Annotated in this window: 98 protein-coding genes, 3 rRNA genes and 2 pseudogenes (2 of these 103 only partly in view); 37 read left to right on the forward strand and 66 right to left on the reverse strand. The window is 74.1% G+C overall.

All coding sequences use genetic code 11. From position 1 onward, the window contains the following. Positions 1-723 carry the 5' portion of an endo-1,4-beta-xylanase gene (locus tag FB380_RS18945; RefSeq protein WP_166756854.1) on the reverse strand. It extends 549 nt beyond the left edge of the window, so 723 of the gene's 1272 nt are visible here — the first part of the coding sequence; the start codon lies at positions 721-723; the stop codon falls past the left edge of the window. Positions 724-828: 105 nt separating this feature from the next. Between FB380_RS18945 and FB380_RS18950 the strand changes: the two genes are divergently transcribed. The 4 genes from FB380_RS18950 to FB380_RS18965 are packed head-to-tail and all read left to right on the forward strand — an operon-like array spanning position 829 to position 5121. Next, positions 829-2124 (forward strand): ABC transporter substrate-binding protein, encoded by a 1296-nt coding sequence (locus tag FB380_RS18950; RefSeq protein ID WP_166756855.1) that lies wholly within the window; start codon positions 829-831, stop codon positions 2122-2124. A 7-nt stretch (positions 2125-2131) separates the two neighbouring features. Beyond that, positions 2132-3115, forward strand: coding sequence for a carbohydrate ABC transporter permease (locus tag FB380_RS18955; RefSeq protein WP_166756856.1), 984 nt, complete (start codon positions 2132-2134; stop codon positions 3113-3115). A gap of 37 nt (positions 3116-3152) precedes the next feature. Further along, positions 3153-3989 carry a carbohydrate ABC transporter permease gene (locus FB380_RS18960; RefSeq protein ID WP_166756857.1) on the forward strand — a complete coding sequence of 279 codons (837 nt, stop codon included), beginning with the start codon at positions 3153-3155 and terminating at the stop codon, positions 3987-3989. A gap of 43 nt (positions 3990-4032) precedes the next feature. Further along, a complete protein-coding gene (locus FB380_RS18965) occupies positions 4033-5121 on the forward strand; it encodes a LacI family DNA-binding transcriptional regulator (RefSeq protein ID WP_208383697.1) in 1089 nt (362 codons plus the stop codon). 132 nt (positions 5122-5253) lie between these two features. Here FB380_RS18965 and FB380_RS18970 read toward each other — a convergent pair whose 3' ends face one another. The 9 genes from FB380_RS18970 to FB380_RS19010 all read right to left on the reverse strand — a co-directional run bounded on the left by FB380_RS18970 (position 5254) and on the right by FB380_RS19010 (position 13801). Then, complete coding sequence (locus FB380_RS18970) at positions 5254-6096, reverse strand: pseudouridine synthase (protein ID WP_166756858.1); 843 nt, start codon at positions 6094-6096, stop codon at positions 5254-5256. Between the two features lie 149 nt (positions 6097-6245). Next, entirely contained in the window at positions 6246-7154 is a 909-nt protein-coding gene (locus tag FB380_RS18975) for an aminoglycoside phosphotransferase family protein (protein WP_166756859.1), read from the reverse strand. A 52-nt stretch (positions 7155-7206) separates the two neighbouring features. Beyond that, complete coding sequence (gene scpB / locus FB380_RS18980) at positions 7207-8370, reverse strand: SMC-Scp complex subunit ScpB (RefSeq protein WP_166756860.1); 1164 nt, start codon at positions 8368-8370, stop codon at positions 7207-7209. Continuing rightward, positions 8367-9191, reverse strand: coding sequence for a segregation and condensation protein A (locus FB380_RS18985; RefSeq protein ID WP_166756861.1), 825 nt, complete (start codon positions 9189-9191; stop codon positions 8367-8369). Before FB380_RS18985 ends, scpB begins: the two co-directional genes overlap by 4 nt. Before the next feature lie 109 nt (positions 9192-9300). Then, complete coding sequence (locus tag FB380_RS18990; protein WP_166756862.1) at positions 9301-9825, reverse strand: hypothetical protein; 525 nt, start codon at positions 9823-9825, stop codon at positions 9301-9303. Positions 9826-9886: 61 nt separating this feature from the next. Continuing rightward, positions 9887-10810: a ParA family protein gene (locus FB380_RS18995; protein WP_166756863.1), complete on the reverse strand. Its 924-nt coding sequence runs from the start codon at positions 10808-10810 to the stop codon at positions 9887-9889. A gap of 331 nt (positions 10811-11141) precedes the next feature. Next, complete coding sequence (gene xerD, locus FB380_RS19000) at positions 11142-12113, reverse strand: site-specific tyrosine recombinase XerD (protein WP_229682316.1); 972 nt, start codon at positions 12111-12113, stop codon at positions 11142-11144. Next, positions 12092-13207, reverse strand: a complete 1116-nt coding sequence (gene ald, locus FB380_RS19005) for an alanine dehydrogenase (RefSeq protein WP_166756864.1) — start codon at positions 13205-13207, stop codon at positions 12092-12094. The genes xerD and ald overlap by 22 nt, the downstream gene beginning before the upstream one ends. Positions 13208-13357: 150 nt before the next feature. Continuing rightward, a complete protein-coding gene (locus tag FB380_RS19010) occupies positions 13358-13801 on the reverse strand; it encodes a winged helix-turn-helix transcriptional regulator (RefSeq protein ID WP_166756865.1) in 444 nt (147 codons plus the stop codon). 124 nt (positions 13802-13925) lie between these two features. Here FB380_RS19010 and FB380_RS19015 point away from each other — a divergent pair, with 124 nt between their 5' ends. Further along, entirely contained in the window at positions 13926-14798 is an 873-nt protein-coding gene (locus FB380_RS19015; protein ID WP_166756866.1) for an aldo/keto reductase family oxidoreductase, read from the forward strand. 70 nt (positions 14799-14868) lie between these two features. On the opposite strand, the gene FB380_RS19020 is transcribed toward FB380_RS19015, so the two are convergent. Next, positions 14869-15408, reverse strand: a complete 540-nt coding sequence (locus FB380_RS19020; protein WP_166756867.1) for a dihydrofolate reductase family protein — start codon at positions 15406-15408, stop codon at positions 14869-14871. Beyond that, entirely contained in the window at positions 15405-16337 is a 933-nt protein-coding gene (locus tag FB380_RS19025; RefSeq protein WP_166756868.1) for a helix-turn-helix domain-containing protein, read from the reverse strand. Before FB380_RS19025 ends, FB380_RS19020 begins: the two co-directional genes overlap by 4 nt. 154 nt (positions 16338-16491) lie before the next feature. On the opposite strand from FB380_RS19025, the gene FB380_RS19030 reads away from it, so the two are divergent. Next, the gene (locus FB380_RS19030) at positions 16492-17115 is read left to right on the forward strand and encodes a hypothetical protein (RefSeq protein ID WP_166756869.1); all 624 of its coding nucleotides are present in this window, start codon (positions 16492-16494) and stop codon (positions 17113-17115) included. Positions 17116-17289: 174 nt separating this feature from the next. Here FB380_RS19030 and FB380_RS19035 read toward each other — a convergent pair whose 3' ends face one another. Next, entirely contained in the window at positions 17290-17703 is a 414-nt protein-coding gene (locus tag FB380_RS19035) for a GlcG/HbpS family heme-binding protein (RefSeq protein WP_166756870.1), read from the reverse strand. A gap of 203 nt (positions 17704-17906) precedes the next feature. Here FB380_RS19035 and FB380_RS19040 point away from each other — a divergent pair, with 203 nt between their 5' ends. Then, positions 17907-18467 carry a DUF2231 domain-containing protein gene (locus FB380_RS19040; RefSeq protein WP_166756871.1) on the forward strand — a complete coding sequence of 187 codons (561 nt, stop codon included), beginning with the start codon at positions 17907-17909 and terminating at the stop codon, positions 18465-18467. A gap of 12 nt (positions 18468-18479) precedes the next feature. Here FB380_RS19040 and FB380_RS19045 read toward each other — a convergent pair whose 3' ends face one another. Genes FB380_RS19045 through steA form a run of 8 tightly spaced genes read right to left on the reverse strand, consistent with a single transcriptional unit; the run spans position 18480 to position 29000 of the window. Continuing rightward, positions 18480-19064, reverse strand: a complete 585-nt coding sequence (locus FB380_RS19045; protein WP_166756872.1) for an NUDIX domain-containing protein — start codon at positions 19062-19064, stop codon at positions 18480-18482. Beyond that, the gene (locus FB380_RS19050) at positions 19064-20803 is read right to left on the reverse strand and encodes a CTP synthase (RefSeq protein WP_341800233.1); all 1740 of its coding nucleotides are present in this window, start codon (positions 20801-20803) and stop codon (positions 19064-19066) included. Before FB380_RS19050 ends, FB380_RS19045 begins: the two co-directional genes overlap by 1 nt. Continuing rightward, complete coding sequence (locus FB380_RS19055; protein WP_166756873.1) at positions 20760-23207, reverse strand: alkaline phosphatase family protein; 2448 nt, start codon at positions 23205-23207, stop codon at positions 20760-20762. Before FB380_RS19055 ends, FB380_RS19050 begins: the two co-directional genes overlap by 44 nt. Beyond that, the gene (locus tag FB380_RS19060; RefSeq protein ID WP_166756874.1) at positions 23204-24355 is read right to left on the reverse strand and encodes a glycosyltransferase family 4 protein; all 1152 of its coding nucleotides are present in this window, start codon (positions 24353-24355) and stop codon (positions 23204-23206) included. Before FB380_RS19060 ends, FB380_RS19055 begins: the two co-directional genes overlap by 4 nt. Next, entirely contained in the window at positions 24352-25980 is a 1629-nt protein-coding gene (murJ, locus tag FB380_RS19065) for a murein biosynthesis integral membrane protein MurJ (RefSeq protein WP_166756875.1), read from the reverse strand. Before murJ ends, FB380_RS19060 begins: the two co-directional genes overlap by 4 nt. A 46-nt stretch (positions 25981-26026) precedes the next feature. After that, positions 26027-26869: a hypothetical protein gene (locus FB380_RS19070; protein WP_166756876.1), complete on the reverse strand. Its 843-nt coding sequence runs from the start codon at positions 26867-26869 to the stop codon at positions 26027-26029. After that, positions 26866-27819, reverse strand: a complete 954-nt coding sequence (locus FB380_RS19075; RefSeq protein WP_166756877.1) for a copper transporter — start codon at positions 27817-27819, stop codon at positions 26866-26868. The genes FB380_RS19070 and FB380_RS19075 overlap by 4 nt, the downstream gene beginning before the upstream one ends. Beyond that, on the reverse strand, positions 27816-29000 hold the full coding sequence (steA, locus tag FB380_RS19080) for a putative cytokinetic ring protein SteA (protein ID WP_166756878.1): 1185 nt from the start codon (positions 28998-29000) through the stop codon (positions 27816-27818). Before steA ends, FB380_RS19075 begins: the two co-directional genes overlap by 4 nt. A 165-nt stretch (positions 29001-29165) precedes the next feature. Between steA and FB380_RS19085 the strand changes: the two genes are divergently transcribed. Beyond that, positions 29166-30128 carry a TetR/AcrR family transcriptional regulator gene (locus FB380_RS19085; RefSeq protein WP_166756879.1) on the forward strand — a complete coding sequence of 321 codons (963 nt, stop codon included), beginning with the start codon at positions 29166-29168 and terminating at the stop codon, positions 30126-30128. A gap of 58 nt (positions 30129-30186) precedes the next feature. Here the strand turns inward: FB380_RS19085 and recN are convergent, their stop codons facing one another. From recN to FB380_RS25615, 4 genes are read right to left on the reverse strand one after another with little or no spacing between them, the layout of a single operon-like run. Further along, positions 30187-31980 carry a DNA repair protein RecN gene (gene recN, locus FB380_RS19090; protein WP_229682315.1) on the reverse strand — a complete coding sequence of 598 codons (1794 nt, stop codon included), beginning with the start codon at positions 31978-31980 and terminating at the stop codon, positions 30187-30189. Then, positions 31955-33025, reverse strand: a complete 1071-nt coding sequence (locus FB380_RS19095; RefSeq protein WP_166756880.1) for an NAD kinase — start codon at positions 33023-33025, stop codon at positions 31955-31957. Before FB380_RS19095 ends, recN begins: the two co-directional genes overlap by 26 nt. Then, complete coding sequence (locus FB380_RS19100) at positions 33022-33819, reverse strand: TlyA family RNA methyltransferase (RefSeq protein WP_166756881.1); 798 nt, start codon at positions 33817-33819, stop codon at positions 33022-33024. The genes FB380_RS19095 and FB380_RS19100 overlap by 4 nt, the downstream gene beginning before the upstream one ends. After that, positions 33819-33947 (reverse strand): hypothetical protein, encoded by a 129-nt coding sequence (locus FB380_RS25615; protein WP_268237781.1) that lies wholly within the window; start codon positions 33945-33947, stop codon positions 33819-33821. The genes FB380_RS19100 and FB380_RS25615 overlap by 1 nt, the downstream gene beginning before the upstream one ends. 756 nt (positions 33948-34703) lie before the next feature. Here FB380_RS25615 and FB380_RS19105 point away from each other — a divergent pair. Continuing rightward, positions 34704-35042 carry an alkyl sulfatase C-terminal domain-containing protein gene (locus FB380_RS19105; RefSeq protein ID WP_166756882.1) on the forward strand — a complete coding sequence of 113 codons (339 nt, stop codon included), beginning with the start codon at positions 34704-34706 and terminating at the stop codon, positions 35040-35042. Positions 35043-35263: 221 nt separating this feature from the next. Here the strand turns inward: FB380_RS19105 and FB380_RS19110 are convergent, their stop codons facing one another. Both FB380_RS19110 and FB380_RS19115 read right to left on the reverse strand, forming a co-directional pair. Continuing rightward, positions 35264-36373 carry an HAD-IIA family hydrolase gene (locus tag FB380_RS19110; protein ID WP_229682314.1) on the reverse strand — a complete coding sequence of 370 codons (1110 nt, stop codon included), beginning with the start codon at positions 36371-36373 and terminating at the stop codon, positions 35264-35266. A gap of 36 nt (positions 36374-36409) precedes the next feature. Further along, positions 36410-36811, reverse strand: coding sequence for a tetratricopeptide repeat protein (locus FB380_RS19115; RefSeq protein WP_166756883.1), 402 nt, complete (start codon positions 36809-36811; stop codon positions 36410-36412). A gap of 152 nt (positions 36812-36963) precedes the next feature. On the opposite strand from FB380_RS19115, the gene FB380_RS19120 reads away from it, so the two are divergent. Further along, entirely contained in the window at positions 36964-38235 is a 1272-nt protein-coding gene (locus tag FB380_RS19120) for a DUF1015 family protein (RefSeq protein WP_229682313.1), read from the forward strand. A gap of 27 nt (positions 38236-38262) precedes the next feature. Here FB380_RS19120 and FB380_RS19125 read toward each other — a convergent pair whose 3' ends face one another. From FB380_RS19125 to argC, 14 genes and pseudogenes are all read right to left on the reverse strand, one after another. Beyond that, on the reverse strand, positions 38263-38622 hold the full coding sequence (locus FB380_RS19125) for a single-stranded DNA-binding protein (protein ID WP_166756884.1): 360 nt from the start codon (positions 38620-38622) through the stop codon (positions 38263-38265). Positions 38623-38707: 85 nt separating this feature from the next. Then, positions 38708-39709 (reverse strand): tetratricopeptide repeat protein, encoded by a 1002-nt coding sequence (locus FB380_RS19130; RefSeq protein WP_166756885.1) that lies wholly within the window; start codon positions 39707-39709, stop codon positions 38708-38710. 1449 nt (positions 39710-41158) lie between these two features. Next, positions 41159-41275, reverse strand: a 5S ribosomal RNA gene (gene rrf, locus FB380_RS19135). Positions 41276-41418: 143 nt separating this feature from the next. After that, a 23S ribosomal RNA gene (locus FB380_RS19140) occupies positions 41419-44539 on the reverse strand. 501 nt (positions 44540-45040) lie between these two features. Next, a 16S ribosomal RNA gene (locus FB380_RS19145) occupies positions 45041-46562 on the reverse strand. The 16S, 23S and 5S rRNA genes sit together here, the layout of an rRNA operon. Before the next feature lie 375 nt (positions 46563-46937). Then, positions 46938-48221, reverse strand: coding sequence for a tyrosine--tRNA ligase (tyrS, locus tag FB380_RS19150; RefSeq protein ID WP_166756886.1), 1284 nt, complete (start codon positions 48219-48221; stop codon positions 46938-46940). A 14-nt stretch (positions 48222-48235) separates the two neighbouring features. Then, a pseudogene (locus FB380_RS26250) lies at positions 48236-48951 on the reverse strand (DNA-3-methyladenine glycosylase). Continuing rightward, positions 48915-50357 (reverse strand): argininosuccinate lyase, encoded by a 1443-nt coding sequence (gene argH, locus FB380_RS19160; protein ID WP_166756887.1) that lies wholly within the window; start codon positions 50355-50357, stop codon positions 48915-48917. The pseudogene FB380_RS26250 and the gene argH overlap by 37 nt, the downstream one beginning before the upstream one ends. Next, positions 50354-50899, reverse strand: a complete 546-nt coding sequence (locus FB380_RS19165; protein WP_166756888.1) for an arginine repressor — start codon at positions 50897-50899, stop codon at positions 50354-50356. The genes argH and FB380_RS19165 overlap by 4 nt, the downstream gene beginning before the upstream one ends. Continuing rightward, the gene (argF, locus tag FB380_RS19170) at positions 50896-51846 is read right to left on the reverse strand and encodes an ornithine carbamoyltransferase (protein WP_166756889.1); all 951 of its coding nucleotides are present in this window, start codon (positions 51844-51846) and stop codon (positions 50896-50898) included. Before argF ends, FB380_RS19165 begins: the two co-directional genes overlap by 4 nt. Continuing rightward, complete coding sequence (locus tag FB380_RS19175) at positions 51843-53033, reverse strand: acetylornithine transaminase (protein WP_166756890.1); 1191 nt, start codon at positions 53031-53033, stop codon at positions 51843-51845. Before FB380_RS19175 ends, argF begins: the two co-directional genes overlap by 4 nt. Further along, positions 53030-54073 (reverse strand): acetylglutamate kinase, encoded by a 1044-nt coding sequence (argB, locus tag FB380_RS19180; protein WP_188959623.1) that lies wholly within the window; start codon positions 54071-54073, stop codon positions 53030-53032. Before argB ends, FB380_RS19175 begins: the two co-directional genes overlap by 4 nt. Next, positions 54070-55221, reverse strand: a complete 1152-nt coding sequence (gene argJ / locus FB380_RS19185) for a bifunctional glutamate N-acetyltransferase/amino-acid acetyltransferase ArgJ (RefSeq protein ID WP_166756891.1) — start codon at positions 55219-55221, stop codon at positions 54070-54072. Before argJ ends, argB begins: the two co-directional genes overlap by 4 nt. Before the next feature lie 73 nt (positions 55222-55294). Next, on the reverse strand, positions 55295-56335 hold the full coding sequence (gene argC, locus FB380_RS19190) for an N-acetyl-gamma-glutamyl-phosphate reductase (RefSeq protein ID WP_229682150.1): 1041 nt from the start codon (positions 56333-56335) through the stop codon (positions 55295-55297). 126 nt (positions 56336-56461) lie between these two features. Between argC and FB380_RS19195 the strand changes: the two genes are divergently transcribed. The 3 genes from FB380_RS19195 to FB380_RS19205 all read left to right on the forward strand — a co-directional run bounded on the left by FB380_RS19195 (position 56462) and on the right by FB380_RS19205 (position 58236). After that, positions 56462-57355: a diacylglycerol/lipid kinase family protein gene (locus FB380_RS19195; RefSeq protein WP_229682151.1), complete on the forward strand. Its 894-nt coding sequence runs from the start codon at positions 56462-56464 to the stop codon at positions 57353-57355. A gap of 71 nt (positions 57356-57426) precedes the next feature. Further along, positions 57427-57825 carry a glyoxalase superfamily protein gene (locus FB380_RS19200; protein ID WP_166756894.1) on the forward strand — a complete coding sequence of 133 codons (399 nt, stop codon included), beginning with the start codon at positions 57427-57429 and terminating at the stop codon, positions 57823-57825. Between the two features lie 93 nt (positions 57826-57918). Continuing rightward, positions 57919-58236, forward strand: coding sequence for an STAS domain-containing protein (locus FB380_RS19205; protein WP_166756895.1), 318 nt, complete (start codon positions 57919-57921; stop codon positions 58234-58236). A 21-nt stretch (positions 58237-58257) separates the two neighbouring features. On the opposite strand, the gene FB380_RS19210 is transcribed toward FB380_RS19205, so the two are convergent. Genes FB380_RS19210 through pheS form a run of 3 tightly spaced genes read right to left on the reverse strand, consistent with a single transcriptional unit; the run spans position 58258 to position 62625 of the window. Then, the gene (locus FB380_RS19210) at positions 58258-59079 is read right to left on the reverse strand and encodes an SDR family NAD(P)-dependent oxidoreductase (protein WP_166756896.1); all 822 of its coding nucleotides are present in this window, start codon (positions 59077-59079) and stop codon (positions 58258-58260) included. Beyond that, positions 59072-61561, reverse strand: a complete 2490-nt coding sequence (pheT, locus tag FB380_RS19215; RefSeq protein WP_166756897.1) for a phenylalanine--tRNA ligase subunit beta — start codon at positions 61559-61561, stop codon at positions 59072-59074. Before pheT ends, FB380_RS19210 begins: the two co-directional genes overlap by 8 nt. After that, a complete protein-coding gene (gene pheS, locus FB380_RS19220; RefSeq protein ID WP_166756898.1) occupies positions 61558-62625 on the reverse strand; it encodes a phenylalanine--tRNA ligase subunit alpha in 1068 nt (355 codons plus the stop codon). The genes pheT and pheS overlap by 4 nt, the downstream gene beginning before the upstream one ends. A gap of 141 nt (positions 62626-62766) precedes the next feature. Between pheS and FB380_RS19225 the strand changes: the two genes are divergently transcribed. Beyond that, the gene (locus tag FB380_RS19225) at positions 62767-65016 is read left to right on the forward strand and encodes a diguanylate cyclase domain-containing protein (RefSeq protein ID WP_166756899.1); all 2250 of its coding nucleotides are present in this window, start codon (positions 62767-62769) and stop codon (positions 65014-65016) included. An 80-nt stretch (positions 65017-65096) separates the two neighbouring features. Here the strand turns inward: FB380_RS19225 and FB380_RS19230 are convergent, their stop codons facing one another. The 5 genes from FB380_RS19230 to FB380_RS19250 form a co-directional block, all read right to left on the reverse strand. Beyond that, positions 65097-65900, reverse strand: coding sequence for a TrmH family RNA methyltransferase (locus tag FB380_RS19230; RefSeq protein WP_166756900.1), 804 nt, complete (start codon positions 65898-65900; stop codon positions 65097-65099). A 92-nt stretch (positions 65901-65992) separates the two neighbouring features. Beyond that, entirely contained in the window at positions 65993-66382 is a 390-nt protein-coding gene (gene rplT, locus FB380_RS19235; protein WP_166756901.1) for a 50S ribosomal protein L20, read from the reverse strand. A gap of 37 nt (positions 66383-66419) precedes the next feature. Then, positions 66420-66614 (reverse strand): 50S ribosomal protein L35, encoded by a 195-nt coding sequence (gene rpmI / locus FB380_RS19240; RefSeq protein ID WP_166756902.1) that lies wholly within the window; start codon positions 66612-66614, stop codon positions 66420-66422. 90 nt (positions 66615-66704) lie between these two features. Next, complete coding sequence (gene infC / locus FB380_RS19245; RefSeq protein ID WP_229682152.1) at positions 66705-67373, reverse strand: translation initiation factor IF-3; 669 nt, start codon at positions 67371-67373, stop codon at positions 66705-66707. Between the two features lie 244 nt (positions 67374-67617). Further along, the gene (locus FB380_RS19250; RefSeq protein ID WP_166756903.1) at positions 67618-68112 is read right to left on the reverse strand and encodes a PH domain-containing protein; all 495 of its coding nucleotides are present in this window, start codon (positions 68110-68112) and stop codon (positions 67618-67620) included. Positions 68113-68250: 138 nt separating this feature from the next. Here FB380_RS19250 and FB380_RS19255 point away from each other — a divergent pair, with 138 nt between their 5' ends. The 5 genes from FB380_RS19255 (at position 68251) to FB380_RS19275 (ending at position 73644) form a co-directional block, all read left to right on the forward strand. Then, positions 68251-69402, forward strand: coding sequence for a uroporphyrinogen-III synthase (locus tag FB380_RS19255; protein WP_166756904.1), 1152 nt, complete (start codon positions 68251-68253; stop codon positions 69400-69402). 213 nt (positions 69403-69615) lie between these two features. Next, positions 69616-70065: a cyanase gene (cynS, locus tag FB380_RS19260; protein ID WP_166756905.1), complete on the forward strand. Its 450-nt coding sequence runs from the start codon at positions 69616-69618 to the stop codon at positions 70063-70065. A gap of 70 nt (positions 70066-70135) precedes the next feature. Then, entirely contained in the window at positions 70136-71014 is an 879-nt protein-coding gene (locus FB380_RS19265) for a formate/nitrite transporter family protein (RefSeq protein WP_166756906.1), read from the forward strand. A 280-nt stretch (positions 71015-71294) separates the two neighbouring features. After that, complete coding sequence (locus tag FB380_RS19270; RefSeq protein ID WP_166756907.1) at positions 71295-72728, forward strand: MFS transporter; 1434 nt, start codon at positions 71295-71297, stop codon at positions 72726-72728. Between the two features lie 121 nt (positions 72729-72849). Next, a complete protein-coding gene (locus FB380_RS19275; protein WP_166756908.1) occupies positions 72850-73644 on the forward strand; it encodes a hypothetical protein in 795 nt (264 codons plus the stop codon). Positions 73645-73691: 47 nt separating this feature from the next. Here the strand turns inward: FB380_RS19275 and FB380_RS19280 are convergent, their stop codons facing one another. The 4 genes from FB380_RS19280 to FB380_RS19295 all read right to left on the reverse strand — a co-directional run bounded on the left by FB380_RS19280 (position 73692) and on the right by FB380_RS19295 (position 80117). Then, positions 73692-74039: a helix-turn-helix domain-containing protein gene (locus FB380_RS19280; RefSeq protein WP_166756909.1), complete on the reverse strand. Its 348-nt coding sequence runs from the start codon at positions 74037-74039 to the stop codon at positions 73692-73694. Positions 74040-74587: 548 nt separating this feature from the next. Then, positions 74588-74995 carry a Rieske (2Fe-2S) protein gene (locus FB380_RS19285; RefSeq protein ID WP_166756910.1) on the reverse strand — a complete coding sequence of 136 codons (408 nt, stop codon included), beginning with the start codon at positions 74993-74995 and terminating at the stop codon, positions 74588-74590. Next, entirely contained in the window at positions 74992-77532 is a 2541-nt protein-coding gene (nirB, locus tag FB380_RS19290) for a nitrite reductase large subunit NirB (RefSeq protein ID WP_166756911.1), read from the reverse strand. The genes FB380_RS19285 and nirB overlap by 4 nt, the downstream gene beginning before the upstream one ends. After that, positions 77532-80117, reverse strand: a complete 2586-nt coding sequence (locus tag FB380_RS19295) for a molybdopterin oxidoreductase family protein (protein WP_229682153.1) — start codon at positions 80115-80117, stop codon at positions 77532-77534. The genes nirB and FB380_RS19295 overlap by 1 nt, the downstream gene beginning before the upstream one ends. A gap of 399 nt (positions 80118-80516) precedes the next feature. Here FB380_RS19295 and FB380_RS19300 point away from each other — a divergent pair, with 399 nt between their 5' ends. Beyond that, positions 80517-80951 carry a phospholipase D-like domain-containing protein gene (locus FB380_RS19300; RefSeq protein WP_166756912.1) on the forward strand — a complete coding sequence of 145 codons (435 nt, stop codon included), beginning with the start codon at positions 80517-80519 and terminating at the stop codon, positions 80949-80951. A gap of 188 nt (positions 80952-81139) precedes the next feature. Continuing rightward, positions 81140-81289: a hypothetical protein gene (locus tag FB380_RS19305; protein WP_166756913.1), complete on the forward strand. Its 150-nt coding sequence runs from the start codon at positions 81140-81142 to the stop codon at positions 81287-81289. 196 nt (positions 81290-81485) lie between these two features. On the opposite strand, the gene FB380_RS19310 is transcribed toward FB380_RS19305, so the two are convergent. Further along, on the reverse strand, positions 81486-81863 hold the full coding sequence (locus FB380_RS19310) for a VOC family protein (protein ID WP_166756914.1): 378 nt from the start codon (positions 81861-81863) through the stop codon (positions 81486-81488). A 38-nt stretch (positions 81864-81901) separates the two neighbouring features. Next, a complete protein-coding gene (arfB, locus tag FB380_RS19315; protein ID WP_166756915.1) occupies positions 81902-82339 on the reverse strand; it encodes an alternative ribosome rescue aminoacyl-tRNA hydrolase ArfB in 438 nt (145 codons plus the stop codon). Positions 82340-82407: 68 nt separating this feature from the next. Between arfB and FB380_RS19320 the strand changes: the two genes are divergently transcribed. The 3 genes from FB380_RS19320 (at position 82408) to mmuM (ending at position 84890) form a co-directional block, all read left to right on the forward strand. Beyond that, a complete protein-coding gene (locus tag FB380_RS19320; protein ID WP_166756916.1) occupies positions 82408-82902 on the forward strand; it encodes a SixA phosphatase family protein in 495 nt (164 codons plus the stop codon). Between the two features lie 211 nt (positions 82903-83113). After that, positions 83114-83968: a hypothetical protein gene (locus FB380_RS19325; protein WP_166756917.1), complete on the forward strand. Its 855-nt coding sequence runs from the start codon at positions 83114-83116 to the stop codon at positions 83966-83968. A gap of 19 nt (positions 83969-83987) precedes the next feature. Next, on the forward strand, positions 83988-84890 hold the full coding sequence (mmuM, locus tag FB380_RS19330; protein ID WP_166756918.1) for a homocysteine S-methyltransferase: 903 nt from the start codon (positions 83988-83990) through the stop codon (positions 84888-84890). Positions 84891-84898: 8 nt separating this feature from the next. Here mmuM and FB380_RS19335 read toward each other — a convergent pair whose 3' ends face one another. Beyond that, positions 84899-85756: an SDR family oxidoreductase gene (locus FB380_RS19335; RefSeq protein ID WP_229682154.1), complete on the reverse strand. Its 858-nt coding sequence runs from the start codon at positions 85754-85756 to the stop codon at positions 84899-84901. Positions 85757-86218: 462 nt separating this feature from the next. On the opposite strand from FB380_RS19335, the gene FB380_RS19340 reads away from it, so the two are divergent. Next, positions 86219-88840: a DEAD/DEAH box helicase gene (locus tag FB380_RS19340; RefSeq protein WP_208383700.1), complete on the forward strand. Its 2622-nt coding sequence runs from the start codon at positions 86219-86221 to the stop codon at positions 88838-88840. Positions 88841-89359: 519 nt separating this feature from the next. Continuing rightward, positions 89360-90652 (forward strand): HNH endonuclease signature motif containing protein, encoded by a 1293-nt coding sequence (locus FB380_RS19345; RefSeq protein WP_229682155.1) that lies wholly within the window; start codon positions 89360-89362, stop codon positions 90650-90652. A gap of 126 nt (positions 90653-90778) precedes the next feature. On the opposite strand, the gene FB380_RS19350 is transcribed toward FB380_RS19345, so the two are convergent. Then, positions 90779-92206: a Fic family protein gene (locus FB380_RS19350; RefSeq protein WP_166756919.1), complete on the reverse strand. Its 1428-nt coding sequence runs from the start codon at positions 92204-92206 to the stop codon at positions 90779-90781. Between the two features lie 865 nt (positions 92207-93071). Here FB380_RS19350 and FB380_RS19355 point away from each other — a divergent pair. Next, complete coding sequence (locus tag FB380_RS19355) at positions 93072-93824, forward strand: rolling circle replication-associated protein (protein ID WP_424991935.1); 753 nt, start codon at positions 93072-93074, stop codon at positions 93822-93824. Between the two features lie 167 nt (positions 93825-93991). Here the strand turns inward: FB380_RS19355 and FB380_RS19360 are convergent, their stop codons facing one another. Then, a complete protein-coding gene (locus FB380_RS19360; RefSeq protein WP_166756921.1) occupies positions 93992-95395 on the reverse strand; it encodes a recombinase family protein in 1404 nt (467 codons plus the stop codon). Positions 95396-95417: 22 nt separating this feature from the next. Between FB380_RS19360 and FB380_RS24920 the strand changes: the two are divergent. Further along, positions 95418-95660, forward strand: a pseudogene (locus FB380_RS24920) (HNH endonuclease); the annotation flags it as partial. A gap of 385 nt (positions 95661-96045) precedes the next feature. Here the strand turns inward: FB380_RS24920 and FB380_RS19365 are convergent. Continuing rightward, on the reverse strand, positions 96046-96669 hold the full coding sequence (locus tag FB380_RS19365; protein WP_166756922.1) for a LysE family translocator: 624 nt from the start codon (positions 96667-96669) through the stop codon (positions 96046-96048). A gap of 211 nt (positions 96670-96880) precedes the next feature. Continuing rightward, positions 96881-97438, reverse strand: a complete 558-nt coding sequence (locus FB380_RS19370) for an SRPBCC family protein (protein ID WP_208383701.1) — start codon at positions 97436-97438, stop codon at positions 96881-96883. A gap of 472 nt (positions 97439-97910) precedes the next feature. On the opposite strand from FB380_RS19370, the gene FB380_RS19375 reads away from it, so the two are divergent. The 7 genes from FB380_RS19375 (at position 97911) to FB380_RS19405 (ending at position 103396) form a co-directional block, all read left to right on the forward strand. Beyond that, the gene (locus FB380_RS19375) at positions 97911-99443 is read left to right on the forward strand and encodes a GGDEF domain-containing protein (protein WP_166756923.1); all 1533 of its coding nucleotides are present in this window, start codon (positions 97911-97913) and stop codon (positions 99441-99443) included. A gap of 55 nt (positions 99444-99498) precedes the next feature. Further along, a complete protein-coding gene (locus FB380_RS19380) occupies positions 99499-100284 on the forward strand; it encodes a sulfite exporter TauE/SafE family protein (RefSeq protein WP_166756924.1) in 786 nt (261 codons plus the stop codon). Then, entirely contained in the window at positions 100284-101051 is a 768-nt protein-coding gene (locus tag FB380_RS19385) for a sulfite exporter TauE/SafE family protein (RefSeq protein ID WP_188959624.1), read from the forward strand. The genes FB380_RS19380 and FB380_RS19385 overlap by 1 nt, the downstream gene beginning before the upstream one ends. A gap of 82 nt (positions 101052-101133) precedes the next feature. Beyond that, the gene (locus FB380_RS19390; protein WP_166756925.1) at positions 101134-101880 is read left to right on the forward strand and encodes an ANTAR domain-containing protein; all 747 of its coding nucleotides are present in this window, start codon (positions 101134-101136) and stop codon (positions 101878-101880) included. 261 nt (positions 101881-102141) lie between these two features. Next, positions 102142-102507: an ArsR/SmtB family transcription factor gene (locus FB380_RS19395; RefSeq protein ID WP_229682156.1), complete on the forward strand. Its 366-nt coding sequence runs from the start codon at positions 102142-102144 to the stop codon at positions 102505-102507. Further along, positions 102504-102986, forward strand: a complete 483-nt coding sequence (locus FB380_RS19400; RefSeq protein WP_166756927.1) for an SRPBCC family protein — start codon at positions 102504-102506, stop codon at positions 102984-102986. The genes FB380_RS19395 and FB380_RS19400 overlap by 4 nt, the downstream gene beginning before the upstream one ends. 71 nt (positions 102987-103057) lie before the next feature. Beyond that, on the forward strand, positions 103058-103396 hold the full coding sequence (locus tag FB380_RS19405) for a DoxX family protein (RefSeq protein WP_208383702.1): 339 nt from the start codon (positions 103058-103060) through the stop codon (positions 103394-103396). A gap of 27 nt (positions 103397-103423) precedes the next feature. Here the strand turns inward: FB380_RS19405 and FB380_RS19410 are convergent, their stop codons facing one another. The 6 genes from FB380_RS19410 to FB380_RS19435 form a co-directional block, all read right to left on the reverse strand. Next, positions 103424-104089, reverse strand: a complete 666-nt coding sequence (locus FB380_RS19410) for a hypothetical protein (RefSeq protein ID WP_166756929.1) — start codon at positions 104087-104089, stop codon at positions 103424-103426. 313 nt (positions 104090-104402) lie between these two features. After that, positions 104403-106082, reverse strand: a complete 1680-nt coding sequence (locus tag FB380_RS19415) for an alpha-amylase family protein (protein WP_166756930.1) — start codon at positions 106080-106082, stop codon at positions 104403-104405. Between the two features lie 33 nt (positions 106083-106115). Next, a complete protein-coding gene (locus FB380_RS19420; RefSeq protein ID WP_166756931.1) occupies positions 106116-107165 on the reverse strand; it encodes a TIGR03885 family FMN-dependent LLM class oxidoreductase in 1050 nt (349 codons plus the stop codon). Positions 107166-107329: 164 nt separating this feature from the next. Then, positions 107330-108535, reverse strand: coding sequence for a cation:proton antiporter domain-containing protein (locus tag FB380_RS19425; RefSeq protein WP_166756932.1), 1206 nt, complete (start codon positions 108533-108535; stop codon positions 107330-107332). Between the two features lie 213 nt (positions 108536-108748). After that, positions 108749-110413, reverse strand: a complete 1665-nt coding sequence (locus FB380_RS19430) for an SLC13 family permease (protein ID WP_208383703.1) — start codon at positions 110411-110413, stop codon at positions 108749-108751. Positions 110414-110457: 44 nt separating this feature from the next. Beyond that, the gene (locus tag FB380_RS19435) at positions 110458-112545 is read right to left on the reverse strand and encodes an elongation factor G-like protein EF-G2 (RefSeq protein ID WP_166756933.1); all 2088 of its coding nucleotides are present in this window, start codon (positions 112543-112545) and stop codon (positions 110458-110460) included. 128 nt (positions 112546-112673) lie between these two features. Here FB380_RS19435 and hrpB point away from each other — a divergent pair, with 128 nt between their 5' ends. Both hrpB and FB380_RS19445 read left to right on the forward strand, forming a co-directional pair. After that, positions 112674-115151, forward strand: coding sequence for an ATP-dependent helicase HrpB (hrpB, locus tag FB380_RS19440; protein WP_166756934.1), 2478 nt, complete (start codon positions 112674-112676; stop codon positions 115149-115151). Between the two features lie 179 nt (positions 115152-115330). Continuing rightward, positions 115331-115343, forward strand: the 5' end (the start) of a protein-coding gene (locus FB380_RS19445) for a sugar O-acetyltransferase (RefSeq protein ID WP_166756935.1). Its footprint extends 557 nt past the window's final position; 13 of the gene's 570 nt are visible here — the first part of the coding sequence; the start codon lies at positions 115331-115333; its stop codon lies off the right edge, out of view.

A 115343-nucleotide genomic window follows, 5' to 3' on the forward strand; every position in this document is an offset into this window, starting at 1 on the left:
CACCCCGGCTTCCAGGACGCCCTCGATCAGGCACTCGTAGGCCGTGCCGAGGTTGAAGTCGTTGAGGACCAGCGTCGTGGCCGGGTCCGTGCCGTGCGCCTCCTCGAAGGCGAGCCGGATGGTGGGGATCCGGCCGATCCGCCGGCACAGCCGGGTGATCGCGTTCTGCCGCTCCTCGTTGCTGAACACCGGCATGATCACGACCTCGTTGATCGCGTCCCAGGTGTCCACCAGGCCGGCGAAGGAGGAGACCTCCCGCCGCACCCGGGCGCGCACGATCTCCTCGACCTCGGCGTCGGTGTGCTCCCGCAGCCAGTCCGGGGCCAGCGTGTGCCAGACCAGCGGGTGGCCCTTGACCGCCACGCCCCGGTCGCGGAACCAGCGGGCCGCGGCCTGCAGGCGTGCGGTGTCCGGCCGGCCCTCCGCGGGCTCGAACCCGGCCCAGTAGAAGGGCAGCGTCGCGGTGTTGAAGACGTCGAGGAACAGCTCCTCGAGCCGCCCGGCAGCCGCCGGGTCGGCGCCGCCGAACACGTTCTCCCGGCCCGCCCCCTGCTCCTGGTTGGCCAGGCCGACGAAGTCGAACCCGATGTTGCCGAACGCGAACTCGTGCCGGGTCTGCTCCACCAGCACCTCGGTGTCGGCACAGGGCGAACCGTCCGGGCGCCGGACCGTGAGGGTGGCGTCGATCGAGCGGACCGCGTGGACGGCTGTGTCGGGGGTCATGTGCGAAATCGTTATCGACATCGATTGACAACGCAAGTGTGCGCTGCGACCTTCGACAACGTGTTGCACGCCACTTCGGCGTGCGAAGTGACGAAGGGGTCAGACATGCGGCGTTCGGGGCGAGCAGCTCTCTCGGTGCTGTGCGGCAGCGCGGTGCTGTTCACGGCAACTGCCTGTGGTGGCGGTGAGGACAGCACCGCAGCAGGAAGCGACGACAACACGATCACCTGGTGGCACAACTCCAACAACGAGCCGGGCCGCGGCTACTACGAGCAGGTGGCCGCCGACTTCGAGGAGGCCAACCCGGGGACCGAGGTCGAGGTCGTGGCCATGGCCCACGAGGACATGGTCGACCGGCTGGCGGCCGCCTTCCAGAGCGGTGACCTGCCGGACGTGTACATGGAGCGCGGTGGCGGCGAGCTCGCCGACCACGTGGAGGCCGGCCTGGTCCAGGACCTCTCCGAGGAGTCCGCCGAGGCGATCGACAAGCTCGGCGGCAACGTCTCCGGGTGGCAGGTCGACGGCCAGACCTACGCGCTGCCCTTCTCCCTCGGCGTCGTGGGCTTCTGGTACAACACCGCGCTCTTCGAGCAGGCCGGGATCACCGAGGCGCCGCAGACGATGGAGGAGCTCTACGCCGCCATCGACAAGCTGAAGGCCGCGGGCATCACGCCCATCTCGGTCGGCGCGGGCGACAAGTGGCCGGCCGCCCACTACTGGTACTACACGGCGCTGCGCGCCTGCGGCCAGGACGTCCTCGAGGACGCGGTCACCAGCCTCGACTTCACCGACGAGTGCTTCGTGCAGGCCGGCGAGGTCCTGTCGGAGCTGCTGGACACCGAGCCGTTCAACCCCGGCTTCCTCACCACGCCGGCGCAGGAGGGCGCCTCCTCCGCCTCCGGCCTGCTCGCCACCGACCAGGTCGCGATGGAGCTGGCCGGCCACTGGGAGCCCGGCGTGATGCAGGGCCTGACCGACGACGGTGCCGGCCTCGGCGAGAACACCGGGTGGTTCGCCTTCCCGGCCATCGAGGGTGGCGACGGCGACCCCGAGGCGCAGCTCGGCGGCGGCGACGCGTGGGCCGTCTCGACCGGCGCCACCGACGGGTCGGTCGACCTCGTCAACTACCTGCTCTCCGACGAGGTGCAGACCGGGTTCGCGGAGAACGACATGGGGCTGCCGACCAACCCGGCCGCCACGAGCGCCGTCTCCGACCCGGCGCTCGCCCAGCTGCTCGAGGTCCGCGACGCGGCCCCGTACATCCAGCTGTACTTCGACACCGCCTTCGGGCAGTCGGTCGGTGGCGCGATGAACGACTCGATCGCCCTGCTGTTCGCCGACCAGGCGACGCCGCAGGACATCGTGGACGCGACCATGCAGGCCGCCGAACTGGAGAAGTGATCCACCGATGACCGAAGTGACCGCTGCGCCGGCGGCGACGTCCTCCGGCGCAGCGGTCACCCGGGGCGGCGCAGACGCCCCCCGGGTGACCGGCCGTCGTCAGGGCGCCAAGCGCCGGCAGCGCCTCGAGATCCTCCTGTTCGTGACGCCGGCCCTGGCGTTGATGGCGCTGTTCGTCCTCTACCCGGTCTTCTCCGCGGCCCGGATGTCTCTGTACAACTGGAAGGGCTTCGGCCCGATGGTCGACTTCGCCGGCCTGGACAACTACACGCGCGTGCTGCGCGACGAGGTGTTCACCGACGCGGTCATCCACAACTTCATCATCGTGTTCGCGTCGATCGCGGTGCAGCTGCCGCTGGGCCTGGCGCTCGCGCTTCTGCTCAACCGGCGCATCAGGGGACGCGGGCTGCTGCGGACGATCGTCTTCGTCCCCTACGTGCTGGCCGAGGTCATCGCCGGTGTCGTGTGGTTCCAGCTGCTGCAGCCCCGCACCGGGCTCCTCGAGCAGGCCGTGTCCTCGGTCGGGCTCCCGGTCCCCGACCAGGGGTTCCTGGGCACCCCCGACCTCGCGCTGGCCACCGTCTTCGTCGTCCTGACGTGGAAGTACCTCGGCCTGGCGGTGCTGCTCTTCCTCGCCGGGCTGCAGGGCGTCCCCGACGAGCTGCACGAGGCAGCGCAGCTCGACGGCGCCTCGTGGTGGCAGGTCCAGCGCCGGATCGCCGTCCCGCTCCTGGCACCCACCATCCGCACCTGGGTCTTCCTGTCGATGATCGGCTCGCTGCAGCTGTTCGACATGGTCTGGATCCTCACCGGCGGTGGCCCGGCGAACGCGACGACGACGATGGTCACCTACCTGATCAGCATGGGCACGCAGCGCAGCAACTACGGCATCGCGGGTGCGGCGTCCGTCGTGCTCTTCCTCATCGGCTTCGTCATGGCGCTGGCCTACCAGTTCCTGGTGCTGCGCCGCGACACGAAGGCCGACGCATGAACCACATCGAGCAGGCACCACGAGGGGGACGGCGCTGATGGCACGGCGAGCAACCGCGTACGGACGGGGCGGCCCGTTCGTCTACCTGGTGGCACTGCTGGTCGTGGCGGTCACGCTCGGCCCGGTGCTCTACGGCGCCCTGGGCGGCTTCCGCACCAACGCCCAGCTGGCCCGCGATCCCGCCGGTCTGCCCGACCCGTGGGTGTTCAGCAACTACACCAACGTGCTGAGCAACCCGTCCTTCTGGCAGTACACGCTCAACTCGACCGCGATCGCCGTGATCACCACCGCGGTGGCGGTGCTCGCCGGCGTGATGGCCGCCTACCCCCTGGCCCGCTACCAGTTCAAGCTGCGGGAGCCGCTGTTCCTGGTCTTCGTGCTGGGGTTGCTCTTCCCGGCCGCGGTGGCCATCATCCCGCTGTTCATCCTGGTGACCCAGGACCTGGGGCTCGGTGACACCTGGTGGGGCGTCGCGCTGCCGCAGGCGGCGTTCGCGCTGCCGGTCACGGTCGTGATCCTGCGGCCGTTCCTGGCGGCGCTGCCCAAGGAGCTCGAGGAGGCGGCCATGCTCGACGGCGCGAGCCGGGTGGGCATCTTCTGGCGGATCGCGGTCCCCCTGTCGATGCCGGCGCTGGTCACGGTCGGCGTCCTGGCCTTCGTCACCTCCTGGAACGCCTACCTCCTCCCGCTGCTCCTGCTGCGGGGCGAGACGCGGACCCTGCCGCTGGGCGTCGCCGACTTCTCGACCCAGTACTCCGCCGACACCGCGGGGGTGCTCGCGTTCACCACGATCGCGATGATCCCGGCGCTCATCCTGTTCCTCGCGATGCAGGGGCGGATCGTCAGCGGGCTCCAGGGCGCGGTGAAGGGATGAGCCGGGCGACCGGGACCGGTTCCGGAGCAGGAGAGGGTGGTCGGTGAAGCTCGACTCGACGCCGGACGACGTCGTCCCGGCCCTGCTCGGGGGCGGGGGTGCGGGCACGACCATGCCCGCTCCCCCGCTGCGCGGCCGGGTGACGATGCAGCAGGTCGCCGCGGAGGCCGGGGTCTCGATCTCCACCGTGTCGAAGGTGATCAACGGGCGGTACGGCGTCTCGGCGGACACCGTCGACCACGTCACCCGGGTGATCGACCGGCTCGGGTACGAGGCGAGCCTGATCGCGCGCAGCCTGCGCAACCGCCGCACCAACGTCGTGGGCGTGCTCGTCATGGACTTCGAGCCGTTCAGCACCGAGGTGCTCAAGGGCGTCGCCGACGCCATCCACGGCACCGGCTACGAGCTGATCGCGTACTCCGCCGGTGGTCACGTGGAGGCGCGGGAGGGCTGGGAGCGGCGGTCGCTCACCCGGCTCATGGCGACGCTGGTCGACGGTGCCGTGCTGGTCACGCCGACGGTCACCGACGTGCAGGCCGACGGCCCGGTGGTGGCGGTCGACCCGCAGGCCGGGCCGTCCGCGCTGCCCGCGGTCGCCGCGCACAACCTCCAGGGCGCCCGGCTCGGGGTCGAGCACCTGCTCGAGCTCGGGCACACCCGGATCGGCATGATCACCGGTCGCTCGGACCTGATGTCCGCGCAGCAGCGGGAGCAGGGCTACCGCGAGGCGATGGCGGCTGCGGGGCTGGACGTCGACGAGGCGCTCATGCCCTCCGGCGGGTTCGAACCGGACCTCTCGCAGGTGGCGGCCCGTGAGCTGCTGTCCCGCGCTGATCGGCCGACCGCGGTGTTCGCGGCGAACGACCTCTCCGCGCTGGCGACGCTGGAGGTGGCGCGAGAGCTGGGCATCGAGGTGCCCGGTCAGCTGTCGGTCGTCGGCTTCGACAACATCCCGGAGTCCGTGCTCGCCGAACCCCCGCTGACCACGGTGCAGCAGCCGATCCGCCGGATGGGCCAGGAGGCCACCGAGATGCTCCTGGCCCTGATCGCCGGTGAGGACGTGCACGACCTCGACCGGACCCTGGACACCTCGCTGGTGCTGCGCTCGTCCACCGCGCCGCCCCCGTCCTGACCTCCCGCGAGGTCGACGTCCGGCCCAGGTCATCCGGCCCAGGTCATCCGGCACCGGGCCGGTGACCTGGGCCGGATGCGTTCCACGGGCGCGGGGCGCATTCCGGCGCGGGGCCCTCGGGCCCCGCGCCGGCTACATGCCGACGAGCTCGTGCAGGGCCCCGACCTCGGTGCGGGTGAGCTTGCGGATCGTGCCGCTGCGCATCCGGGCCAGCTCGATCGGGCCGATGGCGGTGCGGGTGAGCCGGTTGACCGGCAGCCCGACCTCGTCGAGCAGCCGGCGCACGACGTGCTTGCGGCCCTCGTGCAGCACGACCTCCACCACCGACTGGCCGGCGTGGGTGTCCACGACCTGGAACGAGTCGACGACGACGGGGCCGTCCTCCAGCTCCACGCCCTTGCGCAGCCGGCGGGTGACGTCCCGCGACACCGACCCGCTGACCTGCGCGAGGTAGGTCTTCTTCACCTCGTACGAGGGGTGCGCCAGCCGGTGGGCGAGCTCGCCGTCGGTGGTGAGCAGCAGCAGGCCCTCGGTGTCCTGGTCCAGCCGCCCGACGTGCACCAGCCCGCTGGCCAGGTCGCCCATCATGTCGCCGACGGTGGGCCGACCGCGGTCGTCGCTCATCGAGGTGATGACGCCGAAGGGCTTGTTCATCGCGTAGGTGACCTTGTCGTTGCGGATGTCGATCCGCCGGCCGTCCACGGCGATGACGACGGAGTCCGGGTCGACCCGCCGGCCCTGCACCCGCACGACCTGGCCGTCCACCGAGATCCGGCCCTGGTCGATCATGTCCTCGCACACCCGGCGGGAGCCGACGCCGGCCCGGGCGAGGACCTTCTGCAGCCGTTCGCCGGTGGCGTCGTCGTCGGGCTCGGTCGGCTCGGCGTCCCGGGGGTGCGCCGGGGCGAGCTCCATGTCCTCGGACCAGCCCTCGCCGCTGGAGGTGGTGGGCGTGTCGTCTGCAGTCGTGTCCATCCCCACCAGTCTCCCACCTCGCCGGGCCGCCGATCACCACACGGCGGACGCGCGACGGCGGCGGCTGAGCGGGCGGCGGCCGGGGGACGGTCGTGGCCGGCGGTCGGCGGAGCCGCGACGGGGGCGGGGCGGCGGGGGCGGGGCGGTGGTCAGCCGGCGTCGGCGAGCACCTCGGCCAGGGCACGCTGGGCCTGGGCGACCATGCCGGGGTTCGTCGTCCAGTAGTACGGCAGCGCGATCACCGCCTGCGCCAGCGCCCAGCCGCGGCCGCGGAGCCGGACGGCCTCGTCGGCGCCGAGGGCGGACAGGAAGACCGCGCGACCGGCGGCGTCGAACAGGTTCCAGGCCGGCAGCAGGTCGACGGCCGGGTCACCGATGGTGAGCAGGCCGAAGTCGATGACCGCCGAGAGCCGGCCGTCGGTGAGCAGCAGGTTGCCCGGCAGCAGGTCCGCGTGCAGCCAGACGTCCGCACCCGACCACGGCGGCACGGCCACCGACTCCGCCCAGGCGGTCCGCACGGCGACCGGGTCGACCCGGTCCCCCAGCGCCTCGACGGACGCCCGGACCGCGGCGTCCAGGTCGGCGAGCGGGCCGCCACGACCCCCGGGCCCCCGGCGGGGCGCTCCCGTGGTGTCGATCCGGTGCAGTGCGCGGATGAAGGCCGCCAGGTCGCGCGCGGCCAGCTCGGACGCCGCCCGGTCACCGCCGTCGAGGGCCCGGGCGTCGGTACCGGGCAGCCAGCGGTACACCGACCAGGCGTGCGGGTAGCCGGCGTCCGGCTCGCCCAGCGCCACCGGCTGCGGGACCGCCAGCGGGAGGGACGGCGCCAGCCGCGGCAGCCAGGTCGCCTCCCGGGCCGCCTGACCGGTCGCCGCCGGGACCAGCGGCAGCCGGACCACCAGCTCGCCACCCAGCCGGTAGAGGTCGTGGTCGGTGCCGGCCGACGCCACCGGGCGGACCGGCAGGCCGGCCCACCCGGGGAACTGCCGGGCGACCAGCCGGCGGACGAGCGCGGCGTCGGTCGGGGCCTGCCCCGCGTGCATCGGGGTGCGTGGCATCGGCGCCACCCTGCCCGCCGCCGCAGTGCGGCGGCAACCCGGTTCCGGGCGCTCAGGCGTCGGGGTGCTCGTCCACCATCGCGCCGGTGTCCGGCAGCAGCGGAGCCAGCTCGGGCAGCTCGTCGAGGCCGGTGAGCCCCAGCCGCTCGAGGAACAGCGGCGTCGTCACGTACAGGCCGCCGCCGGTGTCCGGGTCGGAACCGGCCTCCCGGATCAGCCCACGGGAGACCAGCGTGCGGACGACGGCGTCCACCCCCACCCCGCGGATCGCCGACACCCGCGCCCGGGTCACCGGCTGCCGGTAGGCGATGACGGCGAGGGTCTCCAGCGCCGCCTGGGTGAGCCGGCTGCGCTGGCCCTCCAGCAGGTGCCGCTCCACGACCGCGGCGTGCTCCTCCCGGGTGTAGAGCCGCCACCCCTCCCCCACCCGGCGCAGGGTGACGCCGGCCCGCCGGCCGTCGTAGTCGGCGGCGAGCGCCGTCAGCTCCGCCCGCACCCGGGGCACCGGGCAGCCCAGCGCCGCGGCCAGTGAGCCCTCGTCGATCGGGGAGTCCACGACGAACAGCAGCGCCTCCAGCCCGCCGCGCAGCGCCGCCGGGTCCAGCTCCTCGGCCGTCGGCCCGTCGGTGACCGGGTCGGCGGCGACGGCCTCCTCCACCGGGGCCTCGGGCTCGGGCACCACCTCCAGCTCGACCGGCGGTGCCGCCGGTGCCCGGCCCAGCGGAGCGGGCTCGGTGTCGGGCCCGTGGTCGGTGCCGGGTGTGGGCTCGGGTCCGTGGTCGGTGCCGGGCGCGGGGACGCCGGTGCCCGGCCGGCCGGTCGGGGCGCCGAGGTCGGCGGCCAGCTGGGCGGCCACCTGCCCCCAGCCGGCGGCGACGGCCTCCTCGTCGTGCTCCTCCAGCGTCGCGGCCAGCTCGGCGGCGACGGCGTCCCAGGAGAACGGCGCCGGCGCCGCCTTGTCCGCACCCTCGACGTCGTGCGGCCGGGCGCCGTCCGCCGCAAGGCCGTCCGCCGCAAGGCCGTCCGCCGCAAGGCCGTCCGGGTGCTCCGTCGTCTCGACGTCGCCCGGCGGGAGGGCGTTCGACGGGTCGCCGTCCGGCTCGGCGTCCTCCGACGGGACGTCGTCCCGCTCGACGTGGTCCGACGGGACGCCGCCCAGCTCCACGTCGCCCGGCGGGACGCCGTCCGGCTCGGCGTCGTCCGGCTGGTCGCTCATCCGTACTCCTCCAGGTGTTCGGCGGTGTCCGCGTCGATCTCGTCCGGCAGCCGGCCGCCGACCAGGGCCGGCCCGGTCCAGCGCACGTGCAGCTCCCCCAGCGGCGCGACCTGGTCGAAGGTCACGAGCTGCTGGCGGTAGAGCTCCAGCAGGGCCAGGAACCGGGCGACCACCTCCAGGGTGTGCGCGCAGTCGCTGCTCAGCGCCCGGAACGTCGCCGTCCCCGCGGTGGCGATCCGGCTGCGGACCAGCAGCAGCTGCTCGGTGACGCTGACCGCGGGGGCGTGCAGGTGGGACACGCTCACGGTCGGGGGTGGCTTGGGCACCAGCGCCGCGTGCGCGATGGCCGCGAACTGCTCGGGGGTCACCCCCAGCAGCACCTCGGGCAGCAGGTCGGCGAAGCGCTGCTCCAGGTCGGCGTTGCGGGGGAAGCGGCGGGCCGCCTGCGCCTCCCGGCCGCGCAGGAACTCCGCTGCCCGCTTGTAGGCCCGGTACTGCAGCAGCCGGGCGAACAGCAGGTCGCGGGCCTCCAGGACGGCGAGGTCGTCTTCGTCCTCCACGTCCGCAGCGGGCAGCAGCCGGGCGGCCTTCAGGTCCAGCAGGGTGGCGGCGACGACCAGGAACTCACTGGCCTGGTCCAGGTCGAGCTCGTCGCCCAGGGCCCGCAGGTGGGCGATGAACTCGTCGGTGACGGTGGACAGCGCGATCTCGGTGACGTCGAGCTTGTGCTTGCCGATCAGCTGGAGCAGCAGGTCGAACGGGCCCTCGAAGTTGGTCAGCCGGACGGTGAACCGCCCGTCGCCGGCCTCCCCCGTCGTCATCGGACCAGCCTAGGAGCCCGTCCCGCGCCCTCGGCTCCCCAGCCCCGGCCGGCCCTCCTGCAGGGTCCTGCCACGAGCGCGCGGGGGGTGGGGGCAGGAGGGCCCGTCGTCAGTGCTTGCGCAGCCGGCGGACGAGGACGGAGTTCTCGCCGTGCACCTCGAGGTCGTCCAGCAGGACGGCGATCGCCTCGCGGACGATCCGCCCACGGTCGGTGGCCACGCCGTGCTGGCCGCGCAGGGTCAGCCGGGCGGTCTCCAGGGCGAGCAGCTCGTCGGCCGAGCAGTAGACGGTGATCTTCTCCTCGTGCCGGGTGCGGCCCTTCTCGGTGCGCGCCCGGGTCTGCTGCGGCCGGAGCGGTGCGGCTGCGGGCATCGTGGCCCGGTGCGCGGCCAGCTCGTCGACCACGATCCGCGGCGCACCGCCGGCGACGTCGGGCACCAGGGCGAGCGGGGCGGGCTCGGCGGGGGTCGCGGGCTGGCCGTCGCCGGCCCGCGCGCCGTTGGAGCGCAGTGCCGGCGAGGACTGCGTCGCGGCCAGCGTCGTCAGCTCGGTGACCGGCGCCGGCTGCGCCGCCGGGGTGTCGGTCATCCGGAACAGCTCCGAGGCGCCCGGGAGCACCGGCCGGCGCGTCACGAGGTCACCTCGACGCCGTCCGTCGACCGCACGACGTGGGGTGCACTGCTCGCCGACCTGCTCACAGGGCGAGCACCTCCTTGGCGAGGTCCCGGTACGCCGCGGCGCCGGAGGACGTGGGCGCCCACTGGGTGATCGGCTGCCCGGCGACGGTGGTCTCCGGGAAGCGGACCGTGCGGGAGATGACCGTCTGGAAGACGGTGTCGCCGAAGGCCTCGACGACCCGGCTGAAGACCTCCCGGCAGTGCACGGTCCGGGTGTCGTACATCGTGGCGAGGATCCCGGAGATCTCCAGGGACGGGTTGAGCCGCTCCTTCACCTTGTCGATCGTGTCGACGAGCAGGGCGACGCCGCGCAGCGAGAAGAACTCGCACTCCAGCGGGATGATCACGCCCTGCGCGGCGGTGAGCGCGTTGACCGTCAGCAGCCCGAGGGAGGGCTGGCAGTCGATGAGCACGTAGTCGTAGTCCTGACGCACCGCGGCGAGCACCCGCATCAGGGTCTGCTCGCGGGCCACCTCGCTGACCAGCTGCACCTCGGCGGCGGACAGGTCGATGTTGCTGGGCACCAGGTCCAGCCCGGGGATGCCGGTGGCGACGCGGACGTCGGCCAGCGTGGTCGCCGGCTCCATCAGCGCGTTGTAAATCGTGCGGTCCAGCCCCTGGGCCGGGACGCCGAGCCCCACCGACAGGGCACCCTGCGGGTCCAGGTCGACCAGCAGCACGCGGCGGCCCTGCTCGACCAGGGCGGCACCGAGGTTGATGGTGGACGTCGTCTTGCCGACGCCGCCCTTCTGGTTGCACATGGCGATGATCTGCGCCGGCCCGTGCGAGGTGATCGGCTTGGGGTCGGGCAGCTTCCGCTGCCGGGCCCGGGCGGGGTCGACGCGGCTCGTCGGGACGCCCATCTCGGCGTCGTCCGCCGGGGCCCCTCCGCGCGGGAGCGCGACGGCGGAGGCCGCCGCCTCGGCTCGTCTCGACGACATCGCTTCTGCCTCTTCCCTGGACTGTGCGGACCACGGCTCCCGGACGGGAGCGCGGCGGGGAACGCGCGCTGCCGGCAGGGGGAAGCCGCCGGTCCGTTCTCCCGGCCCTGTTCTCGGCAGGCCCGCCGCCGACCGTGACCACCCGGGGCAACATGTCGACATCCGGTTCTCCCGACCGCTCCTGACCGCCCCGGCGCCCGCACCGGCGCCCGTCCCGGCGCCCGCCCCGGTCCACCGACGAGATCGGGCTGGGGGCTGCCTCCCGGACTCCGAGACAGCCATCAGCCCGATCTCGGTGCGGGGCTCGGCGCTCAGCGCCGGCGAGCGGGGCTCAGCGCAGGGCGCGGGGGTGGCTGGTGGCGTAGACCTCGCGGAGCCGCTCGACGGTGACCAGCGTGTAGACCTGCGTCGTCGTCACCGAGGCGTGCCCGAGTAGTTCCTGCACGACCCGGACGTCGGCGCCGCCGTCGAGCAGGTGGGTGGCGAAGGAGTGCCGCAGCGTGTGCGGGGACAGCTCGGCGGAGATCCCGGCCCGCTCGGCGGCGTCCCGCAGGATCGACCAGGCGCTCTGCCGGGACAGCGCCCCACCGCGGGCGTTGAGGAACAGCGCGCCGCCGCGGACCCCGGACCGGCTCTTCTCCGCCAGCGCGGGGCGGGCCCGCACCAGGTAGTCCTGCACCGCCGTGACGGCGTAGCTGCCGACCGGGACGACCCGCTCCTTGCCGCCCTTGCCGGCCAGCCGCACCGCGGCCGAGGCCAGGTCGAGGTCGTCGACGGCGAGCCCGACGGCCTCGGAGATCCGCGCGCCGGTGCCGTAGAGGAGCTCCAGCAGCGCGCGGTCGCGCAGCCCCCGCGGCCCCTCGACCGACGCCGCGGCGCTGAGCAGCGCCTCGACGTCGGCCACCGGGATCGCCTTGGGCAGCCGCCGGGCGGGGGCGGGTGGGCGGACCTCCGCCGCGACGTCGTCGCTGACCAGCCCGTCGAGCAGGGCGAACCGGTGCAGCCCGCGGACGGCGACCACCGCGCGCGCGGCCGAGGTCGCCGACAGCGGCGGGTGGTCGTCGTCCCCGGAACGGAGGGCGACGAGGAACGCGCTGACGTCGGACTCCCCCACCTCCCCCAGCCCGCGCACCCCGCCGGCGGCGAGGAACTCCGCGTACCGGCGCAGGTCCCGCCGGTAGGAGGCGATGGTGTTGGCGGCCAGCCCGCGCTCGACGGTGAGGTGGTCGAGGTAGCCGGTGATGGTCCGCTCGACGGCGGGGCCGGCACTGGTGACGGCCGTCAGGACAGCACCTCCTGCCACGGGACGCTGGGCAGGCCGTGCGCCTCGGCGACGCCGGCGTGCACGAGCTGCCCGCCGGCGACGTTCGCGCCCCGGGCGAGCGCCGGGTCGGCGGCCAGCGCGGCGGCCGTGCCCTGCTCGGCCAGGGCCAGCACGTAGGGCAGCGTGACGTTGGTCAGCGCGTAGGTGGAGGTGTGCGGCACCGCGCCGGGCATGTTGGCCACGCAGTAGAAGACCGAGTCGTGCACGGCGAACGTCGGGTCGTCGTGCGTGGTCGGCCGGGTGTCGGCGAAGCAGCCCCCCTGGTCGACGGCGATGTCGACCAGCACCGAGCCGCGCTTCATCCGGGAGACCAGCTCGTTGCTGACCAGGGTGGGCGCCTTGGCGCCGGGCACCAGGACGGCGCCGATGACCAGGTCGGCCTCCAGCACCGCCCGCTCGACCTCCAGGGCGTTGGAGGCGACGGTCTGCAGGTGCCCGCGGTAGAGCCGGTCGGCGGCCCGCAGCTTCTCCAGGTCCCGGTCGAGCACGGTGACCTGGGCCTGCATGCCCAGCGCGATCGCGGCGGCGTTCATCCCCGACACCCCGGCGCCCAGGACGACGACCTTCGCCGCGTGCACGCCGGAGACGCCGCCGAGCAGCATGCCGCGGCCACCGGAGGCCCGCTCCAGCGTGTGCGCGCCCACCTGCGGGGCCATCCGGCCGGCGACCTCGGACATCGGGGCCAGCAGCGGCAGCGCGCCACCCTCGGTCTGCACGGTCTCGTAGGCGATGGCCGTGGTGCCCGCGGCCAGCAGCGCGTCGGTGCACTCCCGGGACGCGGCCAGGTGCAGGTAGGTGAAGAGGGTCTGGCCGGCGCGCATCCGGCCGAACTCCTCGGCGATCGGCTCCTTGACCTTCAGCAGCAGGTCGGCGGTGCCCCACACGTCGTCGGCGGTGGACAGGATCTTGGCGCCGGCCGCGGTGAAGTCGGCGTCGGGAATCGAGGAACCGACCCCGGCGTCGGCCTCGACGACCACCTCGTGCCCGGCGGCGACCAGCTCGGTCACCCCGGACGGGGTGAGCGCGACCCGGTACTCGTGGTTCTTGACCTCTCGGACGACTCCGACCCGCATCTCCACCGACTCCTGATCTCGGCAGCCGGCCACCGGGATGTCGGTGGTGCCACCGCGTCTGGGCGTCCCGGTCCGGGCGCGCCTCGCGCGGAGTGTAGGCACGGACGGCGCCCGGGGTGTGTCAGCGGCCACGTCCGGCCGGTCGTCGGGTCAGCCGACGCGGTCGTCGTACGCGGCGCGCCGGGCGAGCACCTCGTCCATGTGCGACTGGGCCCAGGCCTTGACGCCGCGGATCGTCTCGTACAGCGAGAGGCCGAGGTCGGTCAGCTCGTAGGTGACGGTGACCGGCACCGTCGGGGTCACGGTGCGGGTGAGCAACCCGTCGCGCTCCAGGGAGCGCAGCGTCTGGGTGAGCATCTTCTGGCTGACCCCGGCCAGCAGGCGGGACAGCTCCGAGTACCGCATGGCCCGGGGCCCGCCCGTGCACCCGCCGCCGTCCGGATCGGGGCCGCCGGTGCCGAGCGCGCCCAGGACCAGCGTCACCCACTTGTCGGAGATGCGGTCCAGCAGCTGGCGGCTGGGGCAGCCGGCCAGGAACGCGTCGTACTCCGCCTTGCTCTGCGCCCGCTGCTCGGCCGCCGTCATCGTGACCATGCCCGCCCCTCTCACTCCTGGGTGCCCTACGCACTCCCAGGTGCCTGCTTCCCGATGGGGAGTCCGGTCGGCATCTTCGTCCCCACAGCCACCAGGCACCATCCCCCACCCGAGAAGGCAGCACATGACCACGCTCTCCACCTCCCTCCCCGGCGGCAGCCGGACCCTCGGCGACCTGCGCGTCACCCGGTTCGGCTACGGCGCCATGCAGCTCGCCGGCCCCGGGGTGATGGGCCCGCCCGCCGACCGCGACGGTGCGCTCGCCGTCCTCCGCGAGGCCGTCGCCCTCGGCATCACCCACCTCGACACCAGCGGCGCGTACGGGCCGCACGTCACCAACGAGCTGATCCGCGCGGCGCTGCACCCCTACCCCGGGTCGCTGCACGTGGTCACCAAGGTCGGGGCCACGCGGGACGGCGACGGCGGCTGGCCCGTCGCCCGGAAGCCGGCAGACGTGCGCCGCCAGGTGCACGACGACCTGGGCACCCTGGGGCTCGAGGCCCTCGACCTGGTGTACCTGCGGATGGGCGACGCCACCGGGCCGCGGCCGGAGTCGCTCGCCGAGCCCTTTCAGACCCTGGCCGAGCTGCAGCAGCAGGGCCTGGTCCGGCACCTCGGCGTCAGCAACGCGACCCCGGACCAGGTCGCCGAGGCGCGGTCGATCGCGCCGGTCGTGGCGGTGCAGAACATGTACAACCTGGCCCACCGGCACGACGACGCGCTGGTCGACGACCTGGCCGCCGACGGGATCGCCTACGTCCCCTTCTTCCCGCTCGGCGGCTTCACCCCGCTGCAGTCCGCGGCGCTGTCCACGGTCGCCGCCCGCCGGGGTGCGACGCCCATGTCGGTCGCGCTGGCCTGGCTGCTGCAGCGGTCGCCGAACGTCCTGCTGATCCCGGGGACGTCGTCGGTGGCGCACCTGCGCGAGAACGTCGTCGGCGCCGGGCTCCGGCTCGCCACCGAGGACGTCGCCGCCCTGGACCGGATCGGCCGCTGACCGACCCGGCCGGCCCGGTGCGGCGCGCACGGGTGATCGGTGGCCGTCCCGCGCGCCGGGTGGACTCCGGTCAGGCCGGGGACGGCGGGCGCTGGACCGTGTACCGAGCGCAGGCCAGGTCGCCGTTGCGGACGACCTCCTGGAGCGCGAGCTCGACCCGGCGCGGCAGCAGCGGTGCCCCGGCGCCCAGCGTGACCGGGGCGATGGCCACCACCACCTCGTCCAGCAGGCCCCGGTCGGCGAACTGGCCGGCCAGGTCCCCGCCGCCGACGACCCAGACGTCGCGGCCGGCCGCCGCCTCGACCATCGCCGCGTGCACCCGGGACGGGTCCTCGGCGGTGAACCGGAGGTCGGCGCCGGGTGGCGGCGTGAGGTCCCGGTGGGTGAACACCCAGGCGGGCTTCTCCGGCAGCCAGTCGGGGTCGTGCTCCCGGACCCACAGGTAGGTGGTCGCGCCCATCGCCAGGGCGCCGATCCCGGTGATGAAGCCGTCGTACCCCATCGGGCCGGCGGAGTCGGTGTCCCGGCTCAGCAGCCAGTCCAGCGAGTGGTCGGTGGTGGCGATGAAGCCGTCCAGCGAGGTGGCGGTGTAGTAGACGGTGCGGGTCACGAGCTCCTCCTGCTCAACCAGTCGATCGGGTCGCCGGCGTCCACCCCGACGCCGGCGGCACGGAACCAGTGCCGGGCCAGCTGCCGGCGGTGCGCGCCGAAGGTCAGCACGTGGGCGACCACGCTGCCCAGGACGAAGGTCTCCGGCGGGTCGCAGAGCGCATCGACCAGCCGGTCACCCCAGGCGCCCCGGCGGGAGACGTCGCGCACGAAGGCAAGCCACCGCGGCGCGGCCGCGTCGTGGCGGGCCAGCAGGGCGACCGGGTCGTCCGCGGCGCGGTCGGGGTGGTCGGCGCCCTCGACCGAGGCCAGCCACACCTCCGTCGTCCAGACCAGGTGGTCCAGGACCGCGGCCAGCGACTCCTCCGGGCCGTCCCAGGGCAGCACCTCCAGGCCCGGCACCCGGGGCCGCCGGTACTCCTCGTCGGGCAGGCCCTTCGCGAGCTCGAGCAGGGCGCGGGTGTCCTCCAGGGCGTGGTGCACCAGCAGGGCGGTGACCTCGTCGCCGCCGCGGGGACCCTGCACACCGGTCACCCACAGCGAGGTGGGCGGGTGGAAGTGGACGCCGTTCGGCGCGGGCAGCCAGTGGGCATCACGACTCCGCGCGGTGCCCGGCTGGCCCGGGGTCCGGCCGTAGGCCCGGCGGAACGCCCGGCTGAACCCCTCCACCGACTCGTAGCCGGCGGCGAAGGCCACCTCGGTCACGCTCGCGCCGCCGGCCAGCTGCCAGGCCGCGCGTTCCAGCTCCACCCGGCGGCGCAGCGCCACCGGCGACTCCCCCACGCCCCGGGCCACCTGCCGGCTGAAGTGCCAGGGCGAGGAGAAGGCGTCCCCGGCCATGTCGGCGAGCGTGCGGTTGTCCTCGTCCAGCACGGCGTCCAGCAGCTCACGGAGCCGGTCGCGCCCGGTGGGGACCTGGTCCGACGTCATGGGAGGAGTCTGTCCGTCAGCCGGGCGCCGGCGCCCGACCGTTCTTGCTCGGATCGCCGTCCCGGCCGCGGTGACGGACCATCCCGGGGACCGTGCCGCCACACCACCGTGCCGCCACACCACCGTGCCGCCGACCCACCTCCGGAGCTGCCCGATGCGCCTGTACGCCGACCACCCCGCCGTCCGCACCCGGCAGCTGGCCGCCGACCTGGGGCTGCTGGTCTGGGCGGTGCTGTGGGTGCTGGTCGCCCGGGTGGTGCACGGCGCGGTGCTGGTGCTGGACGCCCCCGGCCTCGCGGTGGCCGACCTGGGCCGGTCGATCTCGGACTCGATGGGCACGGCGGCCCGCGTCGCCGACGGGACGCCGCTGGTCGGCGACGAGCTGGCCGCCCCCTTCGGTGCGCTCAGCGACGCCGGCAGCTCGGTGACCGGCGCCGGCCAGGACGCCTCCGACGCCGTGCACACCCTGGCCGCCGTGCTCGCCGTCGTCCTGGTGCTGCTGCCGGTGGGCTGGCTGCTGCTGCGCTGGCTGCCCTGGCGGCTGGGCTGGCTGCGGGAGGCCCGGGCGACCGACCAGCTGCTCGGCGGGGTGCCGGACCTCGACCTGCTGGCCGCCCGCGCGCTGGCCACCGCGCCGCTGCCGCAGCTGGCCCGCCTGCCAGCCGGCACCGGGGCCGGCTGGCGGGCGGGCGACCCGGCCGCGCTGCACGCGCTGGCCGGGCTGGAGCTCGACCGGCTCGGGCTCCGCCGGTCAGATGGCGATCAGCTGACCGGGTAGTCCCGGTCCGCTCCTCGGTCGCTGGCGCTCCCTGCGATGCTCCCGGCGTCAGCTGACGGACCCCCTCGGTCCGCTCCTCGGTCGCTGGCGCTCCCTGCGATGCTCCCGGCGTCAGCTGACGGACCCCCTCGGTCCGCTCCTCGGTCGCTGGCGCTCCCTGCGATGCTCCCGCCGTCAGCTGACGGTGTACCCGCAGGCCGCGACCGCGGCGGCGCAGACGTCCTCGTCCTGCTGGCCGGTGCCGCCGCTGCCGCCCAGCGCGCCGAGCAGCGTGCCGTCGGAGTACACCGGCACCGCGCCCGTCTGCGGGGTGAACTTGCCGTTGGTCATCGTGGTGATCGCCGAGGCGAAGTTGGGCATCGGCTCCATCTTCGCCTTCTGCGCCGCGCTGGGAGCGCCGTACGCGGCCGCCGTCCAGGCCTTGCCCTGGGCCACGTCGGCGGAGATCCACGGCGCGCCGTCCATCCGGACGAGCGCGACGAGGTGGCCACTGGGGTCCATCACGGCGAAGGACATCGGGACGCCGAGCTTCGTCGACTCCTCGCGGGCGGACTGCAGCAGGGACAGGGCCTGGTCATGTGTCAGCACCGGGACACCTTCCCCGTCGGCGGGTCCGGGGGCAAACCGGCAGGCCCCTGTCCGACGACGGCTGCGCCCCCGGACGTCCTGGAGAGGCGGGGCGATCGAGGTCCGGCCGCCCGAGGACGTGCTCCGGCACGCCGGCCGGAGAAGGCGACTTCCCGGCGGGGAAAACGGTCGCGGGCCGTGTCGACCGGCGTAGCTTCCCCCTCATGAGCGGCATGTCGCTGCCGCGCCGCGCTGCCCACGCGGTCGCGGGGAGCTCTGTCTCCGAACGGGTGGCCGACGCCCAGGCGTTCGTCTACGCCCCCCTGCTCGACTGGGCGCGACGCAGCCCGCTGCACAGCGACGTCCTCGGGCACTCCCTGCACCCGGCGCTCACCGACCTCACGATCGGTTGCTGGACCAGCGCGACCCTCCTCGACGTCGTCGGCGGGTCGGCCTCTCGCCACGCGGCGACCCTGCTGACGGGCGCAGGGGTCGCGGTGGCGGTGCCGACCGCCCTGGCCGGCGCCGCCGACTGGGCGGAGATGACCGGCAGCCGGCGCAGGGTGGGAGCCGTGCACGCCGCGGGCACCGACATCGCGACCTTCCTCTTCGCCTGGTCACTGGCGGCGAGGTTGGGCGGTCGGCACGCCACGGCGGTCCGGCTGGGAGTGGCTGCCAACCTGGTCATGGCGGCCGCCGCGTTCCTGGGCAGCCACCTCGCACTCAACCGGGGCACCGCACGCCGGCCGTCGGAGGGGATCAGGCAGCCCGTGCGCCCCGGCTGACCGCGTCGTCCGTCAGACCCCGTCGAGCGGGCGGAGCTGCGGCGAGCCGGCCCGCACCTGCGCGGCGGCCAGCACCCCGATGACGGCGAGGGAGTTGCGGATCGTCCCGTCGAACACCCACTGGACGGCCTGGGCCAGCGGCACCCGCTCCACCGTCATGTCCAGCTCCTCGTGCTCGACGGTGAAGCCGTCGGGGCGGGCGACGTCGCTGAGCCCCTCGGCCAGGTAGAGCACCACGAGCTCGTCGCAGAAGCCCGGCGAGGGGTGCTGGGTGGTCAGCAGCGACCAGCGTTCGGCCGACAGCTGCACCTCCTCCGCCAGCTCGCGGCGGGCGGCGTCCACCGGGGGCTCGCCGTCGACGTCGAGCAGCCCGGCCGGCACCTCCCACAGGTGCGCCCCGACGGGGTGCCGGTACTGGCGGAGCATGACCACCCGGTCCTGGTCGTCCAGGGCCACGACGCCGACGGCGCCGGGGTGGTGCACGACCTCGCGCACGCTGTCCCCGCCGCCGGGCATCGCCACGGTGTCCTTGCGCAGCGAGATGATCCGGCCGGCGTAGACCTCCTCGGAGGCCACGACGTCGTACTCGTGCGCCATCAGATGCCGACCTGCTCGTCCTCGGGCACCGGCAGCCGGGCGGCGTCCTGGTAGCCGGCGGCGGCCTGCACGAAGGCGGCGAACAGCGGGTGCGGCCGGGTGGGCCGGCTCTTCAGCTCCGGGTGCGCCTGGGTGCCGACGAAGAACGGGTGGACGTCAGCGGGGAGCTCGGCGAACTCGACCAGGGTGCCGTCGGGCGAGGTGCCGGAGAAGACCAGCCCCGCCTCGGTCAGCCGGTCCCGGTAGGCGTTGGCCACCTCGTACCGGTGCCGGTGCCGCTCGGTGATCTCGGTCGCGCCGTAGGCGGCCGCGACGACCGAGCCCTTCTGCAGCGCGGCCGGGTAGCTGCCCAGGCGCATGGTGCCGCCCATGTCGCCCCGGCCGGCCACCACGTCGAGCTGGGTGGCCATGGTGGAGATGACCGCGTCGGGCGTCTCCGGGTCGAACTCGGTGGAGTTGGCGTCGGCGATGCCGGCCAGGTCCCGGGCCACCTCGATGACCATGCACTGCAGGCCCAGGCACAGGCCCAGGGTGGGGATGCCGTTGACCCGGGCGTGCCGGATCGCGCCCAGCTTGCCCTCGATGCCGCGCACCCCGAAGCCGCCGGGCACGCAGACGCCGTCCACCCCGGCCAGCGCGGCCGCCGCGCCCTCGGGGGTCTCGCAGTCGTCGGAGGGAACCCAGCGGATCTGCACCCGCGAGCGGTGGGCGAACCCACCGGCCCGCAGCGCCTCGGTCACCGAGAGGTAGGCGTCGGGCAGGTCGATGTACTTGCCGACCAGCGCCACGGTGACGGTCTGCTTCGGGTCGTGGACCCGGTCCAGCAGGTCGCCCCACACGGTCCAGTCGACGTCCCGGAACGGCAGGCCCAGCCGGCGGACGACGAAGGCGTCCAGGCCCTCGCGGTGCAGCACCTTGGGGATGTCGTAGATCGACGGGGCGTCGGGGCAGGAGATGACGCCCTCGGCCTCGGTGTCGCACATCAGGCTGATCTTGCGCTTGAGGCCCTCGGAGATCTCCCGGTCCGAGCGGCAGACCAGGGCGTCGGGCTGGATGCCGATGCTGCGCAGCGCGGCGACCGAGTGCTGGGTCGGCTTCGTCTTCAGCTCACCGGAGGGGGCGATGAAGGGGATCAGCGAGATGTGCAGGAAGAAGCAGTTGTCCCGGCCGATCTCGTGCCGCACCTGCCGCGCGGCCTCGAGGAACGGCAGCGACTCGATGTCGCCGACCGTGCCGCCGACCTCGGTGATGACCACGTCGACCCGCTCGGGGCCGTCGGCCCCGGCGAGGATGCGCGCCTTGATCTCGTTGGTGATGTGCGGGATCACCTGCACCGTGTCGCCCAGGTACTCCCCGCGCCGCTCCTTGGCGATCACGTCGGAGTACACCTGGCCGGTGGTCACGTTGGCCCGGCCGGTCAGGTCGGTGTCCAGGAACCGCTCGTAGTGCCCGATGTCCAGGTCGGTCTCGGCGCCGTCCTCGGTGACGAACACCTCGCCGTGCTGGAACGGGTTCATCGTCCCCGGGTCCACGTTCAGGTACGGGTCGAGCTTCTGCATCGTGACCCGCAGGCCACGGCTGGAGAGCAACGCCCCCAGAGAACTTGCTGTCAGTCCCTTGCCCAGTGACGACACGACGCCGCCGGTGACGAAGACGAACTTCGTCGGCTGGGAGTTGGGGAGAAGAGGTCCGCGGTCACGAGGTTCTGCCAGTCGACCCACGGACGCCCACGTTAACACGGGCTCCCGGGGCCTCCCGCGCAGAGCCTGACGACGCCTCCGGCGCAGAGCCCGGCACCGGTCCCGGCAGCTGCCGGTCGGCCCGGTCGCCGTCCGGTGCGCCGGCGACCAGCCACACCAGCAGCGGCACCAGGACGGTGGCGGCGGTGGCCGGGAGGGCGACGCCGCTGTCGTTGACCAGTGCGCCCAGGGTCAGGCTGAGCGCGATCGCGACGAGCGCGGCCCGCAGCACCCGCAGGTCGTCGGCGGGCAGGCCCGCCGCCGACCGGCCGGGGCGGCTGCGCAGCAGCCCACCGGGGCGCAGCAGCCACACCGCGGCGACCAGTGCGACCAGCAGCATCCAGGCCAGCGGGCTGCCCAGCAGGATGTTGAGGTTGGCCTGGGCCTTCCGGCTCACCACGGTCCAGGCCTGGCCGTCCAGCAGCTGCCCGACGAAGCGGCCCAGGTGGCTGCGCTCGTCGGCCGGGCCGAGCCAGTCGAGCACCGCGACGGTGCCGACGGCCAGCACGGCGACGGCCAGCACCGCCACGAGCCGGACGACGGTGACCCGGATCCGGCCCAGCAGCATGCCGAGCACCAGGAACCCGGGGACGGCGGCCAGCACGCCGCCGAAGTCCCGGCCCAGTGACGGCGCGCCGATCACCCCCACGGTGCCCAGCCCGGCCACCAGCACCGGCAGCAGCCAGTGCCGGCGGCCAGGCGTCCCCGCCCGGCGGGCCACCGCGGCAGCCGCCGCGGCGGTGAGCAGCAGGGAGCTGACCGCCAGCAGCCCGAAGCTGAGGTTGCCGTACCCGGTGAACCGACCGGCCACGATGGCGTCGTAGCCCAGCAGCCCGTCGAGCTCCAGGTGGGAGCCGGTGAGCACATCGCCCACCAGGGTGGCCAGGGTGACCACCAGGACGGCGACCGCCGGGCCCAGCCGGGTCCGCCGCCACGGCCCCAGCGCGGCCACCGCGGTCACCGCGAGGGCGCAGCCGAGCACCGAGCCCGCCAGCGCCACGCGCGGCGCCGGGCTGAGCTCCCAGGGCACGAGGTTGGCCAGGTAGGTCGACACCGGGACGGCGGCCACGGCCAGCGCGGCGACCCGCAGCGCCGCCGTCCGCCGCGGTCCCGGCGTGCGTCGCTGCAGCCAGCTGCGCACCCGCCCGCGGCCCCGGCCCGGGAACCACCCACCGGCCCAGCCACCCAGCCCGAGCAGCCCCAGCACGACCACGGCGCCGTTGAGCACCACCAGCAGCCAGAAGGTGGTGCTGGTGCTGCGGTAGTGCACGACGGCCCGGGTGTTGATCTGCTCCAGCTCGGCGATCGCGGTCGCGAGGTCCGGCCGGTCGCCGGCCACCCGGAACGGCTGCCCGTTCATGGAGGCGACCCGCTCCAGGCCGAGTGCCTGCAGGATCGTGGGCGCGACGTCGATGAGCTGGACGAAGGGCGCCCGTCCGGTGCTGGCGCTGGTCAGCCAGCCCGGGGGGACGCCCGGGCCGTGGGCCAGCCCCACGTGCAGCTGCGGCCGGCCGCCGTTGACCTCCGACACGCCCTGCAGCAGGACGAGGGTGTCCCCGGGCAGCTCGGCCACCGCGTCGCGGACCCGGCCGACCGTCTCGTCGATGACCGTCAGCGCCGCCTCCCGGCGGGAGGGCTGGGTGCCGGTGTCGCTCTCCTCGACGACCGGGGCGGCGGCGTCGGTGAGCTGGTCCAGCGAGACGACGGTGAGCGGGCAGGCGGCCAGCAGCGCGGCGACCTCGGCGGGCTCGGTCGGCAGCCGGTCGCGGACGGTGAACTCACCGGTCTCCCCCGCCACCGCCAGCGAGCCGGCGCGGCCGACCACCGTGCTGCACTCCACCGCCTCACCGAGCGCACCGGGCTCGGCGCCGAACCGGGCGGTCGCCTCGTCGGCGGCCACCCGGGCGACGGTCCGCCGCGGCTCGGCGAGCCCGACCTCGGCCACCTGCTCCTCCAGCCCGCACCAGGACAGCCGGGTGTCGGGCTGGACGGCGGCGGGGTCCTCCTCGGCGCCGTCCAGCGCCACGCCGTCCTCGTCGAGCGGGACGCTGGGCACGGGCACCGGGGGCACCGGCTCGACCGCGCCCGGGTAGCGGGCCCGGTTGCCGGCCCCCAGGGTGGCCCAGCCGTCCAGCAGGCAGGTGGTGGGCCGGGCGGCCCGCACCGACAGCGCCCCGATGGCCGACTCCTCGGCCAGCGCCCAGAGCTCGGGGGTGCGCTCGGGGTCCAGGTCCGACCAGGTCAGCCCGGCGACGCCGACGTCCACCACCCGGGTGGCCGACCACGGTCCCTCGGGTGTGGCAGCGGCGGCGGGGCCGGCCGCGCCCCCGAGCAGCCCACCGAGCAGGGCGAGGAGGACCAGGCAGGCCGGGAGCAGCCGCGGGAGGGCCCCGGCCCGGCTCATCGTCGCCCCTCGGGCGGCCCGAGCAGCTCCCGGTAGAGCTCGACCAGCGCGGCCGCGGTGGCCGCCTCGTCGGGCCAGCTGGCCGCCTGACGGGGGCCGGCCGCCCCCAGCCGGGCGATCTCGGCGGGGTCGGTGAGCACCCGGGCAACGGTCTCGGCCAGGGCCGCGGCGTCGCCGGCGGGCACCAGCTCCGCGGCGTCCCCGACCAGCTCCGGGATCCCGCCCACGGCCGTGGCGACCAGCGGCGTCCCGGCCCGCAGCGCCTCCTGGGCGGTCAGCGACCGCGCCTCCCACACCGAGGGCAGCACGCAGGCGTCCGCGGCGCCGAGCAGGTCGGCGACGTCGGTGCGCCGCCCCAGCAGGGTCACCGGCAGCCCCTCGGCGGCGATCCGCCGGGAGAGCTCGTCGGCCAGCGGACCGTCCCCGGCGATGGCCACCAGCGGCTCCGGCCGCAGCCGCGGGTCGGCCGACCACCGGCGGACGGCGTCCAGCAGCGAGTCGTACCCCTTCTGCGGGTGCAGCCGCCCGATGGCCACGACCAGCGGCCGGCGGTCGTCGTCGAGCCCGAACTCGCGCCGGACCTCGCGACGGTCCCGCCGGGCTGGCTCCAGCGGCGGGGCGGAGACCGGGGCGACCCGCACGTCCCGTGCACCGAGCCGGCGGGCGTTGTCCGCCAGGTCGCCGGACGCGGCCAGCACCACGTCGGCGCTCCGGACGGTGGCCCGCTCGGCGGCCTGCAGCACCCGGCGGCGGACCCCGCCGCCCTCGGGCAGCGCGTTGTGCAGCGTCAGCACCAGCGGCCGGCGACGCCGCCCGGCCGACGCACGGGCCGCCGCGGCGACCAGCCCGGCCCGCAGCCCGTGGGCGTGCACCAGGTCCGCCTCCGCGGTGGCCCGGCGCAGTGCGCGGACGGCCCGCAGGTCGGCGACCGGGTCGAGCCCCGCGGAGATGCCCACCGGGCGGAACTCCGCGCCGGTGGCGGTGAAGCCGAACAGCTCCTCGGTGGCCTGCGGGCCGCAGACCCGCACGGACGCACCGGAGCGTCCCAGCGCGGACAGCACCGAGCGCAGGTGCGTGCCGACGCCCCCGGTGCTGGTGGCCAGCACCTCGGCGATCCGGCGTCCGGCCAGGAGAGGCTGTTCGCTCATCGGTCCCCTCCTGGTGCCCCGGCGCCCCGCAGGCCCTGGACGGCCGCGGTCAAGGGCCGCCGGGAGGTCCCCATCATGACCGCCGCGGCGACCACGAGCACGACCCCGCCGGCCGCCAGCCCGATGCCGACCGCGGCGAGCACGCCGTCCTCGGGCACGGGGTCGGCGCCGAGTGCCCGCGCGGTGAGCAGGCCGGCCGCACCCGCGAGGACGCCGGCCAGCAGCGCCGGGCCGCCGGTGCGGGCCAGCCCGGCCAGCGCACCGGCGCCGACCTGCCGGGCCACCACGAGCACGAGCGCCGCCCCGGCCACGGTGACGCCGATGCTGTGCCCGGCGGCCAGCGCGAGCGCGCGGTCGGCCGGGGGCAGCACCGCCGCCAGCACGAGGTCCGCGGCGACGGCCACCAGCCAGCCACCGACCACGCAGACCGTCGGCGCGCGCCACGTCCCCCGGGCGTACAGGGCGCGGGTGAGCAGCGCCACCAGCCCGTAGCCCACCAGGCCGGGGGCGAAGGCGGCGATCGCCGACTGGAGCGCGCCCGCGGCGCCGGCGTTCTCCGGTGCGGCCAGGAACACCCGGGCCATCGGACCGGCGACCGCGACCAGGCCGGCCGCGGCCACCGCACCGCTCACCACGGTGAGGACGACGGCCGGCGCCAGCGCCCGCCGGTACCCGTCCTCGTCGCCGACCGCGGCCCGCTCGGTGAGCCCCGGGTAGACCGAGGTGGCCAGGGGCACGGCGAGCGCGGCCCACGGCAGCAGGAAGACGGTCATCCCGGCGAAGTAGGCGACCTGGGTGCCGTCGGGCGCATCGGCGGCCAGCCGGATCGCCACCAGGGCGACCAGCTGCTGGCCGGCGAGGGTGAGCACCCCGGCCAGCGCGAGGCGGCGCACCCGGGGCGCCGCCCCGACCGGGAAGCGGAGCGAGGGCCGCAGCCCCAGCCGCAGGCCGCGCAGCGGCACCAGCAGGGACGCCGCGAGCGCGAGGACCCCCAGCGTCGTCCCCACCCCGAGCACCAGCTCGGCCGTGGTGGACAGCTCCCCCACCGTGCGGCTGCCGTCGAGGCCGGCGAACAGCAGGTAGGCGGAGGCGACCACCAGGGTGGACAGCAGCGGCGCCAGCGCCGGCCCGGCGAACCGGCGGTGCGCCTGCAGCACGCCGGTCAGCACCACCGCGATGCCGTAGAGCACCACCTGCGGGGCGAAGACGAGCAGGAAGCGGGCGGCGAGCTCCACCTCGGCCGGGTCGTCCCCGAGCAGCGCCTCGGCGATCGGCCGGGCGAACAGGGCGAGCAGCCCGGCCAGCGGCACCAGCACCAGCAGGGCCCAGCCCAGCAGCGCGCCGGCCGTGCGGCGCACCTGCTCCCGGTCCCCAGCGGCGATCCCCCCGGCGAGCATCGGCACGACGAGGCTGGCCAGCGCACCGCCGGCGACCACCTCGAAGACGATGTTCGGGACGTTGTTGGCCGCGACGTAGGTGTCCGCCGTGCTGCCGGCGCCGACGGCGTTGGTGAACACCACGGTGCGCCCGAACCCGGCCAGCCGGGCCAGCACGGTGAGCACCGAGATCAGCAGCGCCGCCCCGGCCACACCCTGCACGGCCCGCCGGCGGGTGGTGCTGGTCATCGCCGGCCCCGCCCGCGGGGACGTCCCCCCGGGTGCTGCACGACGGTCACGCCCGGCGGCGGCCGAGCCGGTCGAGCTCCCGCAGGCCTGGGGTCGACTCGATGACCCGGGTGAAGCTGACCTTCTCGCTGGCCAGGGTGAGTGCAGTGACCGCACCGAGCAGCCCGGCCCGGGAGCCCCGCCCCGGCAACGCGGCCAGCCGCAGGCCGAGCAGGGCGCCGACGGCGTTGGCCCCGCAGTCGCCGAGCATGACCCGCTCCCCGAGGTCCGCGGGCAGCACGGCCAGGCCCGCGCCCAGCGGGCCGGCGACCAGCCCACCGGCGGGGCCGCCCACGGTGGCCGCGGACAGCAGCACGGCGGCCTTGGCGGCCCGGCCGGGACGCAGGTCCAGCAGGTTGACCAGGTTCGCCGTCCCGGCGACCAGACCGGTGGTCAGCACGGCGTCGACGACGGCGGCGGCCCCGGTCCCCCGGCGGGTCAGCACGGCGGCGACCGCCGCGGCGGCACCGATCCCGGCGACCTTCACCGCACCCGCCGACACCCGCCCGGCCCGCAGCGCGGCCAGGTGACCGGCCAGCCCCTTGTCCCGGGCCTGCTCCGGCCGGGCGCCGGCCAGGTCGTCGTAGCCGCCCACCGCTCCGGCGACGGCACCGACGACGGCGGCCGCCACCCGCTGACCCGCCGGGGCGCCGAGCACCGCCGACCCGGTCGCGGTGACGGCCAGCACCGGGCCACCCAGCAGGGTCACCGGGCGCCCGGCGTAGTTGGTGCGCCGCCACGGCGCCCCCACCGGGCGGGTGGTGAGCGTGTCGGCGCCGGCCAGGCCGGCCAGCGCAGCCCCGGCGGCGCCCGCGGCGAGCGCGGCGCGCGTGCGGACCGACCCGGTCACGGGACGGGCGTGGGCACCGGCTGGGCGCCCTCGCCGATGCCGTACTGGCCGGAGGTGCCCGTGGCCTCGGCGGCCAGCGCGAGCACGGTGCTGATCTGGCCGGCCGGGGTGTCGGCGTTGTCGATCGTGGACAGCCCGTCGGAGAGCGGCCGGTCCGCGCGGACCGCGCCGACCAGGCCGCCGTCCTCGACCGCGGCGAGGTCACCGGCGATGACGGCGCCGGAACCGCGGGCGTCCAGCGCGGTGGCCAACTGGACGATGGCGGTGGTGCGCTCCTCGGCGTCGTCGCCGGAGGCGGTGCCCGCGGTCAGCAGCACGGCGAAGTCGGCCGGGGCCACCGAGGAGGTGTCCCGGCTGAGCACCTCGAGCTCCTCGAGCCCGGCCAGCACCGAGGCGGTGGCCGAGGGGTCGGGGACGACGCCGGCGTCCTCGCTGCCGGTGCCGGGGACGACGAGCACGTCGGCCAGCACGTCGGCGAGGAGCTCACCGGTGTCGTCGCTCTCCGCAGGCGTGACGCCGGGCGGCAGCCCGGGGCCGGTCAGGTAGCTGCGCAGGGCCGCCTCGTTGGCCGGGTCACCGAACCCCGCGGGCAGCCGCACGGTGCCGCTGACGGTGGCCCCGGCGTCGGCCAGCAGCGCGGTGACGCCCTCGACCGTCTCGGCCGGGACCTCCTCGCTGCCGACGACGAGCAGCACGCTGCGCTCGGCCAGGGTGTCGGCGACCAGCGCGGGGCCGACCGCCTGCTCGAAGCTGCCGACCCGGTCCAGCGCGGTCTGCAGCTCCTGGGTCTCGTCCTCCAGCAGCCGCTTGTCGTCCTGGAGGGCGGCCACCTGGTTCTGCAGGTTCGTCAGCACCGGCCCGTTGAGCTGCGTGGTGCCGATGACGATCCCCAGGGCCACGGCCAGGAAGACCGCGATCAGGGAGACCAGGTGGTAGCGGAAGTCGATCACGAGAAGAGGTTCTCCAACCAGAACACGAAGCTGTCCCATTGGTCGATGAGCAGGTCGAGGTAGACGCGGCCGGCGGTGGACACGGCGAGCGCGGCGGTGATCGACAGGAGGGCGGCCAGCACGAGCAGCACGAGGGCCAGGGTGGAGATCCGGCTGCGGTACAGCCGGCTCACGCCCTTGGCGTCGACGAGCTTCCCGCCCAGCCGGAGCCGGGTGAGGAAGGTCGAGGCCATGCCCCCGCGGCCCTTGTCCAGGAACTCGACCAGCGTGGCGTGGGTGCCGACGGCGACGATCAGCGTGGCGCCCTTCTCGTCGGCCAGCAGCATCGCGATGTCCTCGCTGGTCGCCGCGGCCGGGAAGGTGATGGCCTCGACCCCGAGGTCGGTGACCCGCTGGAGGCCGGGCGCGCGACCGTCGGGGTAGGCGTGCACGACCACCTCGGCGCCGCACCGGAGCACGGAGTCGCTCACCGAGTCCATGTCGCCGATGATCATGTCCGGCTGGTAGCCGGCCTCCTTGAGCGCGTCGGCGCCGCCGTCCACCCCGATGAGCACCGGGCGGTAGTCCCGGATGTAGGGGCGCAGGGCCTGGAGGTCCTCCTTGTAGTCGTACCCGCGGACGACGACCAGCACGTGCCGGCCCTCGATCCGGGTCGTGACGTCGGGGACGCCCACCCCGTCGAGCAGCAGCGCGCGCTCGCGCTTCATGTACTCCATGGTGTTGGCGGCGAACGCCTCCAACTGCGCCGACAGCCCGGCCCGCGCCTCGGCCATCGCGGCGGCGACGGTCTCCGGGGTCTGCTCGACGCCCTCGGCCACGACGGTGTCACCGGCGTAGAGCTGGTTGCCCTCCAGCCGGACCTCGGTGCCCTCCTTCAGCTGGGCGAGGACCTCCTTGCCCACCCCGTCGACCAGCGGGATGCCCGCCTCGACCAGGATCCCCGGGCCGAGGTTGGGGTACCGGCCGGAGATGCTCGGCGAGGCGTTGACGACGGCGGCGACCTTGCCCGCCACGAGCGAGTCGGCGCTCACGCGGTCGATGTCCAGGTGGTCGATCACGGCGATCTCGCCCGGCCGGAGCCGCTTGGTCAGGTTCTTGGTCCGCCGGTCGACGCGGACGGTGCCGGTCACGCCGGGAGCCGTGTCGGACGACCGTCCGCGCCGCAGGGTGCCGATGCGCATGGGGTCGATGCTCCCACGGGCCGATCGGACCCTTCCCTCCCGACGCGCGAGTGCGACCAACCCCTCACGCTCGGTGAGCGACACCAGGTGTCGGCCGACTCGCCGGGGCGATGACCGGGTGTCGCTGCCCGGGGACGGGACCGGCCCGTCACTAGCGTGACTGCTGTGACTGCAGGGGCCTCCGCGCGCCGGAGTACAGCGACCGACCTGCTCGCCGACGACGCCGCCGCGCCGGACGTCGAGCCCACCAGCACCGCCGCCGGCGACCCGGCGAACACCGCGCCCGGAGCGGCGGAGCCGCCGTCCGCCCGGGTGGTGCCGTTGCCGTCCCGGCCGCCGGTCCCCGCCGCCGCGACTCCCCCTGCGGCGGTGGCCCCGAACACGACAGAACGGCTGCCGGCCGAGCCCACCGGCCCGGCCGGCAGCGCCGCCCAGCCGGCGGGCGAGCCCGCGGACGCGGCCGGCCCCGGCCGGCGCGCCCGGCGGCGGGAGCGGCGCGGCCCCGACCTCCGGGAGCAGCGCCGCCAGCGCACCCGGGAGGCCATCGTCGACGCGGCGGCCGAGCTGTTCGCCGAGCGGGGCTTCGACCACGTCAGCGTGCTCCAGATCGCCCAGCGGGCCGGGGTCGTGGAGAAGACCGTCTTCAACCACTTCCCGGTCAAGGAGGGGCTGGTCTTCGAGGCCGACCCGCCGATGCGGGCGGCGCTGCTGGACGCCGTCCGCCGGCGCCCGGCCGGGGAGTCGGCCGCGGCTGCCGCCGGTGGCTTCGTCGTCGTGGCGGTGAGCCAGCTCGGCTCCCCCGCGGCGGCCGAGGGCGTCGCCGAGATGGCCCGGATCATCCGCGGCAGCCGGACGCTGCAGGCCCGGGAGCGGGAGATCCTCGGCGCGCTCACCGACACCCTGGCCGAGCAGATCACCCTGGAGACCCGCGCCGCCCCCGGGGACCTGGAGCCGTGGCTGGCCGCGAACGCCGTCCTGGGCCTGTACTCGGCGCTGCTGGAGCTGGCCCGGGACCGGGTGCTGGCCGGCGAGTCCGGTGCCGAGCTGGTCAGCGAGCTGCGCGCCCGCGGCCGCCGCGGGCTCGCGCTGCTGCAGTTCGGCCTGGCCGGCTACGCCAAGCGCTCTTGAGGGACCCCGCACTCCCCGCACCGCTCGCGGGCGGTGCGGGCAGTGCGGGCCTGACGGTCTACTGCCGTCCGGCCGCCACGGCGAGGAGTTCCCGGGCGTGGGCCTGGCCGGTGTCGCTGTCGGCCAGGCCGGACAGCATCCGGGCCAGCTCCCGCACCCGGTCCTCGTCCCGCACCGCCCGGATGTCCGTGGCGGTGACGCCCAGGGCGGTGTCCGGTGACTTGTCCACGACCAGGTGCGTGTCGGCGAAGGCGGCGACCTGGGCCAGGTGGGTGACGACGACGACCTGGTGCTCCCGGGCCAGCCGGGCCAGCCGCCGGCCGATCTCCCCGGCCGCCTGACCGCCCACCCCGGCGTCCACCTCGTCGAAGACCATCACCGGCACCGGGTCGGCGCCGGCGAACACGACCTCGATGGCCAGCATCACCCGGGACAGCTCACCGCCGGAGGCCCCCTTGTGCACCGGACGGGCCGGGGCCCCCGGGTGCGGTGACAGCAACAGGACGACCTCGTCCGCACCGTCCGGCCCGGGCTGGTCGACGTCGGTGTCGATCCGGAAGGAGACCTGCGCGTTCTTCATCGCCAGCCCGGCCAGCTCGCCGCCCACCTCGGCGGCGAAGCCCTCCGCGGCGGCCTGGCGACCGGCGGTGACCCGGGCGGACAGGGCGGCCAGCTCCGCGCGGGCGGCGTCCCGCTCGGCCTCCAGCGTCGCCAGCGCCTCGTCGGAGACGTCGAGCTGGGACAGCCGGTCGGCCGCGTCGGCGGACCAGGCCAGCACCCCGGCCAGCCCCTCCCCCGGGTCGGCGTACTTGCGGACCAGCGCGGTGAGCGCGGCCCGGCGGTCGAGCACCTCGGCCAGCCGGGCCGGGTCGGCGTCCAGGTCGGCGACGTAGCTGGCCAGCTGCACGCCGACGTCGGAGACCACGGCCACGGCGTCGGCGAGGTCCTGGGCGAGCAGGACGAGGGTGGGGTCGTCGGAGCCGGCCAGCGCCCGCTCGGCCGTGGCCAGCGCGCTGGTGGCGTCCTGCGGGAGGTCGCCGTCGCCGCCGAGCTCACCGGTGACGTCGCCGACGAGGGCCAGCCGGGCGGTGTCGGCGACCGAGCGGAGCGCGTCGGCGTCACCGAGCCGCTTGGCCAGGGTGTCGAGGTCGACGTCCTCACCCGGCTCCGGTGCCACGGCGGCGATCTCCTCCAGGCCGTGCCGCAGGACGTCGGCGGCCTGCGCGAGCTCCCGGGCCTGGCCGCGGCGGCGGTCCAGGTCGTCGGCCAGCGCACGCCAGGTCGCGTGGGCGGCGCGGTGCTCCTCGACGAGGGCGAGGTGCGCGGCGCCGGCGTACCGGTCCAGCGCACGCCGCTGCTCCGCGGGGCGGGTCAGCCGCAGCTGGTCGGTCTGCCCGTGGACCGCGAGCACCTCCTCGGCCAGCTCGGCGACCACGCCGACGGGCACGCTGCGGCCACCCAGGTGGGCCCGAGAGCGCCCCTCGGCGCTGAAGCTGCGGGCGAGGATGAGGCTGCCGTCCTCGTCGGGCTCGGCTCCGGCGTCGGCGGCGCGGGCCCACACCGGGGAGTCCGGCGGCAGGACCAGCCGGCCCTCGACGCCGGCCCGCACCCCCGCGCGCACCCGCCCCTGGTCCGCCCGCCCGCCGAACAGCAGGCTCAGGCCGGTCACCACCATCGTCTTGCCGGCGCCGGTCTCCCCGGTGACCACGGTCAGGCCGCGGCCGAGCTCCAGGGTGACGTCGTCGATGGAGCCCAGGCCGTGGATGTGCAGCTCCGACAGGGCTCCGTTGTGCCCCGGTGTCGGCTCCGGCTGGGGAGCCGGCCGCTCACGCCTTGCCGTCCGGGTGGCCACCGCCCACCTCCTCCGGGGTGCGCAGTGCGCCGTCGCTGGTGTTGACGTCGCCGGTCAGCACGTTCGTGCGCCCGGTGGGCGCCTCGTGGCCGGGCCCGTGGGAGCGGGCGTCCCGGAAGCCCCGCACCGGCAACCCGAACTTGGCGACCAGCCGGTCACCGAACGCGGTCGGGTTCATCCGGGCGATCCGCACCGGCCGCTCGGAGCGCCGGACCTCGACCCGGCCGCCGTCGGGCACGTCGACGACCCGCCGGCCGTCGGCCGACACCCGTGCCCGGGTGCCGTCCGGCGGGACGGCGATGGTCAGCACGGAGGTCGGCGAGGTGACCAGCGGCCGGGCGAAGAGGGCGTGCGCGTTGGTCGGGACGAGGAGCAGCGCCTCGACGTCGGGCCAGACGACCGGGCCACCGGCGGAGAAGGCGTAGGCGGTGGAGCCGGTGGGGGTGGCGCACAGGATGCCGTCGCAGCCGAAGCTGGTCAGCGGGTGCCCGTCGACCTCCAGGACGACGTCGAGCACCCGGGAGCGCTCGACCTTCTCCACCGAGACCTCGTTGAGTGCCCAGGTGCCCTCACCGGTGGGCCGGCCCTCGGCGTCCAGCACGGTGGCCTCGAGGGTGAGCCGCTCCTCCACCGCGTACTCGCAACGCTGCACCGCCGCGATCATCTCCTCGACCGCCTCGGGCTCGGTCTCCGCCAGGAAGCCGACCCGGCCCAGGTTGACCCCGGTGATCGCGGCGTCGGTGCTGCGCGCCATCTCGGCGGCCCGCAGGAAGGTGCCGTCGCCCCCGAAGACCAGCACGACCTCCACGCCGTGGGCCGCATCCGGGCCGAAGGGGCAGACCTCCGCGCCGGGCACGGCCATCGCCTCGGCCTCGTCCTCCAGCAACCGGACCACGATGCCGGCCTCGGCGAGCCGGGCAGCGGCGGAGCGGGCGAGCCCGACGATGTCGGCGCGCCCGGTGTGCACCGCCAGCAGCACCCGCCGGGGAGCCGGCCGGTCCTCGTCGGCGGCGCCCGCCGGTGCGCCTGGCTGGGGCTGGGTCACTGTGGTCCTTCCTGTACTGCTCGGTCGATGTCGGCCCGGTCCGGTGGGGGTGCGTCCCGGCGGAGCCGGAGGAAGAACTCCACGTTGCCCGCCGGTCCGGGCAACGGGCTGGCCACCACGCCTGCGGTGCCCCAGCCGAGCTCGGCGGCGGCCGCCGCCACGGTGGCGACGGCGTCGGCGCGGTGCGCCGGGTCACGGACGACGCCGCCGGAGCCGAGCCGGTGCCGACCGACCTCGAACTGCGGCTTGACCATCGGCAGCAGGTCGGCGTCCGGCGCGGCGCAGCCGGTGAGCGCGGGCAGCGCCAGCCGCAGCGAGATGAACGACAGGTCGGCCACCACCAGGTCGGTCGTTCCCCCGATCGCCTCCGGGGTCAGCTCCCGGACGTTGGTGCGTTCGTGGACCGCGACCCGCTCGTCGGTGCGCAGCGACCAGGCGAGCTCGCCGTAGCCGACGTCGACCGCGACGACCTCCCGCGCACCGCGGCGGAGCAGCACCTCGGTGAAGCCGCCGGTGGACGCGCCGGCGTCCAGCGCGCGCCGGCCCTCGACCGGGACCGAGAAGGCGTCCAGGGCGCCGATCAGCTTGTGCGCCCCGCGGGAGACCCAGCGCGGTTCGTCCGGATCGGTGCGGACGACGACCGGCGTGCCCGCCTCCACGCCGGTGGCCGGCTTGGTCGCGGCCTGACCGCCGACGGTGACCCGGCCCTCGGCGATGAGCGCGACGGCGTCCTCACGTGAGCGGGCCAGCCCGCGGCGCACGAGCTCGGCGTCGAGCCGGCTGCGGCGGGCCATCAGAGCTGGTCGATGGTGGACAGTTCGCGCTGCAGCCGCTCGTGCTCGGCCTCGAACACCCCGACGTGCTCGGCCACCGGCCGCCCGTCCAGGTCGGCGAACGGGGACGCCGCGGGAGGCACGGGCACCGCCGACTCGTGCGTCGCGGGGGCCGGGTGCCTGGCCGCCTCGTGCTGGGCCGGCTCGTGCGCCGGACCGGGCCGGGCTGGCTGCTGAGCCGGACCGGGCCGGGCGATGCCTGGCGGGCGCGGGACCGGGCGGGGCTGGCCGGGCACGCTCACGGGCTCCTCCTCCACGCCGGTCACTGCCGGAGCCGACGGTGACCGGCTCCGGGCCACCGGGACTCGGCGACCACCTGGCAGGCTACCGGCCGGCACCGACCGGCGACGGCGCACCGGAGGAGCCGGTGGACGAGCGGACCGCACGACCCGCAACGTGCACCGTCACCGTGCGGCACCCGCCGACACCGCGACGCGCCCCGGTCACCGCGCAACGCACCCCGGGTCCCCACACCACGCGCCCCGGACACCGCGCAACGCACCCCGGGTCCCCAGACCACGCGCCCCGGTCACCGGGCAACGCACCCCGGGTCCCCACACGACGCGCCCCGGTCACCGCACGACGCACCCCGGGTCCCCACACCACGCGCCCCGGACACCGGGAAACGCACACCGGGTCCCCACACGACGCGCCCCGGTCACCGCACGACGCGTCCGGGTCCCAGGCGGCGTACGCCGGATCGCACTGCCGGCACAGGACCGCGGAGCCGGCACCGGCACCGTGCCCTGGACCGCCCGCTTCGACTGTCCGTCCCCGCCGGTAGCGTGCCGCTCCGACCGCCCGGCCGGGACGAGCCCGGTCATCGGCTGGAGGAGGCACCACACGTGGCGACGCTGGACGAGTGCATGACCGCCCTGGACGACTTCGTCGGCACGCTGGCCGCCAAGGAGGGCGCACGAGACCTGGACCGCAGCGTCTCCTGCCGGCTGACCGACCTGGAGCAGGTGGTTGCCGGCCGGCTGGCCCGCGGCTCGGTGCACGACATGGCCGCCGTGCCGGACGGGCCGGCGGTGCCCAAGGCCGACATCCGGCTGACCATGACCAGCGACGACCTGCTGGCCCTGACGTCGGGGCAGCTGTCCTTCGCGCCCGCGTGGGCATCGGGCCGGATCAAGCTCGAAGCGGGCCTCCGCGACATGCTGCGGCTGCGCTCGCTCCTCTGACCCGCCGGTCTCGACCCTCCGAGCCGCCGGCCTCGCGCCTCTGAGCCGCCGGTCTCGACCCTCACCCGGCGGGTCAGGGGCCCAACCGGCCACACGTCGGCCGCCACGTCACCTCGGCCGCCACGTCGCCACCGGCGCCGGCCACCGTCGTCACCCAGCGGTCAGGCCCCAGCCGGCCAACATCTCGGCAGCCGCATCGTCCCCGGCGCCCACCGTCGCCGTCACCCGGCGGTCAGGCCCCAGCCGTCCAGCGCCTCGACAGCCGCATCGTCCCCGGCGCGTACCACCGCCGGACGTCCCTCCTCGGGGTGCCGGGACCAGTGGGCGACGGCGAGCGCACGCAGTCCGTCCAGCCCGTCGGCCCCGTCCCGCTCCGGCCCGACCGCGCGCAACGACACCTGCTCCCCGTCGCTGGCGGCCTCCCAGCCGCCGCACCGCCAGGTGCCCTCGGCCTCGACCGGCGTGACCGCCGGGTGTGCGACCAGCAGCCCGGCCGCGTCGGTGGAGAGCAGGTCGGGCCGGTGCACCGGACCGGCGGCGAGCAGGTCGGCCGGGGTCGCCACCCCGGAGAACACCAGCAGGCTGGCCGCGTCGCCCCGCCGAGCACCCTCGATGTCGGTGTCGAGCCGGTCGCCGACCACCAGCGGCCGGCGGGCGCCGGTCCGGCGGACGCACTCGGCGTGCATGGCGGGGTCGGGCTTGCCGGTGACCAGGGGCTCCTGCCCGGTGACGGTCCGGACGACGCCGACCAGCGCGCCGTTGCCGGGCAGCACGCCGCGGGGCGAGGGGATCGTCGCGTCGGTGTTCGTGGCCACGTGCCGGGCACCCTGCCGCACTGCCACCACCGCCTCGGCGAGCTGCGCCCAGCCCACCTGCGGGCCGTAACCCTGCACGACAGCGGCCGGGTCGTCCTCGGCCCGCTCGACCACCGTCAGACCGGCCGCCGCCAGGGCGCTCGCGACCCCGGGTCCACCGACCGGCAGGACCCGGGCCCCCGGTCCGAGGAGCCCGGCCACGACCGACGCCGCCGCCTGCGAGCTGGTGATGACGTCCTCGGGCGCGGCCGGCACGCCGAGTTCGGTCAGGTGTGCGGCCACCTGCTCCGGTGTCCGTGCGGCGTTGTTGGTGACGAAGCCCAGCTGCATGCCCTCGTCCCGGGCGGCCTGCAGGGCTGCGGGGACCCCGGGGACGGCAGCGGGGCCGACGTAGACGACCCCGTCGAGGTCGAGCAGGGCGACGTCGTAGGCCTGGGTGGGCGGCGTGTCGGTGCCGGCGGCCAGCGGCGGACGGGCGTCGGTGGTGCGATGGCTGGACCCAGCGTCGGAGCTCACGGCCTCATCCTTTCGCAGGGGCGGGGCGGCCGGGCCTCAGGGCGGTTCGGTCGCCGGCCCCCGCCGGGCCCGGACACCGCGCAACGCCCGGGCGTAGTGGCCCTTGTCGGGGCGCATCGCCACGGCCAACGCGAGGTGTTCGGCGGCGAGCTCCAGCTCACCGGCCCGGCTGGCGGCCAGCCCGAGCCCGAACTGGGCGTAGTCGTCGGCGGGGTCGACCGCGATCAACGCGCCGAAGGACTCGATGGCCTCGCGGTACCGGCCGGCGTCGTACTGGGCGCGGGCGAGGGCCTCCCGCACGCTGCGCGAACCGGGTTCGGCGGCCAGTGCCCGGTCGAGCAGGGTCGCAGCGGCATCGGGGTTGCCGTCGGCCAGCAGGTGCAGCCCCCGCTGGTACCAGTCGTACACGCCGCCGTCCGGCTGTCCCGGCTCCGCCACCGCACCTCCTCCTCCGCGCCCCTCCCGGGCGCTCCCGTCTCCGCCCGCCGGCGGGCACCGCTCCCGGCCCCCGGCGCGGACACTCCTACGATCGACCACGTGCCCTCGACGACTGCCTGCCCACGACGTCGGCGGACGCCCCGCCCGCTGACGTGACCGGCCTCGACGTCCGGCCGTTCCGCGCGCTGACCTACCGCGAGCACGGCGCCGACCACCTGGCACGGGTGAGCTCACCGGCCTACGACCTCGTGAACCCGGCAGGGCGGGACCGTCTGGCCGCCGCCGATCCGCACAACATCGTCCGCCTGATCCTGCCCGACGTCGAGCCGTTGCCGGGCCGGGAGACGACCCGCGCGGAGCGTGACCGCCGGTCCGCCGCCGTTGCCGGGGAGACGCTGCGCGCCTGGCTCGCCGCTGACGTGCTGGTGCGCGACGAGGAGCCCGCGCTGTGGCGGTACGAGATGACTGCGCCGGGAGCCGTGCCCACCATCGGCTGGCTGGGGGCGGTGGCCCTGCCGGCCCCGGGGTCGGTGGCCGTGCTCCCGCACGAGGACACCTTCCCCCCGGCCGTCGCCGGTCGCGCCGCCCTGCTGTCCGCGACGGACACCGACCTCGAGCCGATCGTCCTCGCCCATGACCCGGACCCGGGGGTGGCGGCCCTGACCAGGCAGACCGGGGACGGCCCGCCCACCCTGGAGGTCGCCGACCCCGACGGCGTGGTGCACCGGCTGTGGCGGGTGACCGATGCGGACGTCCTGGACCGGCTGACCCGAGCCCTGGCCGGGACGGGGGCGGTGATCGCCGACGGGCACCACCGGTTCGCGGCCGCCCGTGACCACCAGCGGGGCCAGAGCGGCCACGGCAGCGTGCTGGCCCTGGTCACGCCCATGGGGGCCGGCGGTCTCCGAGTGCGGGCGATCCACCGCGTGGTGCCCGAGCTCTCGATGCCGGCCGCGCTGGAGTCCGCCGCTGCCGGCTTCGCGGTCCGCGAGCTCGCGCCGTCCGGCAGCGACGTCCGGCCGGTGATCGCTGAGTGGCTGGACACCGGAGCTGACGGGACGTTCCTGGTCACCGACGGCAGCCGGGTCGCCGAGCTGGCCGAGCCGTCGCCGGCGATGCGGGCGGCCGTGCCGGCCGAGGCCCCGAGCGCCTGGCGGCGGCTGGACGTCGTCCTCGCCCACGCCGCGCTCCTGGGCGGGCTGTGGGGCCGTCCGGACGACCCGTCCTCGGTGCTGGGCGCGCACGACGTCGAGGAGGCGCTCCGGCTGGCCGAGGAGCGGGCGGGACTGGCCCTGCTGCTGCGCTCCCCGTCGCCGGCCGACGTCGCGGCGGTCGCCCGGGCGGGGGCACGGATGCCGCGCAAGTCGACCCTCTTCGTGCCCAAGCCCCGTACCGGGCTGGTCCTCCGGCCGCACGGCGACTGATCGGCGGCCCGCCCGGCTCGACGCCCCTCACCCCGTCTCGACCGCGGCCCGCGGCGCTCCGCGGGAGACCTTGCGGCCGCGCCGGCAGGTGACCTCGTAGGCGACCGCCGTCCCCGTCGGGGTCCGCCAGAACCTGCGCTGCAGCGACCCCTCCACCTCGACGACGTCATCGGGGGTCCAGGCGGCGGCGTAGCGCTGGAGGGCGGGCAGCAGGCTGACGCAGGTGATCACGTCGGACTTCGGCCCCCGGGGCCGGGGATCCTCCCGGCGGACGACGAGCTTGAACACCAGCAGGGTGTCGCCACTGGGCAGTGGGCGCAGTTCCGGTGCGGCGGACAGCCGACCGCGCAGGACGACGTCGTTCCGGTCGATGACAGCGAGGCTCATGACGCGAGCCTCGCCGCCCGGACAGCACACCGGCCAGGTGTGCCCACGGTCTGTGGACGCACCTGGCCGGTGTGGACGACGGCGGTCAGTCCGTCGGTGGCTCCTGCTCCGGGTTGTCGCGCCCGGGTGCTTCCTGGAACAGGCGCGTGTGGTCGCGCTCGACGGGGGGCGGCGTCTCGCCGAGGAGCTCGGCCACCTCCGCCTCGATGTCGTCGGCCGAGACGTCGCCGAAGTCGACGTCGGCGAACTCGACCCCGCTGATCTCGGTGGTCCCGGTGACCGGGCTGTCCGCCGCGGCGACGTCCGTCGGGACCCCCGGCTGTTCCTCGTCGACGTCGTCGTCCGCCTGGTCGGCGGCCTCGTCGTCGGCGGCCGAGCCGTCGACGACGAACTCCTCGTCGGCCTCCGTCTCGTCCTCGTCCCCGTCGTCCTCGGATTCCTCCTCCGCGAAGAGGGCAGCGACGCCGGTGAGGTCGTCGGGGTCTGCCGCGGCGATGGCGGCGAACCACTCCCCGGCCAGTTCCTCCTCGCCACGGGCGTCGAGCAGCTCGGCGTACGCGGTGGCCAGCCGGAGCTGACCCAGATCCGGGGTGACCAGCGCAGCCGGGGTCGGACGGCCGCCGAGGGCGGCCTCGAGCACGAGAGCCGCGGCTGCCGTCTCGCCCAGGTCCTGTCGCGCTCCGGCTTCGACAAGCCGCAGTTCCACGAGCTCGTCGTCACCGGGCTCGGTGCCCAGCGCCTCCTGGACCAACCGCAACGCGTTCTCCGGCCGGCCCAGGGCGCGCTCACAGTCGGCCAGGACGGCGCGGTAGCTGTCGTCGCCGCTCATCCGGGCGTAGGCCCGCAGCTCACGGGCGGCCTCGGCGTAGTCACCGGCGTGGTACGCGGCCACACCGACGGCCTCACGCACGGCGGCGATCCGGGACGCGCGGTCCCGGGCTGCGCGCGCGTGCTCGAGCGCCAACTCGGGCTCGTCGTCGACCAGTCCGCCGGCGGCCACGAGGTGCCGAGCCACCGTGTCGGCGTTGCGAGAGTCGAGACCACGCAGCGCGACCCGGACCGACTGGTCGAGGTCTCGCGGATCCACCCACTCCGGCAACGCAGGGCCCGGGGCCCGACGCACGGTGTCCACCTCGGGACGACGGTCCTGCCCTCCCGGACGGTCACGCTGCGGCCGATCCGCGCCCTGGTGCCGGTCACCGCCAGGCCGGCGGTCCTGCCATGCCGGACGGTCACCCGACGGACGGCCCTGCCCCTGCGGCCGGTCGCCGCCGGGGCGACGGTCCTGCCACGCGGGACGATCACCCTGCGACCCAACGGCACCTTGGGGCCGGTCGCCGCCGGGGCGACGGTCCTGCCACCCCGGCCGGTCCCCCTGCGGTCGGTCACCGCCAGGCCGACGGTCCTGCCACCCCGGCCGGTCCCCCTGCGGTCGGTCACCGCCAGGCCGACGGTCCTGCCACCCCGGCCGGTCCCCCTGCGGTCGGTCACCGCCAGGCCGGCGGTCCTGCCAAGCGGGACGGTCACCCTGGGACCGACCGGCACCCTGGGGCCGGTCCCCGCCGGGGCGGCGGTCCTGCCATGCCGGACGGTCACCCGACGGACGCCCCTGACCCTGCTGCCGGTCCCCGCCAGGCCGGCGGTCCTGCCACGCCGGACGATCACCCTGCGACCGACCGGCACCCTGCGGCCGCTCCCCGCCGGGGCGACGGTCCTGCCATGCCGGACGGTCACCCGACGGACGGCCCTGCCCCTGAGACCGACCCGACCCCTGCGGCCGGTCGCCACTGGGCCGACGGTCCTGCCACGCCGGACGGTCACCGGACGGACGCCCTTGACCCTGAGGGCGGCCCTGGCCCTGAGGGCGGTCGCCACTGGGACGGCGGTCCTGCCACGCCGGCCGGTCACCCTGCGACCGACCGGCACCCTGGGGTCGGTCGCCGCCGGGGCGACGGTCCTGCCACGCCGGACGGTCACCCGACGAACGACCCGACCCCTGCGGCCGGTCGCCCGCGGGCCGACGGTCCTGCCACGCCGGGCGATCACCCTGCGGACGTCCCTGGCCTTGCGGACGCCCCTGCCCCTGCGGACGACCGCCGCCAGAGCGAGCACCCGACGACCGTTCGCCGGCAGGTCGGCGGTCGCGCCACTCGCCGCCCGGACCCCCTGATGCACTCGGGCGATCGTCACGTGACGATCGCCCGCCGCCGGCAGCACCGCGGCTGCCGTCTGCGGGGCGCGCGCCCCGGTTGCCCTCGGTCGGTCGGGATCCACGGTGCCCTGCGGGGCGCTGCGGGCGACCGGCACCGCCGGCGCTACGGCCACGGTCGGAGCCGGAGGGCCCCCGTCGCGGAGAAGTCATGGTGTCTACGTACCTCACTGGTGAACGGCGCACGCCCGGTGGGGGCACCTGAACGGCATCGCATCCACCCGGCACCCCGCTGTCGGAGCGGTGCCCGGTCGGTCGACGAAAGCGGACAAACGCACAAAACGGGGGCCGGAGCGCAATGCTCCGACCCCCGTTTCGTGAAGTTATGTCCGGCGGCGTCCTACTCTCCCACCCGGTCCCCCGGGCAGTACCATCGGCGCTGAAAGGCTTAGCTTCCGGGTTCGGAATGAGACCGGGCGTTTCCCTTTCGCCATGACCGCCGTAACACTGTGAAGATGTACCCCGCACCCATTCATCCGCCGGTGAGGGCGGAGCTGGGTGCTGAAGGGGCTGGAACACGGGGTTCCGTACCTTCAGAGCTGCACAGTGGACGCGGCATTCATCTTGCTAATGGGCTGGATGAGTATGTGGTCAAGCCCTCGGCCTATTAGTACCGGTCAGCTCCACGACTTGCGCCGCTTCCACTTCCGGCCTATCAACCCGCTGGTCTGGGCGGGGGCCTTACCCGGTTGACCCGGTGAGAGACCTCATCTCGAAGCGAGCTTCCCGCTTAGATGCTTTCAGCGGTTATCCCTGCCGAACGTAGCCAACCAGCAGTGCTCCTGGCGGAACAACTGGCACACCAGAGGTTCGTCCGTCCCGGTCCTCTCGTACTAGGGACAGCTCTTCTCAAGTCTCTTACGCGCGCGGCGGATAGGGACCGAACTGTCTCACGACGTTCTAAACCCAGCTCGCGTGCCGCTTTAATGGGCGAACAGCCCAACCCTTGGGACCTACTCCAGCCCCAGGATGCGACGAGCCGACATCGAGGTGCCAAACCATCCCGTCGATATGGACTCTTGGGGAAGATCAGCCTGTTATCCCCGGGGTACCTTTTATCCGTTGAGCGACACCGCTTCCACATGCCGGTGCCGGGTCACTAGTCCCAGCTTTCGCTCCTGCTCGACCCGTCGGTCTCGCAGTCAAGCTCCCTTGTGCACTTGCACTCGACACCTGATTGCCAACCAGGCTGAGGGAACCTTTGGGCGCCTCCGTTACATTTTGGGAGGCAACCGCCCCAGTTAAACTACCCACCTGACACTGTCCCTGATCCGGATCACGGACCGAGGTTAGACATCCAATTCGACCAGAGTGGTATTTCAACGATGACTCCACGAACACTGGCGTGCCCGCTTCACAGTCTCCCACCTATCCTACACAAGCCGAACCGAACACCAATATCAAGCTATAGTGAAGGTCCCGGGGTCTTTCCGTCCTGCCGCGCGTAACGAGCATCTTTACTCGTAGTGCAATTTCGCCGAGCCTGTGGTTGAGACAGCTGAGAAGTCGTTACGCCATTCGTGCAGGTCGGAACTTACCCGACAAGGAATTTCGCTACCTTAGGATGGTTATAGTTACCACCGCCGTTTACTGGCGCTTGAGTTCTGAGCTTCGCCTTGCGGCTAACCCGTCCCCTTAACGTTCCAGCACCGGGCAGGCGTCAGTCCGTATACATCGTCTTTCGACTTCGCACGGACCTGTGTTTTTAGTAAACAGTCGCTTCTCACTGGTCTCTGCGGCCACCCACCGCTGCCCCGCGCAAGGCGGTTCACAGCAGATGGCCCCCCTTCTCCCGAAGTTACGGGGGCATTTTGCCGAGTTCCTTAACCACAGTTCGCTCGATCGCCTTGGTATTCTCTACCTGACCACCTGAGTTGGTTTGGGGTACGGGCCGCTAAGAACTCGCTAGAGGCTTTTCTCGGCAGCATAGGATCATCCAATTCGCCTCAATCGGCTATGCGTCGGGCCTCACCCTGGATGCGATGCGGATTTACCTACATCGCGGGCCACACCCTTGCACCGGTACTACCACTCACCGGTAGGACTACCTTCCTGCGTCACCCCATCGCTTGCCTACTACCAGTCCAGGTCCCGCGCTCCCCCGGATCAGACCCGAAGGTCAGTCACCGGCTTTGGGCGGTTAGTATCGCTGGGTTCAGCATGGGCGTTCTTTCGCGGGTACGGGAATATCAACCCGTTGTCCATCGACTACGCCTGTCGGCCTCGCCTTAGGTCCCGACTCACCCTGGGCGGATTAGCCTGGCCCAGGAACCCTTGGTCATCCGGCGGGGGAGTTTCTCACTCCCCTTTCGCTACTCATGCCTGCATTCTCACTCGTGTGGCGTCCACGGCTGGATCACTCCGCCGCTTCCACCGCCACACGACGCTCCCCTACCCATCCACACACCTGGCCCAGCTCCCGAAAGAACTGGACGGGCTCGTGTGAATGCCACAGCTTCGGCGGTGTGCTTGAGCCCCGCTACATTGTCGGCGCGGAACCACTTGACCAGTGAGCTATTACGCACTCTTTCAAGGGTGGCTGCTTCTAAGCCAACCTCCTGGTTGTCACTGCGACTCCACATCCTTTTCCACTTAGCACACGCTTAGGGGCCTTAGCTGATGATCTGGGCTGTTTCCCTCTCGACTACGAACCTTATCGCCCGCAGTCTCACTGCCACGCTCTCACTTACCGGCATTCGGAGTTTGGTTGATTTCAGTAACCTTGTGGGGCCCCTAGACCATCCAGTGCTCTACCTCCGGCAAGAAACACGTGACGCTGCACCTAAATGCATTTCGGGGAGAACCAGCTATCACCGAGTTTGATTGGCCTTTCACCCCTACCCACAGCTCATCCCCTCAGTTTTCAACCTAAGTGGGTTCGGTCCTCCACGCGGTCTTACCCGCGCTTCAACCTGGCCATGGGTAGATCACTCGGCTTCGGGTCTAGAGCACGCGACTGATTCGCCCTGTTCGGACTCGCTTTCGCTACGGCTACCCCACACGGGTTAACCTCGCCACGTACCGCTAACTCGCAGGCTCATTCTTCAAAAGGCACGCAATCACCCCTGCCCCGAAGGGCATAAGGCTCTCACGGCTTGTAGGCACACGGTTTCAGGTACTATTTCACTCCCCTCCCGGGGTACTTTTCACCTTTCCCTCACGGTACTTGTCCGCTATCGGTCACCAGGGAGTATTTAGGCTTAGCGGGTGGTCCCGCCAGATTCACACCGAATTTCACGGGCTCGGTGCTACTTGGGATACGACTCGGGAGGCCATGAGTTTTCGTGTACGGGGCTCTCACCCTCTACGGCGACCCCTTCCAGAGGCCTTCCACTAACCCATGACTTTCTGACTCCCTGACAGTTCGGCAGAACCATCTGAGTCGTCCCACGACCCCGACCACACAACGCCTGCCGGCTTGGCATGCGATCGGTTTAGCCTCATCCGCTTTCGCTCGCCACTACTCACGGAATCACGGTTGTTTTCTCTTCCTGTGGGTACTGAGATGTTTCACTTCCCCACGTTCCCTCCACACGCCCTATGTGTTCAGGCGCGGGTCACACCACATGACTGGTGCGGGGTTCCCCCATTCGGAAATCCTCGGATCAACGCTCGGTTGGCAGCTCCCCGAGGCTTATCGCAGCCTCCTACGTCCTTCATCGGCTCCTGGTGCCCAGGCATCCACCGTGTGCCCTTAACAACTTGACCACACACAACACCCACGCCCACCCACCACAACCACACCCCCCACCCGGGCGAACCCAGGAAGACGAGGAGCGGTGTACGTGGATGAGCGCGGATATCCAGAACAAATGATTACAAGATGCTCGCGTCCACTGTGCAGTTCTCAAAGTACGGAAGATGACCCACCACCCGACACCGCCAGCCCCAGGACACCCCGGGCGGTACGACATCTGACAGGCCTCCGCAGAAGCAACGAGCTCGATCAGCCCGCTCCCTCAGGACCCAACAGCGTGCCTACGACCAGCCACTCCCACCACCCCGCTCCACACCCTCCCCCCGCCCCTACGAGAGGGGCCGGGCTCACCGGGTCGTACTAGGGGCAGCCTGAGCTGCCTGGCCGAACTGGTCAGCGTTCCACCCTCGAGCTCCGCCACGAACACCCGAGCACCCCCGATGTTGAGGGCACTTCCTGGTCCGTGCACGGCTCTGGACCACCACACGAGTGTGGCGGCCAGTGCTCCTTAGAAAGGAGGTGATCCAGCCGCACCTTCCGGTACGGCTACCTTGTTACGACTTCGTCCCAATCGCCGATCCCGCCTTCGACGGCTCCCTCCACAAGGGTTGGGCCACCGGCTTCGGGCGTTACCGACTTTCGTGACGTGACGGGCGGTGTGTACAAGGCCCGGGAACGTATTCACCGCAGCGTTGCTGATCTGCGATTACTAGCGACTCCAACTTCATGGGGTCGAGTTGCAGACCCCAATCCGAACTGAGACCGGCTTTTTGGGATTCGCTCCACCTCGCGGTATCGCAGCCCTTTGTACCGGCCATTGTAGCATGTTTGCAGCCCTAGACATAAGGGGCATGATGATTTGACGTCATCCCCACCTTCCTCCGAGTTGACCCCGGCAGTCTCCTATGAGTCCCCACCATCACGTGCTGGCAACATAGAACGAGGGTTGCGCTCGTTGCGGGACTTAACCCAACATCTCACGACACGAGCTGACGACAACCATGCACCACCTGTGCACGACGCCAAAGGCACCCCGTATCTCTACGAGATTTCCGTGCATGTCAAGCCTAGGTAAGGTTCTTCGCGTTGCATCGAATTAAGCAACATGCTCCGCCGCTTGTGCGGGCCCCCGTCAATTCCTTTGAGTTTTAGCCTTGCGGCCGTACTCCCCAGGCGGGGCGCTTAATGCGTTAGCTGCGGCACGGAGACCGTGGAATGGCCCCCACACCTAGCGCCCAACGTTTACGGCGTGGACTACCAGGGTATCTAATCCTGTTCGCTCCCCACGCTTTCGCTCCTCAGCGTCAGTTACTGCCCAGAGACCCGCCTTCGCCACCGGTGTTCCTCCTGATATCTGCGCATTTCACCGCTACACCAGGAATTCCAGTCTCCCCTGCAGTACTCTAGTTTGCCCGTATCGACTGCAGGCCCGAGGTTGAGCCTCGGGTTTTCACAGCCGACGCGACAGACCGCCTACGAGCTCTTTACGCCCAATAATTCCGGACAACGCTTGCACCCTACGTATTACCGCGGCTGCTGGCACGTAGTTGGCCGGTGCTTCTTCTGTAGGTACCGTCACTTGCGCTTCGTCCCTACTGAAAGAGGTTTACAACCCGAAGGCCGTCATCCCTCACGCGGCGTCGCTGCGTCAGGCTTTCGCCCATTGCGCAATATTCCCCACTGCTGCCTCCCGTAGGAGTCTGGGCCGTGTCTCAGTCCCAGTGTGGCCGGTCACCCTCTCAGGCCGGCTACCCGTCGTCGCCTTGGTGGGCCACTACCCCACCAACAAGCTGATAGGCCGCGGGCCCATCCTCAGCCGATGAATCTTTCCACCACCAGACCATGCGGTCAGCGGTCACATCCGGTATTAGCACCAATTTCTTGGAGTTATCCCAGAGCTGAGGGCAGGTTGCCCACGTGTTACTCACCCGTTCGCCGCTAGGGCACCACCCCGAAGAGTGGGCCTCGCTCGACTTGCATGTGTTAAGCACGCCGCCAGCGTTCGTCCTGAGCCAGGATCAAACTCTCCGTAGATGATTTGATCGCAGCTGAGACCAAGAGTTGGCACTCTCGTTCAATCAACCAAAGGAATCCCAACGACAACCCCGAAGGACCGCCGAATGGGGGTATTGATACTTGGCACTGACTTTCGGCACGCTGTTGAGTTCTCAAGGAGCGGACGCGCGGCGAACCAGATCCTCTCGGATCGTCGTCTCCGGCTTGTGTTGTCCTGCTCGGCGCCCGGTCCCGGCCTCGCGGTCGTTCCCGGCGCAGAGAGAAAGTTACGTGGCCGTGGGGGGGCGTGTCAAACCCGGCCGGGGTGACGCGCGCCACCTGCCCGGAACGTGGCCGTCACCTGGCGTTCACACGCCGCGGGCGGCCGCTCCGCCGAGGCGGTGACCGCCCAGCTCAGCGAGCCGGCGCCGCCCCGGGGCAGTGCACGCCGGCCACCAGCCGCTTGCCCTTCCGCAGCACCAGCCATCCCCCGGCCAGCCAGTCCGCAGCGGCCGGCGCGGCCTCGGCGTCGGTCACCCGGACGTTGTTCACGTACGCCCCGCCCTCCTTGACCGTCCGCCGCGCGTCGGTCAGGGACGACGCCAGCCCGGCGCGCTGGAACAACGCGGCGTAGGACAGCGCAGGGTCCTCGATCGACGTCGCACCGGCCTCGGTCAGCGCGGCGACCAGGGTCTGCGGGTCGAGCTCGGTGAGCTCGGCCCGGCCGAACAGGGCCCGGCCGGCGGCGTCGGCCTGGGCGAGTTCGGCAGGACCGTGCACCAGCCGGGTGAGCTCCTCGGCCAGCGCGCGCTGCGGGGCCCGGGAGGCCGGACGCTCCTCGGACTCGGCGATCAGCGCCGCCACCTCCTCGGCCGGGCGCTCGGAGAACAGCGGCAACCAGGCCCGGGCGTCGACGTCGTCGATGTTGAGCCAGTACTGGAAGAACGCGTACGGGCTGGTGTGCTCGGGGTCCAGCCAGATCGTGGCGCCCTCGGTCTTGCCGATCTTCTTGCCGTCGGCCGTGGTGATCAGCGGCGTGGCCAGGGCGTGCGCCGACGCCCCCTCGGTCCGGCGCACCAGGTCCGTGCCGGCGGTGATGTTCCCCCACTGGTCGGAGCCGCCGCTCTGCAGCGTGCAGCCGTGCCGCCGGTGCAGCTCCCGGAAGTCGTTGGCCTGCAGGATCTGGTAGCTGAACTCGGTGTAACTGATCCCGGCATCGGAGTTCAGCCGGGCCGAGACGGCCTCCTTGGCCAGCATCCGGTTGACCCGGAAGTGCTTGCCGAGGTCACGCAGGAAGTCGATCGCCGACAGCGGCGACGTCCAGTCCAGGTTGTCGGCGTAGATCGGCTCCCGGAGCCCGTGTTCGGCGGCCGGCAGGTCGAGGAAGGGCGCCACCCGGCGGCGGATCCCCTCCACCCAGGTGGCCACCTGCCCGGGGTCGTTCAGCTGGCGCTCGGACGACGGCCGGGGGTCACCGATCAGCCCGGTCGCCCCGCCCACCAGCACGATCGGCTGGTGCCCGGCCCGCTGCAGGGCCCGCAGCACCATGAACTGGATCAGGTGACCGACGTGCAGGCTGGCCGCCGTGGGGTCGAAGCCGCAGTAGTAGGTGACCGGCCCCTCCGCCAGGTGCGCGCGCAGCGCCTCCTCGTCGGTGCTCTGGGCGATCAGCCCGCGGCGGTGGAGTTCGTCGATCACGGAAGGTGCGGAGGTCACGGTCGCCCATCTTGCCTGGCAGGCCGGCGCCGCGGCTTCCCACCCGCCCGGAAGACGCTCACCGAGGCGGCGTCGGTCTCCCAGAAGCGCCAGGGCAGCTCGGTGGCCACGCTGATCCCCACCCGCGGCCCGGCCGAGACCCCGGACGGCGGGCGGCCGGCGTGCAGGCGCACGGGCGAGGCCGGGTCGAGCAGGTCGCTCCCCCGGTCGTCGGGGCCGATCGCCAGCGCCTGGGTGAGCCGTGCGGGGCCGCGGGCCAGGTCCCGCGCCACCCGGGCCGCCGGACGCCGGGAGTGCGCCAGCGACTCCCCCACCGTCACCTCACCGGCGCGCATCAGCACCGCCGAGCCGCGCCCGGCCGGGCCGACGACGACGTTGGCGCACCAGTGCACCCCGTAGCTGAAGTAGACGTACAGCCGCCCCGGAGGGCCGAACATGATCTCCGCCCGCGGGGTCGGGCCCGGTGGGCGTGCGACGCCGGGTCCTCCCCCTGGCCGGAGTACGCCTCGACCTCGGTGAGCCGCAGCGCGACCCGGCCGTCGGGCCGGTCGGTCACCACCCAGCACCCCAGCAGCGACCGGGCCACCTCGTCGACCGGCCCGAGCAGGTCCGCCCCGGTGAGGAGCGGGCCCGGCCCGGGCCGGTCGGACGGCGGGACGTCGGCGGGCACCGGGGCTAGAGGGCTCCGGCCACCGGTGACCAGGAGGCCCACTCGGTGTGCTCACGCGCCAGCTCCGACAGCGACCGGAGCTGCTCGGCGACCCGCTCCGGCGCCGTCCCGCCGCGGGCCTGCCGGGCCGCCAGGGCGCCGGGGACGGTCAGCACCGACCGCACCTGCGGGGTGAGCCGTTCGTCGATGCCGGCGAGCTGGTCGTCGTCCAGCTCGTCGAGCTCGAGACCGGCCTCCTCGCAGAAGGCGACCATCGCGCCGCTGATCTCGTGCGCGGACCGGAACGGGACCCCGTTGGACACCAGCCACTCGGCGACGTCCGTGGCCAGGGCGAAGCCCTGGGGCGCGGCCGCCTCGATGACCTCCGGGCGGAGGGTCAGCGTGGCCACCATCCCGGTGACCGCGGGCAGCAGCAGGAGCAGCTGCTCGACGGAGTCGAAGACCGGCTCCTTGTCCTCCTGCAGGTCGCGGTCGTAGGCCAGCGGGAGGCCCTTGAGCATGGTCAGCAGCCCGGTCAGGTTGCCGACGAAGCGGCCGGCCTTGCCCCGGGCCAGCTCGGCGATGTCCGGGTTCTTCTTCTGCGGCATGATCGACGACCCGGTCGCCCAGGCGTCGTCGAGCTTCGCCCAGCCGAACTCGGTCGACGTCCAGAGCACGACCTCCTCCCCCAGCCGGGACAGGTGCACCCCGAGCAGGGCGGCGACGAAGCAGAACTCCGCGGCGAAGTCGCGGTCGCTGACCGCGTCGATGCTGTTGTCCGCGGCCCGGTCGAAGCCGAGCTCGGCGGCGACGGCGTCGGGGTCCAGCGCCAGCGAGGAGCCGGCCAGCGCACCGGAGCCCAGCGGGCTCACCGCCGCCCGCTTGTCCCAGTCCAGCAGGCGGTCGACGTCGCGGGACAGCGAGTGGGCGTGCGCGAGCAGCTGGTGTGCGATGAGCACCGGCTGGGCGTGCTGCAGGTGGGTCATCCCCGGGGCGGCGACGTCGCGGTAGCGCAGCGCCAGCCCGACGAGGGCGTTCTCCAGCGCGGCGAGCTCGCCGACCAGGTGGCGCACGTTGTGCCGCAGGTACAGCCGCAGGTCGGTGGCGACCTGGTCGTTGCGGCTGCGGCCGGCGCGCAGCTTGCCGCCCAACGGGCCCAGCTTCTCCAGCAGGCCGCGCTCGAGCGCCTCGTGGACGTCCTCGTCGGCCTCGATCGGCGCGAACGTGCCGTCGGCGACCTCGGCGGACAGCTCGGTGAGCGCACCGATCATCCTGGCCAGCTCGTCGACGGTGAGCAGCCCGGCCCGCTCCAGCACCCGGGCGTGCGCCCGGGAGCCGGCCAGGTCGTAGGGCGCCAGCCGCCAGTCGACGTCGGTGGACTTCGACAGCGCCGCCATCGCCGGTGACGGGCCGCCGCCGAACCGGCCGCCCCACAGTCGGGTCTGGCTGCCGGCGTTGCCCTCGGTCACTCTGCGCTCTCTTCCACGTCGGCGTGCAGGTCGGTGTCGTCCCCGTGCGCCGGGCGGGCGCGCTCGGCGAGCGCGCGCAGCCGTCCGGCGAGCGCGGGCCCGCCGTTCGGGTCACGGGAGACGACCATCAGAGTGTCGTCCCCGGCGATCGTGCCCAGCACGTCGGGGAGCCCCACCTTGTCCAGCCCGGAGGCCAGGAACTGGGCCGCGCCCGGCGGCGTGCGGACGACGGCCAGGTTCGCGCTCCCCTCGGCGCTGGTGAGCAGGTCGGCCAGCAGCCGGGTCAGCCGGGCCGGTGCCGACTGCGCCGGGCGCAGCGGGGCGTTCTCCGGCGGCAGCACGTAGGACGCCGGCGCCCCGTCGGACCCGCGCAGCTTCACCGCGCCGAGCTCCTCCAGGTCCCGGGACAGCGTCGCCTGGGTGACGTCGACCCCGGACTCGGCCAGCAGGCGGGCCAGCTGGGTCTGCGAGGTCACCGGCCCGGCGGTGATCAGCTCGGCGATCCGGGCGTGCCGGGCCGACCGGGTCAGCGCGGTGGTCATCCCGATCGCTCCAGCAGCCAGGTGAGCAGCGCCTTCTGTGCGTGCAGCCGGTTCTCCGCCTCGTCCCACACGGCGCTCTGCGGCCCGTCCAGGACCGAGGCGGCGATCTCCTTGCCGCGGTAGGCCGGCAGGCAGTGCAGCACGACGGCGTCGTCGGCGGCGCGGGCCAGCGCCGGCTCGTCGACGGCGTAGGGCACGAGCGGCGCGACCCGGGCGGCGTGCTCGGCCTCCTGGCCCATCGACACCCAGGTGTCGGTGGCGAGCACGTCGGCGCCGTCCGCGGCGGCGGCCGGGTCGGCGGTCCACTGGACCGACCCGCCGGTCTCCGCCGCGATCTCCCCGGCCCGCTCCAGCACGGCCGGGTCGGGCCGGAACGTCTCCGGGGAACCGATCCGCACGTGCATGCCGGCCAGGGCGCCGCCCAGCAGGTAGGAGTGCGCCATGTTGTTGGCGCCGTCGCCGAGGTAGCTGAAGGTGAGCCCGGCGAGCGCGGGGCGGTGTTCCAGGACGGTCTGCAGGTCGGCCAGCACCTGGCAGGGGTGGAACTGGTCGGTCAGGGCGTTGACCACGGGCACCCGGCTGACCGACGCCATCGCGTCCATCCGCTCCTGGCCCGAGGTGCGCCACACGATCGCCGCGACCTGCCGGTCGAGCACCCGGGTGGTGTCCTCCACCGACTCGCCCCGGCCCAGCTGGCTGGCCCCGCCGTCGATCACCAGGGGCTGCCCGCCGAGCTCGGTGACCCCGACGGCGAAGGAGAGCCGGGTGCGGGTGGAGGGCTTGTCGAACAGCACCGCGACCGTGCGCTGGGTGCCGTTCGGCGCGCGCAGCGGGGTCGGCGCGGCGGCGGTGTGCCGGCCGGCCTTGAGCTGGGCGGCCAGCGCGAGCACCTCCGCCTGCTCCGCGGGGGTGAGGTCGTCGTCCCGGGTGAGGTGCCGGACCGTCACTGGTCGGCATCCCGGAGGGCGGCGTCCAGCGCGGCGGGGAGGGCGGCGACGAAGGAGTCCAGCTGGGCGTCGGTGACGACCAGCGGCGGGGCCAGCCGGACGACGTCGGCGGCCACCCCGTTGGCGAGGAACCCGGCCGCCCGCAGGTGGTCCTCGACCCCGGCGGCGACCGGCGCGGTGAGGACGACGCCGAGCAGCGCACCCCGGCCCCGGACGCCGCTGATGCCCGGGTGCCCCAGCGCATCGACGCCGGCGGCGACCCGGTGCTCGATCTCCTTGGCGCGCTCCAGCAGCCCCTCGTCGCGGATGGTGTCCAGCACCGCCAGGGCGGCGGCCGCGACGATCGGGTTGCCGCCGAACGTGGAGCCGTGCGAGCCGGCGGTCATCAGCTCCGCGGCCGGGCCGAAGGCCAGGGTGGCGCCGAGTGGCAGGCCGCCGCCGAGGGCCTTGGCCAGGGTGACGACGTCGGGCTGCAGGCCGTCGGCCTGGTGGGCGAACCACTGCCCGGTGCGCCCGCTGCCGGTCTGCACCTCGTCGACGGCGAAGAGGGCACCCGCCGCGCGGGCGGTCTCCGCGGCGGCGGCGAGGTAGCCGGGCGGGGCCGGCAGCACGCCGCCCTCCCCCAGCATCGGCTCCAGCAGCACCATCGCCGTCCGCTCCCCCACGGTGGCCGCGAGCGCGTCGACGTCGCCGTACGGGACGTGCTGCACGCCGCCGGGCAACGGGGCGAAGGCGGCGGCCTTGGCCGGCTGCCCGGTGAGCGCGAGGGAGCCCATGGTGCGGCCGTGGAAGGAGCCGATCGCGGTGACCACCTCGGGCCGCCCGGTGAGCCGGCTGAGCTTGAAGGCGGCCTCGTTGGCCTCGGCGCCGGAGTTGCAGAAGAAGACCCGGCCCGGCCGGCCGGCGAGCTCCAGCAGCCGCTCGGCCAGCAGCACACCGGGCTCGTGCATCGCCAGGTTGGAGACGTGGCCCAGCAGCTGTGCCTGGGCGGTGATCGCGTGCACGACCGCCGGGTGGGCGTGGCCGAGGATCGTGGTGGCGATGCCGCCGAGCAGGTCGGTGTACTCGTTGCCGTCGACGTCCCAGACGGTCGCGCCCGCGCCGCGGGCCAGCGCCACCGGCGGCGTCTTGTAGTTGCCCATCATCACGGCCGACCAGCGGGTGGCCAGCTCCTCGGTGTGCGTCATGGTGCGGTCACTCCCTCCGGTGTCGGTGATGCGGTGTCGGTGCCGGCCGGGACGACCATCGTCCCGGTGCCCTCGGTGGTGAACGTCTCCAGGAGCAGGGCGTGCGGCAGTCGCCCGTCGATGACGGTGGCGCGCCGCACCCCGCCCTCGACCGCCCGCAGGCAGGCGGCCATCTTCGGGATCATCCCGGCGTCCAGGGTCGGGAGGATCTCGGCCAGCTCGGTCGCGTCGATCTTCTGCACCAGCGAGTCGCGGTCGGGCCAGTTGGCGTAGAGCCCCTCGACGTCGGTCAGCACGACCAGCTTCACCGCGCCCAGGGCGACGGCCAGCGCGGCGGCCGCGGTGTCGGCGTTGACGTTGTGCACCTGGCCGGAGGCGTCCGGTGCGACGGTCGCGACGACCGGGATGTGCCCGGCCTCGAGCAGCGCGGTGACCGGGGCCGGGTCGACCGCGACGACGTCGCCGACCAGCCCGACGTCCACCGGCTCGCCGTTGATGATGGCGTGGGTGCGCTCGGCGGTGAACAGCCCGCCGTCCTCACCGCTGAGCCCCACGGCCAGCGGGCCGTAGGAGTTGATCAGGCCGACCACCTCCGGACCGACCTGGCCGGTCAGCACCATCCGGACGACGTCGATCGTCTCCTCGGTGGTGACCCGCAGGCCGCCGCGGAACTCGCTCTCGATCCCCAGCCGGCCGAGCATGCCGTTGATCTGCGGGCCGCCGCCGTGCACGACGACGGGCAGGATCCCGCAGGTCCGCAGGAACACCATGTCCTCGGCGAAGGCGCGCCGGCACTGCTCGTCGACCATGGCGTGCCCGCCGTACTTCACCACCACGACCCGGCCGTGGAACTCGCGCAGCCACGGCAGCGCACCGGTGAGGACGGCGACCTTCCGGGCGTCCCCTTCCGGGTCGTGCGTGCGCATGCGGCGGGAGGTGCCCACCGAGCGCCGGGCCGGCGGGCTGGCGAGGTCGGGGGCGACGTCGGGCGGCGTGGGGTCCTGCGCCGGGCTGTCGCTGCTGGTCTGGTCACTGGTCATGTCGAGTAGGCCGAGTTCTCGTGGACGTAGGCGAGGGACAGGTCGTTGGTCCAGATCGTGGCCTGCTCGCTGCCGGCCCGCAGATCGACGTCGATGGTGATGGCCCGGCCGGACAGGTCGACGCCCTCGCGCGGGTCACCGATCGCGCCGCCCCGGCAGACCGTGACGCCGTTGATCGTCACGTCCACCTGGTCGGGCTCGAAGGCCGCGTCGGTGGTGCCGATCGCGGCCAGCACCCGCCCCCAGTTGGGGTCGTTGCCGAACAGCGCCGTCTTGAGCAGGTTGTTGCGGGCGCAGGCCCGGCCGGCGGTGAGGGCGTCGGCGACGCTCGCCGCGTTGCGGACGGTGATCGCGATGTCCTTGGTCGAGCCCTCGGCGTCGGCGAGCAACTGCATCGCCAGGTCGGTGGCCGCCGCGGTGAGGGCGGCGGTGAACTCCTGCGCGCTGGGCGTGACCCCGCTGGCGCCGTTGGCCAGCACGATCACCGTGTCGTTGGTGGACAGGCAGCCGTCGGAGTCGACCCGCTCGACGCTGACGCTGGTCGCCGCCTCCAGCGCCGGCTGCAGCACCTCGGCGGGCACGACCGCGTCGGTGGTGAGGACGACGAGCATCGTGGCCAGCGAGGGGGCGAGCATCCCCGCGCCCTTCGCCATCCCGCCGATGGTCCAGCCGTCCCCGGTCTGCACCGTCGTCTTCGGCACCGAGTCGGTGGTCATGATCGCCCGGGCGGCGTCGGCGCCACCGTCGGTGGACAGCCCCGCGACCGCGGCACCGACCCCGGCGAGCAGGCCCTCCATCGGGAGGCGCACCCCGATCAGGCCGGTGGAGGCCACCGCGACGTCGACCGCACCGATCGCCAGCTCCGCCGCCACGCGCTCGGCGGTGGTGTGGGTGTCACCGAAGCCGTCGGGACCGGTGCAGGCGTTGGCCCCGCCGGAGTTCAGCACCACCGCACGCAGCCGGTGGTCGGCCAGCACCTGGCGGCTCCACAGCACGGGAGCGGCCGGGAACCGGTTGGTGGTGAAGACGGCGGCCGCGGCGTCGTCGGGCCCGTCGTTGACGACCAGCGCGACGTCGAGCGCACCGCTGGACTTCAGGCCGGCGGCGACACCGGCCGCGCGGAACCCCTGCGGGGCGGTGACGCTCACGAGCCCTCCTCGCTGACGCTCGTCGGCCACGTGACCGACGCTGCTGTGCTCATGCGTGAGCTCGCGAGCTCGCTCACGGTGCTACTCCGATGGTCGGCAGGCCCGTGGTCTCGGGGAGACCGAGGGCCAGGTTGGCGCACTGGAGGGCGGCGCCCGCAGTGCCCTTGGTGAGGTTGTCGACGGCGGCGACCACGACCAGCCGGCCGGCGTCCGGGTCGACGGCGACCTGCAGCTGCACGGTGTTCGCGCCGAGCACGGCGGCCGTCGTGGGCCACTGGCCCTCCGGCAGCAGGTGCACGAACGGCTCGTCGCCGTAGGCCTCCTGGTAGGCGGCCCGCGCCCGGGCGGCGTCGACGCCGTCGGCCAGCGGGGCCGAGCAGGTGGCCAGGATGCCCCGGCTCATCGGCACGAGCGTGGGGGTGAAGCTGATCCGCACCGGCGCACCGGCGGCCTGCGCCAGGTTCTGCACCATCTCCGGGTTGTGCCGGTGGACGCCGCCGACGCCGTAGGCGCTGGCCGAGCCCATCACCTCGCTGCCGAGCAGGTGCGTCTTGGCGCTCTTCCCGGCCCCGGAGGTGCCGCTCGCGGCCACCACCACGACGTCCGGTGCGACCAGCCCGGCGGCCAGTGCCGGGGCCATCGCCAGGGTGACCGAGGTCGGGTAACAGCCGGGGACGGCGATCCGCCGGGCACCGGCGAGCTGCTCCCGCTGCCCCGGGAGCTCGGGCAGGCCGTAGGGCCAGTGGCCGGCGTGCTCGCCGCCGTACCAGCGGGCCCAGGCGGCCGGGTCGTTGAGCCGGTGGTCGGCACCGCAGTCGATGACCAGGGTGTCGGCGGGCAGCTGGGCGGCGATCGCCGCGGACTCCCCGTGCGGCAGGGCCAGGACGACGACGTCGTAGCCGGCCAGCGAGGCCGCGTCACTGCCCTGGACCTCGAGGTCGGCGTAAGGCAGCAGGTGCGGCTGCAGCTCGCCCAGGCGTCGGCCGGCGCTCGAGTTGGCATGCACCCCGGTCAGCCGGAGGTTCGGATGCCCGGCCAGGAGCCGGCACACCTCACCCCCCGCGTACCCGGTGGCGCCGGTGACCCCGACCGTCCACGTCTGTTGGCTGTTCACGGTGCATGACCATACCTGAGCGTGCATGACCGTGCAGTCTGGGTGCATCGGTGCGTGCGGGACCGCGTTCTCGGGCAGGGTCGCAGCGGGCAGCCGTGCCCGACCATGCCGAGGAGGCCGTCACCTGTGAGCTCGTTCGACCGGATCGTCGTCGTCTTCAACCCGCACAGCACCGGCGAGGCACCGGAGTCCGCCGAGCAGCTGCGGGACGAGCTGGCGCGGCGGCTCCCGGCCGTCCCCGTGGAGCTCTGCCCCACCCAGCGCGCCGGGCACGCCCGCGAGCTGGCCCGCGAGGTCGCGGCCACCGGCCGGCCACTGCTGGTCTCGGTCAGCGGGGACGGCGGCTACAACGAGGTCGTCGACGGCGTGATGCAGGCCGGCAACCCGGACGCCGTCTGTGCGGTGCGGGCCGCCGGCAATGCCAACGACCACCGCCGCACCACGCGCGAGCACCACCTGGCCGATGCGATCGTGGCCGGCGACGTCCGGCGGATCGACCTGCTGCGGCTCACCCTCGGCAGCGGCGACGACGCCCACACCGAGACCGAGGTGCGGTACGCCCACTCCTACATCGGGGCCGGCGTCACCCCGGTGATCGCGGTCGACATCGAGAAGGGCGGCAAGGGCTCGTGGCGGGAGGCCCTCTCGGTGCTCCGGGGCTTCGCCCGCTTCCGCCCCTTCCCGATCCGGCTGGAGGACGGCGAGGAGCGCACCATCGACAGCCTGCTCTTCGCCAACATCGCCCAGATGGCGAAGGTGGCCACGCTGAGCGAGGGCGCCCGCCCCGACGACGGCCGGTTCGAGGTGATCGCCCAGCGGCGGACCGGCAAGCTGCGGGTCCTGGGCACCGCGCTGCGCGCCGCGACCCGGGGGCTGGGCCGGCAGCCGAGCGTGACCCACTACGCCTTCACCACGCTGGCCCCCATGCCCCTGCAGCTGGACGGCGAACTGGTCGAGCTGGAGGCCGGCACCCAGGTGTCGGTCGACATCGCACCGAAGGCCCTGGCCACCGTGTTCTGAGCCGCAGTCCCTCGTGCCTGCCGTGCGCCGGGGCACCGATGAGTTCCGCCGCCGGCACCGGTCCCACCGGCATGACACCGACCACGAGCACCACGCTGACCGAGCTCGCCGTGACCATGTTCTCCGTCACCGACCAGGACGCCGCCCGCGACTTCTACACCGGGGTGCTGGGCTTCGAGGTGCGCGGGGACGACCGCTTCGGCGAGGACGGGACGGACCGCTGGCTGGAGGTGGCCCCGCCCGGTTCCTCCGCACGGCTCGCGCTGAACCCGCCGATGGGCGGGTCCGCCGGCGGCGGCGCCATCGGGGTGGAGTCCACGGACGTGCTGGCCGAGCACGCCCGGCTCGCCGCCCGCGGGGACGTCGACCTCGACCCCGCCCCGACCCGGGTGCCCGGCGCACCGCTGCTGTTCTGCGTGCGCGACCCGGACGGCAACGCGATCTGGGTGGTCGAGGCACCGGCCGGCTGACCACCGGCGGCCGCGCTCAGGTTTCTGTCAGCAGGGCGGGGCACAGTGGCCCCTGCCCGGCGATCGACGCCGGGCAGGGGGAGGAACACCGCCATGAGCGACGTCCAGCAGCTGTCCGGTGGCATCGACCTGGTCGAGGAGGACGGCGTGACCGTGCTCCGGCTGACCGGCGAGGTCGACAGCCTGGTGGTCGACGCCTGGGACGCCGGCGGGCCACACACCCCGGACGCGGGCGCCGTCGACCTGTCGGCGGCGACCTTCCTGGACGGCCGGGCGCTGCGCCTGCTGGTGCGCGAGACCGAAGGGGCCCGCCGGGGCGGGCGGCTGCCCGAGCTGCGCCGCCCCTCCCCGCTGGTCCGCCGGATGCTCGAGGTCACCGGTGCCGCCGTGTTGTTCGCAGCGGTCTGCTGAGACCTCCCCCGGCTGGCCGGCTCAGCCGACCGGGTCGTCGGCTCCGTACGGCCGCAGCCGCAGCTGGCGGGCGGGGCCCTCGGGGGTGGTGGCCCGGAGCACGTCGAGGTCGTCGGCGCCGGCCCGGAAGAACCGCCCCGACCACTGGTCCAGCTCACCGGCGGCGATCGCAAGGGCCAGGGCGACCACGTCCTCCGGCCGGGTCCACTCGGTGCGCCCGGCGTGCATCGGCATCGCCCGGGTCATCTCGGTGTCGATCACGCCCGGCGCGAGGTCGAACGCGCGCACCCCGTGCGCCGCGCCGGCCAGGTCGATCGCCTCGGTGATCCGCATCTGCGCCGTCTTGCCGGCCGAGTAGGCGCTGTAGACGTCGCTGCCCCGGGTGCCCAGGCCGCTGGCCAGCCCGATCACCCGACCGCCGCCGGCGGCGAGCATCCCGGGGACGACCGCGCGGGAGACCAGGAACGGCCCGCGCACCTGGCTCTCCACCACCTGCCACCACTGGTCGGGGTCGGCCTCCCACAGCGGCACCTCGGCGGCGTCGATGAGGCCGGCGTTGTTGACCAGCAGGGTGACCGGCCCGAGCTCCGCGACCGCCTGGGTGACCGCGGCCTGCACGGCGCCGGGGTCGGTGACGTCGGCGGCGACGGCGAGGGTGCGGGCACCGGTGGCGTCGGCGACCTCGTCCATCGCCTCGTTCAGCCGGTCCGCGGAGCGGGCCAGCCCGGCCACGGTCGCACCGCACTCGGCCAGCCCCTGCGCCAGGTACCGCCCGATCCCGGCCGAGGCCCCGGTGACCAGCGCGACCGTGCCGGTGAGGTCGGGCCGGGTCGACTCAGCCACGGAGCACCGCCCCGGTCCGCGCCACCGCGAGCGCGAGCGCGGCGTCGCGCGCCGCGTTCGCCTCCTCACCGGTCAGCGTCCGGTCCGGGGCCCGCAGCGTCAGCGCGTACGCCAGCGACCGCGAGCCGGCCGGCACCGGCGCACCGGTGTAGACGTCGAAGAGCCGCAGCACCTCCAGCAGCTCACCCGCGCCCTCGCGCAGCGCCGCCTCGACCTCGGCGGCCGGGACGGCGTCGGGGACGACCAGCGCCAGGTCGACCAGCACCGGCGGGAAGGTCGAGACGTGCGGACCGACGGCCACCGGCGCGGCGGGCAGCGCGTCGACGTCGAGCTCCATGGCGCAGGTGCGCGCCGGGAGGTCCAAGGCCGCGCACACCCGGGGGTGCAGCTCACCGGCGTACCCGACGACCCGGGCCCCGTCACCGTCGCCGTCGCCGTCGCCGACGAGCAGTTCGGCGCACCGGCCCGGGTGCCAGGGCGCCCGCTCACCGGCCCGCACGGTCAGCTCCACGCCGGCGGCGGCGGCCACGGTGTGCGCCGCCTGCACGGCGTCGGCCCAGATCCCCGGCCGGCCCGGTCCCCACCAGCCACGCGGTTCGAGGTTCCCGGCCAGCACCACGCCCACGTGCCAGGGCTGCTCGGGCACCGCGCCCAGCAGCGCGGCCAGCACGTCGTCGTCCGGACGCCGGTCGACCCCGGGCACCGGGGCCTGGGTGCGCGGGCCGCCCGGGAAGACCGCGCCGTGCTCGAACACGGCGACGTCGCGCTGGCCGCGGGCCAGGTTGCGGGCCAGGGTGGCGAGCAGCCCGGGCAGCAGCGTCGTCCGCATCGCCGGGGCCTCCTCCGACAGCGGGTTGCGCAGCGTGATCAGCGTCCGCCGGGCGTCGTCGACGGGCATGCCGAGGGCGTCCAGCTGCGCCTCCCCCACGAACGGGTAGGACGGCGCCTCGACGTAGCCGGCGTCGGCGAGGGCGCGGCCGATGCTGCGCCGGCGGCGCTGGCGCTCGGTGAGCCCGCGCCCGGGGGGCGCGGTCGGCAGCACGGAGGGGATCTCGTCGAAGCCCAGGTAGCGGACGACCTCCTCGACCAGGTCGGCCGGGTCGGTGAGGTCACCGCGCCAGGACGGCGGCGTGACCTGCAGCTGCTGGCCGTCCCCCTCGACGGTCGCGCCGATGGCCTGCAGCACTTCCACGACCTGCGAGGGCGGGTATTCGACACCGGCGATCCGGCCGGGCCGGCCGGCGTCCAGCGCGATGACCGGGCGCGGCCCGCGCACGTCGAGGTCGACGGGTGCGCCGACGACCTGGGCGGCGCCACCGTGCTGGGCCAGCAGCGCCGCGGCGCGGGCGAGCGCCACGACGGTGACGTCGGGGTCGGTGCCCCGCTCGAAGCGCTTGGCCGCCTCGCTGGGCAGCTTGTGCCGGCGCACACCGCGGCCGATGCCGGCCGGCTCCCAGTGCGCGGCCTCCAGCAGCACCGCGGTGGTGCCCTCCCCGATCTCGGTCGAGGCACCACCCATCACCCCGGCGAGCCCGATCGGCCCGGACCCGTCGGCGATCAGCAGGTCGTCGTCGGTGAGCGCGCGGTCGACGCCGTCCAGGGTGGTCAGCCGCTCGCCGGCCGCCGCCCGCCGCACCGTGATCGGCCCGGTGACCGTGTCGCGGTCGAAGGCGTGCATCGGCTGGCCGAGCTCGAGCATCACGAAGTTGGTGACGTCGACGGCGAGGGAGATGCTGCGGATGCCGCACTGGGCCAGCCGCCGGCGCAGCGCCCACGGGCTCGGCGCGGTCGCGTCCAGGCCCTCCATCGCCACCATCGAGAAGCGGTCGCAGCGGGCCGGGTCGGCCACCTCGACGGCCCAGCCGGGCTCCCCGGACCACGCCGGGGGCGTGAGGGCGGCCGGGTCGCGCCAGTCGACGCCGAGCGCCCCGGCCAGGTCGCGGGCGATGCCGCGCAGGCTCATCGCGTAGCCGCGGTCGGGGGTGACCTCGAGGTCGAAGACGACGTCGTCCAGGCCCAGCACGCCGGCGGCCGGCGTCCCGGGGGTGGAACCGTCCCGGCCCAGCACCAGGATGCCGGCGTGGTCCTCGCCGATGCCCAGCTCGCGGACCGAGCAGATCATCCCGTCGGAGACGTGGTCGTAGGTGGTCCGCGCGGCGATGGCGAAGTCCCCGGGGAGCACCGCGCCGGGCAGCGCGACGACGACCAGGTCGTCGACGGCGAAGTTGCGGGCGCCGCAGACGATGCCCCGGGGGGCGTCCTCCCCGACCTCGACCTGGCAGTACCGGATCGGCTTCTTGAAGCCGGTGAGCTCCTCGATCTCCAGCACCCGACCGACCACGAGCGGGCCGGTCGTGACCGGGGGGCGGAGCACCTCCTCGACCTCGAAGCCGAGCCGGACGAACGCCTCGTCCAGCTCCTCGACCGTCGTCCCCGCGGGGATGTCGACGTGCTCGCTCAGCCAGCTGACGGGGACCTTCACTGCTCAACTCCGAACGCACTCGTGAAGCGGACGTCGCCCTCGACGATGTCGCGCATGTCGCCGACCCCGGAGCGGAACTGCAGCGCCCGCTCGATGCCCATCCCGAAGGCGAAGCCGGTGTACTCGTCGGGGTCGATGCCACAGGCGACCAGGACGCGGGGGTTGACCATCCCGCAGCCGCCCCACTCCACCCAGCGCGGCCCGTCCCGGTGCTCGGGGAACCAGACGTCGAACTCCGCCGACGGCTCGGTGAAGGGGAAGAAGTGCGGCCGCCACCGGGTCAGCGCATCCGCGCCGAACAGCTGGCGGGCCAGGTGGTCCAGCGTGCCGCGCAGGTGGGCCATGGTCAGCCCGCGGTCGACGGCCAGGCCCTCGACCTGGTGGAAGACCGGGGTGTGCGTGGCGTCCAGCTCGTCGGTCCGGTAGACCCGGCCCGGCGCGACGACGTAGATCGGCGGCTTGCGCGCCAGCATCGTGCGCGCCTGGACCGGGCTGGTGTGCGTGCGCAGCACCAGCCCGGAGTCCTCAGGCGCGACGAAGAAGGTGTCGGCCAGCGACCGCGCCGGGTGGTCCGGGCCGGTGTTGAGCGCGTCGAAGTTCAGCCACTCGGCCTCGAGCTCCGGGCCCTCGGCGATCTCGTAGCCCATCCCGACGAAGACGTCGGAGATCCGGTCGGTCAGCGTGGTCAGCGGGTGCCGGGCGCCGGGCAGGGCGCGGTCCCAGGGCAGGGTGACGTCGACGCGCTCCTGGCGCAGCACCCGCTCGTCGCGCTCGGCCTCCAGCACCGCCAGCCGGGCGGCGTGGGCCTCGGTGACCGCGACGCGGGCGGCGTTGACCCGCTTGCCGGCGTCCGAACGGGCGTGCGGGGGCAGCGCACCGAGCTCCCGGCGGGCCAGCAGCACCGGGGCGCGGTCGCCCAGGTGGGCCGGGCGGACGGCGGCCAGGGCCTCCAGGTCACCGGCGGCGGCGAAGGCGTCGGTCGCCGCCTGCACCGCCGCGTCGAGGGCCTCCGCGGACAGCGCGGCGACCTGCTTGGGGTCATAGGGGTCGTTGGCGCCAGACACGGGAGGCCATTCTGCCCGGCGGCACCCGGTGCGCGCGCCCGGGTGGGCCGCCACGAGCACGACGTCGGCCCGCTCACCCGCACGGGTGGCCCGGGCCGCGGAACGCGCGAGTGCGGCCGGGTCGCTGCCGATCGTCCGGGCGTGACCGCAACCGCAGCTCCCGTCTCCACGATCGACGACGTGCTCGCCTCCGGCAGTGTGCACAGCCTGTACCAGCCCATCGTGGAGCTGGATTCCGGCCGCGTCGTCGCCTACGAGGCCCTCGCCCGGGGCCCCCAGGGGCCCCTGCACACCCCCGACGCCCTCTTCGCCGCCGCCCGCGCGGCCGGCCGGCTCGCCGAACTGGACGCGCTGTGCCGGTCCGCCGCGCTGCGCGGGGCGGTCGCCGCCGAGCTGGGCCCGCCGCTGACGGTGTTCGTCAACGTCGAGCCGCAGGTGCTGGAGTCGGCGCCGCTGGAGGAGCTCCTCGCGATCGCCACCACGGCCCCGGCCGGGCTGCGGGTGGTCGTGGAGATCACCGAGCGGGCGCTGGCCACCCGGCCGGCGGACCTGCTGCGGGCCGTGGAGCGGGTCCGGGAGGTGGGCTGGGGCATCGCCCTGGACGACGTCGGGGCGGAGTCGATGTCGCTGGCCTTCATGCCGCTGCTGCGACCCGACGTGGTGAAGCTGGACCTGCGCCTGGTGCAGCAGCGCCCCGGCCCGGCGGTCGCCGAGATCATGAACGCGGTCAACGGCTACGCCGAGCGCACCGGTGCGCTCATCCTCGCCGAGGGGATCGAGGACGAGGACCACCTGGCCATGGCGTGCGCCCTCGGGGCGAGCCTCGGCCAGGGCTGGCACTTCGGCCGGCCGGCGGCGACGGCGAGCCCGGGCCGGACCGTCGGACGGCTGGACCTGCCGTCGGCGGACACCGCCGTCGTCGACACCGAGGACTCCCCGTTCAGCTGCCTGCCCGAGGGCACCCAGCTGCGGACGGCGCCCAAGGCCCTGCTCATCGAGCTCAGCAAGCACCTGGAGCGCCAGGCGATGCGGCTCGGCGAGACCTGCGTGGTCGCCGCCACCTTCCAGGAGGCGCGGCACTTCACCCCGGCCACGTCGCTGCGCTACCGGGACCTGGTCGCCCGCACCGGCTTCGTCGCCGCGCTGGGCGAGGACCTCCCCATCGAGCCGGTGCCCGGCGTGCGCGGCGCGCACCTGGCGGCCGACGACCCGGTGCGCGGCGAGTGGGACGTCGTCGTGCTCAGCCCGCACTTCAGCGCGGCACTGCTCGCCCGGGACCTGGGCGACGGTGGTCCGGACCAGCAGCGGCGCTACGAGTACGCGCTGACCTACGACCGGCGCACGGTCGAGCGGGCCGGGGTGGCCCTGGTCGCCCGGGTGGCCGCCCAGCCGGCCCCGGAGCTGCCCGACGCCGACGGGACCGGGGCCCAGGCCCAGCCCGGCACCGTGGCGGTGCGGGACGGCGGCACCGTGGAGGAGGTGCTGCTGCACCGTGCCCTGGCCGCGACGACCAGCGGGGTGGCGATCGCCGACATGACGGCGCCGGACCAGCCGCTGGTCTACGTCAACGCCGCCTTCGAGCAGCTCGCCGGCCTCTCCGCCGCGCAGGTGCTCGGCCGCAACTGCCGCTTCCTGCAGGGGGCGGACACCGACCCGGGCACGGTGGACCGGATGCGCCTGGCGATCCGGGAGGGCGCGGAGTTCCGGGCCACCCTGCTCAACCACCGCGGGGCCGAGCGCGAGCCCTGGTGGAACGAGATCCACCTGGCGCCGGTGCTCGATGCCACCGGCGCCGTCGTCCAGTACATCGGCGTGCAGACCGACGTCACCGCCCGGGTGACCGCGGAGCGTGAGCTGCTGCAGGAACGCGACCGCACCCGCCAGCACCTGGCCCGGATCGAGGAGCTGGCCTACACCGACCCGCTCACCGCGCTGCCCAACCGGCGCCGCTTCGAGGAGCGGATGGAGTCCGCGCTGTGGCAGGCCCGGCTCGACGGGACGGCGGTCGCGCTGCTCTTCCTCGACCTCGACGGCTTCAAGGCGGTCAACGACGCACTGGGCCACGCCGCCGGCGACGAGCTGCTGCAGGTCGTCGCCGACCGGATGCGGCACCGGCTGCGCCGCGGTGACCTGCTCGCCCGGCTCGGGGGCGACGAGTTCCTGGTCGGGCTGGTCGGCCTGGACCCCGCGACCGCCGCACAGGAGTCGGCCCGGGTCGCCGCGCAGCTGCAGGCCGCGCTGACCGAGCCGGTGGTGCTCTGCGACAAGACGGTCCAGGTACGGGCGAGCGTGGGGATCAGCGTGCACCCGGAGGACGGCGCCGAGTTCGGGCCGCTGCTGCACCTGGCCGACGCCCGGATGTACGCCGGCAAGCACCCGCTCGTCCCCTAGGTCACCCTGCCGCGGGGCGCACGTCCGGACCCGCGGCAGGGCCGGCCCGGCGGGGCACCGCGCCCGGCCGGCTCTCGCGGCTACTGGGCGAGCTGGGTGGCGTAGAGGCAGATCGAGGCGGCCACCGACAGGTTGAGGCTCTCCGCCCGGCCGCGCATCGGGATGCGCACCCGCGCGTCGGCGAGCGCGGCCAGCGCCGGGTCCAGCCCGCGGGCCTCGTTGCCGAACAGCCACAGCACCGGGCCGCTGAGCAGCCCCTCGTGCCCGGCGGCGTCCAGCGCCACCTCTCCCCCGCCGTCGGCGGCCAGCACGGTCGTGCCGGCGGCCTGCACCTGCGGCACCAGCTCCGCCAGCGACGTGCCGCGCACGACGTCGACGTGGAACAGGCTGCCGGCGCTGCTGCGCACCACCTTGCCGCCGTAGGGGTCGGCGGAGCCGGCGCCGAAGACCACGGTGCGGGCACCGCAGGCATCGGCGGTGCGCAGCACCGTCCCGGCGTTCCCGGGGTCGTTGAGCTCGGCCAGGGCGACCGCCAGCCGCGGCGGGTCGGTCACCAGCGTCCGGGCCGGCACGTCACGCAGGGCACAGACGGCGACCAGCCCCTGCGGCGTCACCGTCTCCGACAGCGAGGCGACCGCCCGGTCGGTGGCCACGTGCACCGGCACCCGCGCGGTGGCCAGCAGGTCGCGGTGGGTCTCCCCCGCGGCCTCGGTGACGAACAGCTCGAGGACGGCGCCCGGGTCGGCCTGCGCCTGCGCCAGCGCCTCGCTGACCGCCTGCCGCCCCTCGGCGAGGAAGGCCCCGGCGTCGTCCCGGCCGCTGCGCCGGGTGAGCTTGCGGGCGCCGGCGACCCGCGTCGAGCGCTCGGTCAGCACGTCGGGCACAGGATCTCCTCTCGCAGGGTGGGGACAGACGACGACGCCGTCACCAGCGGGTCACGAGGACCCGCCGGCGACGGCGTCGGCGGTGTTCTGGCTCAGGCGGCCTGGGCGCCGGTCGCCTCGGGGTTCGCGGCGAGCGCGGCCCGGGCGGACTCCACCAGCGTGGCGAAGGTGGCGGGCTCGTTCACGGCGAGCTCGGCCAGGACGCGGCGGTCCAGCTCGATCCCGGCGAGCTTGAGGCCCTGCATGAACCGGTTGTAGGTCATGTCGTTCTGCCGGGCCGCGGCGTTGATCCGGGTGATCCACAGCTTGCGGAAGTCACCCTTGCGGACCTTGCGGTCGCGGTAGTTGTAGGTGGCCGAGTGGAGGATCTGCTCCTTGGCCTTGCGGTACAGCCGCGAGCGCTGGCCGCGGTAACCGCTGGCTGCCTCGAGGGTCGTGCGGCGCTTCTTCTGGGCGTTGACCGCCCGCTTCACGCGTGCCACGTGAGAGCTCCTGTCTGCTGGTTACGGGAAGGGGCGGTCAGAGACCGAGGAGCTTCTTCATCCGGCTGTTGTCGGCCGGGGAGAGCACCTCGGTGCCGCTGATACGGCGCTTCCGGCTCGAGGACTTGTGCTCGAACTTGTGCTGGTTGTTCGTGTGCTCCGCCACCAGCTTCCCGGTGCCCGTGACGCGGATGCGCTTGGCCGCGCCCTTGTGGGTCTTGTTCTTCGGCATGTCCTCGTCCTGTTCGTGTCTGTCCGCGCCAGGAGCACGGGGGTGCTCCTGGCGCGGGCCGTCTGGGTCGTGCGGTGGCTCGCGCCCGGCTCAGGCCGGGGGTGCCTGCTCCCCGGATGCCGCCTGCTTCTCGGCCTTCGCGGAGCGCCGCGCGTCGTCGGTCGCCGCCTGGTTCCGGTGCGGCGCGATCACCATGACCATGTTCCGGCCGTCCTGCTTGGGGTTGGACTCCACCACCCCGAGCTCGGAGACGTCGCCGGCCAGTCGCTGCAGCAGCTTGTAGCCCATCTCCGGGCGGGACTGCTCGCGACCGCGGAACATCACGGTGATCTTGACCTTGTCGCCGCCCCGGAGGAAGCGCTCGACGTGGCCCTTCTTGGTCTCGTAGTCGTGCGGGTCGATCTTGAGACGCAGCCGCATCTCCTTGATGACCGTGAGCGCCTGGTTCCGCCGGGCCTCACGGGCCTTCTGCGCGGCTTCGTACTTGAACTTCCCGTAGTCCATGAGCTTGACGACGGGCGGCCGGGCCATGGGCGCGACCTCGACGAGGTCGAGCTCGGAGTCCTGGGCCAGGCGCAGCGCCTCGCCGATCGGCACGATGCCGACCTGCTCGCCCTCCGGTCCGACCAGGCGGACCTCGGGGACGCGGATACGGTCGTTGATGCGGGGCTCGGTGATGGCCTCTCCTCTGCTGCTGCGGGGAGGAGTCGCACCCGTCCCGGGCACCGACGCAGGAAGGCCCCGCGAGCTGCTGCTCACGGGGCCCACTCGCCGGGTTGCCGCAGCGGGCACCCCGGGGCGGGGGTGCTCGTGTGGCCACGCGGGACGGCCGGGGCCGACCTGCGCGATCCGGGGACCTGGGCGCCTGTACGGCGCCAGGTGGGAGCGGGCTCCTCTTTGGTCAGTGGCCGACGATCTCTGCAGAACGCCGACCGCTGTGGTTCACGCGCCTCGATGTAGCGGGGGGAGGCGCACCCAGACTACAGCGCCGGGGCCCCCGCCGTCATTCCCGGGGGTACAGCAGCTCCTCGTGCGGCACGGGGTTGCGTGCCTGGTGGTCGGCGAGCAGCGCCCGCAGGCCACGGACGGCGGCCAGCGCGCGCTCCCCGTCCGCTGCCTGGACGGCGCCGATGGCCACCTCGTCGTCGTTGCTCAGCAGCAGGCTGGCCCACGGCGAGTGCTGGTCGAACCGCACCGCGCGCACCGCCGACCACGGCACCTCGTGGTTGATCACGACGTTGCGGATCCGCACCCCGGAGTCGTCGGCGTCCACCCGGGACCGACCCAGCAGCAGCACGCCGGCGCCCATGGCCAGCCCGAGCCCCACCATGGCGACCTGGTCGGAGGTGTGGAAGGAGACCACGCCGGTGGTCGACTCCTTCAGCAGCAGGGCGACGATGCTCATCACCAGCACCAGGCCGGCGGCCATCAGCGCGGTGATGATCCGCAGCCGGCGTGGGACGGCGGAGACCGGGCGGGGCGTGGGGTCGGCGGGCACGTCACCATCCTGCCCGCTCCGGACGGCCCCGCGCAGACGCGCAGGTGGGGACGCCGACCGCGGCCACGGCAGCCCGGTCGTGGCGGGCGTGGGGCAGCGCGTCACACGGATGGAACACCGAGGACGCACCATGGACGGGTGACCGACAGCCAGCTCGACCACCCGGTGGCCAGCCCTGCCGGAGACGCCTCGGTGCCGGACCTGTTGCCGCTGGCCGGCTACACGGTCGCGGTCACCGCCGCCCGCCGCAGCGAGGAGCTGGGCGCGCTGCTGGACCGCCGGGGCGCCCGGGTGCTCTACGCCCCGGCGATCCGGATCGTGCCGCTGTCCGACGACGCCGACCTGGTCGCCGCCACCCAGGAGGTGCTGGCCGAACCGGTCGACCTGGTGGTGGCCACCACCGGGGTCGGGTTCCGCGGCTGGCTGGAGGCCGCCGAGGCCTGGGACCTGCCGCTGCGCGAGCACCTGGCCACCGCCCGGGTGCTGGCCCGTGGACCGAAGGCCCGCGGCGCGATCCGCGGGGCCGGCCTGGTCGACGCGTGGTCACCGGAGTCGGAGAGCTCCGCGGAGGTCCTCTCGCACCTGCTGTCCGGTGCCGAGGGCCCGCTGCCCGGCCGCCGCATCGCGGTGCAGCTGCACGGTGACCCGCTGCCCGAGCTGGTGGCGGGGCTCGTGCGGGCCGGCGCCGAGGTGGTCAAGGTGCCGGTCTACCGGTGGGTGCTGCCCGAGGACACCGCTCCCCTGCGCCGCCTGGTGGCGGTGATCGCCGCCCGCGCCGTCGACGCGGTCACCTTCACCAGCGCCCCGGCCGCGGCCAGCCTGCTGCAGGTGGCCGAGGAGGAGGGCGTGTACGCCGGCGTCCTCGGTGCCCTGACCGACGCGGTGCTGCCGGTCGCCGTCGGCCCGGTCACCGCCGGCCCGCTCGAGGCGGCCGGCATCCGCACCGTCCAGCCCGAACGGGCCCGGCTCGGTGCGCTGGCCCGCTCGGTCGTCGCCGAGCTGCCGGCCCGGCACCCGGTGCTGCACTCCGGCCCGCACACCCTGCAGGTGCGCGGACACGCCGTCGTCCTGGACGGCCGGCTCGTGGAGCTGGCGCCGGGACCGATGGCGGTCCTGCGCGCGCTGGCCCGCCGTCCCGGCGTCGTCGTCTCCCGCGCCGACCTGCTGGGCGAGCTCTCCGGGGGCGGCGACGCGCACGCCGTGGAGATGGCCGTGACCCGGCTGCGCGCCGCCCTGGGCGCGCCTGTCGTGCAGACCGTCGTCAAGCGCGGCTACCGCCTCGCCGTCTGACCCGCTCGCCGTCTGACCCCCTGGCCGTCTGACCCGCTCGCCGTCCGGGGACGGACGCGTGTCCGCGGCCTCACAGCGAGGGCGACGGGCCGGTGCGGTGGTCGTTCCGTACGGGTCATGCCGGCGCTCCGCCGTCGAAACGCCTCGTCCCTAGCGTTCGGGCTGCCCGGCCGGAGCGCCGGGTGACCTGGCCGAACGCACCCGAGGAGCTCGATGACGCCCGTCCTCCCGAAGTCCGACGCCGCCGCTCTGGTGGTCGCCGCCCGGATCAGGCGGGGCCTGACCTGGGCCCGGCTCGCCGAGGAGATCGGTGCACCGGTCGTCTGGACCACCGCCGCCCTGCTGGGCCAGCACCCGATGACCGCGGAGCAGGCCCGGTGCGCCTGCCGGCTGCTGGGCCTGGACGAGAGCGTCGAGGAGAGCCTGCGCCTGCAGCCCGCCCGGGGCGCCGACCCGGCGATGCTGGCCGACCCGACGGTCTACCGGTTCCACGAGGCGCTGTCGGTCTACGGGCCGGCGCTCAAGGAGCTGATCCACGAGGAGTTCGGCGACGGGATCATGAGCGCGATCAACTTCCGCGTCGACGTCGCCCGCCGGCCCGACCCGGACGGCGACCGGGTCGTCGTCACCTTCGACGGGAAGTTCCTGGACTACCGGTGGTGACCGGGCTCCCCGCTCCGCCGCGCGCCGCCGCGCGCGCCGCCGTCCCTCCCCCACAGCCGAGGAGCACCCCATGTCCTACGTGAGCCCCAAGGACTTCACGACCAAGATGATCGACGCCGGTGAGGCGAAGGTCTTCATGGCCACCCGCGACACGTTGATCCGCGCGTTCATGGCCGGGGCGATCCTGGCGCTGGCCGCGGCCTTCGCCGTCACCGTGACCGTGCAGACCGGGCAGCCCATCGTCGGGGCGCTGCTCTTCCCGGTCGGCTTCTGCCTGCTCTACCTGCTCGGCTTCGACCTGCTGACCGGGGTGTTCACCCTGGTGCCGCTCGCGCTGTTCGACAAGCGGCCCGGCGTGACCGTGCGCGGCATGCTGCGCAACTGGGGGCTGGTCTTCACCGGCAACTTCCTCGGCGCGTTCACGGTCGCGGTGATGATGGCGGTGATCTTCACCTACGGCTTCGCGATGCCCCCGAACGAGGTCGGGCAGGCGATCGGCACGATCGGTGAGGGCCGGACGGTCGGGTACGCCGAGTACGGCGCCGCGGGGATGCTGACGCTGTTCCTGCGCGGCGTGCTGTGCAACTGGATGGTCTCCACCGGCGTGGTCGCGGCGATGATGTCGACGTCGGTGTCGGGCAAGGTCATCGCGATGTGGATGCCGATCCTGCTGTTCTTCTACATGGGCTTCGAGCACTCGATCGTCAACATGTTCCTGTTCCCCTCCGGCCTGCTGCTGGGCGGCGACTTCTCGCTGGGCGACTACCTGGTCTGGAACGAGATCCCGACCGTCATCGGCAACCTGGTCGGGGGCCTGACCTTCGTCGGGCTCACCCTCTACGCCACGCACGCCCGCACCGGCGCCGCTCGCCGGCCGGTCCTGCCGGTCAGCGATCTCCCCCGGGACGCCGCCGTCCCGGCCGACACCACGCCCGTCGGGGCCCGCTGACACCTGACCCGCGCTGCTCGGACGACGAGGCGGTCCCCCACCCGGGGGGCCGCCTCGTCGCCGTCCGGCGTCAGCAGCACAGGTCCGGTCGGGTCGTGCCCCGGCCCCGCGCCAGGGGGTCACCGAGCCTCACAGCGCCGTCCGACCGCCCGTGCGGGGCATGTACCGCACCGGTCACGCCGACGCGGTCGTGCGGAAACGCCCTGTTCCTAGCGTCGTCCCCGGCGCCGTCCCAGCCGGGCGGGCGCCCGCCGACCGGCCGCTGACCAGGGATGACCTCATGACAGAGACCCAGCTCCACCGTCCGGGCGCCCCCGCCGCCGCACCCCCCGCCGGGGCGTCCCCGGCGCCCCGGGGCGGCCGGTGGATCGACGAGTACACACCGGAGGACCCGGCGTTCTGGGCCTCCCCGCAGGGCAAGCCCGTCGCCCGCCGGAACCTGGTGTGGTCGGTGCTCGCGGAGAACATCGGGTTCAGCGTCTGGCAGATGTTCAGCGTCGCCACCGCCGTGCTCGCCTCGATCGGCTACGGCTTCACCAGCGACCAGCTGTTCTGGCTGGTGGCCACCGCAGGTCTGGTCGGCGCGATCATGCGGGTGCCCTACACCTTCATGCCGGCGCTGCTCGGCGGCCGGAACTGGACGGTCGTCAGCGCGGCCCTGCTGCTGGTGCCGGTGACCATGCTCGTCATCGCCGCGACCACCGGCCAGCCGTACTGGTTCTGGGTGCTGACCGCGATCACCTGCGGCTTCGGGGGCGGCAACTTCGCCTCCTCGATGGCCAACATCTCCTTCTTCTACCCGGACAAGGAGAAGGGCTTCGCCCTCGGCCTCAACGCCGCCGGCGGCAACATCGGCGTGGCGATCATCCAGCTCGTCGGCCCGCTCGCCGTCACCGCCGGCACCATCGCGGTGATCGGCGGGGCCACCGGGACGACGGAAGGCGGCGACGCCCGGTACGTGCAGAACGTGGCCCTGATCTGGGTCCCGTTCATCGTGCTCGCCGTCGTCGGCGCCTGGTTCGGGATGAACAACCTGTCCGGGGCGAAGGCCAACATCGCCGACCAGGCCGCGATCGCCCGGCGCAAGCAGACCTGGATCATGTCCTTCCTCTACATCGGCGCGTTCGGCTCGTTCATCGGGTTCTCCGGGGCGTTCCCGCTGGTGCTGGCCAACGAGTTCGCCGCCGACACCTACCGCTACGCCTTCCTCGGGCCCCTGGTCGGCTCCCTGTCCCGGCCCTTCGGCGGGTGGCTCGCCGACCGGGTGGGCGGCGCGAAGGTCACGATCGTCACCTTCATCGGCCAGGCCGTGGCCATCGGCGCCGCCATCGCCGCGCTGGGCGCCGGCAGCTTCGGCGGGTTCCTGGCCAGCTTCCTGGTGCTGTTCGCCGTCGTGGGCATGACCAACGGGTCGACCTACCGGATGATCCCGATCATCTACCGGGCCGAGGCCGCCGCGGCGCACTCGGCCGACACCCCCGCCCAGGTGCTCTACCGGGCGCGGCGGGACACCGCCGCCGCCGTCGGCATCATCTCCGCGGTCGGCGCACTGGGGGCGGTGTTCATCCCGCGGATCGTGTCGGAGTCCTACCTCGCCACCGGCAGCGTGGTGACCGCGCTGGGCGCCTTCTGCGGCTTCTACATCGCCTGCGTCGCGGTGACCTGGGCCGTCTACCTGCGCCGCGGCACGCTGATGCAGCAGGCCGGCGTCTGACCCGCTGTCCCCGGCCGCCCCGCACCTGCCTCAGGTGCGGGGCGGTCGTCGGCTGCCCCGCGGTGGTGAGACGGGACCTCCGCCAGGTGCAGCACCACCCGCGGCGGGCCATGATCACCGCGTGAGGGAACCCATCGGCGACGAACGCGTGCCCGGCCGGGACCTGGTCGAGACCGGGGACCTGGTCGCCGGGTCGATGAGCCGGGCCGTCGCCGGGCTGCTCTTCGAGCCCGACACCAGCCCGCTGCAGCTCGACGAGCGGCTCGCCGCCTGCCTCCGGGACGCCGCCACCTCGGCCGCCGAGCTGCCGCTGACCTGGGAGCGCGCCCGGGCCGGCGCCGTCCTGGCCTTCGCCGCCGAGCTGTCGGTCACCCGCGCCCACCAGGGCCGCCCGGTGCGCGGCGACGGCTTCTTCAGCGTGAGCACCGCGGCCCGGTCGGCCGCCGAGCGGCTGGTCGAGGACGTCGTCCAGGCGGCCCGGCAGACCACCGAGGAGCGCCGGGTGCGGCACCTGGGCTACCTGGTCGCCGAGGTGGTCGTCTCCCCCGACATCGACATGGCCCTCGCCGCCCGGGCACTGCAGCTGGCCGAGTCGTGCAGCTGGCGGCAGCTGGTCTTCCTGGCCGCCGTCGGCCGGCGCGACCGCGCCCCGCTGCCGCTCGGCGCCCTGGAGGACGACCCGCGCGCCTGGCGGGCCTGGGGCGCCCGGGAGGACGTCGCGGACCTGCAGCGCAGCGGGCTGCTCGACCCGGCACCGGTCGCCTCCCGTCCCGGCGCCGTCCGGCCTCGGCTGCGCCCGGCCGACCTGCGGCTGACCCGCCGCGGCGTGCTGGTGCACCGGCTGCTGGCCCTGAACTTCGTCCGCGAGGACGACGTCACCGCCGCCCTCGCCGACCTCGATCTCCCACCCGCCTGACGGCGCGACCGCCACACCCCGCCCCAGCGGTGATCAGCGGACCTGGCTCAGGGGATCGGCTGCCCGGGGGGCCCGGTCGGCCCGACCGCGGACCGCACCCCGATGCCCGACCGGGCGTAGGCCGCCGGGGTCGTCGCGATCCACCGGCGGAGGGGCCGGGTCAGGTGCGACTGATCGGCGAACCCGGCTGCGCCGGCCACCTCGGCGGTGGGCATCCCCTCTAGGAGCAGCCGCCGGGCCAGGTCGATCCGCCGTCCGGTCAGGTAGCGGTGCGGTGGCAGCCCGTGCCGCCGGGTGAACGCCCGGACGACGTGGGCCGCGGAGACGCCGAACCGGGCTGCCGCCTCCTCCAGCGCCAGCCCCTCGGCCAACCGGGCGTCCAGCAGCTCGCGCACCCGGTCGGCCGAGTGCGTCGTCCCGCACCGGCGGCGGGCCGAGTGCGTCGTCCCGCACCGGCGGCGGGCCGGTCACGAGCGAGGTGGCCGGCGAGCCCGTGGCACACCGACGCCGGCGGCATCCAGGTTCGGGCGTGCTAGTGCTCTGGCCGCACTGGTGCACCAGAGCACTAGCACCCGGAGGTCGACCTGCTGGGCAGTCCAGGTGGCGGCCTGAGTGGGTGAGCGTCGGCCAGCCGCGCGGGGTCAGCCGCCGGGTCCCGAGCGCGTCATCGTGAGCGCTGACTGCCGCAGCAACCCCGACGCGGCGGGACCCGAGGGTGTCCGCGGCCAGGTGGAGCACCGCGTGGTGGAAGCCGCCGGTCGGCTCGGACCGGCCGTCGCGCGGCACGCCCGGCGCCAGCAGGGTGACCTCGGCCCGGGAGACAGCGTGCGGGTACCGGTCCAGGTGTGGCGGGATCGCCCTGATGTCGACCGACAGCTCCATCCAGGTCTCCTGGGCGTGAGCGGGGGTGGACGTGCGCCTGGGAGACCTCGGTCAGGCCGGCTCAGACGGTGACGACGAGGGCGCCGTCCTCGTCGTGGACCGGGAAGAGCCGGACCGGCGGCGCGGCGCCGGTGCAGGTGCCGTCGGACCAGCGGAAGGCGTACAGGTGCAGCGGGCAGACCAGCACGGCTGCGTCGGTCTGCCCGTCGGCCAGCGGGCCACCGGAGTGCGGGCAGGCCGCCTGGGTGGCGTGCAGCGAGCCGTCGCGCAGCCGGAAGACCGCGACCTGGACGCCGCCGGCGACGAACGCCCGGCCCTCCCCCGGCGGCACGTCGTCCACCCGGCCGACGACGTGCGGCACGCCCGCTCCGCCGGCCGCGGGCCCGTCGGTGACCTCGGTGGCCGGCGTCCCGGCCTTCGGCGGTGCGGTGGTCGGCGCCGCGGGGGTGTCGGAGTGGGTGACGCTCATCGGACCGGCACCTTCGGCAGGTCGACCAGCGGCAGCGCGGTGCGGAACTGGCCCGGGGTGGCCGGCTGGGTGCCGTCCTGGCCCCACGGGTCGGTGTAGGCGTCGATCGAGCGCTGGATGCCGGCGTCGAGGTCGGCGAGGACCTCCGCGCTGCCGTCCAGCACCACCGCCTTCACCTGGTCCAGCCCGACCCGCGGCACGAAGTCGTAGGTGCGCTCCAGCCAGCTGGCGTTCTCCCGGTAGTACTGGACGAACCGGCCGGTCAGCTGCATCACCGCCGCGGGCGAGTCGACGGTGGCCAGCAGGTCGCCCTTGCGCACGCTGGCCCCGGCCGCCCCGCCGACGTACACCTCCCACCGGCCGTTGCCGACCGCGACGACGCCGACGTCCTTGACGTAGGCCTCGGCACAGTTCCGCGGGCAGCCGACCACGGCCATCTTGATCTTCGCCGGGCTCTCGATGCCCTGGAACCGGGTCTCCAGGTCGATGCCGAGCTGGGTGGAGTCGCCGAGCCCGAACCGGCAGAAGTCGGTGCCCACGCAGGTCTTCACGGTGCGCATGCTCTTGCCGTACGCGTAACCCGAGGGCATGCCCAGGTCGGCCCACATGGCCGGCAGGTCCTCCTTGCGGACGCCGAGCAGGTCGATCCGCTGGCCGCCGGTGACCTTGATCATCGGCACCTCGTACTTCTCGGCGACGTCGGCGATCGTCCGCAGCTGGGCCGCCGTGGTCACCCCGCCCTTCATCTGCGGGACGACGGAGAACGTGCCGTCGCGCTGGATGTTGCCGTGCACCCGGTCGTTGATGAACTTGGCGTCGTTCTCCTGCTCGTACTCCGCGCCCCACACCAACCGCAGCAGCGAGGTGAGCCCCATCTTCGACTTGGCGTCCTCCTCCCCGCCCGGGGCCAGGGCGGTGAAGACGGCGGAGACGCTCCGCAGCTGCTGGTCGCGGATGGCGGCGATCAGCTCCGGCTTGGCCAGCGGGATGCCGGGCACGTACCAGCTCGCCGAGGCGTCCTCGGTCACGTCGCCGTCGGCGGCCCACTCGACGACCTGCTTCACCAGCAGCTTGCAGGAGCCGCAGCCCTTGCCGGCGCGGGTGGCGTCCATGCAGCCGCCGACGCTGGTGGTGCCGGCCTTGACGGTGTCGACCAGCGCCTGCTTCGTGACGCCGTTGCAGTTGCAGACCTGCGAGTCGCCGGGCAGCTCCGCGACGCCCACCTCCGCCGCCCCGTCGGAGAGGTCGACGAGCAGGCGGATCCGCTCGGCGGGCAGCGGGGTGCCCCGGTCGAAGGCCTGGGTCAGGAAGGCGACCTTGCGGGTGTCGCCGAGCAGGGTCGCGCCGATGAGCTTGTCGTCCCGGACGACGACCGACAGGTGCACCCCGCGGCGCGGCTCGGAGATGACCAGGAACTCGTCGGTGTCCCGCTCGGGCCGGTTGATGCCCATCGTGGCGACGTCGACGCCGGCGACCTTGAGCTTCGTCGCCGTCCGCGAGCCGTGGTACTCGGCGTCCGGGTCGGTGCCGGTGAGCAGGTCGGCGAGCACCCGGGCCTGCTCCCAGACCGGGGCGACCAGCCCGTAGAGCTCGCCGCGGTGCTGGGCGCACTCCCCCACCGCGTAGACGTCGGGGTCGTCGGTGCGCAGCTGGTCGTCGACGACGACGCCCCGCTCGACCTCCAGGCCGCTGAGCAGCGCGACCTCGGTGACCGGCCGGATGCCCGCGGCGATGACCAGCATGTCGGCGTCGATCGCCCGCCCGTCGGCCAGCACCACGCCGCGCACCCGGTCCGGGCCGATCGCCTCGGTGGTGCGGGTGGCCAGGTGGACGGTGATGCCGAGGGCCTCGACGCTGTGCTCCAGGATCGCCCCCGCCTCTGCTGAGAGCTGCTGGTTCATCAGGTGGGTGCCGGCGTGCACGACCTCCACCTGCAGCCCGTGCCCCTGCAGCGCGCGGGCGGCCTCCAGGCCGAGCAGCCCGCCGCCGACGACGATGGCCCGCTCGTGTTCGGCCGCAGCCGCGAGCATCGCCCGGGTGTCGTCGATGGTGCGGAACCCGAAGACACCGGGCAGCAGCTGCTCGTCGGCGGTGTACAGGCCGGTCATCGGTGGGATGAACGAGCGGCTGCCGGTGGCCAGGACGAGCTGGTCGTAGCCGGTCGTCGTCCCGTCGGCGGCGTAGACGATCTTGGCGTGGGTGTCGATCCGGTCGACCCGCACGCCGGCCCGCAGCGTCACGCCCTGGTCGGCGTACCAGTCGTGGCTGTTGAGCACGATGTCGTCCTCGTGCTCCTCCCCGGCCAGGACGTGGCTGAGCATGATCCGGTTGTAGTTGCCGTGCGGCTCCTCGCCGAACACGGTGATCGCGAACTGCTCGCCGCCGCCGCGCTCGAGCACCTCCTCGACCACCCGCGCCCCGGCCATGCCGTTGCCGACGACGACCAGCCGCTGCCGGGTGTCCACGCCGTCGGCGTCGTCCATGGCGAAGTGCAGCGTGCTCACGCCGGCCGGGCGCCCACCCAGGACGGCCGTCATCAGACCTCCACCAGGCCCAGGTCGAGCACCAGGTCGCCGGTGACGCCCACCGGTGCGGCCGCGTGCAGCTCGACCACGGTGCCGCCGTCGAGGTCCTCGACCACCCGCAGCGGCACGTGGCAGTCGCCCTTGGCGCCGATCGGGAACCAGCGCATCGGCTGGCCGTCGCGCACCAGCAGCACGTAGACGAGCTCGTCGGTGGAGTTGCCGCCACGGAAGTAGAGCGCCTGTGCGCTCTTGCCCTCGGGGACCTGGTAGCGCAGGGCGGGGTCCAGCGGGCCGGGCTTGCCCAGCCCCTCGCCGGTGATCGGGTAGACGCCGTTCAGGAAGCGCGGGGTGCTCTTCACGCTGGTGGTCCTCCTCCGTGACGGGGCGTGCGGGGTGTGGGCCGTCGGTCGGGTGTGCGGGCCGGGCTGGGGCTGGGTGGCCGGTTCCGGCGGCGGGAGCCGCTCCTCGGGCTCGCCGACCCGGGAGACGGCGACCGCGCAGACCTTGAAGGCCGGCATCCGGCTGGTGGGGTCCAGCGCCGGGTCGGTGAGCGCGTTGGCGCTGGAGCCGCCGCCCCAGTGGAACGGCGCGAAGACGACGTCCGGGCGGATCGCGTCGGTGATCAGTGCGTGGAAGCGGGCCCGGCCGCGCCGGGTGGCGAGCTCAACGACGTCGTGCTGGCCGATGCCGAGGGTGCGGGCCAGGTCGGGGTGCAGCTCCGCGCGCGGGGTGGGCGCGACCAGTTGCAGGCTGCGGGAGCGGCGGGTCTGGGTGCCCGACTGGTACTGGGCGAGCACCCGGCCCGTGGTGAGCACGTAGGGGTACTCGGCGTCGGGGCGCTCGTGGGCGTCGACCTGCTCCACCCGCCAGAACCGGGCCCGCCCGTCGGGGGTGGCGAACCGCTCGGTGAACAGCCGCGGGGTGCCGGGGTGCTCGGCGGCCGGGACGGGCCAGAACAGGCCCTGCTCCTCGTCGATCCGCCGGTAGGTGATGCCGGAGTAGTCGGCCGGCCCACCGGCGCTGGCCCGGCCGAGCTCGGTGAAGACGGTCTCGGCGTCCCCGCTGAAGCCCGCCACCCCCAGCCGGCCGGCCAGCTCGGCGAGCAGCTGCAGGTCGTCGCGGACGCCGGCGGGTGGGTCCATCGCCCGGCGGCGGCGGAGCACCCGGCCCTCCAGGTTGGTCATCGTCCCCTCCTCCTCCGCCCACATGGCGCTGGGCAGCACCACGTCGGCGAGCTCGGCGGTCTCGGAGAGGAAGAAGTCGCTGACGGCGAGGAAGTCCAGGTCGCGCAGCCGGCTGATCACCCGCCGGGCGTCCGGCGCGGAGACGGCGACGTTGGAGGCCATCACCAGCAGGGTGCGCACCCCGCCCTCGGTGCCGAGCGCGTCGAGCAGCTCGAAGGCGCTGCGGCCGGGGCCGGGTAGATCGTCGGGGTCGACGCCCCAGACGGCGGCGACGTGCGCGCGCGCCGCCGGGTCGGTGATCTTCCGGTAGCCGGGCAGCTGGTCGGCCTTCTGCCCGTGCTCCCGCCCGCCCTGCCCGTTGCCCTGCCCGGTCACGGTGCCCCAGCCGCTGCCCTCGCGGCCGGGGAGGCCGAGCGCCAGGGCCAGGTTGATCCAGGCCTGGGTGGTGTCGACGCCGCTGCGGTGCTGCTCGGCGCCCCGGGCGGTGAGGACGATCGACCGCCGTCCCCGGGCGAGGGCGAAGACGGTGCGGCGCTGCTGCTCGACCGGCACCCCGGTGAGCCGCTCCACCCGGTCCGGCCAGTACCCGGCGACCCCGGCCCGGACGGCGTCGAAGCCGGTGGTGCGCGCGGCCACGTAGGCCTCGTCGACCAGCCCCTCGGCGATCGCGATGTGCAGCAGCCCGTTGGCCAGGGCCAGGTCGGTGGCCGGCAGCGGCTGCAGGTGCAGCGTGGCGTTGCGGGCGGTGCTGGTGCGGCGCGGGTCGATCACGATGTGCTCGGCGCCGCGCGCCCGGCCGGCGTCGAACCACTGCATCGCCGGGGGCATCGTGTCGGCGGGGTTGCTGCCGACCAGGACGACGACGTCGGCCTCGGCGATGTCGGCCAGCGGGAAGGGCAGGCCGCGGTCCAGCCCGAACGCCCGGATCGCCGCACCGGCCGCCGAGGACATGCAGAACCGGCCGTTGTAGTCGATGGCGCTGGTGCGCAGCGCCACCCGGGCGAACTTGCCGAACTGGTAGGCCTGCTCGTTGGTCAGCCCGCCACCGCCGAAGCAGCCGACCGCGTCAAGACCGTGGTCGCGCTGGGTGGCCCGGATGGCGGCGACCACCCGGTCGAGGGCGACCTCCCAGCTGCTCTCCACCAGCGGGCTGGTGCGGTCGGTGGGGTCGGCGCGGACCAGCGGGCGGGTGAGCCGCTCGGGGTGGTCGAGCAGCTCGGGAGCCGACCAGCCCTTGGAGCACAGCCCGCCGCGGTTGGTCGGGAAGTCTGCGGGCACCAGGGTGGCCGGGCGGTCGCCGGCGGTCATCGTGACGCCGCACTGCAGCGAGCAGTACGGGCAGTGGGTGGCGGTGGTGCGCGTGCCCCCGCCCGGACCCCGGCCGGGGGTGGGCAACGAGACGACTGCGGACACATCTGCGAGCCTGCGGGGGCCCGGTTTCCCGGTGGCGGCGCTCAGGTCAAGGTCGCGTTCCGTCGGTCTCACACAGGAGCGCCGGGGACCGTGCACCGCTCCCCCGTCGCGGCCGGACACGCAGCGAGTGACGGCTCAGCGGGGTCTCCCCGGCCTCGTCGGCCCGCTGGGCTGCCACTCGGTGCGCCGTCCTGCTGGTGCGCCGTCCTGCTGATGCGCCGCCCAGCTGGTGCGCCGTCCTGGTGGTGCGCCGTCCTGGTGGTGCGCCGTCCTGCTGGTGCGCCGCCCTGGTGGTGCGCCGTCCTGCAGGTGCGCCGTCCTGGAGGTGCTGGCCTCCGGAACGGCTGACCACCTACCGTCGGGGGACGCGGTTCCGATCGACAGGCGGGCGGGGAGACGATGCGACGGTGCCTGGTGCTGGCCAACCAGACTCTCGGTGGACCTCGCCTGCTGGACGCGCTGCAGCAGCGGATGGCTGCGCGGGAGCACGAGTTCTACGTCGTCGTGCCCGCCACGCCGGTCGCCGAGCAGGAGCGGGAGCCCGGCGGCGAGGGTGAACCGGCCGACCGGGCCCGCGCCGTGGCCGCCCAGCGGCTGACCAGCGCCCTGGCGGAGATCCGCGGACTCGGGGCGGCCGCGGACGGCGAGGTGGGCGACCGCGACCCGGTGCAGGCGGTCCGCCTGGCACTGCGACGGTTCTCCGCCGACGAGATCGTCGTGTCCACCCTGCGCCGCGGGGCCTCGCGCTGGCTGCGCGCCGATCTGCCGAGCCGGGTGGAGCGGTCCTTCGGGCTGCCGGTCGAGCACGTGGTCGGCGGCTCCGAGGCTGCCTGACCACCCGGCGGCGATGTCCGGCGGCCTCAGCCGTGCCGGCCGGGTGGGCCGGAGCCGGCGGCCTCAGCCCTGCCGGCCGGGTGGGCCGGAGCCGGCCTGGTCACCCAGTGACGTCGGCGTCGGACAGCCGCACCGCCGCGGGCCGGCGGGGCTGGCGGCCGGGCCGGGACTCGGCCAGGCTCTCGGCCATGGAGCAGGAGACCGAGCAGCGACTGGTGCAGGTGGCGACCGACGAGATGCGGGTGCCCTTCTGGGTCGTGCTCGCCGGGGTCGGCGTCGGCTCCTTCTGGACGCTGATGGGCGTCCTCGTCGGCACCCGGGTGGCCCGACGCCGCTGAGCGCCACCCGGCCCCGCCGTCCGGGCTGGTGCGCGAGGACTGGAGTGGGCGCCTGCCCCTCCTGACCGCGGCGATCGGTGCCGGGATCGCCGGGCCCTTAGGCCGGCGGCTGCGCTGGAGCGGCGGATGCGGGAGGGCCGCACGCAGCTGTCCGCGCTCCCTAACCCCCGGCACGCCGCTGTCCCAGGTCGGCCGCTCAGTAGCGGGAGATCTCCACCAGGTTGGCGTCCGGGTCGCGGACGTAGACGCTGCGCATCTCCCCCAGCGCCCCCTGCTTGGTCACCGGCCCGACCTCGACGGGCACCCCGTGCGCCGCGAGCTCGGCCTGCACCTGGTCCAGCGGGTCCTCGGTGACCAGGCAGAAGTCGGCGGTGCCGGTGCCCGCGTGCGCTGCCCGGGGTTCGAACTCGGCTCCGCGCACGTGCAGGTTGACCTTCTGCCGGCCGAACCGCAGCGCGGTCCGCCCCTCACCGAAGGTCTCCACGGTCATCCCGAGCACCTGCGTGTAGAAGGCGACGGTCCGGTCGAGGTCGGCCACCGTGAGCACGAGGTGGTCGATCCGGTCGATGCGCATGCGCTGGTCCTACCCTCTCGGCCGGGCCGGCGCCCGGCTCAGTCCCACCGGCCGCGCAGGCGCTTGGTCTCTCCCCGCTGCTTCTTGGCCGTGATCCGGCGTTCCTGGGAGCCGCGGGTGGGCTTCGTCTTCCGCCGGGCTGCCGGCGGTGGCGCGATCGCCCCGCGCAGCACCGCGGCCATCCTCGCCCGGGCGGCCTCCCGGTTGCGCAGCTGCTGCCGGTGCTCGCTGGCGGCGATGGTCAGCACGCCGTCGACCAGCCGGTCGCCGAGCCGCTCGACCAGCCGCCGGCGCTGGGTCTCGGTGAGGCCGGGGAGCTGCAGCGGCGAGACCGCTAGCTCCACCCGGGAGTCGGCGGTGTTCACCCCCTGCCCGCCTGGCCCGGAGGACCGGGAGAACCGCCACGACATTGACCCGGCCGGGACGACCAGGCGGTCACTCACCGGCAGGTCACCGAACGCGTCGTCCCCGGCCATGTCGGACAGTCTCCCGGACGGCGTACGAGGCCACGACCGAGTTGCTGCGGCGGTGCCAGACTCGGGCGGTGCCGACCCGCCGCCTCGTGCTCGTCCGTCACGCCGAGGCGGGGTCCGCCGCCGTCGACGCCGACCGCCCCCTGACCGCCTCCGGGGCCCGCCGGGCCGTGGCGATCGGCGCCTGGCTGGCCGACCGCGACCTGGCACCGGACCGGGCGCTGGTCTCCCCCGCACTCCGGACGGTGCAGACCTGGGAGCAGGCCGGCGGGGTGTCGCCCGTCCTGCACCCGCTGGTCGCCGACAACACCGCGGAGGCGTTGCTGTCGGTGGTGCGGGAGGTCCCGGAGGACGTGGGCCTGCTGGCGATCATCGGCCACAACCCCTCGGTCAGCGTGCTCGTCGCACTCCTCGACGACGGGCAGGGGGACGACGAGGCCCGGCGGGGCTGCCAGCACGGCTTCCCGACCGGCGGCGTGGCCGTCCTCGACCTGCACACGCCGTTCTCCGCCGTCGGCCCCGGCACGGCGCGGTTGTCCGCCTTCGCGGTGCCGGGCAGCGACTGATCACCTCACCGGACCTGCTGCTGTCCGGCAGAGCCGGTGCCGGTGGCGGCCGGCGGGTCAGCACCGCGGAGCACGACCAGCGCCCCGGTCGGGTGAACGGGTGAGCCCCGCGAGCACCCGCACCGGCGACGCGCGGCCCGACTGTCGCCCGGTCGACTGAAGCCCGCCAGTTCACCTGGCCGGGTCCGTCACAGGGTGTGACGCTGGGCGGGTGACTCAGGACGCCTCCCCCCGGCTGCACCTGGTGACCGGCAACTCCGTGGCGGACCTGCCGACCGGGTCCGACCCGACCCGATCCCGGCCGCTCGACGCCGAGCCGACCGACACCCGGACGACCGGCACCCGGACGACCGCCGCCGGAGTGGCAGGGGCCGAGCCGGCGGGGACGCGGACCGAGAACGCGGTGATGGCCGACCTGCTGCGCCGCGCCGAGGCCCTGGACGCCCGGGTCGCCGCCGAGACCACCCCCCGCTCGCTGCACCCGGCGGTCCTGGTCGCGGCCGGGGCCGTGCTGACCGTCGTCCTCGCCCTGCTGGGCCGGCAGCCGTGGCAGCTGCCCACCCGGGCCGGCGGCGCGGTCGCCGACGTCCCGCAGTCACTGGTCACCTTCCTGCTGCTCAGCGCCGCGCTGTGCGTGTGGGCCGCCGGCCGGCTGGTGCGCCCGGCGGCCACGCTGCGCTCGGCCGCCGCCGTCCAGACCTGGTGGGTGCTGCTGGGCGGAACCGCCGTGGTCTCGCTGGCCGCCACCGTGTCGCTCGCCTCCTTCGCCGGCAGCGAGGGCCCCGGCGACCACCTGGCGCGCTGCGCGGTGGTCGTCGTGCCCGCCGTCCTCGCCGGGTTCGTCGCCCGGGACGACGGGCGGGCCGCCCGCATCCGGCTGGCCCTGGGCACCGGGCTGGTCACCGTCCCGCTGTGCGGCCTGGGCTGGGCGCTGGTCTCCTCCTCCGCCTGGTCGACCGCCGGCCTCGCCGACGTGCTGGCCGTGACGGGCATCGCCGCGGCCGCCCCGCTGGCCCTGGCCGTCGCCTTCGTGGCGGCCGACCGGCGGCGGCGCACCCCGAACTGACCCGGAGGACCTTCGCACGGTGACCACCCTCGCGGATGCGCTGCACACCGGGACCGTCGTCCTCGACGGCGGCCTGTCCACCGAGCTCGAGTCCCGCGGGCACGACGTCAGCTCGTCGCTGTGGTCGGCCCGGCTGCTGCGCGACGACCCGGCGGCCGTCACCGCCGCGCACGCCGCCTTCGCCGCAGCCGGCGCCCAGGTCGCCACCACCGCCAGTTACCAGGCGTCCTTCCCCGGCTTCGCCGCCGCGGGCATCGACGGGGCACAGGCCCGCACGCTGATGGCGCGGTCGGTGGCCCTGGCCCGCGACGGCCTGGCGCTGGCCGGCCGGGACGGCTGGGTGGCCGCCTCGGTGGGCCCCTACGGGGCCCTCCTCGCCGACGGCTCGGAGTACACCGGCGACTACGTGGAGAACCTCTCCGTGGCTGAGCTGCGCGCGTTCCACCGGCCACGGCTGGCCGTGCTCGCCGAGGCCGGGGCCGACGTGCTGGCCTGCGAGACGCTGCCCGCGGCCGCGGAGGTGGAGGCGTTGCTCGCCGAGCTGGCCGAGCTCGGCGTGCCCGCCTGGCTGTCCCTGACCTCGACGACCGACCGGGACGGCGTCGTGCGCACCCGCCGCGGCGAGCGGCTGGCCGAGGTCTGCGCGATGGCGCGGGACGTCGACGCGGTGATCGCGGTCGGGGTGAACTGCACCGATCCCGCGGGCGTGCCCGCCGCGGTGGCCGCCGCCGGGGCCAGCGGCAAGCCCGGAGTGGCCTACTCGAACAGCGGCGAGACGTGGGACGCGGCCGGCCGCCGGTGGACCGGGCGGCCCGGCGTCGGCGACGTGTCGGGGTGGCTGACCGCCGGCGCGCGGCTGGTCGGTGGCTGCTGCCGGGTCCGACCGGACGACGTCCGCACCCTCGCCGACGCCGTCCGGTAGCGGTCCGACTAGAGGATCGGCCGGCCCCCGGTCACGGCGATCCGGGCCCCGGAGACGTAGCTGGACTCGTCGCTGGCAAGCAGCACGTAGACCGGCGCCAGCTCGGCCGGCTGCGCGGCACGACCCAGGGGCGTGTCACCCCCGAACGCGGCGACCTTCTCCGGCGGCATCGTCGAGGGGATCAGCGGCGTCCACACCGGGCCGGGCGCCACGCTGTTGGCGCGGATCCCCTTCTCCCCCAGCAGCTGCGCCATGCTGGCGGTGAAGTTGGCGATGCCGGCCTTGGTCATCGCGTACGGCGCCAGGGTGGGGCTCGGGTTGTCCGAGTTCACCGACGAGGAGTTGATGATCGACGCGCCCGGCTGCATGTGCGGCACGGCGTCGCGGATCAGGGTGAACATCGCGGTCAGGTTCAGCGCGACGGTGTGGTCCCACTCGTCGTCGGTGATCTCGTCCAGCGACTCGTGGCTCATCTGGAAGGCCGCGTTGTTGACCAGCACGTCGATCCCGCCCAGTTCCTCGACGGCCTTGGGCACGATCGTCTTGGCGTGCGCCCGGTCGGCGAGGTCCCCCGCCACCAGGACGCACGTCCGTCCGGCGTCCTCGACGTACCGGGCGGTCTCCTGGGCGTCCTCGTGCTCGTCGAGGTAGGCGATCAGGACGTCGGCGCCCTCGCGCGCGAAGGCGATGGCGACAGCGCGACCGATGCCGCTGTCGCCACCGGTGATGACGGCGCGCTTCCCGGTGAGCTTCCCGGAGCCCCGGTAGCTCTCCTCGCCGTGGTCGGGCTTCGGGTCCATCTGGCCGAGCGTGCCGGGCGGGGTCTGCTGCTGCTCGGGCTGGGACTCGGGGCGGGGCGATGACACGGTGGTTCCTCCTGCAGGGTCGTCGACGGCGACACCCCAGCGCTCTGCTCGCGCAGCCCGTGTGAGGACTCACCACCGGCCCGGTGTCGCGACGTGCTCGCGCCTACCCCTGCGGCGCAGCGGCGAACCGGACCCCCGCGGACGTCAGGCGGCCCGGCTGGTCAGCCCGGTCCCCGAACTGGGGAACGCGACGACGGCGCTACCGGCGTGGTCCCACCGCATCTCCAGGTGGCGACGCCCCGCGCCGTCCACGACGGTCACCCAACGACACTCCGGGCAACGACTCTCACGCATGTCCGCTCCACCTTCCGTTCACCTGTTGTTCACCCAGTGACCAGGATCGTCCGGTTCCAGTCCGAGCTGGAGCTTTCGTGACCGGACCGTGACCTGGATCGCACGGAGGCGTCGGCCGACGGCGTCCGTGCGGGAACGTCCGGGGCGTCGGGCACGCTGTTCCCCACGATGACGCTCTCTCCTGCCGGCACCGACTCGACCCCGGCCGACTCCCCCGCCGCCGCACTGCCCTCGCCGGACGCGCCGGCGCTGATCGCCGACCCCGGCGACCTCTCGGAGCTGTTCGCCCTGGGCGACGACCCGGACGCCGTCTTCGCCCGGTTCGCCCAGTGGGCCGAGGCCTCCGGCACCACGCTGTACCCGGCGCAGGAGGAGGCGCTGATCGAGCTGGTCAGCGGCGCCAACGTCGTCCTGGCCACCCCGACCGGGTCGGGCAAGTCACTGGTGGCCACCGGCGCCCAGTACGCCGCGCTCGCCTCCGACCGGGTCAGCTTCTACACCGCGCCGATCAAGGCGCTGGTGAGCGAGAAGTTCTTCGCCCTGTGCGGCGTCTTCGGCGCGGAGAACGTCGGGATGCTGACCGGTGACGCGAGCGTCAACGCCGACGCCCCGATCATCGCCTGCACCGCCGAGGTGCTGGCCAACATCGCGCTGCGCGAGGGGCCGGACGCCGACATCGGCCTGGTCGTGATGGACGAGTTCCACTTCTACGGCGACCCCGACCGCGGCTGGGCCTGGCAGGTGCCGATCATCGAGCTGCCCAAGGCGCAGTTCCTGCTGATGAGCGCCACCCTCGGCGACGTCACCGCCCTGCGCGAGGACCTCACCCGCCGCACCGGCCGGCCCACCGCGCTGGTCGCGCACGCCGAGCGCCCGGTGCCGCTGCACCACTACTACGCGACGACGCCGATGCACGAGACGATCCAGGAGCTGCTCGACACCCGGCAGGCACCGGTCTACGTCGTCCACTTCACCCAGGCCTCCGCGCTGGAGCGGGCCCAGGCGCTGATGAGCGTCAACGTGTCCACGAAGGAGGAGAAGCAGGCGATCGCCGACATGATCGGCGGGTTCCGGTTCTCCTCCGCCTTCGGGACGACGCTGTCCCGGCTGGTGCGGCACGGCATCGGCGTCCACCACGCCGGCATGCTGCCCAAGTACCGGCGGCTGGTGGAGCAGCTGGCCCAGGCCGGGCTGCTCAAGGTCATCTGCGGCACGGACACCCTGGGCGTGGGGATCAACGTGCCGATCCGCACCGTGGTGTTCTCCGCGCTCAGCAAGTACGACGGCACCCGGATGCGACTGCTCAACGCCCGTGAGTTCCACCAGATCGCCGGGCGGGCGGGGCGGGCCGGCTACGACACCGCCGGCACCGTCGTCGTCCAGGCGCCGGAGCACGAGGTGGAGAACCTCAAGCAGTTCGCCAAGGTCGCCGACGACCCGAAGAAGCGCCGCAAGCTGGTGCGCCGCAAGGTGCCCGAGGGCATGGTGCCGTGGAGCGAGTCGACCCAGCAACGGCTGATCAACGCCGACCCCGAGCCGCTGACCAGCCACTTCCGGGTCTCGACCGGGATGGTGCTCAACGTGCTGGCCCGGCCGGGTGACCCGGTGGCGGCGATGCGGCACCTGCTCACCGACAACCACGAGCCGCGCTCCCGGCAGCTGCGGCACGTCCGCGAGGTCATCGGGATCGCCCGCTCGCTGGTCACCGCCGGCGTGATCGAGCGACTCGAGGTGCCCGAGCCGGACGGCCGGCGCTACCGGCTGACCCTGGACCTGCCACCGGACTTCCAGCTCAACCAGCCGCTGTCCACGTTCGCGCTCGCCGCGATCGACCTGCTCTCCCCCGGCCCGGACGCCGAGGGCAACGACACCTACGCCCTGGACGTCGTCTCGGTCATCGAGGCGACGCTGGATGACCCCCGCCAGATCATCTCCGCGCAGCTGAACAAGGCCAAGGGAGAGGCCGTGGCGCAGATGAAGGCCGAGGGCATCGAGTACGAGGAGCGGATGGAGCTGCTGGAGGAGATCACCTACCCCAAGCCGCTCGAGGAGCTGCTCGACCACGCCTTCGAGGTCTACTCCGCCGGCAACCCCTGGGCCGCGGACGCGCAGCTCTCCCCCAAGTCCGTCGTCCGGGACATGTGGGAGCAGGCGATGACCTTCCGCGAGCTGGTCAACCACTACGGCCTGACCCGCTCCGAGGGCGCGGTGCTCCGCTACCTCTCCGACGCCTTCAAGGCGCTGCGGTCCGGGGTGCCCGCCGACGCCCGCACCGAGGAGGTCACCGACCTCGTCGAGTGGCTCGGTGAGCTGGTGCGCCAGGTCGACTCGTCGCTGCTGGACGAGTGGGAGCAGCTGACCAGCGCCGACCAGCCGCTGGACGCGCCGGTGAGCGTGCCGGCCCGCCCGCGCCCGCTGACCGGCAACGAGCGGGCGTTCACCGCGATGATCCGCAACGCGCTCTTCCGCCGGGTCGACCTCATCGCCCGCCGCCGCTGGTACGACCTGGGCGAGCTCGACTCCACCGCCGGCTGGGACGCCGACCGGTGGGGCGAGGTCGTGCAGGCCTACTTCGCCGAGCACGCCGAGGTGGGCACCGGCGCCGACGCCCGCGGCCCCGCCCTGCTGATCGTGGACAAGACCGAGCCGCGGCTGTGGCGGGTGCGGCAGATCCTCGACGACCCGGCCGGCGACCACGACTGGGGCTTCGACGCCGAGGTCGACCTCGACGCCTCCGACGAGGAGGGCGTGCTGGTGATGCGCCTGGTGGACGCCGGCCGCCGGGACTGACGCAGGACGCCTCCCGGCCGTCGCCGCTCTCGCGTCGTGCGCCGGGGGCGAACAGAGCCTCGCGAGGGCGAGCGAAGCCGGCCGAGCAGAGCCGGCAAGGCGGAGCCGGCGAAGCCCGGCCGAACCGGGTCTGCCGAGCAGAGCCGGGCCCGGCCGAGCCGGTAGAGCCGGGGCCGGGCTGGGCTGGCAAAGCCGGGCTGAGCCAAGCCAAGCCGGCAAAGCCCGGCCGAGCCGGGCCTGGCCGAGCCGGGCCAAGCTGGGCCGAGCCTGCGAACCCAGGCGGGCTGAGCCGGGCCGGGCCAAGCCAAGCCGGGCCGAGCCGAGCCGAGCCGAGCCGAGCCGAGCCGAGCCGAGCCGAGCCGAGCCGAGCCTGCGAACCCAGGCGGGCTGAGCCGGGCCGAGCTGAGCCGGCCGAGCCCGGGTGGGCAGCGCCCGCTGAACCGGAGTGAGTCACGACCTCGCGACGAGAGGCGAGCCGACTCCGCTAAAACTGTCAGACCTCGAACGTATGTTCGATGCGTGACGACGACGGCGATCCCCTCAGGCCCGTGGCGGGGTCTGATCGACATCGTCTTCACCGGTGACTGGCACCGCCACAACGGTGCAGTGCCCGCCGACGAGCGGCTGGCCACCCGGTTGCGGGGCGTGCAGCGGCGGCGGGCGATGGCCGCCGCCGAGGAGGCCGAGCTGATCCTGGAGCTGGCCGGCCACCGGCCCGCCGCCCTGGACCCCGACGGCCCCGGAGCCCGACGGCCCGGGTGGGCCAATGAACCCGGTGGTGAGGAGATCAGTGAGTTCTTCCTCGCCGAACTCGCCACCGTCCTCAACCTCGGTCGGGGGACGGCGGCGGTCCGGCTGCGACGGGCGCTGACCTGGTCGAGGAAGCTACCGGCCACCTTCGCCGCCCTGGCCACCGGGGAACTGGACGAACGCCGCGCCCAGGTACTGGCCGATGTCCTGGAGCACACCCACGCCCAGCTCGCCGGCCAGGTGGAGGCCGCATTGTTGGACCAGGCGCGGGACCTGTCGGTCGCGCGGCTGGAGAAACGCGCCACCGAAGAACTGCTCCGCCTGGACGCCGCCGCCAGTGAGGAACGCCAGGCCGAAGCCGCGAAGTCCGCCGACGTACGCCTCTACCCCTCAGGGATCGACGGCCGGTCCACGTTGGCCGCGGACCTGCCCACCGACGAGGCCGCCGAATGCCACGACCTGCTCGACCAACTCGCCCGGATGCTCAAAGCCGACGGCGACCCCCGCCCGATCGGGGCGCTGCGGGCGCACGTGCTCTCGGCGCTGATCCGCCGCCCCGCCGACACCGGCCTGCCCGCGGTGGCCGCCCACCTCACCATCACCGCCGACCTGCACGCCCTCACCGGGACCAGCAGCACACCGGGTGAGGTCAACGGCCTGCCGATCACCGCCGCCCACCTGCGCGAACTCCTCGCCCGGGTCGGCGCCCTCGGCCTCACCACCCCCGAGGGCGGCACCCTGACCTACGCCCTCACCGGCCCGAACGGGCAGCTGCTGGCCACGCTCACCCCCACCGAACTCGCCCGCCTGGCCCGCCGCAGCTGCCCGACCCACACAGACCCATCCAGCTGCGAGTGCGCAGTGCTCGGACCGCCGCCACCGACCGACGCCTACACCCCGACCGACCGCCAACGCGCCTTCGTCCTCACCCGCGACCAACGCTGCCGGTTCCCCAACTGCGGCCAACGCGTCGGCTGGACCGACCTCGACCACGTCACCGCCCACGCCTGCGGCGGAGCCACCGACTGCACCAACCTCAGCCATACCCAGGACCACCCCTGACGGTCTGCCCGTGCCCTGGGGCGGCGGAGAGCGGCCGACTCGTCCGCTAGGTGACACCAGCACCGACCACCTTGGAGATCACCGAGGTTCGCGCGGCGCCAAGCTCACCTTGGGTGGGCTCAGCCGCTACCCACGACTAGCTTTCCAAGAGACCTCGGCCGCAGCGAGTAGCTGAGCCATGCCACCCGCGACCTGCCCGTCCACCCATCCGGCTACTTTCAGGCGCAGGGTGGCCGACACCGCAGGGACAATCTCCCTAAGAGCGACCTCCAGCACCTCGTCGTTCACATCGGAAGCGATAGCGAAGTCAGAAGATGCCTCAGGCGTATTCCTAACAAAGACAGCCAGACCGAGAAAGAGTTGGGCTCTCGCTGGCGGAGCACTGGACAAGACCAAGTGCGTATTCGCCTGACGCGCAGCCTGCCTATAAGAGGTTGGATTCTTCGGCATTGACGAGAGCCGTTGAACGCGGACGGTGATCATTTCGGAACGCGGAAGGGCCTCCACCTGCGCTTGAAGCTCGTCGTGCAAAAGTTTCGCCAGCCGCACTGCTGCTGTGTCGAACTCGGCTTCTGAGGTTGTGGACGCATAAAAGCGTTCCATGGCTGCCAGGCTCAGTGCGGCTGACTGAACATCTGGGTGAACGCTCGCGCAGACAACTCCCACGGTGTCCACCACGCACGACTCAATAAAATTGATGAACAGTCGGGAATTCCCTGCGTCAGCCGCCTCTAGTGCATCAAGATACTGGTCGCGCTGATCTGCGAAGACCACTAGCGGAACACCGGGGCGTCGGTACAGGAAGGCCGAAGATAGCGCACGAGCGACCCGCCCGTTGCCGTCTGCGAACGGGTGTATGCACACGTAGGCGTAGTGGGCATAGGCGGCTTGAGTCACCGGGTGTGCTTGCTGGAAGGCGTCTGACCGCAACTCATCCACAAGTCGTGCCATTTCAGCTCCCACATCTGAGACGGGCGCGTAGTGATGGATGCGCCCCGTGCTCGCGTTCGAGGGATTGTTAGGCATCGTCTTGTACGTACCCTTGGGGAGAGGGCGTTGCTGCGGCCCTACAGGCGTATAGACGGTATACGTCTCCTGGCTGGCGCAAATGGTGGCATGGAGCTGTCGAATCCACACCTCGCTCACTGGCGCACTTTCGGTGGCCGCGTCTAGCACAAACTCGTAGGCCCTCAGTGCGTCATCGATTGCGCGAACTACGTGCTCCCCGCGAGAAGCGACCGTAGCTTCCCAAGCTGCCGCCTGAGTGGCCACGGTTCGCGTAAATCCTCGATCTACCTGATACAGGCCCTCGATGGCTCCTGTATCCACGGCCGCCGACCTCGTGGCGGTGACCACTGCGGCGGTGAGAGCTGCCTCGCCCGCCACCTCCCGCCGCTGCTGCAACAATGCTTCATTGCGCGCGAATACGGAGTCTTCGAATTCGCCCGCATCCCATTCGGAGAAAGATGGAAACGGGCGATAACTTGTTGAGTGTTCCGTTGTGGGCGGCTCGCCATGCTGTCCGACGTTCTGATCCTGCTCACCCATTTCCATCGCTACAACCTAGACGGATGCGCCGCCGGCGGTCGCAGTCCGGGGCGCTTGCCCAATGAAGCAACCAACATTGAGCTGTCCTGGCGTCCACCCCCCCGGCCCCCCGGTAGTGAGTGCATTTGCCGCGGGGGTCGTCGTGGTGCACGGGTCTGCCCGAAGGGTCGCCCGGAGGGCGCCCGTGCGCTGCGTCGGCACCTGTGGCGCCCTCGACGGACGGGGGGACGGCCGCAGGTCGCGGCTGGAGGGTGCGCAGCGCCCGAGTCGCGGCCTGTGGCCGACCCCGCCCCGAGCGGGCGTTCTGGGCGGCGACCCCGAAGGGGTCGCCTCTTGACCCTCCTCCTGCACTAACTCAACACGCGTCTGGCCTGCGGCTGCTTCCGCTCGCGCCAGGGCTCGTGTCACTATGTCGACTGCACCCCGGGGTCCATCGAGGCAAACCCCGCCCGGGACAAGCCACTTACAGGGGATCGGCCCGCGAGACGACATCACAGATGCGTCCCCGACCGGCGGCCGACCGGCGGGCGACAACGCACATCTGTCGCGTCCCGTCGTCTCCCTGGAAGCCTCATGTTCGCTCGTTCCACGCGTGCCCGCGCTGTCTGCTGTGGCCGCCCCGTCTCCCTGACCGACGCTTCCGGCCGCGTCCGTGTCTGCGCCCGCTGAGCCGGCGCGCCGTCATGTCCAACCATCGGAAGAGAAGCCGGGGTGCGTCTGCCCGCCGGGCGTCCGAGGCCTGCGCGTGGTGGGCTACCTGCCTGCAGGCGGCGTCGATGGGTTGGACTGCACTTCGCCCCTGCTCGTCGTGTGTCGCGTCTGCGACCGTCGTCTCGTCTGGGCTTGCCGGGCACACCGGGCTTCCCGATGCGTGCCCTGCTCCGACCGATACCGACGGCTGCTCGTCCGGATAGCGGAGTCCCGTACCGCGACGGCGCACCGTGGCCACGGCAGCTTCCTGACGTTGACCGCGCCGGGTGAACGCGCGCACGCCCGGTGGGTCCCTGGTCGGCCTGGTGGCGGTGGTCCCTGTGGCTGCCGGGTCGGGGACTTGGCGGAGTGGAACGCGGCTGCCGGTCAGTCGTGGAACCGCTTGCGGTTGGGCCTCTCGCGGGTGAGCCGGTTCGAGTATTTCCGGGTGGTTGAGGTCCAGAAGCGCGGCGCGCTGCACCTGCACGTCCTGGTGTGGTCTGCCGAGCCGCTGCGACGCGACCAGGTCCAGCGGATCGCGCTAGCTGCTGGGTTCGGCTGTCAGGTAGACCTGACGCCCCTGTCGCCTCAGCAGCACGCCCGCTACGCGGCGAAGTACGCCACGAAAGCCACCGATCAGCGCGGAGACGCTCCCTGGGCGGTCGACGTGGTGAACACCCGCACCGGAGAGGTCACCCGAGGCAGCGCGCCTGCGCGGTATCGCACCTGGTCGTCCTCGCGGCAGTGGGGGCTCACGGTGCGGGACGTGCGAGCGGCCAACCGCGCCGCCATGGAGAACACGCGGCTCACCCGAGCCGCCGCCGCAGCGTCGACCGACCAACCGGCCCCGTCGGCGGCGATCGGACCGACCTCGCCAGCTGCCGAGTCCAGCCGGGATAGCAGGCCTACTGCGGTGAAGCTCGCATGGAGTTGAGTCGCGAGGCCGTCGCGGCCTGGCTGAGCGCATCGTGCGCCGAGCAGGGCGTTCCGGTGCTAGTCACCGACCCGCACGTGCTGGCGAAGGTGGCCGCACTGCTGTCCTCGCCCACGGCAGCCTCTGACACCACACGAAGTACGGTCCCAAGTCGATCGCGGGGCAGGTCACAGGCGCCAGATCGGCCGAACACGGGTCGGGTCCAGGGAACGGCTGCCCGGCTGACCGGGAGCGATGACGGCGTGGTCGAGAACCGCTGAGACGATGGCCGCCTGCCGCGTGAGGTTGAGTTCAGGCCATTGCTCGCGGAGTGGACCGCTGTTGCCGGGCAGACCGGCCAGCGCGTCGGTGCTCGTTGCCGCCGACAGCTGCCGCTGCCGGTCGGTCATGCGCCGCTCGATCGGTTCCCTGGCCGCTCGCCATTCGCGGGCGCTGATCTCCTGCTTGCCGAACATCACCGCCAACTCGTCCAGCTGCTCCTGGTCGGCGGCCAGGCCGTCGCTGAGCTCGAGCGCCACCACGTCACCGCTCCGACCGGTGAGAGTCTGGGCCAGGTGGGGGCTGTCGAGGCGCTGCAAGACCGCTTCGACCAGCAGCTGCTCGACCGGTTCAGCCACGACGGTCAATCGTCCGCACCCGCCGCCGTGATCCGGGCCGGACACGCACACGTAGCGGCGCGTGTCGCCTCGCGGGGAGGAGAACAACTTCCCTCCGCACCGCCCGCAGCGCAGTAAGCCCGACAGCAAATACCGACGCGGTGACCGGCGGCCGGTCACCGCCGCCTCCGCCATTCGAGCCAGCACCCGGTCCCGGTCGGCCGGGCTGATGATCGCGTCCCACACCGCCGGGCCGACCACCTCGCCCCGGTGCTCCCGCAGCCCAGCGATCCGGCCCGACTTCAGCACACCCCGCAGGGAAGGGCTGTGCCACTCCACCCCGGTCGTGGTCCTCACCCCGTTGGCCTCCAGCCAGCTGCACAGGGACCGCGAGCTCTCCCCGGCCAGGTAGCGGGCCACCAGCTGCCGGATCACCTCGGCCTCCTTCGGCCGAACCGTCACCCGGTCGTCTTCGTAGCCGAACGGCCGCCGATTGCCGCCGTGCGGGCGGCCTTCGGCAGCGATCTGCTCCAACTTCCGGAGCACTCGCCGGCTCTTCGCCGCTGACTCGTTCGCTGCCACCGCCGCCATGATCCTTCCGATCAGCAAGCCGTCCCCGGTGCCCAGGTCCATGTCCCCGGACACGAACCGGACCTGCCGCACGCCGGCGGCGTCCACGGTGGCCACGAACTGCTCCAACTCCACCGGTCGGCGGGTCAGCCGGTCCACGTGATAGCAGATCACCGCGTCCCGCAGCCCGTCTGCTACGTCGGCCAGCAGCTGCTCGTATGCCGGGCGGCGCTTACCCGAGTACGCCGACAGATCGTTGTCGACGTACTCCTGAGCCACCGACCAACCCAGACTCTCGGCCAGCCGCCGACAGTCCTCCAACTGTCGGGTCACCCCCAGCGCCCGACCCTCGGTGTCACTGCTGATCCGCGCGTACACCGCCGCCGCGCTCACCCGTGCTGACATGGGGGCAGACTAGCGATGGGTGGCCAACCTCTGCTGCCTGTGCCGCTCCCACCACCGACTCAAGACCTTCGCCCCCGGTTGGCACTTCGCCATCGACGACGACGGCACCTTGCACGTCACCACCCCCAGCGGCGTCACCCGCACCACCCGACCACCCGGGATGCGAGCACTGAGCCAACGCGCTGGAGCAGCCGATCCACCTCCTGGAGACGACTCGCCACCGGCGGCGGTCCGCTCACCCGTCGACGACCCCCCGCCCTTTTGACCGGTCCGCCGGCCAGGGACGTCCCGTGCCCGGACGTATCCGGTCGACATCTGGGAGCTGCGCCACGTCTGGAGGCTGCTCGACGCCCAGGAGCTGCTCGACGCCCGGAGACGAGCTCGGCGCCCGGGAGATGCTCAACGCCCGGAGAGAAATTTGCCGCCCGCAGGCGAACTTGCCGCCCGGGGGCGAACTTGCCGCCCGGGGGCGAACTCTGCGTGCGGGGGCAGCTCGGCGTCCGAGGGCAGCTCGGGGTCCGGGGCAGCTCGGCGTCCGGGGGCAGTTCGACGTCCGGGGGCAGTTCGACGTCCGGGGGCAGTTCGACGTCCGGGGGCAGTTCGACGTCCGGGGGCAGTTCGACGTCCGGGGGCAGTTCGACGTCCGGGGGTTACTCGGTGATCAGTCGGGCGCCGAAGCCGAGCAGTGCGACTCCCGTGACCGCGTCGAGGGACCGGCGCACGCGCCGGCGCATGAGCACGTGCCGGGCGCGATGCAGTCCGGCGACGACCAGCAGCAGGGACAGCAGGGTCAGCGCGGCGTGCGTCAGTGCCAGCGCACTCATCGCGACGAGACTCGGATCCGGGCCGAGGAACTGCGGCAGCAGCGCGAGGTAGAAGACCAGCACCTTCGGATTGGTGATGTTCGCGAGGAAGCCCTGCCGCCAGCCGGTGAGCGCGCCGCGAGCTGAAGGGGCACCGCCCGGGCCGAGCGGTGCATAGCGCCCAGCGACCGCGGAACGGAGTGCCTGCGCGGCCAGCAGGACGAGGTAGCCCGCCCCCACCCAGGTGATCACCCGGAAGACCGGCTGGGCGTGCGCGATCGCGGCTCCGAGACCGGCTGCCGCGGCGATGCCCTGCACGGCGGCTGCACTGGCGACTCCGAGCGAGCTCCACGCCCCACGGCGTCGGCCGCCGGCCAGCGCGTTCTTGGTGACCACCGCGAAGTCCGGTCCGGGGATCACGATGAGGACCACTGCGACCACGACGAACGACCCGTACGTCGACCAGCTCACGGCCGGATGCTCCCACGGCCATGCCGTCCGTTCATCGCTCCGGAACTCCCGCGACGGCCGCTCCGGCGGACAACCCCCCAGCCGCGGCTCGGACGTCCCTCAGAGCCGGGCGAGCTGATCCAGGACGGTCGGCCTCCAGGACATCGACGACGACGGCACCCTGCACGTCAGGACGTCCATCGGCGTCGCGGAGGCCATGCGACCACGTGACTCAGCGGGCGGAGCCGGCTCGCCGGAAGGTCGGCCCGGGCGGCCGGGGGACATCGGCGGCCGGGTCGCGCCGGCGGCGGAGCTCCAGCGCCAGGCTCTCCTCGCCACGGGCCATCGCCCACCGGTGGTTCGCCTCGAACGCCGGCCGCAGCAGCCAGCTGAGCCGAGCCAGCAACGGCTTGGCCGCGCGCACCTGCCAGTCGTAGGTGATCACCACCTCCGGCCCCTCCTGCACGAAGGTCCACCGGCCGGTGCCCACCAGGTCACCGACCGCGGCCAGAGCGAAGCCGGTGTCGGTCATCGTCTCGGTGATCCGCAGCGTCCAGCGCAGCGTGTAGGGCAGCCAGCCCGTCGTGAAGAGCTCGACCGTGCGCCCCAGCCCATCCGGCTCCCCGTCGGCGACCGGGACGACGTCGAGGTAGACGGCCGGCCACCAGCGGGGCAGCGCGGCGCTGTCGCTGAGCACCGCCTGCACCTCGGCGATCGTGCCCGGCACCCGCCAGACGGTGACGAAGCAGTACGCGGGCGGCGGCGAGGGCACGGTCGGCACTCTGCTCACCGGCGCGAAGGCTGTCCACCGCACCTCCCGGACGACGGCCGTAGCACCGCACCCGAGGACGAGGCTGCCCGCCGACGCCACGGGACGCTGCCCCCCGCATCACCGCAGAGCCGTCCACTGCGTCACCGCAGAGCCGCCCGCCGCCTCCCCACAGAGCCATCCACCGCCTACCCGTAGAGCCGTCCACCGCCTCCCCGCGAAGCCGTCCACCGCGTCACGGCCGTCGCCGTCACCGTCGCCGTCGCCGCCGCCGCCGCCCTCGCCGCCGCCGTCGCCGTCAGCTCGCGCCCCACTCGCCCCACCTCGTCCGTCCTGCGCCATGGGCTCCCGCCCTGGCAGGCAGCCCGCGGGGAGATCCGAGCCGCAGACGTCCGGATCGACCCGGACGGGTGATGGAGGCCGCGGCTGCGGATGCCGAAGACCTGGGTGAACGCGCCGGCGAGCGGAGCCGGGCACGACGACGAGGACCGCCATGACCCCACCACCCGTGACGTCGCCTGCGACACGCCGGTCGGTCTTCCGTCGCCCCACCGACCTGGTCGAACGCACCCGGTGGCTCTTCGGCGCCTGCGCCGTCGTGTCCCTGGTGCTCACCACGGGCGGCGCGGTCGCCGGCGCCGGCACCTGGCGGCTGCTCGCGATCGCGGTGGCCGTGGCGGCACTGCTCGGGTCCTGGCTGCACCGGTACACCGCTCGCCGCGGGTCGTTCGCCCTGGACCTCCTCGACGCCGTGGCCATCTGCCTGTTCGCCCTCGCCTCGCCGGTGCCGGCGGTCGCCCTGGGCGTCACCTTCTCCGCGCTGTGGTTCCGCGCCGTCTACGGCCGCGACCGGGACACCTGGGCCTACACGACCGCCCAGTGCGCCGGTCTGGTCGCCGCCCTGGCGCTGTGGGAGGTCTTCCCCGGTCACACCGCCCCGGCCCCGGCCGCCCCGCTGCTGGGCGCACTCCCCATCGCGCCGCTGCTCGCCGTCGTCGCCCGGCACCTGGCCCGGGTGCTGCAGGAGCACCAGGCGGCGCAGGCCTGGGACGCCACTCTCTCCCGGCTGACCACCCAGCTGCTCGGTGTCACCGACGTCGAGCAGATCAGGGAGCGCGGCTGGGAGGCCGCCGAGCACATCTGCCGGATCACCCCCGGCCTGTCCGTCGTCATCGTCGAGGACGACGGGGAGCGACTGCTGGTGCAGCGCTCCGTCGGCCCTGTCCACCAGCTGCCCGGCACCCTGGACCGGACGCCGTCCGCCGTGGGCCTGGCGGCTGCCGCCGGCTCGCAGGAGCCCCGGGACGTCACGGCTCCGCCGGAGCTCGTCGCGGCGGCCGGCGGAGCATCCTGCTGGGCGGCGATCCCACTGCCCGACGAACCCGGCAGGAACCTCCTGCTGGGCGGCAGCGTGCTCCACCCCGCGGGCGTGGCGCTGTTCCAGCAGCTGGTGAACCAGGCGGCCCTCGCCGTCCGGGCGACCAGCGCGCACCGGGAGCTCGAGGTCCAGGCGCGCACCGACGCCCTCACCGGCCTGGCCAACCGCGGCACCTTCTCCGCCGCACTGGCGGCAGCGACCCCCAGCGCCGCCGGGGACCCGTGGCTGCTGTTCGTCGACCTCGACGACTTCAAGCTGGTCAACGACCGGCTGGGGCACGCCGCGGGTGACGACCTGCTGCGCGCGGTGGGCGCGCGGCTGGCCGGCGTCGTCCGCGCACCGGACCTGTGTGCCCGGCTGGGCGGCGACGAGTTCGCCGTCCTGGTGCACGCCGCCGACGCCGCGGAGGCCGAGACGCTGGGACGGCGACTGGTCGAGGCGGTCTCCGCACCGGTCCCGCTGGCCGCCGGCACGGCCCGGGTGGGCGCCAGCATCGGCGCCGCGCGCGTGCTGCCCGGCGCCTCGTGGACCAGCACGCTGCAGCAGGCCGACCTGGCGATGTACGCGGCCAAGGCCGCCGGCAAGAACCGGGTGCACGTCTCCGGCGCCGCACCGCAGCTCACCAGCGGGGCGCTGATCCCGTCCTGACCGCCGTGCGCGGGCTCACACCTGACCGCTGTGACACCCTCGCCGCGATGGCGTCATGACCGGGTGGGAGATGCTCGCGGTCGCCGCCGCCGGATTCGCCGCGGGCGGCATCAACGCCGTCGTCGGCTCCGGCACCCTGGTCACCTTCCCCGTGCTGCTGGCCGTCGGGCTGCCGCCGGTGACCGCGACGATCACCAACTCCCTCGGCCTGGTGCCCGGCAACCTGACCGGCGCGATCGGCTACCGCCGGGAGCTGCACGGTCAACGCCGACTGCTGCTGCGGCTGCTGCCGGCGTCGGTGCTGGGCGCGCTCACCGGCGCCTTCCTGCTGCTGCACCTGCCCGCCTCCGCGTTCGAGACGATCGTGCCGGCGCTCGTCGGGCTGGCCGTGGTGCTGGTCGCCGTCCAGCCGCTGCTGCAACGCCGGCTGGCCGCCCGCCGGGCCCGGGCGGGCACCGTCGAGCAGGAGCAGGTGCTCGGCCGCGGCCGGGTCGCCGCGCTCTTCGCCGGCGCCTACGCCACGGGCACCTACGGCGGCTACTTCGCCGCCAGTCAGGGCGTGCTGCAGATCGGCATCTTCGGCATGCTGCTCCGCGAGCCGCTGCAGCGGCTCAACGCGATCAAGAACGTGCTGACCCTGGCCGTCAACGCCGTGGCCGCGGTGGCCTACGTGGTGGTGGCGACGGAGCGGATCGACTGGCGCGCGGCCGCCCTGGTGGCCGGCGGCGCCGTGGTCGGCGGATACGTCGGGTCGACGCTGGGACGGCGACTGCCCGCCGCGCTGCTGCGGACCGCGATCGTGCTGCTCGGGCTGACCGCCATCTGGGTGCTGCTGCGCTGATGGACCCCCTGGAGTTCGGGCTGCTGGTGCTGGCCGGTCTCGGCGCCGGGCTGATCGGCAGCATCGCCGGCCTGGCGTCGCTGATCAGCTACCCCGCACTGCTGGCCACCGGCCTGTCGCCGGTCTCGGCCAACGTGACCAACACCGTGGCCCTGGTGCTCAGCGGGGTCGGCGCGGTCAGCGCGTCCCGGCCGGAGCTCACCGGGACGCGCCACCGGCTCGTCCGGCTGGGGGTGGCCGGGCTGCTCGGCGGCGTCGTCGGTGCGGCACTGCTCCTGCTGACCCCGACCGAGGCGTTCGAGAAGGTGGTGCCCTTCCTCATCGCCGGCGCGGCCGCCGCGATCCTGGTCCAGCGCCCGCCCCGGGAGCTGGCCGCCGAGGGCGCGGCGGCCGGGCAGCCGCGCCACGACTCCTGGGGGCTGGTGCTGGGCACCTTCGCCGTCTCCATCTACGCCGGGTACTTCGGGGCGGCCGCCGGGGTGGTGTTGCTGGCGATGTACCTGCTGGTCGGCGGGGAGGGCGTGCCCCGCAGCAACGCACTGAAGAACGTGGTCCTGCTGCTGGCCAACGGGGTGGCCGCGCTGGGCTACGCCCTCCTCGCCGACGTCGCGTGGCTGGCCGCCCTCCCCCTGGCGATCGGCTTCCTGCTCGGCGGCCGGCTCGGTCCGCGGGTGGTGCGCCGGGCGCCGCAGACGCTGCTGCGCCGGCTGATCGCCGTCGCCGGGCTCGCCCTCGCCGTGCGCCTGGGCCTCGACGCCTTCGGTTGACCCCCCGGGTGGTGCACGACCGTCCGTACAGGCATGGTGACCCGAGATGGTGCGACGCGCGTCGCCCTCGACAGGAGGCGTGATGAACGGGCCCGGTCCCTCGGCACAGCGGTTCGCCCACGAGCTGGACCAGCTGCCACCGGCGGAGCTCCGCGGGCCGGAGATGCTCGCCGTCCGGCTGGCCCGGGCCTGCGTGGCCGCCCTGCCGGTCGACGGTGCCGGGTTGAGCATCCACGACCCGGACGGGCTCCGGACGCCGATCGGCGCCAGCGACCCCCTGACCTCACGGGCCGAGCGGCTGCAGTTCACCCACGGCGCCGGCCCCTGCCTCCGCGCCCACGACGACGGCGTCCGGATCGCCTTCGACGAGGGCGAGATCACCCGGAACTGGCCCGAGCTGCACGACGCGCTGACCGCCGAGACGCCGTTCCGCGCCGTCCTGTCGGTGCCCTTGCTGCCGCCCCTGGGCCCCCTGGTGGTGCTCGACCTGTACGTGCACGAGCTCGCGGCGCTGCCGGCCACCGACCGCGAGGACGTCGACGACGTGGTCATCGCGCTCACCCGCGCCATGGTGGCCGCCGCCCTCGGTGCCCCCGTGACGGAGGGGCAGCGGGGCTGGTGGGACGGGCCGGACGCCCTGCGCCGCGCCCGCGTCTGGCAGGCGACCGGGATGGTGGACGTCGCCCTGGGCCTGGACACCGCCGACGCGCTGGCCGTGCTCAAGGCACACGCCTTCGCCACCGACCGGCTGGTCGACGACGTCGCCGAGGACCTCGTCAGCGGGCGGCTGTCCCTCACCGAACTCCGGACCGCCGTCTCCGACACCTGACGGGCAGCGCCCAGCGCACGCCCGCAGCGCCGGCCGGCTCGAGGACGCCGCCGCAGACGATCTCGTCAGCGGTCGGCTGCCCCTGCCCGAGCCGCGGACGGCGGGTCCGGTAGCCGAGCGGGCACCCGCGACGAGCACCGGTCCCCGCTCTTGCGGCACACGACGACGCACGGACAGCTTGTTCAACCAAGGGGTTGACAACGACCCGCCATGCGGCCCACCCTCTTCATCAACCAGTTGGTTGATCTGAGAGGAGGTCCCGTGGCGGCAGATTCCCTGTCCCGGGTGTTCTCGGCCCTGGCCGACCCCACCCGGCGCGACATGGTGGCCCGGCTCGCCGTCGGCGATGCCACGGTCAACGAACTCGCCGCCCCCTACGACGTGAGCCTGCAGGCGGTCTCCAAGCACCTGAAGGTGCTCGAGGACGCCGGCCTCGTCAGCCGCAGCCGGGAGGCCCAGCGCCGCCCGGTGCACCTGGAGGCACAGGTGTTCGACCTGATGACGAAGTGGATCGAGCGCTACCGGCGCCAGGCCGAGGAGCGCTACCGCCGGCTCGACGACGTCCTCGCCGCGATGCCGGACGACGTCTCTCCCATCCCACCCGCAGCGGAAGGCCCTCCGACATGACCACCACCGACGCCCCCGAGACCCAGATCGTCGCCGACCCCGACGTCCCCCTGGTCCGGATCACCCGCGAGTTCGACGCCCCCCGGGAGAAGGTCTTCCGGGCGCACACCGACCCTGAGCTGGTCGTCCAGTGGCAGGGACCCAGCGGCATGGAGGCCCGGGTCGAGCACTACGACTGCCGCACCGGCGGCTCCTACCGCTACGTGCACGCCCAGGACGGCGTCGAGTACGGGTTCCACGGCTGCTTCCACGAGGTCCGGCCGCCCGAGCTGATCGTGCAGACCTTCACCTTCGAGGGCATGCCCGACGGCGTGGCCCTGGAGAAGCTCGTGCTGGAGGAGCTGCCCGGTGGGCGCACCCGGCTGACCGCGACCTCGCTGGTCGACTCCTTCGCCGACCGGGACGCGTTCCTGGCCAGCGGTATGGACAGCGGGGTCCGCGAGGGCTACCAGCGCCTCGACGCCCTGCTCGCCCGCTGAGCCGGGCCGGACGGGAACCGATGATGACCACGACCGGGACCCGCCGACGGCCTCCGCCGACGCGCGGGAAGGTGGCCCACTGGGCCGCGCGGATCGGGCTCGCCGCCGTCTTCGCGGCGGCGGGTCTGGCCAAGCTCGGCGGCGACGCCGCGATGGTCGAGCTGTTCGACGACATCGGCGCCGGCCAGGGGCTGCGCCTGTTCGTCGGAGCGCTGGAACTGGCCGGCGCGGTGGGCCTGCTGGTGCGTCGCCTGCACCGGGCGGCCGCGGTCGGCCTGGCCCTACTGATGGTGGGCGCCACGGTCACGAACGTGGCGGTGCTGCACACCAGCCCGGTGCTCACGGTCGCGCTGGGGCTCGCCGCAGCCGGAGTGGCCTGGGCGCGGCCCGGTCAGCGGGGGCAGAGCTGACCGGCCGCGACCCGGCGAGTCCCCGGGTCAGACCCCGCCGTTGGTGACGTAGGCGCTGAGCAGCAGCACGAAGGCGCTCGCGGTGATCAGCAGCCGGGCCGGGGTCAGGCCGTTGAGCAGACCGGCGATCGCCCCCACGTTCGAGGCCCGCACCTCGGCGGCCTGGGCGCCGCGGCGGAGGAGCCGCACCTCGTCGGCCAGCAGGGTGCCCCCGGCGCCCAGCAGGGTCAGCCCGAGGACGACGAAGACCAGGGACAGCCGCTGGTCGAAGGTGTCCACCGCCGGCGCCAGGGAGAGCACCACGACCAGGCCCAGGAGCAGGCCGATCCCGGCGCCGGCCACCGGCGCCCAGGGCCCCATCCGCACCATCGGTTCCCCGCGCCGGGGCAGCCGAGGCCGTGGCCGGGCGCCGACCGGCGCCGTCGGGTGCGGAGGGGGCGGCGGTTCGGGAGCCGGCTCCTGCTGTGGGTCGGGCCGGGCCTCCGCACCGGCCGCCGCAGCCGCCTCGGCCGGTGCGACCTGGGGCGGCCCGTCCGGCCGCTCCCCCGCCGGCGGCACCGCCGGGGTCGACGGGACCTCCGGTTCACCTTGTGTCCGCTGGTCGGGCACGACCACGGCCGCCGTCGACCCGGTCGCCGTCCGTCCACCCCGGTCGGCCGGTCCGGCCGCCAGTACGTCCTGCTCGTCGCTCATCTGTGTGATCACCTCGGGTGCGGACGGTAGGTGGGCCCTCCGACGAACCGGCGCAGCACCCCGGGTGTGGCGAGTGGGACCGGCGGGACCACGGCGGGGAGTGACCCACCGTGGTCCCGCGAGATCACAGCGTCAGCTGAGCCCCAGCGTCAGCTGAGCCACAGCGTCGGCTGAGCCACCGCGTCAGCTGAGCCACTTCGCCGGCCGAGCCGCAGCGCCGGCTGTCCGCTGCGGCAACGGGTCGCTGCCCTGGCCGGCGACCGCCTCGGCCGGCCACCGCATCACCTGCACCCTCGGCCCGCGACCACCCCGGCTAGAGGATGCGGCGGCTGTCCTCGGCGACCACCCGCAGCCAGCGGAACCCGTAGCCCTCCAGCGCCAGCTCGACCGAGCCGTCGTCGGCCAGCTGCGCGCCGCCCGCGGTGAGCAGGTCCTCCAGCCGGTGGGTGGCCCCGCAGCCGGGCACGGTGAGCGGGACCGTCAGCGGCTCGGCGCCCAGGTTGTGCACGGCGACCAGCGCGCCGTCGTCCCAGGTGCACAGGTGCGCCAGGACGGCGGCGTGCGGCTGCTCCAGCAGCTGGAAGCCACCCCACCCGAGCTCCGGGGACTCCCGGTAGCGGCGGATCAGCAGCTTCATGAACGACAGCAGCGAGTCCGGGTCACGGCGCTGGTCGGCGACGTTGACGAACTCGGGGGCGAAGCCGCCGTCGACCACCGGGCGGGTCAGCTGCTTCGCCGGGGCGTCGGAGAAGCCGCCGTTGTCGCCGCTGGTCCACTGCATCGGGGTGCGCACCGAGAGCCGGCTGCCGGCCGAGAGGTCCTCCCCCATGCCGATCTCCTCGCCGTAGAACAGCACCGGGGTGCCGGGCAGGGAGAACAGCAGGCTGTAGACCATCCGCACCCGCCGCGGGTCACCGGCCAGCATCGGCGGCAGCCGGCGGATCAGGCCGCGGTCGTAGACCTGCATCTCCTCCTCCGGCCCGAAGGCGGCGAAGACCTCGGCCCGCTCGTCGTCGCCGAGCTTGTCCAGGGTGAGCTCGTCGTGGTTGCGCACGAACGTGCCCCACTGGCTGTCCGGGGAGATCTCCGGGCGGGCGGCCAGCGAGGCGGCCAGCGGCCCGGCGTCCCCGCGGGCCAGCGAGAGGTACATCTGCTGCATCGTGTTGAAGTCGAACTGCATGGTGAGCTCGTCGCCGTCCTGACCGCCGAAGAACTCCGCCTGCTGCTCGAACGGCAGGTTCACCTCCCCCAGCAGCACCCCCGAGCCGGTGCGCCGGCCCAGGAACGCGCGCAGCGCGCGCAGGTAGGCGTGCGGGTCGGGGAAGTGCGCGGCGGACTCCTCGTCCACCCCGGCGGTCTCCAGCAGGAACGGGACGGCGTCGACCCGGAAGCCGGACAGGCCCAGCTCCAGCCAGAAGCCCATGATCTTGGCGATCTCGTCGCGGACCCGGGGGTTGGTGACGTCGAGGTCGGGCTGCTCGGCGTAGAAGCGGTGCAGGTACCAGGTGCCGGTCTCCGGGCTGTGCGTCCAGATCCCGTCCTCGGCGTCGGGGAAGACCACCTGGTCGCTGGTGTCCGGCGGCTCGTCCTCCCGCCACACGTAGAAGTCCCGGTACGGGGAGTCGGTGCTGGCCTTGGCCGACTGGAACCACGGGTGCTGGTCGGAGGTGTGGTTGACGACCAGGTCGGCGATGACCCGCATGCCGCGGTCCTTCGCCGTCCGGATCATCTCCACCAGGTCACCGAGCGTGCCCAGCCGGGGGTCGACCGCGTAGTAGTCGGTGATGTCGTAGCCGTCGTCCCGGCCGGCGGTCGGGTAGAAGGGCATCAACCACAGGCAGGTGACGCCGAGGTCGGCGAGGTGGTCCAGGCGCTGGGCCAGGCCCTCCAGGTCGCCGACCCCGTCGCTGTTCCAGTCCATGTACGTCTCGACGTCCAGGCAGTAGACGACGGCGTTCTTCCACCACAGGTCGGACGTGTCGGTGATGCGCATGTCGCTCCTCTTCTCGGGGCGGGTGGAGCGAGGTCAGGGCAGGACGGCGGGCTGCGGCTGCTGCCGCGGGCGCAGCGGCTCGGCCGGCCCGGGCGGGTCGATGGCGACGGCCGGGGCGGGCACGGTGACGTCGAGCTGCGGCAGCACGTGCTCGCCGAACGCGTCGAGGAAGGGCAGCTGGTCCTTGGGCACGTGGTGCAGGTACACCTGGTCGAAACCCAGGTCGACGTACTCGGCGATCCAGGCGGCGTGCTGGCCGAGGTCGCTGGAGACCCGGACCGAGGCGTGCATGTCCTCGGGCCGGACGTGCGTGCTGGCCTGGTCGAAGGCGCGCGTGGTGTCCAGGTCCCAGCACAGCGGCGGCGGGAAGACGTTGCTGCGCCACTGGTCATGGGCGAGGGCGAGCGCCCGGTCGGGATCCGGGTCCCAGGACACGTGCACCTGGATGGTGAGCGAGCCCTTGCCTCCGGCGTCGCGGTAGGCGGCGATCACCTCGCGGAGCACGTCGTGCGGCTGGTTGATCGTGACCAGCCCGTCGGCCCACTCCGCGTGCCGGGCGGCGGTCTTCGCGCTGACGGCCGGGGCGATCAGCGCCGGCTGCTGCTCGGGCAGCGTCCAGATCCGGGCGCGGTCGACGGTGACCAGGCCCTCGTGGCTGACCTCCTCGCCGGCCAGCAGCGCGCGGATCACGTCGACGCACTCGCGCAGCCGGGCGTCGCGCAGGTCCTTGTTCGGCCAGACGTGCCCGGTGACGTGCTCGTTCATCGCCTCACCGGAGCCCAGCGCCACCCAGAACCGGCCCGGGAACATCGACCCGAGGGTGGCGATCGCCTGGGCGATGATCACCGGGTGGTACCGCTGGCCGGGGGCGTTGACCGCACCGAACGGCAGCCCGGTGGTGGCCAGTGCCGCGCCCAGCCAGGACCAGGCGAAGCCGGAGTGGCCCTGCCGCTCGTTCCAGGGCTCGAGGTGGTCGGAGCACATGGCCGCGGTGAAGCCGACCTGCTCGGCGTGCTGCACCGCGCGGAGCAGGTCGGCGGGGTGCACCTGCTCGTGGGAGTTGTGGAAGCCGATCACCGTCATGGCGCATGCCTACCTGGCCGGGTGATCATCCGCACGACGGGTGCAGGCGGCAACGACCTCGCACGAGGAGATCATCTCGGCCGCACCGCGGTCTCCCGCACCGTGCGACCCCGCCCGGGCCGAGCTGATCCACGCGGCCACGTCCGCAGGACGGGCGGCGACGATCAGGTGCCGGCCACCCGGCGGTAGATCCGCCGGCCGGGCGCGGAGGTGATCCCGTGCGCGACCGTGCTGGCCACGACCACCAGGGTGCCGGCCGCCCACAGCCGGGGATCGGTCACCCCCTCCTCCTCGCTGAAGCTCAGGTAGAACAGCGCGCTCACCCCGATCGGCCCGAACCAGCCGAGGAACACCGCGTCCCGCAGCTGCAGGCCCAGCGGCCTCATCAGCGCGAGCAGCACGGGGGGCCGCCGCAGCAGCAGCACGGCGACTGGGAAGACCAGCGCCGCCCAGCCCAGGTCGGCCCACTCCGACCAGGGCAGCAGGATGCCCAGCAGCAGGAACAGCGGCAGCACCAGGTACCGGTTGATCCCCTCGTCGATGGTGTTCTGCGGGCCGACCTCGTCCTGGCCGACGGCGAAGTTGTAGGCCAGCCCGGCGACGAAGACCGCGAGGATGCCGTCGGCGTTGGCGATCCGGGCGAGGCCGAGGACGGCGATGGCCAGCACCAGCGTGAACACCAGCGAGGCGCCCTCGGAGACGTCGTTGCGGCTGATGGCGAAGCTCACCGCACGCCCGGCGACCAGCCCGGCCACGATGCCGACGACCACGGCGACGACCACCTGGTAGACCCCGTCGAGGGCGGCGTGCCCGAGGGAGTCACCGAGCACCAGGGCGATCGCCAGCAGCACGAGCGGCAGCGCCAGCCCGTCGTTGGTGCCCGACTCCGCCGACAGCAGCTGGCGGGTGCGGGCCGGCAGGTGCTCCTCGGCCGGCTTCCCGGTGACCACGCTGGAGGCGAGCACCGGGTCGGTCGGCGCGATGCAGGCGCCGATCAGCGCGGCCAGGGCCACCGGGACGCCGAGCACCAGCCAGGCCAGGCCGGCCGAGAGCACCGCCATCCCGACCATCCCCAGGGTCACCAGCAGCGCGGTCGGGGTGACGATCGGGCGCAGCCGGCGCACCGGGTAGCGCAGCGCCACGCCGATCAGCGACACGGCGAGCAGCACCCGGGCGGTCTCCTCGACCAGCGTCGAGCGGCTCGCCTCGGCCACCTCGATCAGCCCCAGGACCTGCGGGCCCACGACCACGCCGAGCAGAAGCGCCAGCAGCGGCTCGCTGAAGGGCAGCTCGCGCATCTTGCTGGACAGCGCGGCCAGCGCCACCGCCAGGGTGCCGACCAGCGCGTACCCCAGGTGCAGGTCCTCCACGGTCCCCTCCTCGCCCGGCTGGGCTGCTGCGGGGCGACGCGCCGGTCCCGTGCCCCGGCGGCCCGTGCCCGCCGACCGGTCGGCGGCAAACACCCTCCCGGCTCGACCGCGGGCCGGGGCCGGGCCGGTGGCGACCGGGGAGCCGCCGATGCGGCTGTGGAGGGACTCGGCGACCCGCACCGTCCGCGGCGGCCGCCATCAGGCGGTGGCGCCTCAGAAGGTGATGCCCAGGGCGACCCCGCCGAGCAGGTAGACCGCGGCGGTGATCAGCACGATGCCGATCACGTTGAGGACGGCGCCCGCGCGGATCATCTGCCCGATGGTGACGTAGCCCGACCCGAACACGATCGCGTTGGGCGGGGTGGCCACGGGGAGCATGAAGGCGCAGGTGGCGGCCAGTGCGGCGGGCACCAGCAGCACCAGCGGGAAGAGGTCGAGCCCGAGGGCGACCCCGCCGAGGACCGGCAGGAAGGCCGCCGCCGTCGCCGTGTTGCTGGTGACCTCGGTGAGCAGCAGGACCACCCCGGCGGTGACCACGACCAGGACGATGGCCGGCAGCGTCCCCACCGCGCCCACCTGGTTCCCCACGTACTCGTCCAGCCCGCTCGCCTGCACCGCGGCGGCCAGGGCCAGGCCACCACCGAAGAGCAGCAGCACGCCCCAGGGCAGCTTCTGCGCCTGCTGCCAGTCCAGCGCGGACACGCCCTCCCGCGCCTTGACCGGGATGAGGAACAGGGCCACGGCCGCCGCGATGGCGATGACGGCGTCGTCCATGTTCGCCACGAACGGCAGGACGTCGGTGAGCGCCGTCCAGCCGGTCAGGGGCTGGCGGAACACCCACAGCAGGGCGGTGGTCACGAAGACCACGAGCACGGTCCACTCGCCCCGCGACATCGAGCCGAGCTTGTCGATCTCCTCCTGGATCACCCGCCGGCCGCCCGGGATCTCCCGCAGCTCGGAACGGAACACCAGCTTCGTGAGCACCAGCCAGGCGAGGGTCAGGAAGACCACGGCGAGCGGCAGGCCCATCAGCATCCACTCGCCGAAGCCCAGCTCGATGTCGTAGTTCTGCTCGACGAAGGCGGCGAGGATGAGGTTGGGCGGGGTGCCGATCAGGGTGGCCAGCGAGCCGATGCTGGCCGCGTAGGCGATGCCCAGCATCAGCGCGACGGCGAAGTTGCGGGTGTCGGCGTCCTGGATGAGCTCGGTGACCGCCGGACCGCCGTCACCGGGGGTGTCCGTGTCGGCGGCCGCCTCGACGGCCTCGGCGTCGACGTTGCCCGCGGCCACCCGGTCCAGCACCAGCATGAGCACGCTGAGCCCGATGGGGAGCATCAGCACCGTGGTCGCGGTGTTGCTCACCCACATGCTCAGGAAGGCGGTGGCGATCATGAAGCCGGCGATCAGCCGCGGCGGCTTCGTGCCGACCGCCCGCACGGTGAGCAGCGCGATCCGCCGGTGCAGCTCCCACTTCTGCATGGCCAGGGCGATCATGAAGCCGCCCATGAACAGGAAGATGTTCGGGTTGGCGTAGGGCGCGGTCGCCTCCTCCACCGACAGCACGCCCAGCAGCGGGAAGGCGACGATCGGCACCAGCGCCGTCGCCGGCAGCGGAAGCGCCTCGGTCATCCACCAGACGGCCAGCAGGACGCCGACCGCCGCCGTCGTCCGGCCGGCCGTGCTCAGCGCGTCGTCCTGCCGGAGCAGGAAGTAGACGACCAACGCGGCGACCGGCCCGCCGATCCGGCCCGCCCACTGCCGCCCGGGCGGGACCGACGTGTCGGAGACGTCCGCCTGCTCCCCACCCCGGCCGGTGGCGGGCCTGCTGCGATCGGTCACCTCTGCTGCGGGTGCCTGCTGCTCTGCCCGTCGGGCCACGGTGGGTCCTCTCCTCGACGCTCGACCGGTGCCGCCGGCCCGGGTCAGGCCGGTTGCAGGTCGGCGACGACGGCGGCCGGGGCCGGTTCGTGGCCCAGCCGGCGGCGGGTGAACCGGCCGGTGCCGTGCGACACCGACCGCAGGGCCCGCGGGTACTCGATGAGCTCCCGCTCCGGCACCTCGGCGTGCACCGTCGTCTCCTCGCGCGCAGGGTCCGCGACGCTCCCGGTGACCCGCGCCCGCCGGCCGGCCAGGTCGCCCAGCACCGGGCCGACGTGCTCGGCCGGGACCGTCACCTCCACGGCGCACCAGGGCTCCAGCACCCGGGTGCCGGCCGCGGCGGCGAGCTCCCGCAGGGCCAGCGCACCGGCGGCGGAGAAGGCCGCGTCGGAGGAGTCGACCGAGTGCGCCTTGCCGTCGACCAGGACGACCTCCACGTCGACCAGCGGCCGGCCCCGGCTCACCCCGCGGGCGGCCTGGGCGCGCACCCCCTTCTCCACGCTGCCGTGGAACTGGCTGGGCACGGCCCCGCCCACCACCCGCTGGCTGAAGGTCACCCCGGACCCGGCCGGACCCGGCCGGCCCTCCAGGACGACGACCGCGTACTGCCCGTGCCCGCCGGACTGCTTGACGTGCCGCCCGGTCACGGTGGCCGGGCCGGCGAGCGTCTCGACCATCGGCACCTGCACCGGCGGGGTCTGCACGGCGACGCCGTACCGGCCGCGCAGCCGGTCCAGCAGCACCTCGGCGTGCGCGTCGCCCACGCACCACAGCAGCAGCTGCCCGGTGTCCGGCCGCCGCTCCACCCGCACGGCCGGGTCCTCGACGACCAGCCGGGCGAGCGCCCCGGCGAGCCGGTCCTCGTCGCTGCGCGAGGCCGCCTCCACCGCCACCGGCAGCTGCGGGTCGGGCAGCGGCCAGGGTGGCACCACCAGCGGGTCCCCCGGGTCGGAGAGGGTGTCCCCGGTCTCCGCGCTGGCCAGCCGGGCCACCGCGCACAGGTCGCCGGCCGGGCACTCGGCGACCGGCCGCAGCACGCTGCCGAGCACGCTGGCCAGGCCGCCGACCCGCTCGTCGGCGTCGTGGTCGGGGTGCTGCTCGCCCCAGCCGTGCCCCGATCCCGCGCCGCAGACGTGCACCGGGACGTCGGGGCGCAGGGTGCCGGAGAAGACCCGCACGAGGGAGATCCGGCCGAGGTAGGGGTCGGTCGTCGTCCGCACCACCTCGGCCACGAGCGGCCCCGCCGGGTCGCAGGCCAGGTGCCCGGCCGGTCGCCCGTCCGGCCGGGTGACGGCGGGGCACGGGCGCTCCAGCGGAGAGGGGAAGGCGCTCACCAGCAGGTCCAGCAGCTCCGCCACCCCGAGCCCGGTGGGCGGCGCCGTGACCAGCACCGGGTGGAAGTCGCCGCGCGCGACCGCCGTCTCCAGGTCGGCGACCAGGTCGGCGACCTGGATCGGTTCACCGGCGAGGTAGCGGTCCATCAGCGTCTCGTCCTCGCTCTCGGCGATCACCCCCTCGATCAGCTCGGCACGCAACCGGTCGCGCTCCGGGTCACCGGGCAGCGGTTCCAGCAGCGAGCTCAGCTCCCCGTCGGCCCCCAGTACGTGCAGCGGGTGCACACCTGCGCCGAGCCGTTCCCGGCAGCTGCGCACGACGGCCGGGACGTCGGCCCGCGGCCGGTCGACCTGGGTGACCACCACCGCCCGCGGCAGCCCGGCGGCGACGCACTCGTCCCACAGCTGCACGGTCGCGGCGTCCACGCCGGCCACCGCGGAGACGACGACCAGCGCGGCGTCGGCGGCCCGCAGCGCGGCCCGCAGCTCGCCGATGAAGTCCAGGGCGCCCGGGGTGTCCAGCAGGGTGACCCGGTGACCGGCGTGCTCGACCGTCGCGGCGTGCAGCGAGACCGAGTGCTGGAGCCGGACCTCCACCTCCTCGGTGTCCAGGCAGGTGGTGCCCTCCTCCACCCGGCCACCGCGGGGCAGCGCGCCGGCGGCGACCAGCAGCGCCTCGGCCAGGGTGGTCTTCCCGGCTCCGGCGCGGCCCACGAGCGCCACGTTGCGCACCTTCTCGGGCGGGCGGGGCGCCGGTGCACCGCCGCCGGCTCGGTTGCTGCCGCTGTGAGTCGCCACGCAGACCTCCGGACGTCGTCGTCCCAGGTGCCCACCCTGGCCCGGCAACCCGGCGCGGACAAGAGCTGGGCGTGTGCCGACCGGGTCCGGAGGCGTGTCGGCTGGGTGCACGGGCGAGACTGGCCGTCGTGCTGCCGCCGCCGGGGACGCCCGGGACCGACCTGCCGGTCCGCTCGGTGCTGCCCGCCCTCGACGCCGCCCTGAGCGGGGCCGGGGCTGCGGTGCTGGTCGCCCCGCCGGGCACGGGCAAGACCACGCTGGTGCCGCTGGCGCTCGCCGATCGGGTGCCCGGCCGGGTGCTGGTGGCCGAGCCCCGGCGGGTGGCCGCCCGGGCCGCGGCCCGCCGGATGGCGTCGCTGCTGCGCGAGCCGGTGGGCCGTTCGGTGGGCTACAGCGTCCGCGGGGACAGCCGGCGCAGCGACGCGACCCGCGTCGAGGTGGTCACCACCGGCCTGCTGGTCCGCCGGCTGCAGGCCGACCCCGAGCTGGCCGGGGTGTCGGCCGTGGTGCTCGACGAGTGCCACGAGCGGCAGCTGGACACCGACCTCGCGCTGGCCTTCACCCTCGACGTCCGCGCCGCGCTGCGCCCGGAGCTGCAGCTGCTGGCCATGTCGGCGACCGCGCAGGCCGGCCGGCTGGCCGAGCTGATGGGGCGGGCGCCGGTCGTCGAGGCGACCGGCTCGCTGCACGACGTCGAGCCGGTGTGGTGCCCGCCGACCCCGCCGGTAGCCCCACCGCACGGCACCTCGGTCGACCCGCGGCTGCTCAGCGCGGTCGCCGACACCGTCCGCCGCGCGCTGGCCGAGACCTCCGGCGACGTCCTGGTGTTCCTGCCCGGCGCGTTCGAGATCGGCCGGGTCGCCGGCCTGCTGTCCGGGGTGGACGCCGACGTCCGGCCGCTGCACGGCCGGTTGCCGCCCGACCAGCAGGATGCCGCGCTCACCCCCGGCCCGCGGCGCCGGGTGGTGCTGTCGACCGACGTGGCCGAGACCAGCCTCACCGTGCCCGGGGTGCGCACGGTGGTCGACGCCGGCCTGGCCCGGGTGCCCCGGTTCGACGTGGCCCGCGGCATGGGCGCGCTGGTCACCGTCCGGGTCTCCCGCGCCTCGGCGGTGCAGCGGGCCGGCCGCGCCGGGCGGGAGGCGCCCGGGCGGGTGTACCGGTTGTGGTCGTCCGCCGAGCACGACCGGCTGCCGGCCGCGGCCGAACCGGAGGTCGCCCTCGCGGACCTGACCGGGCTGGCCCTGGAGCTGGCCGTCTGGGGCGCCCCGGACGGCGCCGGCCTGGCACTGCCGGACGCCCCGCCGGAGGCCGCGTTCACCGTCGCCCGGACGACGCTGCGCCGGCTGGGCGCGGTGGACGACGACGGCCGGGTCACCCCCCGCGGCCGGGCACTGACCGCGGTCGGGGCACACCCCCGGCTGGCCCGCGCCCTGCTGGACGGGGCTCCGGTGGTCGGCCGGCGGCGGGCCGCGGAGGTGGTGGCCCTGCTGTCGGCCGACGTCCCGACCCGCTCCGACGACCTGGTCGCCGAGTGGCGGTCGCTGCGCTCGCGCTCCGACGGCCCGGCCGCGCGCTGGCGGGAGGAGGCCGCCCGGCTGTCCCGTGCGGCGCCGGCCGCCCCGGACACCGGGGTGCCCGACGACGTGAGCGCCGGGCTGGTCGTCGGCCTCGCCCACCCCGAGTGGCTGGCGCGGCGGCGTCCGGGCACCGGGCGCACCTACCTGCTGGCCGCCGGCACGGGCGCGGAACTGGCCCCGGGCACCGCCCTGGCCGGGGCGCCGTGGCTCGCGGTCGCGGCCGCCGACCGGGCACCGGGCCGCCGGGACGCCCGGGTGCGCGCCGCGGTCGCGGTCGACGAGGCGACCGCGCTGGAGGCCGGCGCGGCGGCACACACCGAGGGGCCGGAGGTCACCTGGCGGGACGGCGACGTGGTGGCCGCCCGGGTGACCCGGCTGGGTGCGATCGTGCTGGCCGAGCGGCCGCTGCCCGACCCCGACCCGACCGCGGTGACCGCCGCCCTGGCCCAGGGCCTGCGCCGGGAGGGCCTGGCCCTGCTCACCTGGTCGCCCGCCGCCCGGGCGCTGCGCGAGCGGCTGGCCGCCGCGCACGCCGGCCTGGGCGAGCCGTGGCCGGCCGTGGACGACGAGTCGCTGCTCGCCGCCCTGGCCGCGGGCCCGGCGCTGTCGGGTGCCCGCAGTCGCCGGGACCTGGTGCGCATCGACCTCGTCGCCGCGCTCCGCGGACTGCTGCCCTGGCAGCTGGCCGGCCGGCTGGAGGACCTGGTGCCCGAGCGGGTGCAGGTGCCGACCGGCTCGAACGTGCGCGTCGACTACGGCGACCCCGAGGTGCCGACGCTGTCGGTGCGGGTGCAGGAGGTGTTCGGCTGGGCGGCGGCCCCGGTGGTCGCCGGCCGCCCGTTGCGGCTGCAGCTGCTCTCCCCCGCCGCCCGGGTGGTCGCCACGACCGCGGACCTGGCCGGCTTCTGGGTCACCGGGTACCCGGCGGTGCGCAGCGAGCTGCGCGGCCGCTACCCCCGCCACCCGTGGCCGGAGGACCCGGCCACCGCCGCCCCCACCCGCCGCGCCAAGCCCCGCGGCACCTGACCCCCGGGACCCGCCCGCCCGGCACCCGCGTTCGGTGCGGCGGCATCGAGACTCGGCCTGCCGCGGCATCCTCGACTCGGGTCACCGCAGCCCGCCGCGTCTCGCCGTCCGGCCGTGTCCACCGACCCCGCCGCGAGCCCTGCGTACAGGTGTACGCATCGGTGTGTACGGTCGTACACATGACCAGCGACA

The organism is Modestobacter marinus (assembly GCF_011758655.1).
GTDB lineage: Bacteria > Actinomycetota > Actinomycetes > Mycobacteriales > Geodermatophilaceae > Modestobacter > Modestobacter marinus.

Bases quoted from the DNA above. Each gene is read 5' to 3' on its own strand.
- FB380_RS18950 (WP_166756855.1), top strand. From the start codon at position 829: ATGCGGCGTTCGGGGCGAGCAGCTCTCTCGGTGCTGTGCGGCAGCGCG.
- FB380_RS18955 (WP_166756856.1), top strand. From the start codon at position 2,132: ATGACCGAAGTGACCGCTGCGCCGGCGGCGACGTCCTCCGGCGCAGCG.
- FB380_RS18960 (WP_166756857.1), top strand. From the start codon at position 3,153: ATGGCACGGCGAGCAACCGCGTACGGACGGGGCGGCCCGTTCGTCTAC.
- FB380_RS18970 (WP_166756858.1), bottom strand. From the start codon at position 6,096: ATGGACACGACTGCAGACGACACGCCCACCACCTCCAGCGGCGAGGGC.
- FB380_RS18975 (WP_166756859.1), bottom strand. From the start codon at position 7,154: ATGCCACGCACCCCGATGCACGCGGGGCAGGCCCCGACCGACGCCGCG.
- scpB (WP_166756860.1), bottom strand. From the start codon at position 8,370: ATGAGCGACCAGCCGGACGACGCCGAGCCGGACGGCGTCCCGCCGGGC.
- FB380_RS18985 (WP_166756861.1), bottom strand. From the start codon at position 9,191: ATGACGACGGGGGAGGCCGGCGACGGGCGGTTCACCGTCCGGCTGACC.
- FB380_RS18995 (WP_166756863.1), bottom strand. From the start codon at position 10,810: ATGTCGTCGAGACGAGCCGAGGCGGCGGCCTCCGCCGTCGCGCTCCCG.
- ald (WP_166756864.1), bottom strand. From the start codon at position 13,207: ATGCGGGTCGGAGTCGTCCGAGAGGTCAAGAACCACGAGTACCGGGTC.
- FB380_RS19010 (WP_166756865.1), bottom strand. From the start codon at position 13,801: ATGGTCACGATGACGGCGGCCGAGCAGCGGGCGCAGAGCAAGGCGGAG.
- FB380_RS19015 (WP_166756866.1), top strand. From the start codon at position 13,926: ATGACCACGCTCTCCACCTCCCTCCCCGGCGGCAGCCGGACCCTCGGC.
- FB380_RS19025 (WP_166756868.1), bottom strand. From the start codon at position 16,337: ATGACGTCGGACCAGGTCCCCACCGGGCGCGACCGGCTCCGTGAGCTG.
- FB380_RS19030 (WP_166756869.1), top strand. From the start codon at position 16,492: ATGCGCCTGTACGCCGACCACCCCGCCGTCCGCACCCGGCAGCTGGCC.
- FB380_RS19040 (WP_166756871.1), top strand. From the start codon at position 17,907: ATGAGCGGCATGTCGCTGCCGCGCCGCGCTGCCCACGCGGTCGCGGGG.
- FB380_RS19045 (WP_166756872.1), bottom strand. From the start codon at position 19,064: ATGGCGCACGAGTACGACGTCGTGGCCTCCGAGGAGGTCTACGCCGGC.
- FB380_RS19055 (WP_166756873.1), bottom strand. From the start codon at position 23,207: ATGAGCCGGGCCGGGGCCCTCCCGCGGCTGCTCCCGGCCTGCCTGGTC.
- FB380_RS19060 (WP_166756874.1), bottom strand. From the start codon at position 24,355: ATGAGCGAACAGCCTCTCCTGGCCGGACGCCGGATCGCCGAGGTGCTG.
- murJ (WP_166756875.1), bottom strand. From the start codon at position 25,980: ATGACCAGCACCACCCGCCGGCGGGCCGTGCAGGGTGTGGCCGGGGCG.
- steA (WP_166756878.1), bottom strand. From the start codon at position 29,000: ATGCGCATCGGCACCCTGCGGCGCGGACGGTCGTCCGACACGGCTCCC.
- FB380_RS19100 (WP_166756881.1), bottom strand. From the start codon at position 33,819: ATGGCCCGCCGCAGCCGGCTCGACGCCGAGCTCGTGCGCCGCGGGCTG.
- FB380_RS19125 (WP_166756884.1), bottom strand. From the start codon at position 38,622: ATGAGCCTCGCTGTCATCGACCGGAACGACGTCGTCCTGCGCGGTCGG.
- FB380_RS19165 (WP_166756888.1), bottom strand. From the start codon at position 50,899: ATGACCACCGCGCTGACCCGGTCGGCCCGGCACGCCCGGATCGCCGAG.
- FB380_RS19175 (WP_166756890.1), bottom strand. From the start codon at position 53,033: ATGACGCACACCGAGGAGCTGGCCACCCGCTGGTCGGCCGTGATGATG.
- argB (WP_188959623.1), bottom strand. From the start codon at position 54,073: ATGACCAGTGACCAGACCAGCAGCGACAGCCCGGCGCAGGACCCCACG.
- FB380_RS19200 (WP_166756894.1), top strand. From the start codon at position 57,427: ATGACACCGACCACGAGCACCACGCTGACCGAGCTCGCCGTGACCATG.
- FB380_RS19205 (WP_166756895.1), top strand. From the start codon at position 57,919: ATGAGCGACGTCCAGCAGCTGTCCGGTGGCATCGACCTGGTCGAGGAG.
- rpmI (WP_166756902.1), bottom strand. From the start codon at position 66,614: ATGCCGAAGAACAAGACCCACAAGGGCGCGGCCAAGCGCATCCGCGTC.
- cynS (WP_166756905.1), top strand. From the start codon at position 69,616: ATGACGCCCGTCCTCCCGAAGTCCGACGCCGCCGCTCTGGTGGTCGCC.
- FB380_RS19265 (WP_166756906.1), top strand. From the start codon at position 70,136: ATGTCCTACGTGAGCCCCAAGGACTTCACGACCAAGATGATCGACGCC.
- FB380_RS19270 (WP_166756907.1), top strand. From the start codon at position 71,295: ATGACAGAGACCCAGCTCCACCGTCCGGGCGCCCCCGCCGCCGCACCC.
- FB380_RS19285 (WP_166756910.1), bottom strand. From the start codon at position 74,995: ATGAGCGTCACCCACTCCGACACCCCCGCGGCGCCGACCACCGCACCG.
- nirB (WP_166756911.1), bottom strand. From the start codon at position 77,532: ATGACGGCCGTCCTGGGTGGGCGCCCGGCCGGCGTGAGCACGCTGCAC.
- FB380_RS19300 (WP_166756912.1), top strand. From the start codon at position 80,517: ATGCGACGGTGCCTGGTGCTGGCCAACCAGACTCTCGGTGGACCTCGC.
- FB380_RS19305 (WP_166756913.1), top strand. From the start codon at position 81,140: ATGGAGCAGGAGACCGAGCAGCGACTGGTGCAGGTGGCGACCGACGAG.
- FB380_RS19310 (WP_166756914.1), bottom strand. From the start codon at position 81,863: ATGCGCATCGACCGGATCGACCACCTCGTGCTCACGGTGGCCGACCTC.
- arfB (WP_166756915.1), bottom strand. From the start codon at position 82,339: ATGGCCGGGGACGACGCGTTCGGTGACCTGCCGGTGAGTGACCGCCTG.
- FB380_RS19340 (WP_208383700.1), top strand. From the start codon at position 86,219: ATGACGCTCTCTCCTGCCGGCACCGACTCGACCCCGGCCGACTCCCCC.
- FB380_RS19350 (WP_166756919.1), bottom strand. From the start codon at position 92,206: ATGGAAATGGGTGAGCAGGATCAGAACGTCGGACAGCATGGCGAGCCG.
- FB380_RS19360 (WP_166756921.1), bottom strand. From the start codon at position 95,395: ATGTCAGCACGGGTGAGCGCGGCGGCGGTGTACGCGCGGATCAGCAGT.
- FB380_RS19375 (WP_166756923.1), top strand. From the start codon at position 97,911: ATGACCCCACCACCCGTGACGTCGCCTGCGACACGCCGGTCGGTCTTC.
- FB380_RS19380 (WP_166756924.1), top strand. From the start codon at position 99,499: ATGACCGGGTGGGAGATGCTCGCGGTCGCCGCCGCCGGATTCGCCGCG.
- FB380_RS19385 (WP_188959624.1), top strand. From the start codon at position 100,284: ATGGACCCCCTGGAGTTCGGGCTGCTGGTGCTGGCCGGTCTCGGCGCC.
- FB380_RS19390 (WP_166756925.1), top strand. From the start codon at position 101,134: ATGAACGGGCCCGGTCCCTCGGCACAGCGGTTCGCCCACGAGCTGGAC.
- FB380_RS19400 (WP_166756927.1), top strand. From the start codon at position 102,504: ATGACCACCACCGACGCCCCCGAGACCCAGATCGTCGCCGACCCCGAC.
- FB380_RS19410 (WP_166756929.1), bottom strand. From the start codon at position 104,089: ATGAGCGACGAGCAGGACGTACTGGCGGCCGGACCGGCCGACCGGGGT.
- FB380_RS19415 (WP_166756930.1), bottom strand. From the start codon at position 106,082: ATGCGCATCACCGACACGTCCGACCTGTGGTGGAAGAACGCCGTCGTC.
- FB380_RS19420 (WP_166756931.1), bottom strand. From the start codon at position 107,165: ATGACGGTGATCGGCTTCCACAACTCCCACGAGCAGGTGCACCCCGCC.